The 115,343-nt window shown below is 37.5% G+C and carries 118 protein-coding genes (1 of these 118 only partly in view); 41 read left to right on the forward strand and 77 right to left on the reverse strand.

Going from position 1 to position 115,343, the window contains the following annotated elements; all coding sequences use genetic code 11:
* The first annotated feature begins 73 nt into the window (after window positions 1-73).
* The 4 genes from AC6CH7_RS11945 to AC6CH7_RS11960 all read left to right on the forward strand — a co-directional run bounded on the left by AC6CH7_RS11945 (window position 74) and on the right by AC6CH7_RS11960 (window position 3,718).
* On the forward strand, window positions 74-706 hold the full coding sequence (locus AC6CH7_RS11945) for an ABC transporter ATP-binding protein (protein ID WP_498262929.1): 633 nt from the start codon (window positions 74-76) through the stop codon (window positions 704-706).
* A 26-nt stretch (window positions 707-732) separates the two neighbouring features.
* Entirely contained in the window at window positions 733-1,830 is a 1,098-nt protein-coding gene (locus tag AC6CH7_RS11950) for a hypothetical protein (protein ID WP_498262930.1), read from the forward strand.
* Window positions 1,831-1,890: 60 nt separating this feature from the next.
* The gene (locus AC6CH7_RS11955; RefSeq protein ID WP_498262931.1) at window positions 1,891-2,757 is read left to right on the forward strand and encodes a LamG-like jellyroll fold domain-containing protein; all 867 of its coding nucleotides are present in this window, start codon (window positions 1,891-1,893) and stop codon (window positions 2,755-2,757) included.
* Between the two features lie 295 nt (window positions 2,758-3,052).
* Window positions 3,053-3,718: a sugar phosphate isomerase/epimerase family protein gene (locus AC6CH7_RS11960; protein ID WP_498262932.1), complete on the forward strand. Its 666-nt coding sequence runs from the start codon at window positions 3,053-3,055 to the stop codon at window positions 3,716-3,718.
* Window positions 3,719-3,720: 2 nt separating this feature from the next.
* Here the strand turns inward: AC6CH7_RS11960 and AC6CH7_RS11965 are convergent, their stop codons facing one another.
* Window positions 3,721-5,106: a sulfatase-like hydrolase/transferase gene (locus tag AC6CH7_RS11965; RefSeq protein WP_498262933.1), complete on the reverse strand. Its 1,386-nt coding sequence runs from the start codon at window positions 5,104-5,106 to the stop codon at window positions 3,721-3,723.
* A gap of 22 nt (window positions 5,107-5,128) precedes the next feature.
* The gene (locus AC6CH7_RS11970) at window positions 5,129-5,422 is read right to left on the reverse strand and encodes a sulfatase-like hydrolase/transferase (RefSeq protein WP_498262934.1); all 294 of its coding nucleotides are present in this window, start codon (window positions 5,420-5,422) and stop codon (window positions 5,129-5,131) included.
* Window positions 5,423-5,804: 382 nt separating this feature from the next.
* On the opposite strand from AC6CH7_RS11970, the gene AC6CH7_RS11975 reads away from it, so the two are divergent.
* Window positions 5,805-6,983, forward strand: a complete 1,179-nt coding sequence (locus tag AC6CH7_RS11975) for a formylglycine-generating enzyme family protein (RefSeq protein ID WP_498262935.1) — start codon at window positions 5,805-5,807, stop codon at window positions 6,981-6,983.
* A gap of 65 nt (window positions 6,984-7,048) precedes the next feature.
* On the opposite strand, the gene AC6CH7_RS11980 is transcribed toward AC6CH7_RS11975, so the two are convergent.
* The 5 genes from AC6CH7_RS11980 to AC6CH7_RS12000 form a co-directional block, all read right to left on the reverse strand.
* On the reverse strand, window positions 7,049-8,158 hold the full coding sequence (locus AC6CH7_RS11980; RefSeq protein WP_498262936.1) for a DUF4998 domain-containing protein: 1,110 nt from the start codon (window positions 8,156-8,158) through the stop codon (window positions 7,049-7,051).
* A gap of 9 nt (window positions 8,159-8,167) precedes the next feature.
* Window positions 8,168-9,370, reverse strand: a complete 1,203-nt coding sequence (locus AC6CH7_RS11985) for a DUF5000 domain-containing lipoprotein (protein ID WP_498262937.1) — start codon at window positions 9,368-9,370, stop codon at window positions 8,168-8,170.
* 44 nt (window positions 9,371-9,414) lie between these two features.
* Window positions 9,415-11,313: a RagB/SusD family nutrient uptake outer membrane protein gene (locus AC6CH7_RS11990; RefSeq protein WP_498262938.1), complete on the reverse strand. Its 1,899-nt coding sequence runs from the start codon at window positions 11,311-11,313 to the stop codon at window positions 9,415-9,417.
* An 18-nt stretch (window positions 11,314-11,331) separates the two neighbouring features.
* Entirely contained in the window at window positions 11,332-14,733 is a 3,402-nt protein-coding gene (locus AC6CH7_RS11995) for a TonB-dependent receptor (protein ID WP_498262939.1), read from the reverse strand.
* A gap of 196 nt (window positions 14,734-14,929) precedes the next feature.
* The gene (locus AC6CH7_RS12000; RefSeq protein WP_498262940.1) at window positions 14,930-16,084 is read right to left on the reverse strand and encodes a FecR family protein; all 1,155 of its coding nucleotides are present in this window, start codon (window positions 16,082-16,084) and stop codon (window positions 14,930-14,932) included.
* Window positions 16,085-16,210: 126 nt separating this feature from the next.
* Here AC6CH7_RS12000 and AC6CH7_RS12005 point away from each other — a divergent pair, with 126 nt between their 5' ends.
* The 3 genes from AC6CH7_RS12005 (at window position 16,211) to AC6CH7_RS12015 (ending at window position 17,342) form a co-directional block, all read left to right on the forward strand.
* On the forward strand, window positions 16,211-16,795 hold the full coding sequence (locus tag AC6CH7_RS12005) for an RNA polymerase sigma-70 factor (protein WP_498262941.1): 585 nt from the start codon (window positions 16,211-16,213) through the stop codon (window positions 16,793-16,795).
* Between the two features lie 94 nt (window positions 16,796-16,889).
* Window positions 16,890-17,090 (forward strand): sigma-70 factor domain-containing protein, encoded by a 201-nt coding sequence (locus tag AC6CH7_RS12010; RefSeq protein ID WP_498262942.1) that lies wholly within the window; start codon window positions 16,890-16,892, stop codon window positions 17,088-17,090.
* 18 nt (window positions 17,091-17,108) lie between these two features.
* Window positions 17,109-17,342 (forward strand): sigma factor, encoded by a 234-nt coding sequence (locus AC6CH7_RS12015; protein WP_498263097.1) that lies wholly within the window; start codon window positions 17,109-17,111, stop codon window positions 17,340-17,342.
* Here AC6CH7_RS12015 and AC6CH7_RS12020 read toward each other — a convergent pair.
* The 3 genes from AC6CH7_RS12020 to AC6CH7_RS12030 all read right to left on the reverse strand — a co-directional run bounded on the left by AC6CH7_RS12020 (window position 17,309) and on the right by AC6CH7_RS12030 (window position 18,885).
* On the reverse strand, window positions 17,309-17,566 hold the full coding sequence (locus AC6CH7_RS12020; RefSeq protein ID WP_498262943.1) for a helix-turn-helix domain-containing protein: 258 nt from the start codon (window positions 17,564-17,566) through the stop codon (window positions 17,309-17,311). The two genes, AC6CH7_RS12015 and AC6CH7_RS12020, sit on opposite strands and share 34 nt — an antisense overlap.
* 390 nt (window positions 17,567-17,956) lie before the next feature.
* Window positions 17,957-18,271: a 7TMR-DISMED2 domain-containing protein gene (locus AC6CH7_RS12025; protein ID WP_498262944.1), complete on the reverse strand. Its 315-nt coding sequence runs from the start codon at window positions 18,269-18,271 to the stop codon at window positions 17,957-17,959.
* Between the two features lie 179 nt (window positions 18,272-18,450).
* Window positions 18,451-18,885 carry a hypothetical protein gene (locus tag AC6CH7_RS12030; protein ID WP_498262945.1) on the reverse strand — a complete coding sequence of 145 codons (435 nt, stop codon included), beginning with the start codon at window positions 18,883-18,885 and terminating at the stop codon, window positions 18,451-18,453.
* An 80-nt stretch (window positions 18,886-18,965) separates the two neighbouring features.
* On the opposite strand from AC6CH7_RS12030, the gene bla reads away from it, so the two are divergent.
* Window positions 18,966-19,688, forward strand: a complete 723-nt coding sequence (gene bla / locus AC6CH7_RS12035) for a BlaB/IND/MUS family subclass B1 metallo-beta-lactamase (RefSeq protein WP_498262946.1) — start codon at window positions 18,966-18,968, stop codon at window positions 19,686-19,688.
* A gap of 19 nt (window positions 19,689-19,707) precedes the next feature.
* Here bla and AC6CH7_RS12040 read toward each other — a convergent pair whose 3' ends face one another.
* The 29 genes from AC6CH7_RS12040 to AC6CH7_RS12180 all read right to left on the reverse strand — a co-directional run bounded on the left by AC6CH7_RS12040 (window position 19,708) and on the right by AC6CH7_RS12180 (window position 53,334).
* A complete protein-coding gene (locus tag AC6CH7_RS12040) occupies window positions 19,708-20,055 on the reverse strand; it encodes a transposase (protein WP_498262947.1) in 348 nt (115 codons plus the stop codon).
* Between the two features lie 199 nt (window positions 20,056-20,254).
* Entirely contained in the window at window positions 20,255-21,352 is a 1,098-nt protein-coding gene (locus AC6CH7_RS12045) for a helix-turn-helix domain-containing protein (RefSeq protein ID WP_498262948.1), read from the reverse strand.
* A gap of 63 nt (window positions 21,353-21,415) precedes the next feature.
* Entirely contained in the window at window positions 21,416-23,368 is a 1,953-nt protein-coding gene (locus tag AC6CH7_RS12050; protein ID WP_498262949.1) for a polysaccharide biosynthesis protein, read from the reverse strand.
* A 30-nt stretch (window positions 23,369-23,398) separates the two neighbouring features.
* Entirely contained in the window at window positions 23,399-24,946 is a 1,548-nt protein-coding gene (locus tag AC6CH7_RS12055) for a GNAT family N-acetyltransferase (RefSeq protein WP_498262950.1), read from the reverse strand.
* On the reverse strand, window positions 24,943-25,917 hold the full coding sequence (locus AC6CH7_RS12060) for a hypothetical protein (protein WP_498262951.1): 975 nt from the start codon (window positions 25,915-25,917) through the stop codon (window positions 24,943-24,945). Before AC6CH7_RS12060 ends, AC6CH7_RS12055 begins: the two co-directional genes overlap by 4 nt.
* Window positions 25,918-25,933: 16 nt before the next feature.
* Window positions 25,934-26,737: a phytanoyl-CoA dioxygenase family protein gene (locus AC6CH7_RS12065; RefSeq protein ID WP_498262952.1), complete on the reverse strand. Its 804-nt coding sequence runs from the start codon at window positions 26,735-26,737 to the stop codon at window positions 25,934-25,936.
* An 18-nt stretch (window positions 26,738-26,755) separates the two neighbouring features.
* Window positions 26,756-27,790: a GNAT family N-acetyltransferase gene (locus tag AC6CH7_RS12070; RefSeq protein ID WP_498262953.1), complete on the reverse strand. Its 1,035-nt coding sequence runs from the start codon at window positions 27,788-27,790 to the stop codon at window positions 26,756-26,758.
* Between the two features lie 52 nt (window positions 27,791-27,842).
* Window positions 27,843-28,991, reverse strand: coding sequence for a glycosyltransferase family 4 protein (locus AC6CH7_RS12075; RefSeq protein WP_498262954.1), 1,149 nt, complete (start codon window positions 28,989-28,991; stop codon window positions 27,843-27,845).
* Window positions 28,992-29,106: 115 nt separating this feature from the next.
* On the reverse strand, window positions 29,107-30,462 hold the full coding sequence (locus AC6CH7_RS12080) for a pectate lyase family protein (RefSeq protein ID WP_498262955.1): 1,356 nt from the start codon (window positions 30,460-30,462) through the stop codon (window positions 29,107-29,109).
* Between the two features lie 480 nt (window positions 30,463-30,942).
* Window positions 30,943-32,037, reverse strand: coding sequence for an NAD-dependent epimerase (locus tag AC6CH7_RS12085; protein WP_498262956.1), 1,095 nt, complete (start codon window positions 32,035-32,037; stop codon window positions 30,943-30,945).
* Between the two features lie 36 nt (window positions 32,038-32,073).
* Window positions 32,074-33,909 (reverse strand): asparagine synthase (glutamine-hydrolyzing), encoded by a 1,836-nt coding sequence (gene asnB, locus AC6CH7_RS12090; RefSeq protein WP_498262957.1) that lies wholly within the window; start codon window positions 33,907-33,909, stop codon window positions 32,074-32,076.
* Window positions 33,910-33,931: 22 nt separating this feature from the next.
* A complete protein-coding gene (locus AC6CH7_RS12095; protein WP_498262958.1) occupies window positions 33,932-35,005 on the reverse strand; it encodes a glycosyltransferase in 1,074 nt (357 codons plus the stop codon).
* A 36-nt stretch (window positions 35,006-35,041) separates the two neighbouring features.
* Window positions 35,042-36,100 carry an ATP-grasp domain-containing protein gene (locus AC6CH7_RS12100; protein ID WP_498262959.1) on the reverse strand — a complete coding sequence of 353 codons (1,059 nt, stop codon included), beginning with the start codon at window positions 36,098-36,100 and terminating at the stop codon, window positions 35,042-35,044.
* A complete protein-coding gene (locus AC6CH7_RS12105) occupies window positions 36,036-36,641 on the reverse strand; it encodes a hypothetical protein (protein WP_498262960.1) in 606 nt (201 codons plus the stop codon). Before AC6CH7_RS12105 ends, AC6CH7_RS12100 begins: the two co-directional genes overlap by 65 nt.
* Window positions 36,625-37,830: a pyridoxal phosphate-dependent aminotransferase gene (locus AC6CH7_RS12110; protein ID WP_498262961.1), complete on the reverse strand. Its 1,206-nt coding sequence runs from the start codon at window positions 37,828-37,830 to the stop codon at window positions 36,625-36,627. Before AC6CH7_RS12110 ends, AC6CH7_RS12105 begins: the two co-directional genes overlap by 17 nt.
* Before the next feature lie 11 nt (window positions 37,831-37,841).
* Window positions 37,842-39,002 carry a glycosyltransferase family 4 protein gene (locus AC6CH7_RS12115; protein ID WP_498262962.1) on the reverse strand — a complete coding sequence of 387 codons (1,161 nt, stop codon included), beginning with the start codon at window positions 39,000-39,002 and terminating at the stop codon, window positions 37,842-37,844.
* Between the two features lie 32 nt (window positions 39,003-39,034).
* Window positions 39,035-39,712, reverse strand: a complete 678-nt coding sequence (locus AC6CH7_RS12120) for a class I SAM-dependent methyltransferase (RefSeq protein WP_498262963.1) — start codon at window positions 39,710-39,712, stop codon at window positions 39,035-39,037.
* Window position 39,713: 1 nt separating this feature from the next.
* Entirely contained in the window at window positions 39,714-40,943 is a 1,230-nt protein-coding gene (locus tag AC6CH7_RS12125; RefSeq protein ID WP_498262964.1) for an O-antigen ligase family protein, read from the reverse strand.
* An 11-nt stretch (window positions 40,944-40,954) separates the two neighbouring features.
* Entirely contained in the window at window positions 40,955-42,034 is a 1,080-nt protein-coding gene (locus tag AC6CH7_RS12130; protein WP_498262965.1) for a glycosyltransferase family 1 protein, read from the reverse strand.
* Window positions 42,031-42,627: a sugar transferase gene (locus tag AC6CH7_RS12135; protein WP_498262966.1), complete on the reverse strand. Its 597-nt coding sequence runs from the start codon at window positions 42,625-42,627 to the stop codon at window positions 42,031-42,033. Before AC6CH7_RS12135 ends, AC6CH7_RS12130 begins: the two co-directional genes overlap by 4 nt.
* A gap of 11 nt (window positions 42,628-42,638) precedes the next feature.
* Window positions 42,639-43,880, reverse strand: coding sequence for a DegT/DnrJ/EryC1/StrS family aminotransferase (locus AC6CH7_RS12140; RefSeq protein WP_498262967.1), 1,242 nt, complete (start codon window positions 43,878-43,880; stop codon window positions 42,639-42,641).
* Window positions 43,881-43,939: 59 nt separating this feature from the next.
* Entirely contained in the window at window positions 43,940-45,046 is a 1,107-nt protein-coding gene (locus tag AC6CH7_RS12145; RefSeq protein ID WP_498262968.1) for a glycosyltransferase family 4 protein, read from the reverse strand.
* Window positions 45,040-45,897, reverse strand: a complete 858-nt coding sequence (locus tag AC6CH7_RS12150) for a glycosyltransferase family 2 protein (RefSeq protein ID WP_498262969.1) — start codon at window positions 45,895-45,897, stop codon at window positions 45,040-45,042. The genes AC6CH7_RS12145 and AC6CH7_RS12150 overlap by 7 nt, the downstream gene beginning before the upstream one ends.
* 26 nt (window positions 45,898-45,923) lie before the next feature.
* Window positions 45,924-47,093 (reverse strand): DegT/DnrJ/EryC1/StrS family aminotransferase, encoded by a 1,170-nt coding sequence (locus tag AC6CH7_RS12155; RefSeq protein WP_498262970.1) that lies wholly within the window; start codon window positions 47,091-47,093, stop codon window positions 45,924-45,926.
* Entirely contained in the window at window positions 47,090-48,532 is a 1,443-nt protein-coding gene (locus tag AC6CH7_RS12160; RefSeq protein ID WP_498262971.1) for a lipopolysaccharide biosynthesis protein, read from the reverse strand. The genes AC6CH7_RS12155 and AC6CH7_RS12160 overlap by 4 nt, the downstream gene beginning before the upstream one ends.
* A 10-nt stretch (window positions 48,533-48,542) precedes the next feature.
* Entirely contained in the window at window positions 48,543-49,544 is a 1,002-nt protein-coding gene (locus AC6CH7_RS12165) for an acyltransferase family protein (RefSeq protein WP_498262972.1), read from the reverse strand.
* Between the two features lie 18 nt (window positions 49,545-49,562).
* Window positions 49,563-50,090 carry a UpxY family transcription antiterminator gene (locus AC6CH7_RS12170; RefSeq protein ID WP_498262973.1) on the reverse strand — a complete coding sequence of 176 codons (528 nt, stop codon included), beginning with the start codon at window positions 50,088-50,090 and terminating at the stop codon, window positions 49,563-49,565.
* A 194-nt stretch (window positions 50,091-50,284) separates the two neighbouring features.
* A complete protein-coding gene (locus AC6CH7_RS12175; RefSeq protein WP_498262974.1) occupies window positions 50,285-52,579 on the reverse strand; it encodes a GumC family protein in 2,295 nt (764 codons plus the stop codon).
* A gap of 29 nt (window positions 52,580-52,608) precedes the next feature.
* Entirely contained in the window at window positions 52,609-53,334 is a 726-nt protein-coding gene (locus tag AC6CH7_RS12180) for a polysaccharide biosynthesis/export family protein (RefSeq protein ID WP_498262975.1), read from the reverse strand.
* 309 nt (window positions 53,335-53,643) lie between these two features.
* Here AC6CH7_RS12180 and AC6CH7_RS12185 point away from each other — a divergent pair, with 309 nt between their 5' ends.
* Window positions 53,644-54,495, forward strand: coding sequence for a universal stress protein (locus AC6CH7_RS12185; RefSeq protein ID WP_498262976.1), 852 nt, complete (start codon window positions 53,644-53,646; stop codon window positions 54,493-54,495).
* Here the strand turns inward: AC6CH7_RS12185 and AC6CH7_RS12190 are convergent.
* Both AC6CH7_RS12190 and AC6CH7_RS12195 read right to left on the reverse strand, forming a co-directional pair.
* Window positions 54,492-55,190, reverse strand: a complete 699-nt coding sequence (locus AC6CH7_RS12190; RefSeq protein WP_498262977.1) for a DUF2461 domain-containing protein — start codon at window positions 55,188-55,190, stop codon at window positions 54,492-54,494. The two genes, AC6CH7_RS12185 and AC6CH7_RS12190, sit on opposite strands and share 4 nt — an antisense overlap.
* Window positions 55,191-55,428: 238 nt before the next feature.
* Complete coding sequence (locus AC6CH7_RS12195; protein ID WP_498262978.1) at window positions 55,429-55,773, reverse strand: hypothetical protein; 345 nt, start codon at window positions 55,771-55,773, stop codon at window positions 55,429-55,431.
* Between the two features lie 111 nt (window positions 55,774-55,884).
* Here AC6CH7_RS12195 and AC6CH7_RS12200 point away from each other — a divergent pair, with 111 nt between their 5' ends.
* The 4 genes from AC6CH7_RS12200 (at window position 55,885) to AC6CH7_RS12215 (ending at window position 58,023) form a co-directional block, all read left to right on the forward strand.
* The gene (locus AC6CH7_RS12200; protein ID WP_498262979.1) at window positions 55,885-56,541 is read left to right on the forward strand and encodes an alpha/beta fold hydrolase; all 657 of its coding nucleotides are present in this window, start codon (window positions 55,885-55,887) and stop codon (window positions 56,539-56,541) included.
* Window positions 56,542-56,550: 9 nt separating this feature from the next.
* Window positions 56,551-57,000, forward strand: coding sequence for a DUF1572 family protein (locus AC6CH7_RS12205; protein WP_498262980.1), 450 nt, complete (start codon window positions 56,551-56,553; stop codon window positions 56,998-57,000).
* A 147-nt stretch (window positions 57,001-57,147) separates the two neighbouring features.
* Complete coding sequence (locus tag AC6CH7_RS12210) at window positions 57,148-57,354, forward strand: hypothetical protein (RefSeq protein WP_498262981.1); 207 nt, start codon at window positions 57,148-57,150, stop codon at window positions 57,352-57,354.
* Window positions 57,355-57,498: 144 nt separating this feature from the next.
* Window positions 57,499-58,023 (forward strand): hypothetical protein, encoded by a 525-nt coding sequence (locus AC6CH7_RS12215; RefSeq protein ID WP_498262982.1) that lies wholly within the window; start codon window positions 57,499-57,501, stop codon window positions 58,021-58,023.
* A gap of 11 nt (window positions 58,024-58,034) precedes the next feature.
* Here the strand turns inward: AC6CH7_RS12215 and AC6CH7_RS12220 are convergent, their stop codons facing one another.
* Both AC6CH7_RS12220 and AC6CH7_RS12225 read right to left on the reverse strand, forming a co-directional pair.
* Window positions 58,035-58,394, reverse strand: a complete 360-nt coding sequence (locus AC6CH7_RS12220) for a hypothetical protein (RefSeq protein ID WP_498262983.1) — start codon at window positions 58,392-58,394, stop codon at window positions 58,035-58,037.
* A gap of 1 nt (window position 58,395) precedes the next feature.
* Window positions 58,396-58,956, reverse strand: coding sequence for an RNA polymerase sigma factor (locus AC6CH7_RS12225; RefSeq protein WP_498262984.1), 561 nt, complete (start codon window positions 58,954-58,956; stop codon window positions 58,396-58,398).
* Window positions 58,957-59,097: 141 nt separating this feature from the next.
* Between AC6CH7_RS12225 and AC6CH7_RS12230 the strand changes: the two genes are divergently transcribed.
* The 3 genes from AC6CH7_RS12230 (at window position 59,098) to AC6CH7_RS12240 (ending at window position 63,380) form a co-directional block, all read left to right on the forward strand.
* Complete coding sequence (locus AC6CH7_RS12230; RefSeq protein ID WP_498262985.1) at window positions 59,098-59,442, forward strand: hypothetical protein; 345 nt, start codon at window positions 59,098-59,100, stop codon at window positions 59,440-59,442.
* 108 nt (window positions 59,443-59,550) lie between these two features.
* A complete protein-coding gene (locus tag AC6CH7_RS12235) occupies window positions 59,551-61,950 on the forward strand; it encodes a TonB-dependent receptor (protein ID WP_498262986.1) in 2,400 nt (799 codons plus the stop codon).
* A gap of 44 nt (window positions 61,951-61,994) precedes the next feature.
* Window positions 61,995-63,380, forward strand: coding sequence for an MFS transporter (locus tag AC6CH7_RS12240; protein ID WP_498262987.1), 1,386 nt, complete (start codon window positions 61,995-61,997; stop codon window positions 63,378-63,380).
* A 2-nt stretch (window positions 63,381-63,382) separates the two neighbouring features.
* On the opposite strand, the gene AC6CH7_RS12245 is transcribed toward AC6CH7_RS12240, so the two are convergent.
* The 4 genes from AC6CH7_RS12245 to AC6CH7_RS12260 all read right to left on the reverse strand — a co-directional run bounded on the left by AC6CH7_RS12245 (window position 63,383) and on the right by AC6CH7_RS12260 (window position 66,541).
* Entirely contained in the window at window positions 63,383-64,654 is a 1,272-nt protein-coding gene (locus AC6CH7_RS12245; RefSeq protein WP_498262988.1) for a hypothetical protein, read from the reverse strand.
* A 4-nt stretch (window positions 64,655-64,658) separates the two neighbouring features.
* Window positions 64,659-65,027 (reverse strand): hypothetical protein, encoded by a 369-nt coding sequence (locus AC6CH7_RS12250; protein ID WP_498262989.1) that lies wholly within the window; start codon window positions 65,025-65,027, stop codon window positions 64,659-64,661.
* Between the two features lie 25 nt (window positions 65,028-65,052).
* Window positions 65,053-65,952, reverse strand: coding sequence for a peptidoglycan-binding domain-containing protein (locus tag AC6CH7_RS12255; protein WP_498262990.1), 900 nt, complete (start codon window positions 65,950-65,952; stop codon window positions 65,053-65,055).
* Between the two features lie 97 nt (window positions 65,953-66,049).
* The gene (locus AC6CH7_RS12260) at window positions 66,050-66,541 is read right to left on the reverse strand and encodes a TraB/GumN family protein (RefSeq protein ID WP_498262991.1); all 492 of its coding nucleotides are present in this window, start codon (window positions 66,539-66,541) and stop codon (window positions 66,050-66,052) included.
* A 149-nt stretch (window positions 66,542-66,690) separates the two neighbouring features.
* Here AC6CH7_RS12260 and AC6CH7_RS12265 point away from each other — a divergent pair, with 149 nt between their 5' ends.
* From AC6CH7_RS12265 to AC6CH7_RS12285, 5 genes are all read left to right on the forward strand, one after another.
* Window positions 66,691-67,404, forward strand: a complete 714-nt coding sequence (locus tag AC6CH7_RS12265; protein ID WP_498262992.1) for a DUF4397 domain-containing protein — start codon at window positions 66,691-66,693, stop codon at window positions 67,402-67,404.
* Between the two features lie 101 nt (window positions 67,405-67,505).
* Entirely contained in the window at window positions 67,506-68,093 is a 588-nt protein-coding gene (locus tag AC6CH7_RS12270) for an RNA polymerase sigma factor (protein ID WP_498262993.1), read from the forward strand.
* On the forward strand, window positions 68,077-69,195 hold the full coding sequence (locus AC6CH7_RS12275) for an outer membrane beta-barrel protein (protein WP_498262994.1): 1,119 nt from the start codon (window positions 68,077-68,079) through the stop codon (window positions 69,193-69,195). The genes AC6CH7_RS12270 and AC6CH7_RS12275 overlap by 17 nt, the downstream gene beginning before the upstream one ends.
* A 61-nt stretch (window positions 69,196-69,256) precedes the next feature.
* Window positions 69,257-69,667, forward strand: coding sequence for a transcriptional regulator (locus tag AC6CH7_RS12280; protein WP_498262995.1), 411 nt, complete (start codon window positions 69,257-69,259; stop codon window positions 69,665-69,667).
* Between the two features lie 32 nt (window positions 69,668-69,699).
* On the forward strand, window positions 69,700-70,152 hold the full coding sequence (locus tag AC6CH7_RS12285) for a GNAT family N-acetyltransferase (protein ID WP_498262996.1): 453 nt from the start codon (window positions 69,700-69,702) through the stop codon (window positions 70,150-70,152).
* Between the two features lie 418 nt (window positions 70,153-70,570).
* Here AC6CH7_RS12285 and infC read toward each other — a convergent pair whose 3' ends face one another.
* Window positions 70,571-71,140 carry a translation initiation factor IF-3 gene (gene infC / locus AC6CH7_RS12290; protein WP_498262997.1) on the reverse strand — a complete coding sequence of 190 codons (570 nt, stop codon included), beginning with the start codon at window positions 71,138-71,140 and terminating at the stop codon, window positions 70,571-70,573.
* A gap of 122 nt (window positions 71,141-71,262) precedes the next feature.
* On the reverse strand, window positions 71,263-74,112 hold the full coding sequence (locus AC6CH7_RS12295) for a hypothetical protein (protein WP_498262998.1): 2,850 nt from the start codon (window positions 74,110-74,112) through the stop codon (window positions 71,263-71,265).
* 152 nt (window positions 74,113-74,264) lie between these two features.
* Between AC6CH7_RS12295 and AC6CH7_RS12300 the strand changes: the two genes are divergently transcribed.
* Window positions 74,265-74,501 carry a hypothetical protein gene (locus tag AC6CH7_RS12300; RefSeq protein WP_498262999.1) on the forward strand — a complete coding sequence of 79 codons (237 nt, stop codon included), beginning with the start codon at window positions 74,265-74,267 and terminating at the stop codon, window positions 74,499-74,501.
* A 61-nt stretch (window positions 74,502-74,562) separates the two neighbouring features.
* Window positions 74,563-74,760 (forward strand): hypothetical protein, encoded by a 198-nt coding sequence (locus tag AC6CH7_RS12305; protein ID WP_498263000.1) that lies wholly within the window; start codon window positions 74,563-74,565, stop codon window positions 74,758-74,760.
* Here AC6CH7_RS12305 and AC6CH7_RS12310 read toward each other — a convergent pair.
* From AC6CH7_RS12310 to AC6CH7_RS12320, 3 genes are all read right to left on the reverse strand, one after another.
* Window positions 74,757-75,380, reverse strand: coding sequence for a class I SAM-dependent methyltransferase (locus AC6CH7_RS12310; RefSeq protein ID WP_498263001.1), 624 nt, complete (start codon window positions 75,378-75,380; stop codon window positions 74,757-74,759). The two genes, AC6CH7_RS12305 and AC6CH7_RS12310, sit on opposite strands and share 4 nt — an antisense overlap.
* A gap of 116 nt (window positions 75,381-75,496) precedes the next feature.
* On the reverse strand, window positions 75,497-75,964 hold the full coding sequence (locus tag AC6CH7_RS12315) for a DUF4488 domain-containing protein (protein ID WP_498263002.1): 468 nt from the start codon (window positions 75,962-75,964) through the stop codon (window positions 75,497-75,499).
* Between the two features lie 387 nt (window positions 75,965-76,351).
* Window positions 76,352-78,034 carry a M1 family metallopeptidase gene (locus tag AC6CH7_RS12320; RefSeq protein ID WP_498263003.1) on the reverse strand — a complete coding sequence of 561 codons (1,683 nt, stop codon included), beginning with the start codon at window positions 78,032-78,034 and terminating at the stop codon, window positions 76,352-76,354.
* Window positions 78,035-78,156: 122 nt separating this feature from the next.
* Between AC6CH7_RS12320 and AC6CH7_RS12325 the strand changes: the two genes are divergently transcribed.
* The 3 genes from AC6CH7_RS12325 (at window position 78,157) to AC6CH7_RS12335 (ending at window position 81,604) form a co-directional block, all read left to right on the forward strand.
* A complete protein-coding gene (locus AC6CH7_RS12325) occupies window positions 78,157-79,242 on the forward strand; it encodes a linear amide C-N hydrolase (protein WP_498263004.1) in 1,086 nt (361 codons plus the stop codon).
* A 135-nt stretch (window positions 79,243-79,377) separates the two neighbouring features.
* Window positions 79,378-80,316 carry an alpha/beta fold hydrolase gene (locus AC6CH7_RS12330; RefSeq protein ID WP_498263005.1) on the forward strand — a complete coding sequence of 313 codons (939 nt, stop codon included), beginning with the start codon at window positions 79,378-79,380 and terminating at the stop codon, window positions 80,314-80,316.
* A 94-nt stretch (window positions 80,317-80,410) separates the two neighbouring features.
* Complete coding sequence (locus AC6CH7_RS12335; protein ID WP_498263006.1) at window positions 80,411-81,604, forward strand: C40 family peptidase; 1,194 nt, start codon at window positions 80,411-80,413, stop codon at window positions 81,602-81,604.
* Window position 81,605: 1 nt separating this feature from the next.
* Here the strand turns inward: AC6CH7_RS12335 and AC6CH7_RS12340 are convergent, their stop codons facing one another.
* Together AC6CH7_RS12340 and AC6CH7_RS12345 are read right to left on the reverse strand one after the other, a co-directional pair.
* Complete coding sequence (locus AC6CH7_RS12340; RefSeq protein ID WP_498263007.1) at window positions 81,606-83,297, reverse strand: serine hydrolase domain-containing protein; 1,692 nt, start codon at window positions 83,295-83,297, stop codon at window positions 81,606-81,608.
* Window positions 83,298-83,338: 41 nt separating this feature from the next.
* Window positions 83,339-84,634 (reverse strand): M20 metallopeptidase family protein, encoded by a 1,296-nt coding sequence (locus AC6CH7_RS12345; RefSeq protein ID WP_498263008.1) that lies wholly within the window; start codon window positions 84,632-84,634, stop codon window positions 83,339-83,341.
* Between the two features lie 124 nt (window positions 84,635-84,758).
* On the opposite strand from AC6CH7_RS12345, the gene AC6CH7_RS12350 reads away from it, so the two are divergent.
* Window positions 84,759-85,283, forward strand: coding sequence for a GNAT family N-acetyltransferase (locus tag AC6CH7_RS12350; RefSeq protein ID WP_498263009.1), 525 nt, complete (start codon window positions 84,759-84,761; stop codon window positions 85,281-85,283).
* On the opposite strand, the gene AC6CH7_RS12355 is transcribed toward AC6CH7_RS12350, so the two are convergent.
* Window positions 85,269-85,919 (reverse strand): hypothetical protein, encoded by a 651-nt coding sequence (locus AC6CH7_RS12355; RefSeq protein WP_498263010.1) that lies wholly within the window; start codon window positions 85,917-85,919, stop codon window positions 85,269-85,271. The genes AC6CH7_RS12350 and AC6CH7_RS12355 overlap by 15 nt on opposite strands.
* A gap of 66 nt (window positions 85,920-85,985) precedes the next feature.
* Complete coding sequence (locus AC6CH7_RS12360) at window positions 85,986-87,131, reverse strand: hypothetical protein (RefSeq protein WP_498263011.1); 1,146 nt, start codon at window positions 87,129-87,131, stop codon at window positions 85,986-85,988.
* Between the two features lie 117 nt (window positions 87,132-87,248).
* On the opposite strand from AC6CH7_RS12360, the gene AC6CH7_RS12365 reads away from it, so the two are divergent.
* The gene (locus AC6CH7_RS12365) at window positions 87,249-89,699 is read left to right on the forward strand and encodes a TonB-dependent receptor domain-containing protein (protein WP_498263012.1); all 2,451 of its coding nucleotides are present in this window, start codon (window positions 87,249-87,251) and stop codon (window positions 89,697-89,699) included.
* A 117-nt stretch (window positions 89,700-89,816) separates the two neighbouring features.
* Window positions 89,817-90,026: a redoxin family protein gene (locus AC6CH7_RS12370; RefSeq protein ID WP_498263098.1), complete on the forward strand. Its 210-nt coding sequence runs from the start codon at window positions 89,817-89,819 to the stop codon at window positions 90,024-90,026.
* 245 nt (window positions 90,027-90,271) lie between these two features.
* Here AC6CH7_RS12370 and AC6CH7_RS12375 read toward each other — a convergent pair whose 3' ends face one another.
* Complete coding sequence (locus AC6CH7_RS12375) at window positions 90,272-90,679, reverse strand: VOC family protein (protein WP_498263013.1); 408 nt, start codon at window positions 90,677-90,679, stop codon at window positions 90,272-90,274.
* A gap of 162 nt (window positions 90,680-90,841) precedes the next feature.
* On the opposite strand from AC6CH7_RS12375, the gene AC6CH7_RS12380 reads away from it, so the two are divergent.
* A complete protein-coding gene (locus AC6CH7_RS12380) occupies window positions 90,842-91,366 on the forward strand; it encodes a hypothetical protein (protein ID WP_498263014.1) in 525 nt (174 codons plus the stop codon).
* Here AC6CH7_RS12380 and AC6CH7_RS12385 read toward each other — a convergent pair.
* On the reverse strand, window positions 91,363-91,713 hold the full coding sequence (locus tag AC6CH7_RS12385; RefSeq protein WP_498263015.1) for a hypothetical protein: 351 nt from the start codon (window positions 91,711-91,713) through the stop codon (window positions 91,363-91,365). The genes AC6CH7_RS12380 and AC6CH7_RS12385 overlap by 4 nt on opposite strands.
* Window positions 91,714-91,986: 273 nt before the next feature.
* On the opposite strand from AC6CH7_RS12385, the gene AC6CH7_RS12390 reads away from it, so the two are divergent.
* Window positions 91,987-92,340 (forward strand): hypothetical protein, encoded by a 354-nt coding sequence (locus tag AC6CH7_RS12390; protein ID WP_498263016.1) that lies wholly within the window; start codon window positions 91,987-91,989, stop codon window positions 92,338-92,340.
* On the opposite strand, the gene AC6CH7_RS12395 is transcribed toward AC6CH7_RS12390, so the two are convergent.
* Complete coding sequence (locus tag AC6CH7_RS12395) at window positions 92,333-92,764, reverse strand: secondary thiamine-phosphate synthase enzyme YjbQ (protein ID WP_498263017.1); 432 nt, start codon at window positions 92,762-92,764, stop codon at window positions 92,333-92,335. The two genes, AC6CH7_RS12390 and AC6CH7_RS12395, sit on opposite strands and share 8 nt — an antisense overlap.
* A gap of 252 nt (window positions 92,765-93,016) precedes the next feature.
* Window positions 93,017-93,337: a DUF805 domain-containing protein gene (locus AC6CH7_RS12400; protein WP_498263018.1), complete on the reverse strand. Its 321-nt coding sequence runs from the start codon at window positions 93,335-93,337 to the stop codon at window positions 93,017-93,019.
* Between the two features lie 117 nt (window positions 93,338-93,454).
* Between AC6CH7_RS12400 and AC6CH7_RS12405 the strand changes: the two genes are divergently transcribed.
* The 3 genes from AC6CH7_RS12405 (at window position 93,455) to AC6CH7_RS12415 (ending at window position 95,421) form a co-directional block, all read left to right on the forward strand.
* On the forward strand, window positions 93,455-93,919 hold the full coding sequence (locus AC6CH7_RS12405; protein ID WP_498263019.1) for a DinB family protein: 465 nt from the start codon (window positions 93,455-93,457) through the stop codon (window positions 93,917-93,919).
* A 65-nt stretch (window positions 93,920-93,984) separates the two neighbouring features.
* A complete protein-coding gene (locus AC6CH7_RS12410) occupies window positions 93,985-94,563 on the forward strand; it encodes a Crp/Fnr family transcriptional regulator (protein WP_498263020.1) in 579 nt (192 codons plus the stop codon).
* A 120-nt stretch (window positions 94,564-94,683) separates the two neighbouring features.
* Window positions 94,684-95,421, forward strand: a complete 738-nt coding sequence (locus tag AC6CH7_RS12415) for an SDR family oxidoreductase (RefSeq protein WP_498263021.1) — start codon at window positions 94,684-94,686, stop codon at window positions 95,419-95,421.
* Between the two features lie 38 nt (window positions 95,422-95,459).
* Here AC6CH7_RS12415 and AC6CH7_RS12420 read toward each other — a convergent pair whose 3' ends face one another.
* Window positions 95,460-96,275: a glutaminyl-peptide cyclotransferase gene (locus AC6CH7_RS12420; RefSeq protein WP_498263022.1), complete on the reverse strand. Its 816-nt coding sequence runs from the start codon at window positions 96,273-96,275 to the stop codon at window positions 95,460-95,462.
* Window positions 96,276-96,278: 3 nt separating this feature from the next.
* Window positions 96,279-96,938 (reverse strand): hypothetical protein, encoded by a 660-nt coding sequence (locus tag AC6CH7_RS12425; RefSeq protein WP_498263023.1) that lies wholly within the window; start codon window positions 96,936-96,938, stop codon window positions 96,279-96,281.
* A gap of 282 nt (window positions 96,939-97,220) precedes the next feature.
* Between AC6CH7_RS12425 and AC6CH7_RS12430 the strand changes: the two genes are divergently transcribed.
* A complete protein-coding gene (locus AC6CH7_RS12430) occupies window positions 97,221-97,580 on the forward strand; it encodes a hypothetical protein (RefSeq protein WP_498263024.1) in 360 nt (119 codons plus the stop codon).
* A gap of 71 nt (window positions 97,581-97,651) precedes the next feature.
* Complete coding sequence (locus AC6CH7_RS12435) at window positions 97,652-98,815, forward strand: aminotransferase class V-fold PLP-dependent enzyme (protein WP_498263025.1); 1,164 nt, start codon at window positions 97,652-97,654, stop codon at window positions 98,813-98,815.
* Window positions 98,816-98,857: 42 nt separating this feature from the next.
* Here AC6CH7_RS12435 and AC6CH7_RS12440 read toward each other — a convergent pair whose 3' ends face one another.
* The 3 genes from AC6CH7_RS12440 to AC6CH7_RS12450 all read right to left on the reverse strand — a co-directional run bounded on the left by AC6CH7_RS12440 (window position 98,858) and on the right by AC6CH7_RS12450 (window position 101,928).
* Entirely contained in the window at window positions 98,858-100,207 is a 1,350-nt protein-coding gene (locus AC6CH7_RS12440) for a sensor histidine kinase (protein WP_498263026.1), read from the reverse strand.
* A gap of 296 nt (window positions 100,208-100,503) precedes the next feature.
* Window positions 100,504-101,175, reverse strand: a complete 672-nt coding sequence (locus AC6CH7_RS12445) for an energy transducer TonB (RefSeq protein WP_498263027.1) — start codon at window positions 101,173-101,175, stop codon at window positions 100,504-100,506.
* Window positions 101,176-101,181: 6 nt separating this feature from the next.
* Window positions 101,182-101,928 (reverse strand): metallophosphoesterase, encoded by a 747-nt coding sequence (locus tag AC6CH7_RS12450; protein ID WP_498263028.1) that lies wholly within the window; start codon window positions 101,926-101,928, stop codon window positions 101,182-101,184.
* A gap of 487 nt (window positions 101,929-102,415) precedes the next feature.
* Between AC6CH7_RS12450 and AC6CH7_RS12455 the strand changes: the two genes are divergently transcribed.
* Complete coding sequence (locus tag AC6CH7_RS12455) at window positions 102,416-104,788, forward strand: ABC transporter permease (protein WP_498263029.1); 2,373 nt, start codon at window positions 102,416-102,418, stop codon at window positions 104,786-104,788.
* A gap of 11 nt (window positions 104,789-104,799) precedes the next feature.
* On the opposite strand, the gene AC6CH7_RS12460 is transcribed toward AC6CH7_RS12455, so the two are convergent.
* On the reverse strand, window positions 104,800-105,369 hold the full coding sequence (locus AC6CH7_RS12460; RefSeq protein WP_498263030.1) for a Crp/Fnr family transcriptional regulator: 570 nt from the start codon (window positions 105,367-105,369) through the stop codon (window positions 104,800-104,802).
* 125 nt (window positions 105,370-105,494) lie between these two features.
* Here AC6CH7_RS12460 and AC6CH7_RS12465 point away from each other — a divergent pair, with 125 nt between their 5' ends.
* From AC6CH7_RS12465 to AC6CH7_RS12475, 3 genes are all read left to right on the forward strand, one after another.
* Window positions 105,495-106,208 (forward strand): SDR family oxidoreductase, encoded by a 714-nt coding sequence (locus tag AC6CH7_RS12465; RefSeq protein WP_498263031.1) that lies wholly within the window; start codon window positions 105,495-105,497, stop codon window positions 106,206-106,208.
* A gap of 165 nt (window positions 106,209-106,373) precedes the next feature.
* Window positions 106,374-108,746 (forward strand): ABC transporter permease, encoded by a 2,373-nt coding sequence (locus tag AC6CH7_RS12470; protein ID WP_498263032.1) that lies wholly within the window; start codon window positions 106,374-106,376, stop codon window positions 108,744-108,746.
* A 107-nt stretch (window positions 108,747-108,853) separates the two neighbouring features.
* Window positions 108,854-109,438 carry a hypothetical protein gene (locus tag AC6CH7_RS12475; protein WP_498263033.1) on the forward strand — a complete coding sequence of 195 codons (585 nt, stop codon included), beginning with the start codon at window positions 108,854-108,856 and terminating at the stop codon, window positions 109,436-109,438.
* 8 nt (window positions 109,439-109,446) lie between these two features.
* On the opposite strand, the gene AC6CH7_RS12480 is transcribed toward AC6CH7_RS12475, so the two are convergent.
* The 11 genes from AC6CH7_RS12480 to AC6CH7_RS12530 form a co-directional block, all read right to left on the reverse strand.
* The gene (locus tag AC6CH7_RS12480; RefSeq protein WP_498263034.1) at window positions 109,447-109,956 is read right to left on the reverse strand and encodes a hypothetical protein; all 510 of its coding nucleotides are present in this window, start codon (window positions 109,954-109,956) and stop codon (window positions 109,447-109,449) included.
* Window positions 109,957-110,015: 59 nt separating this feature from the next.
* Window positions 110,016-110,783, reverse strand: a complete 768-nt coding sequence (locus AC6CH7_RS12485; RefSeq protein ID WP_498263035.1) for a hypothetical protein — start codon at window positions 110,781-110,783, stop codon at window positions 110,016-110,018.
* A gap of 64 nt (window positions 110,784-110,847) precedes the next feature.
* Complete coding sequence (locus AC6CH7_RS12490) at window positions 110,848-111,345, reverse strand: hypothetical protein (protein WP_498263036.1); 498 nt, start codon at window positions 111,343-111,345, stop codon at window positions 110,848-110,850.
* 133 nt (window positions 111,346-111,478) lie between these two features.
* On the reverse strand, window positions 111,479-112,186 hold the full coding sequence (locus tag AC6CH7_RS12495; protein WP_498263037.1) for a TlpA family protein disulfide reductase: 708 nt from the start codon (window positions 112,184-112,186) through the stop codon (window positions 111,479-111,481).
* A gap of 13 nt (window positions 112,187-112,199) precedes the next feature.
* Window positions 112,200-112,661 carry an SRPBCC family protein gene (locus AC6CH7_RS12500; RefSeq protein ID WP_498263038.1) on the reverse strand — a complete coding sequence of 154 codons (462 nt, stop codon included), beginning with the start codon at window positions 112,659-112,661 and terminating at the stop codon, window positions 112,200-112,202.
* 144 nt (window positions 112,662-112,805) lie between these two features.
* Window positions 112,806-113,342: a hypothetical protein gene (locus tag AC6CH7_RS12505; protein WP_498263039.1), complete on the reverse strand. Its 537-nt coding sequence runs from the start codon at window positions 113,340-113,342 to the stop codon at window positions 112,806-112,808.
* Between the two features lie 37 nt (window positions 113,343-113,379).
* The gene (locus AC6CH7_RS12510) at window positions 113,380-113,985 is read right to left on the reverse strand and encodes a magnetosome magnetite crystal formation protein family (RefSeq protein WP_498263040.1); all 606 of its coding nucleotides are present in this window, start codon (window positions 113,983-113,985) and stop codon (window positions 113,380-113,382) included.
* A 132-nt stretch (window positions 113,986-114,117) separates the two neighbouring features.
* Window positions 114,118-114,252 carry a LuxR C-terminal-related transcriptional regulator gene (locus AC6CH7_RS12515; RefSeq protein ID WP_498263041.1) on the reverse strand — a complete coding sequence of 45 codons (135 nt, stop codon included), beginning with the start codon at window positions 114,250-114,252 and terminating at the stop codon, window positions 114,118-114,120.
* Window positions 114,200-114,442, reverse strand: a complete 243-nt coding sequence (locus AC6CH7_RS12520) for a hypothetical protein (RefSeq protein ID WP_498263099.1) — start codon at window positions 114,440-114,442, stop codon at window positions 114,200-114,202. Before AC6CH7_RS12520 ends, AC6CH7_RS12515 begins: the two co-directional genes overlap by 53 nt.
* Window positions 114,443-114,465: 23 nt before the next feature.
* Window positions 114,466-114,648 carry a hypothetical protein gene (locus AC6CH7_RS12525; protein ID WP_498263042.1) on the reverse strand — a complete coding sequence of 61 codons (183 nt, stop codon included), beginning with the start codon at window positions 114,646-114,648 and terminating at the stop codon, window positions 114,466-114,468.
* Between the two features lie 101 nt (window positions 114,649-114,749).
* Window positions 114,750-115,343, reverse strand: partial view of a L,D-transpeptidase family protein gene (locus AC6CH7_RS12530; RefSeq protein ID WP_498263043.1) — the 3' portion only. 183 nt of this gene lie beyond the right edge of the window; 594 of the gene's 777 nt are visible here — the last part of the coding sequence; the start codon falls outside the window, past its right edge; the stop codon is at window positions 114,750-114,752.

Genomic DNA, 115,343 nt, shown 5'->3' on the forward strand with positions numbered 1-115,343 from the left:
ATCAATTCTTCTAATGGTTTAGTCTGGTGCCAAAAAAGGTAAAAGTTCATCAATTACAATTTAAGTAAACTGAATGCTGCAATTTAATAACTTCCGAAAATCATATGGTTATCATCCGATTTTACAGATAGAAAATCTGACAATTAAGCCTGGTATCTATTGGATTAAAGGCATTAATGGTTCTGGAAAAAGCACTTTGTTAAAGTCTATTGGTGGATTTCTCTTCTTTGAGGGTGAAATATTATTGAACAACGTGAGCGTTAAAAAGGACGGTGTTGCCTATCGAAAAATGGTAAACTTTGCCGATGCAGAACCTATTTACCCTGAGTTTTTAACCGGATGGGAAATGATTGCCTTATTTGCAAAAGCAAAACAGGCAATCCCTGGTCAGGAATTGTATTTCATAGAAAGTATGAAAATGGAGAACTACCTGAGTAATGCAGTGGGCTCCTATTCCAGTGGAATGCTTAAAAAGCTCTCCTTAGTGCTTGCTTTTTTAGGTAGGCCTAAAATAATTCTGCTTGATGAGCCTTTGATTACTATTGATGCGGAATCATTGGACATACTATGCCAATGGATATTGAAAAAGCATGAGGAAGAAAACACCACTTTTCTTTTGTCTTCACATCAGTCACTAAATGAAGTGCTATTAAGGAAAGCCCAGGTACTGCTAGTAGATAAGCAAACACTTACGATGGAGAAATGAGACAATCGCCATTAACTAATGTATTGATGAAAATCTTCTCATCTGGTTTTTACCGCATGCATTCTGGAATGTTGATTTTCCTGTTTGGTACAATACTTTGTTATTGTTTTTTTATAAATACACTGGGGAGTGTTCCTATATGGGCTTTTACGGTTTGGAATTTGATGATTACACTGTCGTTGGTAAGCAGCCCGGTAATAATGGGTTTTTTCTGTTTGGCTGCTTTTATTTATGCCGTCAAAAGCTGGCAATATGTTACCACAGCGTTGGCGGCAAGAAATAACGAATTCCTATATCATAGCATTTCTTCATTCGGCAAATGGCAACAATTTAAAAGTTGGTTTTATGTGCAGTTTAACATATTCCTTCCACTGATAACCTATGCCGTATTCGCCTGCATAATCGGCTTTAATTTTGGTCATTACCTTATTCCTGTTGCTATTTTACTTTACCTGTTAACACTAATAATTGTTAGTGCAGTGATATATATAAGACACTCAAACAGGCTGATAGCTGTCGATAGGCAAACTGTCCTGATCAGGTTATTGAGGAACTGGAATAAGCCATTTTTTCTTTTATATACACTCTTTGTTTTTGATAAACTTAAAATCACCTATCTGATTACAAAAGCGATCTCCTGGACACTGATTATCGGGATATTTGCAGTTTTCTCAGATATTAAGGATGAATCTGCCGTCCCCAATTTAGTGGTATTAATGATCGTAACCGCGCATACTTTACTTATTTACAATGAATTTCGTTTTAACCAGAAGTATCTTTATTTCTCACGAAATTTCCCTTACAGCATATCAAAGCAGTTTTCAGGGCCTCTTTTAAACTATCTAATATTAATGCTCCCCGAGCTGCTATGGTTTATAGGTAATTTCTCAGTACATTCAGTTAGTCTTCTTCTACAGGTTTTTAGCACCCTTATCTTATTTAGAAGTTTACTTTATTGGATTGGCTTAAACATAAAAAATTATCTGATTTGGATTTTCCTGCTGTTTAACCTGGTGTTTGTTATAATCCTATACAGAATAACCTGGCTGCTGCCTCCTGTCTTTGTTTCGGTGGCATACTTTGTTTTCCAGAAAAACTATCTTAATAAAAATCTGATTGATTAATTATTTATCTTGATGCAAGATTTAAATCTTTAATTTAACATCGGTTAACAAATACAGGCAATGAATAGAATAGCTTTCATCTTATTATTATTGACATCTGTTTTATGTGGATTCGTACTGATCAAATCGCCGTCAAACATTCCGAAAAAGGGATTAATTGTTGATCTGGATGCTGATAAGGGAGTGGATGTAAACAAAGACAATAGAGTTGAAAAATGGACTAATCAGGCTTTGGTACCCCCGGTTAAGGAGTTTGTGAAAAGAGATGAAGGGCGAAAAGTCAAAGGTTCCGGGATGCCATCTTTAAGAAATGAGCTTTCTGAGCTAAACGGACACAATACAATTGTTTTTAACAAACAGGAACTTGTGGCTCATGATGAAGATGCATTTGATCATTTACTTACAGGAAATGGATATACCTGGTTTTGCATTTTAAAGGCCGCAAAACAATCAGGAGAGTTAAAAGATGTAAATTCCTTTTTTGGCAATTTAAAGAACGGCGGAAATTATGAAGGTATTTGGGCAGGCCTTAATGACAACAATAGTATTTGGATGGGCAGCAGAAATGGAATAACCTTTGGCCGCTGGGATAACAACAATCCTAAAGTTACAGCCAATTCTGTACTTGATTTCGACAAATATTATCTTTTAATGGGCAGGATGGGTAAAGGAACTGATACTGTTACGCTTTCATTGTACTTAAATAATGGGGCTTTGCCTGTTGTTAGCCATCCCTTCCCTGTTAATAAACTGGCAAATTCATCAAAGCTTTCCATTGGACAGGAACGTGATGCTATTGAGCACCCCGGTACGGAATCCTTTATTGGCGAGATCTCAAGGTTTCTGCTTTATGATCGTCCCTTAGGTGATCAGGAGTTAAATAGAACTGCAAAAGGACTCAAAAAAATGTACGATATTATTGATTAACCAGATTAAACTTTACGCAAACGTTTTCGCTGAAAAGCGAAGTATTTTCGTTCGCCGAAGTTTGATCTAAATGAATTTAAACACTAAATTCGGAAACTAGTGAAACCATTATGACTACAAGAAGAAGCTTTTTGCACAAAGGATTATAGAGGTAGCTGCAACTACCCTAGCCAGCATACCCTCTGTTTATGCCGAGCCATTTAAACTGGAATCTGATAAAGGAAAGACTGATCCATTTAAACTGGGTATTGCCGGTTATAGCTTTATTAATTTCAATCTGGATGAATCACTTAAAATGATGAAAAAGGTTGATGTGCATTACTTGTGTATTAAAGACTTTCATCTGCCTTACAAAAGTACTGCTGAAGAAATTGCTACATTTCATGCTAAGCTTAGGGAGAATGGTGTAACAGGCTATGCTGTAGGACCTATATACACCAAAACGAAGCAGGAAATTGACGATGCATTTGATTACGCCAAAAGAGTTGGTGTTGATTTGGTTATAGGCATTCCCTTGCATGCGGATCTGGATTATGTGGCTCAAAAAACAAAAGAATATAACATTCGTTACGCCATCCATAACCATGGCCCTGAAGATAAATTATATCCAAGTGCTGAAAGTATTTACAACCTCATCAAAAACCTTGATAATCGCGTAGGGATATGCTTTGATATGGGGCACAACAAAAGAGACGGGCGCGATTCGGTGGCTGATTTCCAGAAGTTTTCCAAACGCATTTTTGATATGCACTTAAAGAATGTAACTGCAGCCACAAAAGATGGCAGCACATGTGAGCTTGGTCGTGGTATAATTGACATTCCAGCGTATGTAAAAATGCTAAGAAAGATAAATTATACAGGCTCTTGCAGTTTAGAGTACGAAAAAGATATGAAAGACCCATTGGCCGGAATAGCAGAATCGATTGGGTATTTCAATGGTGTTTGTGATGGTACACGCTGATGTTACTTTTTAGGTAAAACGTGGTTATCTATGGCCCATTTATGCCATCTGTCACTTAAATCCTTTACTTTTTCAGGGAACTTGGCAGCAAGATCATTTAGCTCTGTTTCATCATTCTGTGTCTTATAAAGGTGCCATATAGAATCCTTGGATAAGGAAACCAGTTTCCACTGCCTTGAACGTACGTACCGTGCTTTAAAATGCTCATTGAACAGAAATTCATGTCCGCCATTTTCTTGGCCTTTAAATGAAGGAGTTAAGCTTAAACCCTGAATTGGTTTAATTGATTTTCCTTTATATACAGACGGATATTTTGCCTGGGCTATATTGATGAAGGTAGCCATAAAATCCATTACATGCCCTACATGATTACTCATAGCACCTTTCTTTGCAGTTATTCCATTGGGCCAAAAGGCAATCATTGGGGTACGGACACCACCTTCGTATGATTGTTCTTTAGCGTATTGATAAGGTGTATTGGCTACATTGGCCCATCTTTGCCCTATTGATGCAAAAGTGGTTTGTGGCCCCGGCAGTACTTTTTTATTTACAGGGTAGATAATCTCCTTCCCCTCTCTTGTTTGACCCGGTCTATCGAATCCTTTACCGTATTTTGAACAATCTTCAGGGCTCGCCCCGTTATCGCTTAAAAAAATAACAAGGGTATTATCTAACTCTCCTGATTTTTTTAATGCATCTATTATCCTTCCGATTCCCTGATCCATTTCGTCGACCATTGCAGCATGCACCGCCATTGCCCTTGCTCCCCACTCCTTATCTGGATTATTTTCCCACTTAAGTTCGTTGTTGATGCGTGGAGACAGCTTTGTTGTTTTAGGATCAATTATTCCCATTTTAACCATTCTGTCATACCTGGCTTCTCTTATTACATCCCAGCCACCTTTATAAGTGTCTTGATATTTTTCAATATCCTCGGGCTTCGCCTGTAAAGGCCAGTGAGGTGCATTTTGGGCTACATACAAGAAAAATGGTTGGCTTCCTTTACTGAAATTTTTTATGTAGGTAGCAGCGCTATCGTTAATAGCATCAGTATGATAATAGTTTTCAGGCACACTTCTAATTGGGGTTGTTCCACTAACCAAACTGAATGGATCAAAATAATCTACCACCCCCCAAAGTGTGCCGAAATACTTTTCGAACCCCCTGTTTGTAGGGTATTGTTCAAGAGGTGAAAATAACGGATGTTCAGTTTTATGATTAAGCCAGTCGAGCTGCGCTTCAGGTGTTACTTGCTCAACGGTATTGGACACATGCCATTTTCCAGACATTGCAGTTCTGTAACCTGCATCTTTTAGCAATTCAGCCAGGGTAACTACATCGGTACCTAATGCACCACGATAGCCATCTACATGCCTATCTGTAGTCATTTCACCTATACCTGCATTATGGTTATATACTCCAGTAAGTAATGCGGCTCTTGAAGGGGCAGCAACGGGAAGTATTATAGAACTGCTTATATCTGATTCCCTGAAACGCCAGATAATCGAGATTTGGGGTTTTTATTTCACCTCCATATGAACCTATATCCGAATAACCAAGGTCATCAGCGATGATCAATACAATGTTCGGTCTCATATCTTTTTTAGGTTTAACGTCTACTTTTTCATTAGCCGAATAAGTAAACGCGGTTATGGCTACCGATGTTAAAAGGCCAAAAACAAAGAAGGATTTTTCCAAAAACATACTTGATAAATTAGGTTGGTTGCAGCGCTAATATATCAATGAATAAGCGAAATCTCAGCTATTTTATCTAAAATCATGTAAAGAATCTGATGGATAAAATGTTGGATACGGGCCTATTTCAATATAATTATTTTATTCATATAAAATATATAACTAATTTGATTTTTAATTACTTATCACAAATTCAAAAAGCTAAACTCTAGCTAGGTTCATTTGGCCAAATATAATTTTGATAAGCGTTTGCAGGGACAAACAAGAATACTAATAATAATAGTAAAAAAACATCGGCATTAATTGGTTATCTTCGTTGTATAAAATCATACAATCACCTAATCTGAAAAAAACCAACGACGACTACTTAGTTGCGAGTGGTATTTGTAAAATGAACAAAGTTAATTTAAAAAAAATATCTCATTTATTTGCCCAAACTTATAGCGGCAAAATAACCCTCCTTTTATTGCCACTCGTTATCGGACTATCCTGCAGTCAGGCAAATAAATCTGAAAGTGTTAAAACCGCTGATGAGTCTTGTTCAGACAATTTACCTAGCAGGTATGGTCTATCGGTACAAAACAAACAAGACTCATTGTTATCATCAAATTCACACGGATCAGTTAAAGGAATGAAATGGATTCCCGGCGGTACATTTTTAATGGGTGCTGCCGATAAAGAAGGACGTGCCGATGAATATCCTTCGCATGAGGTTAAACTAGATGGCTACTGGATGGATGAAAGAGAAGTTACCAATGCGCAGTTTGCTGCTTTTGTTAAAGCAACTGATTATAAAACAGTTGCTGAGCGAAAACCAGATTGGGAAGAAATCAAAAAGCAATTACCTGAAGGCACACCAAAACCATCAGAGGATTTATTGGTAGCCGCTTCACTTACATTTAATCCGCCCACCAGACCTGTTCCTTTGCACGATGCATCGCAATGGTGGGCGTGGACACCCGGAGCCGACTGGAAGCATCCTGAGGGGCCTAAAAGTAATTTAAAAGGAAAAGACAGTTATCCTGTTACCCAGGTTTGCTGGGAAGACGCAAATGCTTATGCTAAATGGGCTGGTAAACGATTGCCAACAGAGGCTGAGTGGGAATATGCCGCACGCGGTGGGCAAAAAAGCACAATATATCCTTGGGGAAATGAACAAATTGAGGGTGGAAAACCAAAAGCGAATACCTGGCAGGGAAGCTTTCCAGACAAAAACACGGATTGGGATGGCTTTCACGGTTTAGCCCCTACCGGATCATTCCCTGCTAACGGATACGGCTTATTCGATATGGCGGGCAATGTTTGGGAATGGGTGTCGGACTGGTATACTAATGATTACTATGACACGCAGAAAGATAAAACTGTTACCAACCCTAAAGGTCCTGATAAAAGTTTTGATCCGGATGAACCTACCGTTCCTAAGAAAGTAACGCGCGGAGGCTCATTTATGTGTAACAGTTCGTATTGTAAAGGTTATAGAGTAGCAGCCAGAATGAAGTCATCGCCTGATACCGGCCTGCAAAATACAGGTTTCAGATGCGTAAGATCGGAATCTGCATCAAAAAAATAAACCCTAAAAAAGAGGGTGCCAAACTTATATTTATTTTTGACACCCTCTGATAAACTTCTGATATACTATTTCTTATACGCTCCTATTTCTGCTATAGCAGTAAATAGTCCATTTTTATAATCTGATTTAAATATCATTTTAAAGTACCTAAAGTTACGGGGTTCAAAAAACTCGAGGTATTGCTTTGTCCCGGAGTTTTCCATAGTAAATGCACCTAGGGAATTCCATGTTACGTTATCCGTACTAACTTGAATTTCAACCAATTTAGCTGCCCCATCTAAAGGAGTACGCTGAACATAAAATAATCCAGTTACATAATTAACTGTACCCATATCAAATGAAGCAGTATGCGGATAGCCGTGAGTTTTATCCATATGCCAAACCGTTGAGGTCTTTCCATCTAGTGCATTTTGCGGCGTACGTCCGGATGGAATATCATAATCTTCTGTTCCGCTAGTCCAGGTACTTCTGTTGTATTCTACTGGAGGGCCGGTAGCTTTCACAGTTTTAGTAACCGTATAAAATGTGTCAATTGATAGAGAGTCGGGCACATATAGGGTCCGGTATTCAAATGTTTCATTTTGACTAAAGTTGAACTGTACCAGTTTAGTAGTTATGGAATCTACAGGAATATTCAAAACGTGTTCTACATTTTGCTTGTCGGTATATTTTACCTCTGTGCCAATTACGGTCGCATCAGGTGTCCCCCATGTTATTTGAACAGTATCTTTCTCATAAATTGCGCGTTTTATCGGTCTGGCAAGTAATGACTCTATGTAATTACTACCATATACCTGCCCTATTGCATTTACCATAATTGATTTATTATTATTCTTATCAAATAGATAGATATCGAATGAATAAGAACCTTCAGCCATGTCATTTAGCCATAAATCCACAATATTAGATTCATTCGATGTTACAATTGGCACCGAAAGTGAGTCACTTTTGTTGTTCCAATAGATTACGGCCTTTGTAGCAGTAGGATCTATTAATTTCCAGCTTAATTTCATCCGGTTCTTGCCTGAATGAACCTTTACAGAATCTGCAGATCCTACATAGGTAATTGACCCCTTCTTTGTGAAATCTACATAGGTGGAGTCCATTTTACTGCATGCGCCAAATAAGATTAAAATTGCAGTTATTGTTATATAGTACTTGAGTTTTAAGCCCATGATTGTTTTTTATTTAATGAGATTACTTTTATCATTTCCCCAAAAAGTGAGTTCAGCGATGTAATGATGATCCAATGCTCCCCATACTTTGCTGGTTCTCCATCTTATATATCTAAAAGAAGGGGTTCCAGGCGGAATATCGAATTCCTCTCCATTTACCACCGCATATAGAAAATCTTCGCCGGTTACTGTGCCCTGAGGCGAACCTGAAGGTTTTACGGATTCGAATTCTCCGATTAATGTCCAGCTACCCCAGGAGCCGTCTAAATTTGGTTCATTACTACCCCATAATTCAAATAGTTTAGGATCTCCACCGGCATATGCACCATTTGTTGACTGTTGGCCATCACCTAAACGATGATAAAACTTAAACCGACTTAGATCCGATTCAACTCCCAAATCAAAAGTAAACCATTGTGCTAATCCTGTACCTGGCTTGGTATGAAATACATTTCCGCTATTCCAGCTATTATCCCATAAGTTTACCATGCCCGTTCCGCAACAGTGTTGCTCGTATGTATCGGTTGGCAGCCGTACTTCCTTAAATTTCGATTTATCCAATTGCTTTTCAAACAAAGGAGTAAGATCAATTTGCAAAGTATCGGAGTGGTTATTCCAGCGATCACGAATAAAAGCGGCAAACTTCCGTTTTACTGGAGCTAGACCACGAGAAGTAACATACCCTTCCTTTCTTTTAGTATAGAAAATATCGGCAGGAACAAAGTCACCGATAGAATCCAACACCAATAGATTGATTACTACATCGGCTTGTGCCTCATTTGTGAACCAAAGTCTTACACCTCCATATACTTCTTCCAACTGTAAAGATTTAAATACACTTTGAACTGGAGGAGTTAGTGGCGTTACTTTTATTATTACCGGTTCTGAGATTGTTTCTCCGCGGCTCACCGCGTATAATTTCACCTCATGTTCTTTTGTATCAGGAAATCCTTCTATGGTAAGATTATCCTTATAATATGAGGCTTTTACCTCCTTTTCTACCCCCTCTCTAATAGAATAAGTAGCCTTAACGTAAAGCATGTTTTCGGGTCTTGCGTAAGTAATTACTGCACCACCCGGTATACTTTTAACCTGAACATTTTTTACCGGACCGGGGGCAGCATCGCCCTTATCTAGCGGTTCAGTTGCAATTTCTTTGCAGCCTGATATGATTAAAATCATCAGACAAACTGATAATAAATATTTAAACATAATTACAGTTTTATTATTTGAAACATTTCTTAGATTCCGCATCATTACCAGCCGGGATTTTGGTTAATTCTTTTATTGCTTAATAACTCGCTCTCTGGTAGTGGCCATAAATAATCGCGGGTACTAAAGGTTTGATTGAATATTACACGTTCACGGTAATAATCAGCGGCATCTTCCTGACTTAAATCCCAGCCTGTAATTGGCTTATTAAGCTCCCCGGCTGCTTCTTTCCATCTTCGTAAATCCCAGAAGCGGTGGCCTTCGAATGCCATTTCAATAAGTCGTTCTCTGTGGATAATTTCGCGTAAGCCATCTTTATTCTGATATTTAGTAGGGTTAGTTGAGTAATTAGTCCACGAATCTTGTACGGTATGTAGCCCGGCTCTTGCTCTTATTAAGTTAAGGTATTTATATACGTCTTCGCTGGGTCCATATGCTTCGTTCATTGCTTCTGCATGGAGAAGATATACACTTGCCAAACGAATCATTGGCCATGGATAAGTTTGACTGGTATAGGTTGTAGCAGCAATTACATTATTGAAATTGACTAGTTTTTTAGGCCAGTATCCTGTAACGGAATAACTTCCTTCATTTTGCGCTGTTGCTGCCTGCCCTTTTTTACTGGCTACAAATAACATGCTTGCCTTATCGTCAAAAAAGCCTTGTCCGTACCAGATTCCACCATCAAAACCCAGATCCGCATAAAAGCGTGGTTCCCGATTAAAGTTTAACGAAGCGGTTACATAACCTTCCTGAAGATATTTATTGTCTTGAGCTGGTACCTTCTTTAGGTTAAAACGCCCTGCATAATCATAAGTATTATCTTCTTTAATAGGCACTCCGTTTTCACTATAAAACATCTCAGCTATCTTTAAAGGGGGCGCAATATTGCCCACAGTTGAGCCATTCGATGTATACCTGGGATCTAGTCCTCTGGGAGTAGCAGCTGCTTGTATACTGCCGGCCAGACTATTGGTGTTTCCCCAGATAATTTCAGGGTTCCATTTCTCTGTAATGGCATTACGGATGTTCATTTGGACTTTAATAGTATCGGAGACTTTATATTGAAAAAAGGCCGGGTTAAAGGTGTAAAGCTTATGCCCTAATGATTCGGTAAGCTCCACCGCTGCCTTTGTTGCCTGGACAGCCCGCTCCCATTTTGAAACATCATATACCAAACTAAAGAGCAGGTGTCCTTCTGGGTCTTTAAATCCGGTATAATCCGGATTCCCGTTAAACAATGGACTTGCAGCTGTAACCAATACTTCAGCTTTAACACTGAGCGCGATGGCTTTGCTAACTCGCCCAAGTTCAGAAACTTCATTTTCAATCTTTTCAGGAAGGTCAGGCGCTGCCTCATCCAATAGCTGAACAATATAATTTACGCAGGAATCAACAGGTGATCTTAGTGGGTAAACCTGATCAACGGGTGCATCTACCGGTATATTTACCTTAACCAAAGCAATGGGGCCATACATACGGAGCATGTAATAGTGATAATATGCCTTTAGAAATTTAACCTCAGCAGCCCATCGCGCCTTTTCAAGAGACTCCATATCGGGTACTTTATTAATGTTATCCAAAAAGATATTACATTCCCGAATGCCCTGATAAAGATCTTTACCTCCATTGACACCCTGCCAGTAATTCATATAAGAATTCACTTTATTTTGAGCACCACGTGCTATTTTCCATGCATTTACTCCGCTTGTTGGCACCAGCCAGAATTCATCGCCGGCGGCGTTAGCTGCATTGTTATCAAAATTACCCAATGCCGGCATATAGTTATAGCAACTAAACAAATACCTTTCGGCAGTGCTTCTTAAGCGAAATGCATACTCTATAGTGGCTATGTTATCAGGAGTTATGTCTAAAAACTTTTTACAGGAACCCAGCATGCAAACGGTAACAAGAATAAAAGCTATGTTTATCGATTTTTTCATCTGTTTATAATATTATTTTTAAAAACTTGCCAGTATTCCTAAGTTAAATACTCGCTGTACCGGATAGCCAAGACCATTTCCTGCCATCTCTATGTCCCATAATTTGAATCCATTAAAAGAGAAAAGATTGGTTCCATTAACATAAGCCCTGAATTTTTTGAGGCTTATTTTACGAGCTAGCCTATCTGGTACGGTATAACCAATTTCCATTTGTTTTACACGTAAAAAGGAACCACTTCTCATAAACCATGTGCTTGTAACTGAATTATTCTCATTCCCTACCGAGGTAGTACTTAACCTTGGCCATAAGGCATAAGTATTCTGATTGTCTTCAGACCAATGGCTATCCGCATATGCTTTTAATAGTTGATTTTGAGGTTTACCGTTTAGCGTTTCATTGTCATAAAGGTATGATACAAACGGAGCAGTAGCTTTGGTGTCTATCCAAAAGGATTCTCTGCCAAGACCTTGGAAAAAAGCCGAAAAATCGAAGCTTTTATACCCCACTGAAAAGCCGAAACCATAGGTTATTTCTGGTGTTACAGGATAACCAATAGGCACCTGATCAAGTGAAGTAATCTGACCATCACCATTTACATCATAATATTTAATGTCTCCACCTCCATATTCTCCAAATTGTTTTGGTGAACGACGTGCTTCTTCATCGTCAACAAACAACCGCTCTGCGATATAACCCCATTGTTGGCCAAGTGAATACCCTACATGACGTTTCCATGGTGCTTCATCGTAGTAAGGCTCTTCAAATTTCAGGTATTTACTGGCCGCGTAGGTAAAGTTACCCATAGCTTGCAACCATAGGCCACTACTGAATGAATGCGTATAGTTCAATGAAATATCAACACCTTTCCCTTCGGCTTCGCCTAAATTAGCTTTAGGCTGAGCCGATAAACCCATAGTTGCTGGTGTGGCCGTTCTGGTCATCAGAATACCGGTACGGTGTTCTTTAAAAAAGTCTACCTCCAGGCTCCAGTCTCTAAAAAATTCTAACTCTACAGCCACATTTGTTTTTTTAGCTGTTTCCCAGGTTATGGCTTCATTTGCATATCTGGAAAGGGAGATGCCATTTCTTGAATAGCCATTATCACGGCCAAAAACGGCACCCCTTCCGGCGTCATTCATATTCACATTTGAGAGGTATAGAAACCGGTCAGTTGCAGATCCAATGGCATCATTACCTGTAAGACCATAGGTTCCTCTAAGCTTAAATTTAGAAATAACGTTTTTCATTGGCTCCCAGAACTTCTCGTTAGAAATATTCCATGCAGCACCGGCTGATGGGAAGAAGCCATAGCGATTGGTTTCGTAGAATCGCTCTGATCCGTTATATCCGAAATTCATTTCGAAATAATATCGGTTATCGTATCCATAGGTGGCCCTGCCAGCTAATCCAATGTTCCTAAAAGGTAAAGAAGATTGAAGATCGCTGTATTGCCCGGTTAATTCATTGCGGAGCATATATACAAATAGGCCACTTAAGGAATGCTTTTCTGAGAAGGTACGGTTATAATTAAGCGAGGCCTGCATATAGAATTTAGAGCTTACGGTTCTGCTCCCAGGATTATAGTCAAGGTATTCGGTTCCCGCCAGTTCATTCAAAAGCTCTACTTTATAGGTATTGGCTTGTTTGTCGTAAGAGCCAGCCTGGTACCAAAATGGGCTATAACTTCTGCTAACATCAAAGAAACTATTTCTGGTAATGTTAAGCAGTGCGTTCACATTTAATCCCGGTATAATGCCGGAAAGCTCTTGTTTGGCTTCAAACTGGGCAGACATCATTGATCTGGAAGAGTTTTTATACCCCTTTACCAGTTCCGAATAAGGATTTAAAAGGTAGCTGCCACTTCCATCATCATAATTACCAAACATAATATGTTTCACATATGAATGATCTTCATCAACAGGGTAATAGGCAGGAAAATATACCGGATTGGTGCGCATTACCCTTCTGTAAATAGAAGCACCATCGCTAATAGGCCCTGTATAATCATCAAAACTACCGCTCATTCTAACGATCACTTCTGTACTTTTAGTCAGGTTTACATTCACATTAGAACGTAGTGTATAACTCTTTAAATCAATATTACTATTAAAGTTATTTCTATTATCGACCTTCAAAATACCGTTATCCTGATTAAAGGAACCAGCAATAAAATATCGGGCTACACCACCGCCTCCACTTACGTTTAAATTTGCGCGCTGGTTCATGGTATAATCATTAAAAAGAGCCTTTTTCCAATCTGTAGCGGGATACATGTATGGATTTATACCAGCAATGGTATTGTCTATTTTTTGATCTGTGTAGGGTAAAACGCCTAAGGGATCTCGTGTAAGTACGGCTTCATTATTTAGACGCATATAGGTGATGGGATCTGCAATTTCAACATTGCTTGTCGGTGCTGAAACTGAGTTCTCCAGACGTACGCTTATAGCGGCTTTCCCTACTGTTCCCTCTTTAGTAACGATTAAAATAACACCGTTTGCAGCCCTACTTCCGTATAATGAAGTGGCTGTAGCATCTTTCATAATTGAAAAACTAGAAATATCATCGGCCTGTAAACGGGCAAGATCAGTTGTAGCAACCTCAATTCCATCTATCAAAATAAGTGGGTCTTTTTTATATCCAAAAGAGGTAACACCACGAATAAAGAATTCGGCATTATCTGCACCTGGTTCTCCACTTCGCTGATAGGCTATAATACCCGCGGCCTTACCGGCTAAAGCAGTGGTAAGGTTACTTGAAGGCACCTTTAATTCCGACGGTTTTATTGAGGTAACAGAACCAACCATGTCGGTTTTCTTTTGCTTACCAAAAGCGACTACTACAACCTCATCCAAACCATTATCGGACGATTTAAGCGTTACATTAATTACGTTCTTTCCTTTTACCGGTATTTCCTGAGTCTGGAAGCCTACCATTGAAAATATAAGGATCGCATCATCGTTAGGAATGTCAAGAATGTATTTACCATTCTCGTCTGTTGTGGTCCCTTTTTTTGAACCTTTTATTGTTACGGATACACCGGGCATTACACCGAGAGAATCGCGAACTGTTCCTTTAATATCCTCCCTGGGTTCTGGCACTATATTTACAGGTTTAACAATAGCAGGTGGCTCTTGTACCACTATTGTTTTTCCATTGATGACATAGGTTAAACTTTGGCCCGTAAAGCACTTATCTAAAGCTTCTTTGAGGTAAACGTTTTTTACCTTAATACTAACTGGTGCAGACTGTTTTAATAGACTTGAACTGATAATAAAACTATATCCCGTTTGTGTTCTTATGTCATCAAAAATCTCTTGTAAAGAGGCTTTTTCTTTATTTAAGCTTATTTTCTGGGCATAAGTAGAGCCATAAGCATGTATAAAGGTGGTGATCATTAATATACAAATTAGCTTCATTACTAAAAGGAATTTAAATGGCATGCGGGGTTTATTACCGCAAGGGATTACATTATAAAATTTATACATTTGAATGTCAGCTTTAATTATAATTGGTTTACGCGAATTGATTTAAATTACCTCTGGCACAATGCCCCAGGTGCTTCGAACACCCGGGGCTTTTTAGTAGGGTAACTGTTATGATTTGAGAGTGTACTTATTTTGCCATAACAACAACCCTCCTTCCTTCGATCTTAAATTGAACTTCTCTTGTTAACTCCATGTTTTTTAGTAACTCACTTATATTATCGTAGCGGTTAACTTTACCAAAAAAACCTTTATCCTTCAGGTTACCTCTGAATTCAACATCAACATCATACCAACGGGCGACTTTTGCCATGATGCTATAGATGTCTTCATCCTGAAATACGAAGTATCCATTTTTCCAGGCAACAGCATCTTCTACATCCACATTCTTAACTTTCATCCCGCCGGTTGCTGAAGAGATGCCAGATTGACCTGGCTTCAACATTGCTTCTTTTTTACTATTCTTTAACTTTACAGAGCCTTCTAATAACGTAGTGTTTACATCAGCTCTGTCTTTGTAACCATTTACGTTAAAATGAGTACCCAATACTTCTATTTCAGTACCCTCTATTAATACTCTGAATGGCATTTCCTGGTTATAAGCCACTTCAAAATATGCTTCTCCGGATAATTCAATCTTGCGTTCCTTTCCACAAAAAACAGCAGGAAATTTTATCGTAGATTCTGCATTAAGCCAAACCTTTGTATTATCTGGCAATAAAAGCTGATATTCTCCACCCCTTGGTGTACTAATAGAATTGTATGGAACAGATTTAGGGTCTAAAGAGCTTGATTGGGATGAGTTATAAATTACCTGTCCATCTTTGGTTTTTGTAATTACCGTATTTGCCTGGTTTGCAACTATTCCATTTTGAGAGTTGTCAAGTATTATTTGGGAACCATCATGTAAGGTTAATACAGCTTTTTTACCACCAGGAGGAATGCTTTTTTTCTGTAGGGCTACAGCTGTGGACGCAGAGTTAGACTTTAGTGATGGATTTATGGATAAATAAACGCCAATACCTAGCATTATAAGAATAGCAGCAGCGGCAGAAAACTTATGTCTGTTGAACCACTTAAGCCGATGCCTGGGATGGATTTCATCGTGAAATCGCTTATACATTCTTTCTGACACTTGCTTTTCATCTCCCAGTTTATCTTCATCCCACGGAGCGTTATCAAGAGAAAATTCATCATTGTATTGCGCAAAGAGTTTTTTTTCCTCTTCAGTGCAAATACCTAATGTGTACTTTTCATACAACAAAACGTATTGTTCTTTTGTCATGGTTTATAGTTGGTAACTGTATAGTGTATAATTATGATTGGCACACACATACTTTTAAAAATTATTTTTTTTTATTTTAAAATGTATAGCTTAGTGACTACCAAATTAAACCAACCTAGTGTCGTTATGGACCATGAACTGTGGGAAGCTATTCAAGGAAATAGTGAGCGGGCTTTTGCTGCATTATTTCACCGCTACTCAGCTAAAATTTACAGCACTGCGTATTCCTATATAAGGGATCCGGTTGTTTGCGAGCAAATTGTTCATGATATATTTATCACACTTTGGTCTGGCCGACATACACTTCAGGTGCAGTCTTTTAAAGCCTACCTAACCTCTGCAGCCCGATATAAAGTGTACAGGCATATGGCTACCAGTAAAATATACCCAATTGATTATAAGGAAAGTATGGAAGATGGTGTTTATAACGACTGTACTTCCCAAAACGAGGGTTATAACAACTTAATCAACAAGGAGATGGAATTGGAGGTGGATTCTTATCTGGCTCACCTGCCCCAAAGATGCAGGCAGATTTTTTTGATGAGCCGCAGACAGTTGCTAAGCAATGAGGAAATAGCAAACGAATTATGTATTTCTAAACGTACTGTAGAAAATCAGATTACATACGCGCTTAGACATTTACGTTTTTCATTAAAAGATGTATCTGTTATCCTAATTGTTCTTGAAGGATTATCTCGTTTAAATTCTTAGGCTCAAGAATAATATTTTGCCTTGAGATAAAACACAGCCATAGATTAAAATAATAAATTGTGTACACTTCGTAAACAGGAGAATTTACTGAAAAATGCCATCACCATTCATTAACACACTGACATTCATAAATTTGCTTTCATTAAACAGGACAATTAGAGCAATTAAAATTGAGCGGTTAATAACAAATCGCGACGACATTACAAGACCTTATTTTAATGAGTTAGAAAAAATACCTTTGGCTAAAATTGAGGAAGAGGTTGAATTGGCAATAAAGATTAAAACCGGTGATTAAGGATCGCTTGACAAGCTTATCCGTCTTAATCTTCGTTTTGTTGTTTCAGTTGCTAAAAGGCACCTTGGAATCGGCGTTTGCCTGAATGATATTATAAATGAGGGTAATATAGGCTTAATCAACGCTGCTTCCCGCTTTAAACAAAGAAACTTCTTCAATACCTATTATAAATTGCTAAAGCGCAAAAGTGATCTTAAGATTAGTAATGGTTTTGCGCTTTACAAAATGCCTAGCCCCTCGCTTATTTCATAGAGGGTGCTTAAACTAAAACAATATGTTCCGCTTAACCATTTATTGATCACTGATTTATCTTTCCCCATTATCATTGCAAATTCCTCTACGGATATCTGACGCAAGTTCAACACATTCTTAATGGCTTTGGCTAACTTGATAGAACGGACCTGTTCTTTATATTCTTCCAGATCTACACTTACTCTTAAGAAACGAGATTTTATATGTCTGCGATGATTTTTCATAGGTGTACTTTATATTTAAGAATATGTCAGTTATAGTACCAAATAAAAAAACAACTATAAAACAACCTTTTACCTAGTTAGAATGCGGAAGCTTAATTCCTACCAATTGCTTTCGTGAAGAGTTATGAGGCAAATGAACAACTATTTGCGAAAAAAATTACCATATGTAAACAGCTGATTATGCAGTTGAACTGCTACCAGTTAAGAAAAAATACAATTCAACCTCATTGCCGACAGTCTCTTGCTGCAATTGACTCCCATTTGCCTTCATGTACTCTCGACATAACTGTGGCCCAAGACCAGTTCCCGATTCGTTAGCGGCCCCAATCGTATTCATCTGGTGTTTATCATCTTCTCCGCTTTCTATTGCATTTTTTGCAGCAGTTGGGTTTAATAATTATTATTCGCTATAACGCCTTTAGTTTTCTTACTAAGGCTCCCAGATCTTATTACTTGTACACTTCCATTAATGCCCATGGCATAACAATCAACAAATTCCAGATTTGGTGCATCAACTACAAGAAAACTGCCTGAACCTGTGTTGTTTTGATAGACTATCCTTATCCAAAAGGTAGGTTTACTATTACCAAAATTAAGTATACTTTCTTTAGAGAGTTTAAATTCACCTGCCTGATATAGATCCTTAATAGCTTTAAAATTAAGTTTGCCTGTTGCATCTTCAAGGTAAACCAATTTCTTGCCCATATTAATATAATCCTGTTGGTCAACTTTAATTATATGTTCTCTTGCAGCCGAAGATAATGAAAGGGATAATAACAGGATTAAAGTAAAAAATCGCATGAGGGATTGGTCATTAGCCGCTGAATTATTTCAACATTAAGATGTAAAGAAAAATTCAATAAAAAAGGAACGGTTAACAACTGTTAATTTTGCAATTTAAGACCAGATATACCAGTTACTGGTTCTTCCTCCTTATTTTTCCCCTTTTTTCCCTTCTTTTTCTTATTATCTCCGTTTAAACGTTCTTCTTGTAATTTATCAAATTCAGCTATCTGATCTCCTTTTAAAATATTTTTAATATTATCATTTGTTTCATTTTGAAACTTATAAAATTTAGTGACATCTTCTTCTTTAGACGAACCTGCCTGCTGCTTTTTCACCAGCTCCAGTTGCTGGCGATACATATCAAATACGTAATTATATATCACACTTTTCTGAGTTGGGCTCAATTCCAACCTTTCATTCAGCTCATCTATATTTTTAACAGTCAATTCTTGAGCAGTTGGAATTTTTTTTTGTGCGTTCGCTAATGTATTAACACCTAAGCAAAACAATATTAGTAAAATGTATGTTTTCATTCTCTGGATTTCTAATGGTGCAATTTAAAATTTTTTTATCAAAATAACGTTTACCCTCATGTCTATATATGATATTAATTATGCGCTACCTATTCACATTCCTTCTTTCTGTTTATTTCGTTTCAAATATTTTTGGACAATCAAATCCTGGTTTAAAAATTTCCCATTTAACTGGCGACTTTTATATTTTCACATCTTATAATTCCTATAAAGGTACTATTACTCCAGCAAACGGCATGTATGTAGTTACCAGTGATGGAGTTATCATGATAGATGCTCCATGGGATTCCTCACAGTTCCAACCCCTGCTTGATAGCATAAAAATCAAACATAATAAAACTGTTAAAATTGAGGTTGCCACGCATTCACATGAGGATAGAGCTGGAGGGTTAGATTTTTTAAGGAATAGTGGTGCTAAAACGTTTACAACTGATCAAACTGATCAAATTTTAAAAGAAAGCAATAAGAAACGTGCAGAATTTACTTTTAAAAGTGATACGACAATAACGCTTGGTCAATACAAGCTCAGTACATATTATGCAGGAGAAGGTCATACCAAAGACAACATTGTTGTTTGGTTTGAAAAGGAAAAAGTACTTTATGGGGGCTGCCTGGTGAAAAGTACTGATGCTAAAGATTTAGGCAATACTGAAGAGGCCAATCTTGGCCAATGGGCGCTAACAATAAATAAGATCAAGCAAAAGTTTCCGAATCCAAAATTTGTGGTCACTGGTCATCAGAACTGGGATCACGTGGATGCTTTGGATCACACCTTAAATTTACTGACTAATAGTAAGCAATAGAAACAAAAAAAGCCCTTTATCAAGATAAAGAGCTTTTTCTTACTAATTTTTTATAGTCTTCCAGTAAGGCAATATATTTTTCCATCCAATAATAAACTGATCCCGGATGGTCAGATTGAATGTCGTTTTTAGGAACCGTAAATTCTTCTTTAAAACCAAAACCATTAAGTTCGCCTTCGAAATCATGTGAAAAGTCATAATTTATGACCTTTCCGATTTCGAAAATCACATCTGTATGAAGCTTCTTTTGCCGAAACCAATTATACAAGGTTCGTCTGTTTACATGTAAACGCCTGGATAATTCACTAATATTTACGTTTTGTCGTCGAACTGCTAATTCAACAATCTCTCCGGCATTATGTTCCATAACTTTAGTTATTTAGGTAATCCTTATATTAAACGTTAGGGACGTTTTAATGGTAGCTTATAGGGTTAAAAAATTGGAAGTTTTTTTGGATTTGAGCATCAATATGAAAGTTTTTGGCATCTTATAATCAAAGATATTTAACAAAAATAAATACGTGAACCTACTGATTGTCATAAACTTACTTTTAATGTTCAATAATTTACAATGAAGCAACGTAAATAATCACGCCACTTACTTCCTTATGCTCATTATGCCAAAGATTCACGATACATTTAACCAAATGTCCTTTATTGTAAAAATCGTAGCTCCCCGCACAATTCTCTATTTTCCCATTATCTATTTTGTTTTTTATTGCTTCTAAGTCTGAACTTGATTCTGAAAATGCATCAAAAAAATTCAGACCAACAGGGTCTCCCTCTGGGAAGTCAAATTCTTTCATCCACTGGGCTGATGCCAATAAATAATTCATACTTAGATCAAACATTGCAACCGGTAAAGGAAATTGAGTGATCAGAATTTTATTTCTTTCATCAATATCCGTCACAAAAGTTCGTTTACCGGTTTTTTCCAGTTTACTTCTTTTATACCGATTATAACATAAGGTATAGTTTGCAGGGTTTGAAAAGCCAAGCATAAAGGCCATCTGTTTTTTACTGCAGCCTGTCCTGCTTATGTATTGTTCTGCAAATTCCATTTGCAAGCGTCTGAAATAAAGATAGGGGCTTGTTTGATATGTGGTTTTAAAATCGCGCATTAATTTAGACACCGAAATGCTGTGTAAAATCGAAAGATGTTCAACCTTTGGAAAACCAGACAGAATTACTGTACCAAGATAATCCGCAATCTGATGGCTCTTATTACTCGCCGTATCATGGCCCAGCTTTGCTTCATTATTAATATTAAATTGATCACCCAAAAGTTTCTCATCCAGCGAACCTGATAAGTTTTTATTATAAATGTTTGCAAAAAAACCAACAACATTTCCGTTTTCAACATCAGGATAATAGATGATGGTTACAGAACATTTTTGTCCGTTAATCAGCTTAATTTCCGAATTATATTTTTGCACCTGGCCATCAAGAACTTTATTCACATATCGCAGGTGATGTTCATGATAGCTACCATTAAACAAAACTCTTAGACTTATAATACCTAACAATTCTTCAGGAGTCTTACCGCACCATTTAAAAAACTCCTTATTTGCAAAACGACAAACTAAGTCCATGTCCCAATAAGACCATAGACTAATTCCTGCACAGGTTTGCATTATGGAAATTTCATTAAAACTTGGTCCCATATAATTTGCTTTTATTTTTTCGCATATTTTTAGGTAGATATACAGATATTAAAAGCAGCGATCTTAGCTCACACCCGGTTCAACACTAACATCCATTAGATCTCCAGTTTCCACATTTACTACATCTATACTTTGATAAGTAGAATTTGCACTAACATATTCAGGAACAATCTCCTTCATTTTTCGAACAACTTCTTTATCATCGTTCGAGCGATTCAATGCTAATAACTCCTCTATCTTTCGTTGTACATATTCGTAGGGGTAATAAATTACATTCGATATCTTAATTTTCTCATGATAAGTTGGAACAACCTTCTCTGTTTTATTCAACAGCTCTTCATACAATTTCTCACCCGGTCTTAATCCAGTAAAGCAAATTTTTATATCGGTATAAGGTACAAACCCCGCTAACTTGATCATATTTATGGCCAAGTTCAAAATTTTGATAGGCTCACCCATATCAAAAATAAATATCTCACCACCTTTCCCCATTACTGATGCCTCAAGCACTAATTGTACTGCTTCAGGAATCGTCATAAAATATCTTGTTATGTTTGGATCAGTTACTGTAACAGGTCCTCCCGTTTCAATTTGCGCCCTAAATCGTGGAACAACTGACCCGTTTGACCCCAGCACATTTCCAAACCTAGTAGTGATAAATCTTGTTCTATGGACAACATCAGTTTGATAATTTTGAAGCGACTGAATATAGATTTCTGCAATTCTCTTCGATGCTCCCATCACATTTGTTGGATTAACAGCCTTATCTGTAGATATCATTATAAATTTTTCTACATCATAATCAATTGCCAGATCAGCAAGGTTTTTAGTACCCATTACGTTAGTCAAAATGGCCTCCGATGGATTATGCTCCATCATTGGTACATGTTTTAAAGCAGCTGCGTGGAATATTATTTCTGGTCTATATGTCTCAAACAGGCTTTTAAGTCTTCCATAATTTTGAATATTTACGATAAACAATTCGCACACACTATCCTTAAAATTATCTTCTATCTCTAACTGCATTTGGTGCAATGGTGTTTCTGCCTGATCACATAGAATCAATAATTGCGGATTACACTTTAACACTTGACGAACAATTTCTGAACCTATGGAGCCCGCGGCACCGGTAATCAAAACCCTCTTGCTTTTAAGTTCAGATTTAATATTTTCTCCTTCCATGTTAATAGGTTCTCGCTGTAACAGATCTTCAATTCTTAAGTCAGGGAGTTGACTCAACCTCAGTTTACCCTTTAACCAATAATTTGAAGCTGGCACAGAAATAACTCTTATTCCACATTCCATGCACTTTTCTATTGCAAACTTCCTTCCCTCAATGTTTATACAATCCTCCATCACAATCATTTTCTCTACTCCATACTTATTTTTCAAGTAATGAATAGAATGAGAACCGTAAACTCTTTTTTGTTCAATGTGTTTATTTCTACGATCAGGATTATCATCAACAAACCCCAATATTTCAAAGTTTTTTTCTGAAGACGCATCTAAACCCTGCTTAATTAATAAAGAAGACCTGTCGGCTCCATAAATCAGCAGCACCTCTTTAGAAACAACCTCCAGATCTTTAAGATAATGGAACAATTGTTTTACGGTTATCCTTAATCCAATAAGCATCGAGGCAGAGATAAAAAAATTAATGATGAGCATAGGAACAAACCAATGATTATTGAATCCAAAATAAGTGGATAAAAATAGGTAAGCCACTACTTCAAATAGTAAACTAGCTAATAACACTGCTTTAAATACACGAAAAATATCGTCAACACTAGAGTACCTGATTATTCCGGTATGTATTCTCATAACTACAAAAACCACCACCGTGATTACATTGTAAACGATCAGATAAAGAAAAAATTTACTGTTAAATATTTCATTAAAACTCTCCTTTTGTATAATCATTAATGATGCAGCAAGAGCGATTGTTACAATGACCTGATCAATGAATAGTATCAGCCATCTAGAGTACACTTTTTCGCAAAATAGAATTTTTTTCATGTCATTAAACGTTAAATAGATGAAGGGAGGTTAAGCTTTGTTAGCTTGCAATCTATAAAGTGGGAAGAAATCAACTTCAGAGTTGAGATCGATTTCTTGTTGAGATAACAAAGAGGTGTATATTTCTGGATTGGCTATAAAACGCCAACTATGATAATTGAAAGTGAGATTTGAAAAATTAGCTTTCCATCTAAACAAAGAATCTTCTTTAAAACCTAAGCCTCCACCCAGATTATAATATTTCACACCAAGTTGTCGCCCAAGAATCGTAATTTCCTCCGTTAACAATTTGGCAGGAGAATCTCCGAGGTATTCTTCTCTGGTCCCCAATAAATGCGCTTGCATAATTCCGTTTGTTATTACTACTATTGCACCACATATTGGATAATCATTTTGATCATACACAAAGATTAACCTTGCGTCGTATTCCTCTGAATCAAGCAACCGCTTAAAGTATTCTTCATCAAAATAATAGGTGTTCGAAGCATCCACTCTCAGCATATTTAAGGTATAGATAGTGCTAAAGGTTTTTATATCTTCCTCTGTATTCGCCTCCCTAACATAATATCCCTTTTTTCTCAGAGTCCTGATCTTTCTTAATACCCTTTCCTGGTAAGCGCTTCTCTGTTCTTCAATAGGGAGGCTTAGATCTAGGACCACCACTTTTCCGTTATCTACTACTCCTCCAAAATCTCCCATCAATTCTGCCTGATCAAAGAAAGGATTCAGTCTCGAAAATACGGTAACGATCTTTTCGGCTTTTAAGAAGTCCAAAAAACAACTCCTGAAATTATATACCAAATCTGAAGGAAGATTGTCAAAATCCTTATTAGAAATGGGACCACTATACCCATATACCGAACTCATATCGTAATATTCAGAATCCTGAATATCTCTTTTCAATAATGGTATAGCAATAAAATCATTGCCTTCTTCATAAACAAAAAACATTGGAATTCCAGATGTATTATCTAATGAATGATAGGTCCATGAATGATAAAAATCATATTTCAAAGCTCTTTTGACAAGATCTTTCCACTCAGTTTCTTGTTCAAGTCTAACGATATACTTCATGCCCGGTAATTTATTTTTAGTTATATAATCCTCTTTTATTACTTCCATTTTCAGGTATTTATCACTACCTGGGATACCAACAAAACCCTGCTTACGATATAGTCTTATGGCCGCATTATGTTCTTTGTTTACTTCAAGCATCACCTTCTTCAGGTTTAGGGTAGAAAAAGCATAATCAAGAATAAGTACTGTTGCCTTTTCCCCGATCCCTTTGCCCCAGTAGCTTGAATCACCTATAAAAAGATGAAATTCGGCCTGTTCCTCTGAAATGTCAAGCAACTGTACATTCCCTATATATCTCTTACTATTTGTTAAGCAAATGGCAAATCTCTTTTGGTCAGTACACTTTAATACGCCTCTGAGCCAATCCCGCTCCACTTTCAATGTAATTCGCTCCGATGGATTGAAAGGTGTATACTTCCATATCTCCGGATTATTTCGCCATTTATAGGATATCATCGCATCCTTAAATGCCAAGGGCCTTAAAAATATACTTTCGCTCATAATATTGTTTTTAATACGTTAAGTATACGTTTCATTTCAGAATGTGTATACCGATGGTCTATTGGTATGGCAATCAGATGTGTTGTTAAATAATATTCGTACATCTTTTTTGTAGTCCATTCCAGAACATTCGGCCAGTACGTAGCCACATATATTCTTTTTTCAAACAGCTTGTTTCTAATTTCTGTAGAAGAGATTAGCAGCGGATAGATCATCGGTCCGTTTACAGAAGAAGCATCAAATGAATAGTCGTTATACCCCTCCAGAAAATCATGGAGGTACATGAAGTTGGAATTCCTCCTGTACTTACAAGCTTTATAATCTATACCCGATAAAATCGACTGAGATAAGGAAGACATTTTACGTATTGGATTGTTGGAAAGAACAATATTATTTACAATAAAATCTTCGTACCCGCTTTCAATCCCCATATCTATACTTTTTATGAGATGAGAAAACCTCTCTACAGATACATCTTTCTCTAGCTTTAGTCTTACATCACTGGTGCATTGAAGATATGCTCCATCTGGTACGCCAAAGAACTTTCGGCAAGAATAAAAAGTATCCACACCTTCCAATGGCTCGGAAAAAAAAGCCTGAGAATTATCAACTATCAGATTTTCAAACAACTTACTTAGTCTTATAACGGTATCCTGTTTTAGCCCAAAATAATTTGTGTACAGCAGACCATCCTCAGGGCCTACCTCGAAATCGAGAACCGGATCCATGTTTTCATCAATAGTATAATACTGAAATTGAACACCCAACTTCTTAAGTGGCTCCAGCATCACCTCACAGGTATAATAAGGTATGTGAACCAACTTGTATCGCTTTGCTTTGAGAATATATTCAAATGCATTCCTACCAGTATTTAATTTTAATAGCGAGGGATAAAATTCCTCACCTCTGGATAATTGTAATTCTAAATACCCTCCAATAGATTTCATTTTGTTTGAATGTTGATTTTGCATTTTGAAAATAAATTAGCTATTCCTGTCCCCTTTGGTACATTCTTTTATGAACTGGTTGGTAATACTCATACAGATCCGTAGGAGTTCTTGCATTGTAGCCGATAACCTGCCTAAGGTGGTCATTTAGTTCCTCACCAAAATCATAGCCCAATAATCTTGGATAATCCAGCTGCTGTTTCATAAAAGGTTTTGTAAAGGCCATTGTAAGGGTTCTCCTTGGCTTATCGGTATAGTTTTTACCTGCAGCATGCCACAGGTTGGCGTCAAATAAAATGATGCTACCCTTTCTTGCTACTGCTCTGTCGGCATAATCATAAAAATATTCGTCGTGTGGTTTTTTGTCATGCTTATGCGATCCGGTAAGCATATAGGTTGCGCCATTCTCTGCAGTAAAATCATCAAGAATAACCATCATCTGGATCATTAGCTTAAATGATCCTGTAAAAGTTCTAACATCCCGGTGAACATGCTGAACGTATGGTTGTGCATTTCTTACATTAATTACCGCTCCTAATGAGTTCAAAATATAGTTACCTTTTAAGAAATGTATAATTTGCTCATGTGCATACTTTTGTTCTAAAAATTTTAATGTAAACAACTGCTTCTCCACTAGGTGATGTAAGGTGCCATCCATATTTTGCGCAATGCCATTGGCTTCTTGTATCTTATGTCTTACTTCGTATGCAGGCAATAACGAGTCATTGATCTCATCAAGTAATTCATTACTTAAAGCATTTTCATATACGATCCAGCCATATTCGCTGATCACATTATCAAAAATTGTAATATCTGCTTCCGAATAATCAAATTTGTTGTTCATAATAGTACGTTTTATTTGTTATGCGTTGGTTTGCCTGTACGCAGGAAAGAAGGTAGACTGCTGGTTTAGCCCCACACCTCTTTGATGTAAAAGAGCATTATAAGATTCCTGATCATTAACGTAACACCAGATCCTGTCGTTAATTCTTAAATCAGAAAAATGACTTTTAAACTTAAATAACGAATCTTCTTTTCCTCCTACGCCACCACCCAAATGGAATATTTTTTTACCCAATCTTCTGCCAATCAGACTAATCTCATCCGTCAACAATTTACTGGGAGATACTTTCAGATATTTTTCAGAAGTAGCAGATAAGTGATTTCTCACAACATTTTCGGATACCAGAATCAGCGCCCCGCAAATCATCTCAGTACCATCATAAATCAGCACCAGTTCATTTTCAAATTCATTTGGATTAAGCAATCCGGTAAAGTATTTTTCATCAAAATAATAGCTTTTACTGGCTCCCAACCGATCCATATTCTTATGGTACATTTCTGTAAATTCGGCTATTTCGCTTGGTCCGGCGGCATTTTTAATGGTATACCCTGTTTCCCGAAGTTTCTTTATCTGCCTTTTTAGCCTTTTATCGTAGTGTGACCTCTGCTCTTCGATACTTAGCGATAAATCCATGTAAATGGTAGTTCCATTAGGAATAACCCCTCCAATATCTTCCAACAAATAATGTTGATTTAGAAAAGGATATAATCGTGTAAAAACACTAATACATCGTTCTGATTTCAGGAAATCACTAAATTCGTGTTTAAAGCTTTCAATCGTTGATTGCGGAATATCTTTGAAATCGACATTAGATATGGGGCCCGCGTATCCATATACAGAAGTCATATCATATTGAGATGACTCTGCAATATTTCTTTTTATTAATGGAAATGCTATAAATAAGTGCTTTTGTTCGTAAATAAAAAGAACAGGTTCTCCTTCCATATTTAATGAGTGATAACACCAGGTATGATATACTTCATAATTATGAGCCCGCTTAACATAAGCATCCCATTCCACTTTTGTGCGGAGAATTAAGCATTGATAAGCCATGTATTTGTTTTCTTTAACTGCGCTATTTATCTGATTTTCCTAGGTACTAGGATTATACTCCCTCCAGAATATTAACCATGGTCTGGTTCACTTTATTTACATCAAACTTTTCGCTTGCGTATTTTCTGCCATTTAGCCCAAATCTTGCAACATCATCTGTATGCCTTATATAATATTCCATTTTAGAGGCCAATTGCTGAATGTCTTTTATTGGGACCAAAAAACCATTGGCTTTTCTTAGAAGCGGATTAATTGTTTCCCGGCATCCAACAGAATTGCAGGTAATAACGGCCCTTCCCATTGCCATTCCCTCTAAAAGGCATCTGGGTACTCCTTCCCCGTAGTATGATGGCAACACAATAACAGAAGATTGGTTGATGTATGGTCTTACATCGTCAACCAGCCCAAAATACTGGATAGTTCCATCTGATTTTATTTTTGAAAACAGGTCGGGACTAATGGCATCAATGTTATCGTCGTATGGTCCAATTAGTTTAAAGACAACTTCAGGAAATTTTTCTTTGATTTGTTTTGCGGCATAATAGTATTCCTTAATTCCTTTTGCGTTAATTAATCTGGAAATCATTAAAAAACTTATGTTATTTAAATCGGGAGGGGAATATTCATAATGAGAGAGATCTACTCCTGAGCCATTCACTACATGAGCTATATTCTTGTCTGTAATAATATTTGCACGAATCAGTGTATTGTAATCATCCTTGTTCTGAAAAATGATCTGTAATCTTTTACTTGCTCTCAGGCTTAATTTTAACAGAATCCTTGTTATTTTTTGAATTAATGTTTTTCTTGAACCTATGTTTAAAAAATTGTATCCGAGCCCTGTCAGCATTGGTGTAATGTGATTTACTCTACAAAATCTGGCAACAAAAGCACCATAGATAACTGGTTTAAAGGTGTAAGGAAAAAACACGTCGGGCTTAGTTGTTTTAATCAGTCTGCGCAATTCAAAAAGATATTTAAGATCAGAGACTATTGATACATTACTCGGATTCAATCCGTTTTCATATACCCTTACCCCCATTTCACTTAGCTTATTTTTAATCTCCTGATGTTCAATTTTTGGCGTAAAAATGATCACTTCATGTTTTACAATTAATGTTTCTATCAATTTGCCTCGGAAATCCAGCAATGAACGTGGAGAATCGCATGAGATCAAGATTACCTTTCTTTCTTTTACCATGTTGATTTAAATTTATAGGTAAATATTTAAGGGCCTGTTTCAACTGAGTTGAAACAGGCCCTTAATACTATGGACATCCTAAAAAGATGTTTATTAAAGCAAAAATTATTATTGCTTAAAGACTCAGAATCGCTCCGGCATTTGCCATCACAGTCGCAGGGACATTTGCTGCAGGAATAAGTTCTGATTTGTATTCATAGGTTGGTACCCATGTTGATGCTGCTGTTGATATTTTGTTAGCACCACCACCTTTATAAATATTGGTATTTGCGCCACTAACAAATCCTGGTTTTGAATTAAAATCAGTATAAATCGGCCAGTGTTGGTTTTCAAAATAATTATTATCAGTTCTTACTATTGCGCCCATTGTTACACCAATACCATATCCACTACCATTTTGCAAATAGTTATTAAATACGTGCATATTTCCAAACCTTGTACAAGGCTGTCTTTCAGAAACATTATAGAAATAATTCTTATAAACAGTAACACGAAGTTTTCCAATATCGTTAGTGTTCGCATCTCCAAAACCGATTAACATAGCAACATGACTATCATGTAATCTATTGTACGATAAAGTAACATAATCTGCTCTGTTACCAACGTCTAATAGCCCATCATAATAATCCCACCCATGGTTTCTATCAGACGATAAATCGCAATGATCTACCCATACGTGGTGTGCGCCTTCTTTAATAACTATATTTGAATAGGTTACCACATTTCTGATAGTCATGTTACGGATGATTACGTTACTGGTTCCATAAATTAATAAACCAACACCTTCCAAACTTGAACCTTTCATACCCAGGATCGTTTTATTAGAGCCTACGTTTAAATAGCCTGTACCTGTAATTTTTCCAGATACCTTAATAATGGCTGCTGTATTAGACGAAACCGCATTTTTTAAAGCAGAGTAACTTGTTACGGTAATAGTCTGGCCACCTGTGCCACCTGTGGTTTTACCGTCAACCATAGCATAACCAATAATGGCTCCGCTCCCTGTTGCCGGTGGTGCTACCGGGCTAGTTACCGGAGGTTGTACAACAGAACCACCGCTACCATCTAAGGTGTAAGTATACTTACGTCCATTGGTTCTTGGATCGCTATTATCTGAAGCAGATATATATACGCTGGTAAGCCAATGACAAAAGCGTCCTTTACCAATGTTTCTAATGTCGGCTGCGCTTGAATGTGCAGGGCCAAGTTCTTTTCCATCCTCAAAGACTCTCATTGTTGAGGCTTTAGGCTGGGTTTGCGAATCTCCCGACACTGGAAGCTCATAAACTCTGTAAGAGTAACCACCGTCGCTTGCAACTTTAAATACTTGTAATGATTTAATACCACTTGTGGTGCTTACAGCTGCTAAACCAGTGTCAGTCTGCGTAAGTGGATTTTCAGGGGTTGCCGCATCCGAGCCTTTTTTACATTTACTAAAAGTTAATACAACTAACAGTAATAGAAGGCTCATGGGCAGTCGATTTGATGTTTTGTTTTTTCTTTCCATTTGATTTTTTAAAAGTATACAATGGTAACGCGAAAAAGCGTGTCATTATACACTTCAAAAATTATGGAAAATCGATGATTTTCTATAAAGAAAACCATTTTTCATGTACTAATCCATTTTAGTAAATCTCGATGATTTAATTATTAAAATGAATAAATTATCATTCGGAAATCAGAATATCTTTTAGCTTAATCAAATATTACTTATTATTATCTGCGGCACCAATTGATTAAAATATTTTCCAAGTACAAATTTTAAATTAATTTAAAATAGCAGTAAATTATTAATATAGACGTATATATTAACTACAAAAAGCATGTTTAAACACACGAATAAATGTAATTTTTCTGTCACAAAACAGGCATTTTACGTCAAACTCACAATATACTTTGTACAAAAATTAGAAATATCGATAATTTTTATTATCGTTTTATAAGAGAATCCTCAATGATAAACAACACGTTCCAAATGAGTTTGTCCCTTTTTTGTTACCAAGTAAAAATCCTTATACCAATTCACAAAATTCCTAACACCTTCCGATACGGAAACCTTTGGCTCATATGCCAGCATTTTCTTCATTACCGATATGTCAGCCCATGTTTCTGCAACATCACCATTTTGCATTGGCATATAATTTTTATCGGCAATCGCCCCTATATTTTTCTCTATCTCAGTTATAAATTCCAGCAGGTCTACAGATTCCCCTCTTCCTATGTTAAATACCCGATAGGGAACATTTGAACTCGAGGGATCGGGCGCCGAGGCATCCCATAGGACGCTTTTTTTGGCAGGGTGATCGATCACACGGACGATTCCATCTACAATATCATCTATATAAGTAAAATCCCGTTTCATTTTCCCATTGTTAAATATATCTATCTGCTTATGCTCCAGGATAGCTTTTGTAAAAAGATAAGGGGCCATATCCGGTCTTCCCCATGGGCCATATACTGTAAAAAAGCGCAAGCCTGTTGTTGGAAGTTTGAATAAATGGCTGTAAGTATGCGCCATTAACTCATTGCTTTTTTTAGTGGCAGCATATATTGATACCGGATGATTTGCCTGATGACTTGCAGAAAAAGGCATTCGTTTGTTTAAGCCGTAAACGCTTGATGAACTTGCGTATACAAAATGCTTGATATTGTGCGTGCGGCAGCACTCTAAAACATTAAGAAAACCAGTGATATTTGAGTCAATATAAGCTCTAGGATTAGATAAACTATACCTCACTCCCGCTTGCGCAGCTAAATTACATACTGCATCAAAATGACATCCTTTAAAAAGTTTCTTCATCTTGCCATGATCTGTGAGATCTAGCTTAACAAACTGATAATTTGGATATTTAGAACTTCTCATCGTTTTTCCATATTCTAATGATAAACCCTCAATTCCGGTTTCTGCGAGCCTGCCATATTTTAAATTTACATCATAATAATCATTAATATTATCAATTCCGACTACTTCATCCCCTCTTTCCAATAAATATTTTGCCAGATGATACCCAATAAAACCGGCTGTACCGGTAACCAATACTTTCATAACGATCGCTTTAAATTTAGATTTATAGATTTAGGCCTAAAGGTTTTTATGCCACACTTCCAGACTGAATACACAAAAGAGTATTTTGGCCCTTCTTTCATCAGAAATTTTAATCTTTCTGCCTATAAGGTCCATTATGAAATCTTTTTTTATGATTTTGGAATACAAATTATCCGGAGCCATCAAGTAGGTATTGATAATTTCTTTAAGCTCATGATCTACCCATTTCTTTAGGGGTATTTCAAATCCTCTTTTAGGTTGTTCAATGAGCTCTGCTGGCAGATATTTTTTTCCAAGTGTTCTCAAAATATCTTTGGTCTGAAGTTTCTTTATTTTAAAATTGTCTGGTAACCCAGGAGCAAATTCAAGAACTTCTTTTGCTAAAAAAGGACTTCTTCCCTCTAAAGAATGAGCCATTGTAGCAATATCCATTTTGGTAAGTAATCTGCTGAACAACATCGAATCAAAATCCATCAACAGTAACTTCTTTAATGGCGATATTGAGTATTCATTAATTCTTGCAAGATCACTTGAAATAACCTTCATTTTTGGTCTTTCGATAAAGGCTTCTTCAAAGCCGACAAAAAGATCTGAAGAGGCTGAGCAATAGATTTTAACCAAGTCAGAATAGCCACCAAACTTCAGTAACCTGTATATATAGGTGTAGTTACTTTGTTTCTGATTGGCTACGGGCAATAAACTCGTTAAAATTCTTGAACCAATCCTTGTAAACTGGTTTGGATTAAAAAAATCTATGTGTTTAAATGGCACATATCTTCTATAACCACCAAATAACTCATCTGCACCGTCACCATTTAAAACAACCGTGATATGCTTTTTGGCTTCCCTGGCCACATAGTAACTCGGGATTGCGGAATTATCAGAATTAGGCTCACCATGGTTAGATATGATCTTTTCTATATCGTTCGTTAAATCAGAAAAATCTATTTCAACAACGGTATGGTCGGTTCCGTATTTCTTTGCCACCTTCTCTGCAAGAGCCGATTCATCAAAAGATCCCGGAACCTTAACCGTAAATGTTTTAAGTTTTGAAGTTTGTTCAGCGGCCATGGCGGTCACTAATCCGCTATCAATCCCTCCGCTTAAAAAAGATCCTACATCTAAATCAGAGCTTTCTATTCTCCTTTTAACCGCAGCCTTCAATATGCCATCAAGCTGCGTTACTGCATCGCTATAATCTGGGTATCTTTCCGTTTTATAATAATCTTCAATTTTAAACCAGCAAACATCATCACAAAGACCTGTTAGTGTATCAATCTTTAAATAATGTCCATTTTCAAGTTCATTAACAAATAAATATGGCGTAGCCTTACGGTAATGGTGTCCTACATACAGATAATCGGCCAGTGAAGAATAATCTATCTCAGGTCTGCACTTTTTATAAAGCACATTTAGTTCTGACGAAAACACGTATGTTTTTGCTTTATTATATACATATAGCGGCTTTTTGCCTGCTCTATCACGTGCCAGGTACATTCTAAAATTGAGGGTATCATATAATGCAAATGCAAACATTCCGTCAAATTCCTCAAGCATATCCATGCCCATCAATTCAAACATCATCAATACGGTCAATGTATCAGAATTCGAAGAAGCCTTAAGACCATATTTTTTTCTAAGCTCCATATGGTTATAAATCTCACCGTTAAAAACAATCACCAATCCATTGTGCTTCATTGGTTGTTGTCCGGTTACACTTAAATCCTGAATTGCAAGCCTGGTATGGTAAAGGTTTACATTATACAAGCTATAATGTCCCTGTTCATCAGGGCCTCTATGTAATAAACCATTAAAGATCATACTGTTCTCTATTGGATATTCATAGTTTATTGTTCCAAATATTCCGCACATATTATGTTAATTCTAAATAGCACTAACCGGCCAGGCCGTCAATCAATTGCATCCATTCTCCCATCACTTGCTCTTCACTAAATCGCGCCTTAATGTGTTGCCGCCCTTTGGTACCAAGAGCTGTTCTATCGGCAGCAGACATATCCATTATCTTTAACATATTACTGGCCATATCATGTTCATTTTGCTTCTCGCATAACAAACCACATTGTGCCTTTTCAATCAATTCATGGTTTCCATCAACATCTGTTACAACGGTAGGTCTGGCATATGCCATGGCTTCTAGAATAGCATTTGGCATGCCTTCTGAAAAGGAAGAAAGCACAAAAGCGTCTGATTGACCTAAGAAACTATGTGCTTCTTTCTTAAAGCCTATAATATTAACATAGTCTTGAATATTTAGCTCCTCAATGGTCTTCTTAGGCCACAACTCTCCATTTAAATCTCCAACAATATCTACCGTAAAATTTCTATGTTTTAAAAGCGCTATTGCTTTAAAGAGTGTTAAATAGTCTTTGTTCCATCTAAAGTGACCAATACATATCCATTTAAAGCTCCCGTTTACCAATTCTCCGTCGCTCTTAGTATGTTGTGGTATAGTAATTCCATTATGAATTACAATACCTCTTTTACTCACCAGTTTTTGCTTTTCAAAATTCATCATTGAAGCAACCGAATTATAAACAACAGCATCGTCAAGTCCATCGGTAAGCTTAAAGGGCATATACCATTTTTTTGGGATCACAGATATTCTAATGGTAGAGATCAACTTAAATTTAAGTCTCAGCTTTAATAAGCGTGCAAATATGATTGCAATGAACATAAAAGCAATAACTACATCAGGCCTGAATTTTTTAATGGTTTTATACAGCATCTGTATGTTCGAAAACGGAGAACTAGACCAATTCCTTAAAAACAAAGCTTCTACCCCGGCTTTTCTGATATCACCATTAAATTCATCAATGGGCTTTAAAGAAATGATCAATACTTTATGATGCTTTGATTGCAGAAATGATGCAATTTTTAGTAGCTGAGTTTCCGCTCCGCCCTTGCTCATAGATGGGGTCATCAAGATCACCCGTTTATTCACTTTCATAAACTATTTTATTTGAGAGGAAAATTAATCGAGAACTTAATTAGCTAAGGAATCTTCCAGGTATGCCTTTACCTGTTTATGCTTAATATCAAAAACAACATTTACGTACTTAACATCCCATGAATTAAATAAGCTGAAATGCTGCTTATAAAAGGCGTATGCTTTCTCCTTTAGTTCCATTTTAGGATTCGGCTGATAAAATGGACTAACTTCAAGATAAATAGGCTTCGTATTCAGGTCATCATTTTCCCAGGTAACATCAAAAGCGCCGGTAGTGATTTTTAATGATTTAAAGGTTTCTATAATATGTTCTCTCCACTGTTCGGGAAAGAAATCAAAATCTACCTTACTTCCATAACTTGTCGAAGTTGGTTTCCATTCTTCATTTAAATTTATTCTCCAATAATGGAGCAGAATCTCCCCTTTAACCAAAATAACCCTAAGGTCTTTTCTCATATTAATCAGCTCCTGTGCTATAATATGCTTGTTCTCTGCAACAAATTTCTTGTTCGAAACAAGGTCTGAAAGATCTTCTGGAGATGATATTTTGTATAACCCCTCTGAAGAAGAAGAATGCTCTGCTTTGATGAGAAAAGGAAAACGGATATTGGCCTTTTGTAAGTCTTCAACTGATTCAAAAATTCTTGTTTTAGGCTCATTAACACCTTCTACATAAAACACTTGATGCATATAGGTTTTATTTTCCCATAACATGGTTTCGCTATGTTTCGGAAATACTGAATTTCCCTGCTGTTCAAGTTGCATGGTAATATGCGACAATATATGGGTATAGTTATCGAACTTGTATATATTGTATCGATTGCTAATGGAGAAAAAGATCTTCTTGTTATGGTATTTCCCAATGGCCAGGCTAAACACAAGTTTTATCCTTTTATTTTCTGCTATCAATCCCGCAATAGTAGCCATATCCCATATAAATGCATCTGACCCAAAATATTTAATAGACCTAAAGGGAATCCAAACTAAAATATCACTGTTAGCATCATGCAGTCTCCAGAGTTTTAGCCATTTAATTGCTACTATAATTCTGATGATACGCGCTATTCTCTTTAGTACCTTGATTACTGGTTTCATAAGCTGAATTGATTAGTTCTATTTCTTTAATACCTAAGTATTTTATTGGCATTTCCTTCAATTTCAATATTACCTTTTCGTATAATTTCATCGCTCCAAACTCATGACCATAACTCAAGTCATCTATGTATACTACAGATACATCCCTACTTAGTAGTTCATTTATATAGTCAAGCTTGTCTTCAGCCTTTCTAACTAGAATGATACAATCAGCCTTTAGCCCATTTGCAGCCAGCCATTTACGTGTCGAGAAGTAGTCAAGGTAGCTCCTTGCAGATATAAATATTACTTTCTGTCTGGTTCTGGCTTTATCCAGTATAAAGTTGCGCATCCCGATAAAAATCGATAAGGATCCATACCGGTGGTTTTCATTTCTATAAACATAATCTTGTAGTGATGGCCAGGTATCGGCAAGGGTGTTATCTATATCAACAAGGTATATCTCCTGGTTCCGGACGGTATTTTTTATAGACCTTCTGAAGCGATACTTGAAATACAAACTACAAATCCCAAAAACTACTACTTTAAATAACCGTTTCATTTACCAATTTCAAAACGTCATTCATCTGAATACATGCTTTTATGCTTTGAATTACATAATCGTTCTCATCTTTTGAACGGGATGCTAATCTTATAAATTGTCCTTTTAAGCCAATTTTATCGTCACACGTTCTTACGTAAATGCCATAACTTATAAGCAGTTTGGCTACAAACTCGGTTGATTTTATGCCTTCCTGTAACTCAATAAGCACAAAATTGGCCATACTTGGGTAAACTTTAATATTTGGCAACTGCCTCAACTCCTGTATAAATTCCAGCGTCTCAACAATATATTTCACCCTTACCTTATCGTATCTAAATGCAAAATCCTCTCTTGTGTATAACCGAAAGAAATATTCCGCAAAACCATTCGAGTTCCACAAATAACCGTTCTTTAATAAAAGATCAACATATTCCTTTCTCATCACGCCATATCCGGCTCTTACACCAGCAACTCCAAAATCCTTCGACATGCTCTTTAAAACAATAACATTAGGATGTTCTTTAACAAGATGAGATAATGATACCAACTGGTAGGATTCACTTTCATATGCGAAGTGAATAAAACTTTCATCTATGATAATATTGTCTACAAATGAAAGCTCCTCTATAATTCGCTGTACATCAGCAGCTTTTGTATAACCACCATTTGGATTATTCGGATTAATCAAAACTATGGTGTCTGGCTTATTTAGCTTAACAAATGCAATGTATTCCTCTACATTAAGGTTATAATTATTATTCTTGGATAAATTATAATACACCACCTCTACTCCATCCTTAACATACTCATAGTAAGATGAAAAGGTAGGTATAGTAATGGCAATCTTCCTTTTGGTGAAATTATGGATAACAGCTTGAATGATTTCAATAGCCCCGTTGCCAATAAAAATATTCCCTGAATCAATTTTTAAGAAATCAGCTAAAATCTCAGCAATTACACTATTTTGAGACGGATAACTCTCCAATAAATCTCTGATATTTCCGGTATGAAGAATTTCCTTATTAAAATATTCAATAAACAGATCCGTTGCATAAGGATTAGATAAAAAGCAAGCATCTACTTTAATGTCTACCTCTGGGAGTTTCTGTTTGAAAGTAAAGAAACTCGGTGAATGGGAACCTGCCTCATTCTTTAATGCTTCAATTTTCTTTACAACTTTGAGTTCGTCACTAGTAAATTTTATCATCTTTATTTAAGTTAAATCTTAGTAATCATCTGGTACCCTTTCACCATGTTGTTTTTACCCGACATCAACAGTGTAGAATAGGTTTTTAAATGGGCATTTGCAGATGCCTGAATGTGGTAATTTAATTTGAAGAATAGCCTTCCGTTTAGTTTGATTATCTTTTTATCAGGATGATAAAGGGCCTCTTTCAATACATCGTAATAACTTTCTACGCTTACATCTTTACTTAAAAATCCTGTTTTCCCATGTCTGATCATCTGACTAATACCCCCAACCGGAGTGCAGACTGGAATACAGCCTACCGATAAGGCTTCGATTAAAGAAATTGGCATTCCCTCAAATATGCTTGAAAGACAAAATGCATCAGCTATACTCAAATAATCCACAACGTTATGCTTTCCACCTATAAATTCTATGTATGGATCGTTATTAACCATTTCCAGCAAATGCTGGTACAAACGCTTTTCTTTAACCTCTCCAATAATGATCAGTTTGCATTTCTTTTCTTCAGTAACATTAAATTTCTTTACAGCCCTGATTAATAAATCCTGATTCTTTTCCGATACAATTCGTCCTACATGAATTAAAATAAAAGCGTCTTCTCCCTCCTTGTACTTTTCATTTAATAAAGGATACTCATCAGTTGTTACCAGGTCCTGCCTTCCATTTTCAATTAAAATGTCATTATCCAGCTGATAATAATCTCTATATGTTTTCTTGCCATCAAATGAGATCGTAACGGGCTTAACCTTATTTATTTTATACCATAACCTTCTAAAGGTTTTGAGTATAAAATTTGGACATTCCGCAACAGCAATATTGTGAATGGTATGAAAGAAAAGTGTGCGCTTATTAGCCAATAGATATAGTGCCAGATATTCAAAGCCATTTAAATGGGAGTGTAACACATCAGGTTCCTCCCTACTCAGCCATTTTGTTAAAGTCAAAAAAGCCCTTAAGCTAAATCCTCTTCCTTTGTTGAAAGAAACATATCGAACATTTTTATGAACATCTTTCACAAATGTCTCTTGCGGATCATTTGAGCAGATGGAAACCAAATAAACTTCGCATTGGTCATCCTTAGCAAGCTCATTACACAAATCAACTACAAAGCGTTCAGCTCCTCCTTTAGTTAAATCACCTATAAGGTGCATTATTTTGATTTTCTCCATTGTTATATGTACTGGAAATCCGATTCAAAAAATTATTTAGTTGCAATACCACTTAGTATGTATCTTTTTCTCTTTGGGATGATGAACTCCAATACCCTATCAAGGTGTCCTAAAAGGATCCTTTGCTTTTCAGTCCTGCCAAAACACCCAAAAAATCCTGTTGTTGTATATTTAATTGATTTGAATACACTAAATAGTTCTTCTACTTCAGTTATTTCCAGATAATTCCATCCGGGAGTACCATATTTGCTTCTCAGAAATCGATGGAGATTAGTAGCTGCCAGATTTTCGGTAAAAAGAAGCATTCCTCCAGGCTTCAAGGCCGCATAAATCTCATGTATCGTTTTTGCCTTATATTCATTTCTATTATTCTGGCTAATTCCACCAAGTATCGATTTAAAGACGACGATGTCAAATTGGTTCTTAAAAGGAATATCGGTTGCATTCAGGGCCGCATAACTTATATTAACACTACATTCATATCTACAATGAATTTCACTTGCTACGGGCTCCGGATTTTTAAGATCCGTACACAGTACAGCGTTGCCCCTAAGTGCAAGCCAAAGGGATAATCCACCCCGTGCTGCTCCTAATTCCAAACATTGTTTTCCACTCTCGTGTATCGGCGCATTCTTGTCCAGATAGCCAATTGCCCTCCACCAGTTTGTAGTATCCCAGCCTATGATATCTCTAATGATTTCCTTATCCATATCATTCTGTTTTAATATGGGTAACAACTACATCTTCGTCTGGCTCAGCTTCTCTGTTCAGCAAAGAGTTTAAGTGCAAAATCGCGAAATACAGGAAAAATGTAGGGCCATTTGCGCTAACAAGCCATGAATTGTGCGATAATGAGTTGATGGAAACGGCTATAAATGAACAACAAAGGCAAACCATCAAGGCATATTTCTTCTTCTTAACATTTCCAAATGCATTGATAATGATCTTTGCAATCTTATAGTACAAACCGGCTAATATCCCCAAACCCAAAAAAGGTCCAACATAGGTAAGAAACATCAGGTAAGCATTGTGCGAAGTAATCCCTGACGAGAATACCTCATTACGATAAGTAACATCTGACCAATCCTTCCCATAAAATATAAGCCCATACGGATATTCCGAATAGATTCTTAAATTTTCAGCAGCAAGGGTCGATCGATTATACTCGTCCATATTATGTTCATTCTTGGTAAGAATATTATTATAGGAATCTGTATTATCTTTCAAAATGTATGTGTAGAATACAAAAGCAGCGCATACAGCAAACACCACAATAAAAATCGCTTTGTAATTGTAATACAATATTAAAAACAGGAAAACTGAGAAAACAAAACCAACAAATACCGAGCGCTGCATACCCAGATATATAAAGAGTAAACAAGCCAAAAGACTAAGTATTTTAATTACAAGAGCCTTATCGAATATTAAAGTAAAAATGAATAGAAAAGGAACCAGGGCGGCCAGTTGATACCCAAAATTAAATTGGTATGTTGCTATTCCCGAAGGACTCTGCACAACCGGCTCCCCCATTAGCATTGACCTTAGATTATTTATTTCTGATAAATAAAATGGATTAAGAACCATTACAATTGATGAGAATGCCAGTAAAGCAATAAAAACATAAACAGAAATCGTAAATCGTTCTTTATCTGCACCTACAAAGTAATTAAAGTAAAGCGCACACATTCCAATACACAAGGTGTTGGCCATAAATACCATGTAATCTGAAAAACCAATTGCGTTGTACAAAAAAATGGCACCTCCCAGAAGAAGAAGCTCTCTCTTGTATAAAAATCCTACCCCATCTTTTTCCCTAAATAAAAAAATAAGTGGTAAACAGAAAATAAGAGGCGTAGGGATTCTAAAGAAATTTGTCATAAAAACCCCGAACGACAGGCTGTATAAATACAACACTATAAATACAACTGCAATTAGTTTCATATGCGTATAAGCTATTCTATGTTTTGTTTGAAAGTTTTTATGAAACCTTCGGAATCATTAATCGCATTAAAAAATTTCTCCTGGCCATTTTTCGCGATGTGTTTATAATCATCATAATGAGCCGCCATATGCTCCAGACGAGCTTCAAGTTCTTCCAAATTCCAATTAATGGGAACGTAGGTTTCGTTTTCTATAAACAGATTTGGGTAAGTTTCCAGATGATTCATTAGTGGCTTAATCAGTACAGATCCAGAAATAAATGTTTCAAAATCTCGATAGCAGATTTCTCCCCAGCCAAACGGACTAATACTAAGTTTCGAAGCCCTTAGCTCTTTCCAATATCTTGCCTTACTCACATTTCCGCCACTTGCTATTTGCAGGTTCAAACGATCAAAAAGACTTAAAACATGATTTCTTTGATAAGAGATCATGTTTCTATTCCCATTGTCTTTATGGATTGTCCCACGAAAAGCCAAATCATATCTCCTGTCTTTATCATAAGTAGATAAATGAGTCGGGTACACCCGATAACTCAAATAATTACTTAATCTGCTCATTTTATACCCAAAATATCTGTAATCATTAAACCCGATATTCCAGCCAAGTTTAATTTTATGAAGTTCGGCTTCAGGACAGGGCACAAAAGTTGTTTTTTGATCATCCGAAATCGTGTTCAACCATATCCTTAAGTCATTTACCTTATTTGAAACGGTATAATAATCAAGGTTTTTTAGTCGCTGTTTCTTCATAAAAACATCAACAAAAGATATAATTGGAAAATCGCTGGATCCAGAAGAGTCCGCAGCATCAAACCAAATCAGCCTACCTGCTGTTCGTTTCATTTCTGTTAAATACATAATCAGCTCATCCTCATTTTTAGAAGATCTGGTATGTATGTTCTGCCATCCATCTGCAAAATACCGCGAATGCAATAGCAAATAATCAGCACCCCTTAATCTTTTATCATTATGATCATAATAAAACTCTACTTTCAAATCGTGTTCAAGAAGGTTCTTTTTCCAGCGATAAAAATGATGTGATTCGCCATAAAATCTTTTTGATGGCCAATCCAAAACTTTCAATATTTTCATCTTCTAATTATACTTTTCAGGGTATATGAAATGATCTTCAGGTCAACCCAAAGGTTGTGGTGATCAATGTATTTTAAGTTTTGAGTAATTTTTGAAGGGATAATCGTATTTATATAAAAACTCTCTGGGTCCTCTGCTGCTGCAAGCAATTGATTTTCATCTATATATTGAATGGATGCCCAATCCGTAATGCCAGGTTTCACGCTAAGTACTTTTATTTGAGAGGCGTCATACAATTCAACATACTTAAGTACTTCTGGCCTGGGGCCGACAAAACTCATTTCTCCCTTTAAAATATTAATTAACTGTGGAAGTTCATCTATTTTATATTTCCTCAGCCAACATCCAACTCTGGTAATACGTGAATCATGATCTCCAATAGTCAATAAACCGGCTCTATCTGAATCGGTATACATCGTTCTAAACTTTATCAGTTTAAAATTCTTCTGATTTAAGCCCACCCGAAGTTGCTTGTAAAAAATGCTCCCTTTTGAGTCTAACTTTAAAAGAAGAACGATCACAATAAACACCGGCGACAAAAAGATCATACCACCCAATGAGAACACTATATCAAACACCCTTTTCGCAATCATGTTATATGATTTTATGACAACACTCTAACCAACTTATTGATCTCAACAACCTGATGAACAGCCCCTATAACAGATTCTATGATGAAGTCGACCTCCGGATCAGAGAGCTGGGGATATATCGGCAATGAAATCTCGCAGGCAAACTGTTTATAGCTATTGGGGTAATTTTCTATAGCGTATCCAATGCTTTTGAAATATGTAAGCATCGGCATTGGAATAAAATGAACGTTTACAATCACGCCCCAGTTTACCAGGCTTTCAATAATCTGATCTCTCTCCGCTTCAGTAATTCCTTTAATGCGCAATGGAAAAAGATGGTACGAACCTTCCCTTATTTCGTCTTTTCCGGTGGGTTCAATGAACCAATCATAAGATTTAAATGCAGCACAATATTTTAAAAATATATTTTTACGGAGTGGAAGCAATGTATTACTGTATTGTCTTATTTGAGCCAATCCAATTGCAGCACAGATATCAGGCATGTTCATTTTGAATCCTTTAAAAAGAATATCATATCTCCAGTTGGCTCCTTTTGATTTTGCAAATGCATCTTTATTCTGCCCATTTAGCGAGAAGATCTTCAAAAAACTATATTCTTCCTGATTGTCAAAAGGAGGAGGTAAATTCAAACAGATACAGCCTCCTTCAGCAGTCGTAATATTTTTAACGGCGTGAAAAGAAAAAATAGTTACATCGCATTTCTGAGCAGCGGGCAGCCCTTCGTAAGTTGCACCAATGGAGTGCGCAGCATCAGACATCAATAATATCCTTCCCAGTTCAGATTGTTTTGCTGTAACAGGTTTAAAAATGCTTTTTATTGCAGGATCATTTACAATTTCACGCAACTCGTTATAATTACATGGCAGCCCTGCTATATCAACTCCAATTATTGCTTTCGTTTTTTTTGTAATCTTACTTTTCACCATTGCCGGATCAATAGTAAAGTCGTCTAAAATATCTACCATTACAGGTATGGCTCCACAATGCAAAACACATAAAGCGGTAGCGCAATAAGAGTAGGCCGGTACAATAACTTCATCTCCATCACCTATGCCAAACCATTTCAGCATCATAATTGCTCCCGAGGTCCAGGAGTTCACACAAACAGTGGCTTTAGATCCCGTTAAATTCAACAGCTCATATTCAAGGGCCTTAACTTTTGGTCCAGAAGTAATCCAGTTGGTACGAAGAGAATCAAGCACTTCATCAATCACTGCCTGATCGATAAATGGAGGAGAGAAAGGTATGTTCATATCTTTAAGATTTTAATATTTGGCAAGCCTAATAAATTGATTATTAAATCTCTATGGATTTAAATATGAGTTAGTATTAACTTTTCCCATTTTGCGAAAGTGTTTTCTAGGGAGTTTGTCTGATTAATCAACTGAGCATTTACAGACATTTTTATTTTAAGGGCGGGATCCCTCAAGGTTCTTTCTATTGCTTCAGAAAGATATTTTATACTGTTTGCTTCAACCAATAAGCCATTTTCCTCATTCTCTATAATATCTGAAGGCCCAAATTCACAATCGGTAGCCACACAGGCACAGCCTAAACTCATGGCTTCAACAAGTACATTGGGATATCCTTCATTTCGCGATGAAAGCACAAACATTTCTGCCTGTCTGTAATAGTCCTGAAGATTTTTCTGGTAACCAATCAGCTTCACCCGATCGTTAAGGTTTAAATCTTTGATTTGTTTTTCAAGATTTTCGCGCTCACCACCCTCCCCTGAAATCAAAAGATCTACATCCTGCATTTCAAGTTTTTTATAAGCCTTTATTAATAAATCAAATCCTTTCTGATGGTCCAGCCTACCTACACTAAGAATGAATTTACGAGGGTAAACTCTTTCTATACAGGCGGCACTAAACTGGCTGACCGGATTATTTATGACTTCAAAATTCCTTAGTGCACTAAATGATTTATTCTTTTTGAAGCCATCAACCATTCCTTTTGAGGGAACAACAATCGCTTTGGATTTACTATAGACTCTTGCCGATAGCCATCTTAAGAAATGGTTAAGCTGATTTACGGTATAGTCTGGAGTAATACGTTCAGAAACCAGGTAAGGTGTTTTTAAAATATTACAAGTAAGGCCCATCCATATATTCGCAGAAGTCATAAATGACACCACACAGCTGGGTTTTTCTTTTATCAGGATAAACAACAGCTTAAAAAGGGTTACTCCCCCATACCATAACCGGAAAAAAAAAGACTGGTTTCGGATATTGCTTACAAGAGAAATGATTTTTATTCCCTTCTCTAAGTGATAAGCAGGTTTAGCCTCATTCAGGCAAACCATAGTTACGTCAAAGCCTTTATTATAAAAATAATTGCCAAGGTTCGAAATCACACGCTCCGCTCCGCCTCCAAAAAGGCTATTAATGGCAAAGATCAATTTATATTTTCTTACCATAATGAGGTAATTGTTTGGAATGCATTATTGAAATTGAAATACCGGATATCAAATAGAAAATATTGTTTAAAATAGATTTTCAACAGTTCTCTCTTTTGAAGCGACGAGTATTTGAAGTTCTTTATCGTAAGGTTAAAATCGCTTATCATTCTTGATTTCCTAATCTTCGGATCTATCATACTCCATATTCCGCCAGTGTGGTGCCTGTAGCATGCCATCACTTCAGGTAACACATAAATCTTTTTACCTGTATTTGCAACTGCATATAATTTTAAAAGCGTATCTGTACCATAAGTTTCGAAATACCAGCTTTGTTCCGCTACGCCCGTTACCTGTTTAATATTCCTCATCATCAAAGAGCAGATTCTCGTTTCCTCTCTTTTCCCCAGCAGAACATCTTTATAATCAAACTCCAAACTTACCGGCGAATCTTTTACATAAACCAGCTTATCAAAATCATCAATCACTTCACTATGATGGCAGCAGATCACATAATCATCATGGGCCTCCAGAAAATCCACCTGTTTCTGCAGTTTAGAGGCATCTGTCCAAAAGTCGTCTCCATCGCACATCGCTATATACTTTCCTTTTGCGCGTCCTACTGCGTCAGTTTGATTTCTTATCGCACCTATATTGGGATCATGGCTAATCAGTTTGATCAAACCTGGATACCTTGTACAATATGTTTCGATGATTGCTTTTGTGTTGTCTGAAGAATTATCCTCGCCAATCAGGATTTCAAATTTAAAATTGGTTTCCTGCATCAAAAAACCATCTAAAGCCTGAGCAATATATTTTTCGTGGTTATACGTGATACAACATACTGATACCATTAATTCATGTGTAGGCATAGCTCTATTATTTTTTTATTAAGGGGTTAGACAGCTCCATTTTGTAAGCCGGCAAATACGGGCTTCAGGTTATTTACAGGAATCATGTGATTCAATCTTTCGACCTCAGCCGGACGATCATAATTTTGTACCCTTAAAATTATCCTTGTAATCAGGTCAAGGTCACTGGATGTTAAAGTGTGATAAAGCGGTAAACAAAGAATCCTTTTTGAGACCGAATCGCATACCGGCATATGAGGTGATGTAACAAAAGGCAAAGTAGAAAGAGATGGATAAAAGTACCTTCTGCAATACACCTTTTCATTCTCCAGCGCTTTTAAGCATCTCAGCATTAAATCTTCACTATCAAACAATACAGGGAAATACGCATAATTGTAATCCAGATTTTCGTTTAGCTTTGGATATCTGGCTTCCAGATTAGTTAAAGCTTTCCAATAATAAAATGACAACAATCTTCTTTTGTCTAAAATTTCGTCAATCTCTTTCAGGTTACATAACCCCATAGCAGCATGAAATTCACAGTTTTTGCCATTTATGCCCAACTCAGAAAATTCATCCGGCCCATCGTGCCCAAAGTTTCTCATTAAGGCCATCTTTTTCAATAAGTCAGGACATTGAGTAAATACTGCACCTCCTTCAATCGTATGAAACACTTTAGTCGCATGGAAGCTTGTTGTACTCACATCTCCATAAGCAAATACCGATTTGTTTTTATATTTTGTACCAAAGCAATGTGCAGCGTCATAAATTACCTTTAATGAATACCTGTCTGCAATTTCCTGTATGGCATCGATATCACATGGGTTACCATACACATGGGTAGCAAGAATGGCTGATGTTTGAGGCGTTATTGCAGCTTCAATTTTTTTAGGATCTATATTAAAAGTCTCTTCATCAATATCTACAAATACCGGTTTGCAGCCTTCCCATACAATACTATTTGTAGTTGCAACAAAAGAGAAAGGTGTTGTAATAATTTCACCTTTCAGGCCAAGTGCTTTAATGGCAATTTGCAATGCCATTGTACCATTCGAAACAAACAGTAAATGTTTAATTTCCAAATAATTCTTGAGCTTCAATTCAAGTTCATTTACCAATGGCCCATTATTGGTAAGCCACTGACGTTCCCAAATGCTCTGAATGTACGCTTCAAATTCGTTAACTTTTGGAAGAAAAGGTTTGGTTACAGGTATCATCTCTTTAGGATTAATTGTTTAAAATCATGAATTGGTGCAAGTCTTAAAATTGAACTGCTGGCCAGGTAAATAAGAGAGAAAAACAGGCCGTCTATTATAATTCTGGTAATATCTAATAACTGGAGTGTGCTGAAGCATAGCATATCAGCCAGATAGCATAATATCCCTGCAAAAACAGAGGTTGCAATCATTGGAATGATGTCCATAATTTGCTCTTTAATAGCATAATTGATCAGTTTCCCACTATAAATTGAGTTGATGTAATAACCTATAAAATTGAACATCAGCTGAAAATATAGTAAGCCATATATCCCAAATGGAAACACACACAAAATGCCCACTACACAAATAGATTTTTTAATAAATTCTAGTTTCAGTATCAGATCGCTCCTACCCTTTACTTTTAATATGTTAAGGTTATAAGCATGCAAAGGATACATAATACCTGCAATGCACAGAATTTGAAAGTATGGTACTGCCGGCAACCATTTATCAGTAAACAGAAACCTAAATAAAGGCTCTCCAATTACAGCCAGCAGAATCAGAATAGGCGTATTCCAGAAAATAACCTGCTGCATTAATCGTTTATAAACCATTTTCAACCTCAAATCATCATCGGCAATCGATGCGAACATGGGGTAAGTAACCTTATTTATTACTGCAGATATGTTTGCAATTGGCAGCTGACTAGCTGAATCCGCTCTCGAATAAAAACCTAACTGTACAACAGAATAATACTTACCAATAATTAATACATATATATTTTTATAAAGGATATCTAGTAATCCAGTCAAGGTCATTTTATAGCCAAAATAAAAGTGCTTCTTAAAGCATCGTTTACTGAATACAAAACTTGGTGTCCAGCCAGAATAAAGCCAATGCATCACTGTCGATAAAAAAGACTGAAACAAACCCATCCAAACTAAGCTCCATACTCCGTACCCTTGCAGTGCTAAAAAAACGCCCAATAGTCCACCCATCAATACCGCAGGGATCTGAATTTTCATTTGAATTTTAAAATTCATCTCCTTTGTTAACCGTGCGTTCTGCACTCCATAAAAAGCATTTATGATAAAGTCTATTGCATAAACCCTAAGAATCAGCGTCAACACATCCTGACGATAAAATGAAGCAATCAGAGGTGCAAGCAGATAAATAATGGCATACAATACAATACTTCCGCCCAGGTTAAAAAAGAATACCGTTGAATAATCATCCTGTCCCAAATCCGACGATCGTATTAGCGACGACGCCAAGCCGCTTTCTAATAAAGAGTTACCTATGGCAATAAATACAGTCAGCATTGCAATAAGGCCAAATTCTGCAGGCAATAAAATCCTGGCCAGTATCATGGTAATGCAGAAACCAATTAGCTGCACACTAAACTGCTGTGTAAAATTCCAGATTAACCCCGAAATCGTTTTTTTCTGCAAAGACATGGTTAAGGGTTTATTTTTGAAAGGAACCTGAATACCTGGGTTTATGGAACCTATAGCTCCTTAAAAAATGAAGTATTGGTTTTTCCAAAAACCGGGTTACCAGCCATGCTATGGTTATCATAGAAATGATGCCTATAAAAATTACCAGAAATTCGTTAGAAATGTATCGCTCTATTTTTCTCATCAGCACAAAACCGATGTTCTGATGCAATAGATATAACGGATAAGAAATATAACCCAGAAACACAAAAGGCTTCCACGTAAGCAGCGTAAGCTTGTCGTAAACAAACAGGTAAAACAAGCAAAATATCCCGGAAAACACACCAAAGCAGATCAACGTTGGGTTTTCTATTACCCCCGCTAAAAAACAAACACCAATCAAAATGTGTTCGCGCCAGTCCCCTCCATCAAATTTTATTTTGTAAAAAAGAATTCCCGAAAGGAAAAACATTCCATATTGCAAATTCAGCAAATAAGCCCCAAAAGGTAATACAAACAGGCTGTTGCTTATCATTAGGGTTAGCCATATTACAGCTATTGTCCTCGTTTTACTTAGTAATCTGAGTTGGAACAAGACACCCATTAAAGCGTAAAAAAACAGTTCCGGTACTAACGACCAGTAAGCCCCGTCAACATTCTTAATCCCGAAAACACCTTGGATCATACTCATGTTCATCAAAAGAACCGAGATACTGTTTGCTTCCATTTTAGGATCCTGAGAAAGGTTTACAATTAAAAATGTTATAAATACACAAATCCAATAAGTTGGATAAAGCCTCGAAAATCTTTTATAAGCAAAATCTTCTAATGAGATTTTCCCTTGAAGAGACATGAAAATTACAAAGCCACTGATCATAAAAAACAGTTCTACTCCGTAACGGCCAATCTCCCAATCGAATTTCGAAGGATAATTATGGCCAAAATTCATTCTGAACTTAGATGTATAATGGAATATAACTACGTTAAGCGCTGCAATTCCTCTTAAAACATCCAGTTCTTTTAAGCGTACCATAATTTTATGGGATTTGTCTTAATTAATTAATTCAAGACTATTAATTGCAACTTTAGTGGTTAAAACACAGCTCAAACTATCAATTACCACTACTACAGTTCTTTCCTGAATTTTTATCACCCTGCCTTCCTTAAGGTTCATCAACCCCTCTTTAATTTTTACCCTGTCGCCAATTTCCAAATATTGAAAGGCCATAACTTCAGTGTCAGGGAATATTTCAAGACAACGTTTTATATCCTCTATAACACTTTCTCTAACCTGTGCGGGTTTCCCCATGTAATACACAAAGTTCATTACCCCTAAAGTAACCCTTACTTTAAGCTCCTCTCTGGGATCTATGTGTACAAAAACATAAGAATTAAACAGAGGAAGTTCTACTTCTTTTATCCTATCTGCCCATTTATTCTTTACCTTTCTTACCGGACAGTAACTGGTAATGCCTTGTAGTTTAAGCAATTCATCAACCTTTTTTTCCCATCGTGGACGGGTGTAGACCACATACCACCTGCGTGGCATATTGGTTCTGATGGTGGACAGATTTTCCATAATTTTGATTTGAGATTATTAATTAGATTGTGGCCGGATACAGCTTCGCTACCTCACTTACATGATAAATCGCAGTTTTAGAGAAAAATTCTGTTGCGCACCGTCCATTTCTTGAATATATCGGTCACGTTTACCGATCTGTCACTACATCCAACCCCACTAAACTTTATGTATCAGCTAATCCCTATATTAGCCTATCCCGAATAAGCATAGCCACCATAGCGGTAGGCATTCTTGTTCTCTTTTTTAGCATCATTAAATACGATCATAGGATTTATCAATCTTCGGTTCTCACAGATCTCTTCAAATATTGCCAAATCTGCTTTGTTTGTATAATTGTACCGAACCAGATAAATACTCGAATCAGCATACTCTGCAAGCGTAAACGCGTCGGCTACATGCCCAATCGGAGAAGTGTCTACAATAACATAATCAAACCGTTTTTTAAGCTCATGAAACAAAATTTTCAGTTTATGACTCATTAGAATTTCTGCAGGGCTCTCAGATATCTCCCCACAACCAATCACATATAAATTATCAGATTGAGGGGCCTTTATCAGAATATCATCAATAACCATGCTTTCAGATTTCAAATAATCAGATAAGCCCAATTTCGTTTTTATGTTCATGTTATTCAGCAAATCAGGCTTGCGCAAATCAAACTCCAGTATTGCCACCTTTTTTTCAACCAACGACAAGGTAATGCCCAGGTTGATGCTAAAAAAGGTCTTGCCCTCGCCTTTTGTGGTAGAAGTTACCAGCAGAACTTTGTTGCTCTTATTCGTATTCATGAATTGCAGATTCGACCTTATATACCTGAACAGTTCAGATATAGTCGTGCTTTTATCTCTATGGACCACAATAGACTCTCCTATTGCTTTATGGCTAAGCTCACCCAGAATCTTTCCATTTATAGCTATGTATTCTACATCATAAATATCTTTCACCTTATTGTTCATTTTATCTTTAACATAGATTACAGAAAATGGAACAAATAAGCCGGCTATCATCCCCAGCATATAAATCATTTGTACTTTGGGTTTTGCAGGAGTAGGATTGTAAGCGGGTCTATCTATGATTTGAGAAGTTGGTATAGTGGCAGACAATGAAAGTTCTGTTTCTTCTCTCTTTTGAAGCAGGTACTGATAAAGTGTTGTCTTAACACTCTGTTCTCTACTTCTTTCCAATAGGCCCCGTTCAATAACCGGAACACTATTTAATTTAGCCGCAAACTGCGATGATTTGCTGTTTAATTTGTTTTTCTCTAAAGTTAAACCTCTTCTTATCATACTAAGGTTTTCTAGCAAGCTGCCTTTTAAGCTGGCTAGTTGCTCAGTAAGATTTATCACCAAAGGATTGCTAACGCTACTATTGCGCAACAGCTTTTGTCTTTCAATCTGCAGATTATTATATTTTTCGGTCAGATTTAGCAAAGTTGGATCCTTTAAGCCCAAGGTGCTGGGCACCAATTCAAATTCACTATCAGCATTTTTTAGGTAAGAAATTATAGATTGAATAAGACTCAATTGCACTTCGCTGGTCGAAAGCTGATCATTATAATTACCCGACGACTGTAAGTTCATCTGTGCATCTGCACTCAGTTCAGTAATCCTATTGTTTCTTTTGTAGTTTTCTACGTCTTGCTCAACTCCCGATAAATTACTGGTCAGCATTTTTAATTTACCATCAATAAACTTGATGGTATTTAAAGCCATTAAATTTTTATTGCTTACGTTCTCCAGGTTATATCTGTAGATCAGCGTATTCAGCATATCAACCCCACGTTGAGGTATAGCATCCAAAACACTAAGAACAATGGTGTTAGCATCTTTAATTACTGGCAAAATAACCAGACCACTAGAGCTGTATGCCTGAGCCAACTGATAAAGATCTACAAAGCCAAAATGTACCGTTTTACCCGAGACCTCAAATCCTTCCCCTCTTTGAACTACAATACTGAATTGTGGGCGTGTTATTTTATTACCGAATCTGTAAATTGTTTCCTTATCTTTTTCTCCCAAAATAAACTGGTCGTTGTTTATAGCCCTTAAAGTAAGCTTTAAGGCACGTGCTTTATCAGTAAGTTTATCTACCACAACTTCCATTGGCAGGTTTTTTCCATATAATTCCTGCGTTTTTAAAGGCAGGTTGTAATGATACCTCACATTCATTTTAAGATCAGATAAAACCTTATAAATCAAATCTCTTGATCGCATTACCTCCATTTCATCATCAACGGTTTTAGAAGTCTTAAACATATTCAGGTCACTAAAAGCCGTTCCTTTTAACAGGCCATCTCCTTTCGAGTCGTCTTGAACAAGCAGTGAACTGGTTACCCTATATTTAGGTACCTGAGTTTGAAGATAAAACCACGCACCACCTAAGCCCAAAAGCAGTGCAAGTCCAAAGAAATACCAATATTTAGCATATTTCATAATCTGAGCCTTTACGTCAGGGCTGTTCGTCGGATTTTGTTTGTTGTAAGCCATCACAATAAGTTTAAAAGATTAACACTACCTTACTTATTCAAAAAAGTTGTAGCCAAAACAGCCACAGCAGAGATCGCTGCAACAATTAGTGGCATTAATCGGTTATTACTACTTACTTCAACTGATTTTGCTTTATCAGGCTCCACATAGATGACATCATTTTGCTTTAAATAGAAGTAAGGAGAATTAAGCACATCTTTACTATTCAAATTTACCCGCTCCATCCTCCTCTGTCCATCCATTTCTCTAATCAGTAAAACATTTTCTCTTTTGCCGTAAGGCGTCATATCGCCCGCCAAGCCAAGCGCTTCAAGCAGATTTATTTTCTCACTGGTTACTGTAAAAGTTGATGGGTGGTTAACCTCTCCAATAACGGTAACCCTAAAATTCATAAACTTGATATTTACGATGGCATTCTTCACATACTTATTAAGTTCCGATTCCATTAATGCCTGAGCCTGGCCTACGGTTAAACCTTGTAATTTAATTTGACCAAGAACAGGGAACTTCACATATCCTTGTTTATTCACCCTGTAACCTTCTCTTTCATACATTCCACCTACTGTTGGATTGCTTGGAGCAGAAGCAAATAAAATATTAGATTCGGGGCTGGTACTATTAACTGTAATACCTAACACGTCATTTTGAAGTATGGTAGGCTCTCCAGCATCTAAAACTTGTGAACTGCTTTCGTTCGCTCCTTTAAGATCACTGAAATAAACTAAATTCCTTTGTCTGGAACAGCTACTTAACATAATTAATATTAAGTAACATAAGAGGTATTTTAGATTCATAAAATATAATTTAAATTAAACACAATAAATGTTTGATTAAATACTATGATATGAATTTACACACTTATTATAATCCATGAACCATACTTTAACTAGTTGTAAACCATTTTGTAAAAAGTTCACAGTTTATTGCACATACTTGTGAAATATTTTTCACAATAAGTAGTTATAAGTTTCTCACAACCTGCGTGATCACTCAGTCTTGGTTTTTAGAAAAGTAAAACATCTGCTGACTTTAATTGTTAATAATATCGAATCAAGAGCTAATCCATGAAAACGATCATCATTGCCACTGATTTCTCTGCATCTGCATTAAATGCAGCACGGTACGCAGCATCGTTAAGTAAACAACTCCATGCAAAACAAATCTTGTTATATCACTCCTATGAATTACCAATTGCTACCGAGATTCCCTTTCCTGAGAATAGAGATGCACACATTTTACATGAGAAAAGCATAATATCACTTAATAATTTAAAAACAGCGATTTCAGATTTATGCGCAGAAGGTACCTCTATCGAAATCTTTGCTGACGACAATCCCATAATAATGGGCATAGAACAGCTCTCCAAACAATATCCCGATCCTTTTGTTGTAATCGGCATTACAGGAAAAAGCAGAGGGCTTACAGCCTTAATAGGTAGCAACACAATAAGTATAGTTAAAGGCGTATCACTACCCATTCTTGTTATTCCTAACCAGTCCAGTTACACAACTATAAAAAACATCGTGTTAAGCTGTGATTTGAAAGAAGTAAGTGAAACAAGTCCGGTAAATACCATAAAGTCATTTATGCATGCTTTAAATACCAAACTCCTTTTGTTAAATGTTGATCACAATGAATCAGCTCATTTTAATCCTGATAGCATTACAGAACAATATAACCTCCACAAGTTATGGGATAATGAAACTCCGGAATACCACTATACAGATAATCCAGACGTTGCGTTAGGAATTATGGAGTTTGCAAAACAGCATGCTTCAGGTATAGTTATAATAGTTGCAAAATCTTATGGTTTCTTTGAGGGACTGTTTCATAAAAGCATGACAAGAAAACTGGCTTTGAATACGCAATTACCCTTGTTAATCTTAAAGGAAGCGAACAAGTTAATTAGTACTTAAATTTCAATTCCGTTGATGTCAGTGGTCAATACCTCACTCATATAGTCAAAAAATAGGCGCATATTTTTAAAAGTAAACGTTGCTTCCTCTAAAAAGCGCTCATTTAAAACCTCCTCATCAGAAAATCTTCTGATAAGCAAAAACTGTTTGTATCGTAACAAATCAATATTTTCATGATCTGCATTGAAACCCTTAGGCGCAGTTTTCAACTGCTCTCCTTTCAATGTTTCGAAAGTTGAAATAAATGGCCCACTCTGTATAATCTCTCTCAACGGCGTGGCATCAAAAGCAAGGTGTTCCCTTATTTGTTTTAAATCCTGTGCCGATGGCCCCCAGAATCCGCCTGCAATAAAACTATTTCCTTTCTCTATATGAAAGTAGTACCCTCCCCTGCGATACTTGGTAGCTCGCCTAAAACTACCACTCCAGTGGGTTTTGTATGGCGTTTTATCTTTAGAAAACCGGGTATCCCTATAAATACGATACACACTTTTTCGTCCAGAAGGAGTTTCTATTACATCATCTACATTTAGGTTCTGCAACAATCCATCAGCAAAAGACTCTATAAGCCCTTGCTCTTTTTGGAATTCTTCTTTATGCTCGTTAAACCATTCTCTATTGTTGTTTTCTTTTAATTGGTTTAAAAAATTTAAGCTAGAAGGATGTATTTGTGGTTTTGAATGAAGCTTTGCCATATGCAAAACTAAATAAAACGATCGCCAAAACGAATACCAGCTGAGCGCTTTTGTGCAAAGACTAGGTGCTTAAACTTAGTATAACGGCAAGGCAACTTAGAATCAGGATAATAAAAACAGCTTTAAATAAGATATAGGTGCTCATGAGACGTAATTTAAATTCATATTATTTTATTACCCGAAATTAAATCTTATGCTAAATATGTGCATAGTAAAAATCGACCGAATTTAAATATTTCTATTTTTTCTTTTTCTCCATAATTGCTTTAAAGCCTGTTTCAAGTACTTCCTTCAGCAATCCCTTACTATAACTGTTAATGTATAGGCATATATAAGGATAGTCTTTGTAGTGTGGTGTAATGAAACAGCTTTCGGGATATTCCTCCAGGAACCTTTCCCTGCTTTCAAAATCAGTCCTTACAGCAAGCCATTCGCCATTTTCATGCAGCCTGCAAAGCAAGTTCTTCTTAATCTTAATAGAAGGGGTATCATAATGGGATAAGCTATCAGAAGCATCGGGAAATTGCAATGCAATTTGTCTTACAGGTTCAAAATCAACTGGATTGAAATTAATGGCCTTCATATGTATAAAGATAGGAGATCAAGGACAAACAACCATAGATTGTATAAAAATTGTAACATTTCTATGTTTAAACCATCACAGCGTGTCAATACCTTAATTTTATCATTAGTAATGACAGAAAAGATATATTTCATCAGTGGTTTGGGAGCCGACAGGCGCGCATTTAAAAAGCTTGTTTTCCCACCCCGTTTCGAACTGGTTTATCTGGATTGGATTCCTGCATTAAAAAATGAATCGCTGGAAGCATACGCGCTCAGATTAGCAGCTAAAATAGATAGTTCTTCTCCATTTTACTTAGTTGGCCTATCCTTTGGCGGTATGCTAGCTACTGAAATTTCCAAAAAGCTTAAGCCATCACATACGTTTATCATTTCCAGTACGCCTGTTTTTAAAGAACTACCCTGGTATTATCGGATGGCAGGTAGTGTACGCTTACAAAAAGCAATCCCTATCAGCTTTTTAAAACGAGGAAACAACATTGGTTTGAAGCTCCTTGGCGCTAAAACACAGGAAGAGATTAAACTATTGAAACAACTTGTGATAGATAGTGATCCATTTTTCATGAAATGGGCGCTAACTTGCATCTTAGACTGGCGGAATAAAGAAAGGCCTATTAATTTAACCCATATCCACGGCACAGCTGATAATATTCTGCCAATCAGGTATAACAAACCTGATATACAAATTGAAGGTGGCGGACATTTTATGGTTTACGTCAATGCAGATGCCATCTCTAAATTAATACTAAAACAAATTGCAGAATTATAAATAATTAATATGTTAAAAGAATCACTAAAAACACTCCTTACGAGAGATCTGAATAAGGTAAAGCTTGAAATTGAGCAATATCAGCATGATAAAAACATTTGGCGAACTGAAAATGCAATAAGCAATTCTGCAGGAAACTTATGCTTGCACTTAGTGGGAAATCTGAATACCTTCATTGGAGCAGAACTTGGTAAAACCGGATATATCAGAAATAGAGAACTTGAGTTTTCACTAAAGGATGTTCCAAGAAGTGAATTGATTAAACAGATTGAAGATACCATTAAAGTAGTTGCAGACTCCATCGACCAGTTAACCCAGCAGGATCTGGAAAATGACTATCCGGAAGTAAAAGTTTTAGAGGATGATAGGTCAGTAAAATATATGCTGATTTACCTAAGCTCACATTTAGCTTATCACCTTGGCCAAATCAACTACCACAGACGCCTGTTAGATGTCTAATTCAATTTAAGCTTCCTAATACTGAACAAATTGAATAAACATACCGATTTGAATAATAGTTAAATTAGTTCTAATGCTTTTTAAAGCATCAGGCATACCCTGAAAGGCCTTTAACGAGTAAGGAAATTTATCTTATTGTAAACAAGTATGAAAAAGTTAGAACTAAACAATTTAGGTGTTCAAGAAATGAACTCGATTGAAATGACAAAAACTGATGGTGGTGGCATAGTATGGAGCTCTTTAGGTGCTTTATTAGGTAATGTTACTACTACTGTAAACGCTGTTCTTGGTGATACAACTCAATTCTTATCTAAGCAATTAGCAACAGTTTTCAGTTTTATCCGTACTCTATAGGGGGAGTTAGATAGTAAAGGGCCGGATGATTGAATGTACTCCATTGAATTGTCCGGTCTTTTTTTTGCCCATAGTAATCTAAATATTATCGCTGAACTCCAGAACTAATTAATTGATTTTAATTATATTAGTAATGCAATACTTATGAGGACTTTATCATTTCTGATCCTTCTGTTAGTCATTACCGGCTGCGACTTTAAAAACAAGTCTACTGATACATCTTTACATACTTTAACCCCTATTGAGGGCAGTAAAAACCTACACCTAACCACTAAAGAATTTACAGGTGTAATCTTTGCCCCAGATACTTCGGCTAGTGCCGATGAGGGCAGTGTTCAATTTATGCCAACTGCTGAGGATATTGAAAACGCAGAGCGCATTTTTAAAATGTGTTTAAAAACAAATAAAGTCGATAAAGATGGTATCATTGTAGATTCTACCAGAATCCAGGCCCCTTCTGAATATTTCAGACAATATCTTGGATACAAAAATAAAAAGGGCGAAAAGGTTATTCTTTTAAACTGCTTTATCAAAAGTGCTGTCAGTAAAGATGAAACCTGGAAGAAAGAAATCATCGCATTTAAGGATGGTGGAGACAATTATTTCAGTGTACATATTAACCTTGCCACAGATGATTGCTTCAGCTTCTTTGTTAACGGAGGTGCCTAATTATACTTTCGTCACATTTGCGAGGTCCTGACCCACTTTTGATCAATATATTCAATTAAAAAGAAGCTTAGCACAATAAAACCTAGTATGTACCTGCCAAGTTTAATCACGGAAAGTATGCTTACAGTGAGCTGTGGATTAAAGAAGGACAATAAAGTAAGCGAAAATGCCACGATACCCAAAATAGCCATAAAAACAAGCACATAAGTTTTAATACCAAATGGCTTAACCTTTTGGGTAAAAACTTTCCTGGTAATCATTGCTGCAAATCCATAAGGCAAACTGCTCACAGGTTCACTTTTTAGTGCAGTGGCCAATAATTCCTCCAGCTTCTGATCCCTTTTGTCATCCCTGTTCTCATTCGCTTCCATATCATTCATTTATTAAATAAATTTCCAATTTTTCTTTCAATAATTTCTTTGCTCTGAACAAATAATTTTTGATAGTTCCTTCAGGCATTCCTGTAATCTCCTGTATTTCGAGATAACTAAACTCTTCCAGATGAAACAAGGTAAGTACTGAGCGGTATTGCAACGGTAATTGTTGCAACAAATGCTGCACATAAGCGGCAACATCCTTTTTAATCATAAGCCGCTCTGGTGTATCCTCGCTAAAGTGATAGTTATCTATTTCAACATCACCTGCTTCACTCTTGTTTTGCAGTTCCTGTTTGTATTTCCTTAGGTGGTTAATAGAAGTCAGGTAGGCAATTCTGGCAATCCAGGTGCTCAGTTTAGATTGAAAACCAAATTTGTTCAATCCCTGATATACCTTTATAAAAACCTCCTGGCAAATATCAGTCGCATCCTCATCGTTTTTAATTAATCTGCTTGTTACATGAAATACAAGTTTCTCATACTGCTTAACCAGAGCTTCAAATGCTCTTGCATCGCCTCGCAATATTTTGGCAACTAGTTCTTTTTCATTTAACATCGTATAGTAGACACCCGGATGCTGTGTAATGTTGCAGTTTTCACAAAAAAAAAATAATTTTAAAAAGATGTATTTTTCTGCAACCTTTTTATTGGCAGGCGTGTCTACTTGGGCAACAAATCACATTTAAAAACAGACATCATGGACCATATAGAAAGCATAACAATCTCAATATCACTATTCATTATTACAGCAATCATTGTAATTGCCATTCTCAACTTCATTTTAAAGAACCGTCTAATCAATTCAGGACTAACAAATCCCGAAATACTAAACTCACTTGGCCAATCATTTAATCACAAAATCGCAGTACTTAAATGGGGTCTTATTCTTTTCTTTGGCGGAATAGGCTTAGTTGTTATCAATTACATTCCCGATGCCCAGGTAGATTCGCCCCTCCCTTATGGAATTGAAATGATCTTTATTGCCGCCGGTTTCCTTTCTTATTACTTCCTGGTAAGGAAATCTGAAAAAGACAAAAGCTAAAACAACCTAATCCTACTTCTTTAAATTACTGATCAAAAAAAAGTCTTCAAGGCTAATGGGAAAGCTATGCGCTGTCCAGATCCTAAAGCACTCCAAAAACCAAGACTCATGAAAAACCTTCAACTACGTTTATTACTTATCATAGGCTTTTTCGCCATCATAACAAGCTATAATCAATCCGCTGCACAAACCTTAACACCCAATTTCTCTGTAAGCGGAAAACTTATGGATTCCGTTAGCAAAAAACCAGCTGGCTGGGCTACAATCAACATCATTAGTACAACAAATGCAATTGTTAAAACAGGGATAAGTGACAGCACTGGTATATTTACACTAAGTCAAATCCCGTCTGGAACATACAAACTTGAAATAGTAAGTGTTGGTTATAGACCTAAAACACTTGCAATATCACTTCAGGATACTACCAAACGGCTAGTTAATCAGGGTTTGTTCCTACTATCACCAGACGTCAAACAATTAAAAGGGGTAAATATTACCGGTAGCAAACCAATAGTCACTCAAGAGATAGACAGGCTTGTATACGACCTACAGGCCGATCCAGATAGCAAAGGGAACAGTGTACTGGAAATGATGCGTAAAATTCCTTTTGTATCGCTAGATGCAGAGCAGAACATCAGACTTAAAAATAGCACTAGCTTCAAAATCTTTATCAATGGCAGGCCCTCCGGTATGATCGAAAATAACCCTAAGGAAGTGTTGCGTAGCATGCCTGCATCAACTATTGAGAAGATCGAGGTAATCACCAATCCACCAGCAAAATATGATGCAGAAGGATTTGCTGGGATCATCAATATTGTAACTAACAAAAAACCTGCCGACGGATATAACGGTTCACTAAACTTCAATGAAAGTTTTCCAGCTGGTGGCCCGGGCGTTGGTGGGTCTTTCAATTTTAAATCGGGTAAACTTATCGCTTCGGTATTCACAGGTGGCTCTCTTTCGAAAACTCCGGCCACAATAAATAATTTGGTTAGAAATGATTCCGGTGATGATCCGCAAACCTTAATTCAGGATGGCAATAGTAAATCCAGGGGCAGAACCGGATATCTGGGTACCGATGTGAGCTATGAAATCACCCCTTTACAGCTCCTATCTGCTCAGATCAATCTTAATGGCAACAAAAATTCCCAACTGAATAATCAGGTCTCATCGCTCACTCAAAATGAGAACTTACTACAAGGCTATTACGTTCAAAATACTTATGATGGCCACAGCGACTATATAGACGCCTCAGTAAACTATCAGATCTCTTCGAAATCAAAGAAGGGAAAGGCACTAACCCTATCCTATCGCTACACAAACTTTAATAGTAATAACCAAAACAACCTCATTCTTAGTCAAATTACCAACTACCCCTATTCCGGATTTCTGCAAAATAATCACGCCGGTTCAAATGAGCATACTGCACAGGCCGACTACTCAGATAAGTTTAAAAACTGGGGACTAGAATCGGGCATTAAGGCTATCCTTAGAAACAACAGCAGTAATTTTGATTATTCTGCAGCTCAGTTTCAGGCTAATGATTTTGAGATCTCTCAGGATGTGTTTTCTGCTTATACTTCAATAGCATACAATTATGGAAAGAACATTGGGATAAAGGCTGGATTGCGTGTGGAGCAAACCATTGTAGATGGTGATATTTCTCAGGATTATTTAAACCTGATTCCCTCTTTATCCATCGCTTATCAGCTAAAGAGCGGCGATAACCTTAGTTTTGGGTTTTCACAGCGGTTAAGACGCCCAGGCATAAACAGACTTAACCCTTTTGTAGACAGAAGTAACCCAAATACAGAATCAACCGGCAACCCTAACCTTATGCCCTCGTCTGTGAACAATATACTTGCCGGATATAACCACAATGGTAAAGTTTCTATTAATCTTGGATTAGCTTATTCATTATTTAACAATCTGGATTTCAGAATTTTCACTTATGATCCCACGTCTGGAATTACGAGAAATACATTTGCTAACATTGGAAAAGGCTCTGTTCTGGCAGCTGATCTCAATCTTGGATATACTGTAACCAAGAATTTGAACTTCAATTTTAATGGTAGCTTTAATTATTTGGATATTAAAACTGAAGGAAATGTGATACCACATTCTAAAGATTTGTTTTACAATTTTACCTTAACAAGCGGATATCGTCCAACACCAAAGTGGAGATTGGGTGCAAGCCTCAATGTAATTGGAAAAAACCCTGCTTCTAAAACGTTTCAATCTATAACTCAAGGGCAAGTAAACACCAGTTTCAGCAGCAGCCATGAACTCATCAAAGGAAAGCTGAGTTTAACAGCAGCATTCAATAATCCCTTTCATAAATTCAGGACGCTTAAAACCACTACCACCGGATTCGATTTTACCGAGTTAAGCAACAACCAATCTTATCTTCGCTCATACAGGATCAGTTTAAACTATAATTTTGGCAGGCTAAAAGATGAGGTCAGAAAAACCAGAAGAGGAATTAAAAATGACGATGTTTCTAACTAAAAAATCATCCTTTCTGTGCACCTTTGCGATTGCAAAAACGCGCGATGAGCTTATCAAATACAACAACTTCCCCTAATCATACCGTTCCCTTTGGCTGGATAGTCGGAATAACAAGTTTGGCTTTTGTAGTTGCACAGCTAGATGTTTCTATTGTAAATATTGCATTGCCTCCTATTGCCAAAACCTATCAGGCCAGTATCACCACCTTACAATGGGTAATAGACGCGTACACCCTTGCCTTTGCAGTGCTTATGTTGTCTGCAGGGAACTTAAGTGATCTTTTAGGCGCAAAACGCATATTTCAGCTTGGCATCTGTATTTTTGGCGTTGCCTCTATAGGTTGTGGGTTTGCCGGAAGCGCTGCTGTTCTGATCACATTCAGAGTACTTCAAGGAGTTGGTGCAGCCACCATGATACCCAGTTCTCTTGCCATACTTAACCAGGCGTTTGCACATGATCCAGCTAAGCGTGTACGTGCGGTAGGTTTGTGGACCGCAGCAGGAAGTGCCGCCATAGCTGCCGGCCCTATTGTTGGGGGCTTACTTATTCAGATCAGCAACTGGCGCTACATCTTTTTTGCGAATGTACCCCTTTGCCTGGCGGGTTTCCTATTTAGTTTTCGTCTAGCACAAAATAAGGTCTCAGTTAACAAAGGATTTGATATTGCCGGACAAATTACATGGATGCTCTCCATCACTGCCCTTATTGCCGTGATTATAGAATGGCCCAACTTTGGATTTAAAGATCCGGTAATATTTGGGGGGCTGCTTTTTAGTGCGGCAATGTTAATCGCATTTTTAATTATCGAAAAAAAGGTTCAGCACCCGATGCTACCGCTTCATCTTTTCGACTCTCCCACTTTTAATGTACTTCTTTTACTGGGGGCTGTTTTAAATGGTGCTTATTATGGAACCGTTTTTACGTTAAGCCTGTATCTGCAAAATGTGCTCCATTATTCATCGCTCAACGCTGGTCTTGCTTTTCTTCCATTAACGGTAGGGTTCGTTATCTCCAATCTTATTAGCGGTCGTGTAATCAATAAGTTTGGTATACGGAAGCCAATTATAATAGGTCTTGTTATGTTTGCTGTTGGGTTTGCAGGGCTATTTATAGCTAAAGATAATACACCATACTGGCAGCTATTCCTACCATTTCTAATTATACCTATGGGTATGGGACTTGCCGTTCCGGCCATGACTAACGGTATTTTGTCCAGCGTAGATAAATCATTGTCAGGGACTGCGTCTGCAGCGTTAAATACCGTAAGGCAAGCTGCCGGAGCTATTGGGGTTGCAATTTTTGGGGCTATTGGTGTAGGCGGCAGTGCTGCAATACTACATTCCATTTCTGTGAGTGCCACAATTACAATAGTGTGTACACTGGCAATAATTGGCTTAAACTTAAAATATTTGAAGAATAGCAAGTATTAAAACTACCTTATGTTGCCAAAACCAAGCAGTACAGTTAGTGCAGCAATAAGGTTTCCATCTTTGGTAAGTGTTCCATCAAAATTTCTACCGAATGAGAAGATCAATTTTTGGTTGCGCGCAATGGCATAATCAGCATTCAACACCAATTTCCATGAGGGGTCAATAGTGCTGGAAGATAAGATACTCCTATAGATTGCTTCTGCACTACAACTAAATTTTGATTTAGTATATATGTACCTGAATCCTGCGTCAAATGTCGAGATATTCCCAAAAGCATTAGTTGCATTATCCTGTGCATAAATTTGATCTGGATTATATAACAGACGGGCTAAGCCTAAAAAGGAGCCACTCTTTTCAGAAGAATAGCCCACTGTAGTCCATATTCCACCGTTAAATATTTTCGAGCTGTTAAAACGCTTATTTCTAAACTCTCCGCTTATTCCACCTGCCAAATCCCAGGAAAAACCTACCCTGGCTCCATCAAATTTATCTACTTCTCTGGCTAAAGAATCTACCAGTATCTTTTTGAAATCATCAATTTCCATGGTTTCGTTTTTCCAGATCCGAAATAATTCCTGGGTTTCTATTTTATTTCGATACAATGTACTGGTTGTGTCCTCCTCAGCCTTTATTAAAGCATTTGCAAAATCAACCTCGGATGGATTTTCATCTCTGATTCTATTTACAATTGCTACGCGCTGCCCCTCTATTGCTTTATATTTAGGATCATTTTTTTTCTTCGTTTCAATGTAATTAGAAACAGTTCTGTTTATTCTAATTTGTTTTTGGGTTATGCTATATAAAATCTTCTGGTTTTCCTTCGAATAATGAGGTCTGAACAAAGCGAATTTTATACCCAGTCCACCATAGGTATTACTCGCTTTAAATTCGTTAAATGAGGAATCCGGATTCTTAATTGCAATGGAAATCACTAATGATTGCTTAAAGTAGTCCTCAAACTTTGTAGAATTAAGCCCTGCATTCCCGGTGGTTGTGAAATCTGTCTTCGTTCTAAAAAGCCAAAATGGTGCAATATCAATTGCATAATTGGAGGGTAGTTTTGTGTACGAAGCACTTGATGATTGTACCGACAACATAAAAGAGGAAAGATCAGTAGGCTTTTCAATATCTGAAGTTGAAAAACTAAGCAATTGAGAAGCTGGAGAGCTCGGTGATTTTAGCAGATCAAGTTTTACCCCCGAACTATCCTGTGCAAAAGCTTTAACGGTTATCAAAAGGGCCAGCACTACTAATCCACGTATAAGAACTTTCATCGCCTTAAAATTTAAAGAAGTTTATTTCACAAAAATATATTGCAGATTTGTTTTCGCTCACTTCCTTTCCTAACGCGTACTCCCTAAATACAGCCCCTCCTTTCAGTCGAATAATCAACTCAGTATGATTGTGATCTTTAGCGGTATCAGAAATTGTTGTGGTTATGGTTAGCTTCTTCCCTCCCAAATCTCTATTTGCTCCTATTTCAAAATCAAATAAGTCTCCACTGGCTTCTACATTAAGGCTGCCATCATCAAGCCTTACCAGACTGTTTCCTGTTTGGCCAGAGGCCCCAATTAAAAGGGTCAGTGTTACAATTTTTGTTGTTTTATTTACTACATACGTAGTAGATAAATTTGTGTTATCGCTCATACCCGTTATTTAAAGTAGAATACACTTATGTTGGAACCTGATTATCTGGATATACATACACAAATCCAAGCGTTTTTAAGGTATCTCTGTTATTAAGTTTCTGGTTCCTCACATTAAAACCCGAGTTGTTTCCATTAGTCATGTCATTTGCAGAAGTATTCCCTTCAACTGTCCTCATTTGCCCCCCTCCAAGCAGCTCATAGCACTCCATAGCATGTCCTCTTGTTGGATTGTTTATATATTGGGCTAAGGCTAAAGTGCCAATAGTTGGTACTGATGTGGTTAAGCCGGCCACCTTTTCAGATCCCTTCCAGCAATCCACACAATTAGCGGTAGCAGGAACCGGTGATTCTTTTTGATAGAAATCTTCAATTATCGCCACCTTCATCTGTGCAAAATCCAAACACCATGCGTCTCCATTTCCACCAGGCGTAAAACCACCTGTAGTACCTTGTACTTCGCCAACGTCAGTTCCGTAGTTGTTTCTCCCGTTTTCCTTAACACCCAATTCTGCCAATGCTTCTTGTACCGCAATGCAAACCGAGCTTAACTTTTTATTCGTCCAGAAGTCTGGAACATTCCCGTTTGCAAACAAATAGGCCTCTAATCGTTGCCGCATATTAGGATGAAGATGTCTGTCTTTCTTATTCTTAATATCACTGGTAATCAATGGACTACCCGTTATTACCGAAATATTTGAAACAACTAATTTTAACAAGCCTAGAGTTTTAGGGCCAATAACACCTGAGCCCTGTAATTTATTTTTTAACTGTAAAGATATCACAGCCTGTTGGGTGTTCATTCCGTAAATTCCATCCGCACCTTTCGGATCGAACCCAAGTTCTATTAATCTTTCCTGCAATATCCTTACGTCTTTTGAAAAACTGCCATAGGCAGGAATTTTAGAAATTGTTAAAGTTTTCATAGAAATCTAATTAGTGAAAGCTATCACTAATATAGACATGAGTAGAAACTTGATAAATAGTCATTTCTAATCATTTTTAGTGTCAACGTATGCTATACTACACCCGTATCGTATGCAGGTGATGCGTTTTTGGAGGGTATTTTAAAATAACTACAATATGTTTGTTGAAACGACTTTTAATAGCACTATTCGCTACTCCTATGAGTTTATTTAACTTGTCTGTAAGTTCTCTGAAATATTCTTTATCATCCGGGGTTTCAGAATCATCTACAATAGGCTCAAAGTAAATCACCTCTCTTTTCCGGTATATTTTCATAAAATCCTCAGCGGGATTGTGATCTATCAGAAACCTCACAATACGATCAACCAGTCTATCATAATGATAATTTATGATACGGTTTTTAGTCATTAAGGAAGGTACACTAAAATTAGCATGTGTATTTACCTTAATCTTATTTTCAGGAACAACTACGTTATTAAAATCCAAGGTATACAAACCTTGTTTATCGTCTATTTCCTTTATAAAAGTATAGACTTCGTCATGTTCAGGTGTAATATAAATGACGCTGGTTGATAGTTCGAAACTCATAACACTTGACCCTTAGTTCAGTATAAAAATACTCTAAAAATTTAAATAATTTACTACCCCTGTTGCTTTTTCATATTGAGGCTCGTTCTATGGGTAATAACGTTAATGGCCATTAACATTACACTATTTTATTTCACAAAAACTTAAAAATGAAAACAACAAAAAACTACCTATCGCCAGTTGCCAAAACTTTAGTGTTTGCCTTAACGTTAACAAGTATCTTTAGTTCATGTAAAAAGGATAAAGATCCTAATCCACAAACACCTAAGCCAGCAAATTTATCAATAATCCATGCCGCACCGGGAACACCAGAACTTTCTTTCTTTGTAGATAAAGTAAAAAAGAACACAAAAGCATTAACGTACAACACGCTAATCGAATACCAATCAATCAGTTCAGGCAAACGGGAATTAAGCGTTACTAAAAAAGATGTAACCGATATTCTTGTAAAAGCCGATGTAACCTTGGCTGCCGATAAATCTTACTCGGTATTTGTTGCAGATAAAACGGGCAATGCACTTGTATTTGTTGCTGATGATCTTACTGCTCCAGCTACTGATAAAGCAAAAATCCGTTTCATTAACTTAAGTCCTGATGCAGGATCCCTTGATTTAGCTGTTACCGGAAAAACAGAAGTACTTCTGGCTAAAAAAGCATTCAAAGAATCAACCGATTTCACTAATACCACAGAAGTTGGTGCCGAGATCAACTTTGAGATCAGAGAAAATGGCAAAGCAACCGTACTTGCTACACTTCCAAAAGTTAAAATTGAAAAAGGAAAAGTATATACTGTTTATGCAAAAGGCCTTAAAGCCGCAACGGATGACACCAAACTTGGTTTAACGGTTCTTACCAACAAATAACCTCCTATTATTTCTGGGGCTGCACTTTCTTATTTATAAAAGGATTTGTGTAGCCCCATTTATGAATAGCAGTTGGCGTAGAATATATAAATCCTGGAAGAGTGCTAAGAAAACTCCCGAAGCTTAAGGAAATTATTGCAGGCGTTGCTGATCAAAAAAACACGTCAAAGGAAGTCATGTATAAAACCTACTACGGGTATTTAATGGCAGTGACCATGCGCTACATCAACAACCGAAGCGATTCGGAAGAACTTGTAAATGATACATTTATCAAGATATTTAATCATATCACACAATTCCAATTATTAGAATCTGCAATAGACCCCGAGAAAACATTTCGAGGTTGGATGGCAAAGATAGCCTCACGCAACTGCATAGATTATCTCCGAAAAAGGAGAACCATCAACGAGGAATTTGACGATATAGGCGAAGAAAAGCACCCACAGATCTATAGTCGCGCATTAGATCAGCTTTATGTTGAGGACATCTTAAAATTACTGAATACACTTCCTGAGTCGCAAAGAATAATCTTTAATATGTTCGAAATCGAGGGGTTCTCTCATGATGAGATTTCAAAATCTTTAGGTATACCCGAAAATATCTGTAGAGTATACTTAGGAAGGGCTAAGCAGAAATTAAGAAAACTTTATAATGAATCTTTAATTATCGAAGATGGAACATACGGATAGAGGGCTTGAAGTGATTAAATCACTTTTACAAAACAACGAAGAAGCCTACAAAGAAGGCTCATGGGAATCATTTTCAAAACAACAGCCGGTAAAAACTAAAACAACCGGGTGGTATTGGTTTTCAGGAATTGCTGCATCACTCTTGCTAATTTGCCTTGCTTCTTTATTCAGCTACAATCCCGATCCTAAATCGTTACCATTAGCAAAGTTCAAAACTAAACCGGTGCAAAAAGAAATTATACAAGAAGCCCAGGTTAAAAAGCACAATACTACTAATCATCACCCCGTTCAAATTAACAAAAAGCAAGCTGAAATTAGGCTTGTAAACAGCACGCCTCCGGAACAAGATAAACCTGCACCTGAAAATACCATGGTAGTGCAGGTAAAACCAAAAGAAGAACGGGTAGATGTAAATCCTGCACCTCGTAGAAAAAAAATAAGTCCTTATACAGCATACCAGGAAACCGAAAGTGCTAAAAAAACCAAAAAAGAACCCAATTGGATGGTTGGATTGGGTATGGCTACCGACTTTAGCAATTCAAAGAAATTGGGATTAGCTCTTGAAGCCGTAGTCGGTTATACCTTAAATCCAAAAATTACCATAATGTTGGGCGCAGGCTACAGGGAAACCTCTGCTTTTAAAGATAATGACGGGCAAACCTTAAACGCCACAGATGAAAAACAATTAGAATCGGCCACAGTTCGGCTATCAGGGATTGAAATTCCATTAGGATTAAGATATAACGTCAACCAACGTCTATATGCGAAAGTTGGCGTTTCGGCTTTTGCAACTATAAAGCAAAGGGGTGAGCTACATTATCTCAGTACAGTTTCTCACACACAAAGCGTTGTAGATCCAAACGGAGAAGTATATGATAAAATTTTTACCAGTGAAGAAAGATCCGTAGTAGACATTGAAGACCAACCTGGGGGCAAAGAAAAATACAAAAGCTTTATCAATATCTCTTTCGGGTACAAGTATCCGTTCCTAAAAAACAGAACCATTACACTTGAACCTTTCTTTAAATTACCTATGCAAAGCTCTAAAATAGAAAATGTAAAGTTTTCGTCTGCCGGATTAAGGTTAGGTATCGATTTTTAGAGCCTTAGAACATAATATTCTTCAAAACAATGGTTAAATTGCATATAAGATTTTGTTTATCATGGAGACTATAGAAATCAACCACGACATTCCAGTAATTTATGTAACTGCTGCTTCTTTTCCAGATGGAGTAATGGCCGCTCATCAAAAATTGCATTCACTTTTATCATTTAATGAAAACCGACAATACTTCGGGCTTTCACGTCCCGAGAACGGTGGCGGTATTATTTATAAATCCTCAGCCGAAGAACTGCAACCTGGTGAAGCCAAAGAGCTCGGCTTGGAAACAATATCCATAAAGGCCGGTAGATACAGAGCTATCACTATTACTGATTTCATGAAAGATATACCAGCCATAGGCAAAGCGTTTGAGCAATTAACAGCCCTACCGGAAATTGATATGGAAGGATACTGTGTTGAGCTCTACCCGAATCAAACAGATGTGAAGTGTATGGTAAGGATGCAAGATTAGAGCGTAGTTATATATTCAAATTTTAACATCAGATGGAAATAATACAGATAGACAGTTCACAAAGCGCTCTAGTTTTTGAATTATTCGATCAATATCGAGTATTTTATAAGCAAGAATCTGATATTGAACGTGCAAAAACATTCATTCAAGCCAGATTAGACAATAAGGAGTCTGTAATTTTTGTAGCATTGAGCAATGACAAAACCCCTGTCGGATTTACCCAACTTTACCCCAAGTATTCTTCTGCTCGTACCGTAAAAAACTGGATACTAAATGACCTTTTCGTACTTAAAGAATTCCGAAAACAAGGGATTGGTGAAAGTCTTATTAAAGCGACAATGAATTTCGGAAACGAAAATAATGCTCAATTTGTTGAGCTTTCGACAGCGGTTGACAATTATGTAGCACAAAAACTTTACGAACAAGTAGGCTTCAAGAAACAGGGTCCTGATAACGCGTTTTACACATATAAGATTGATCTCTAAAACCTTCTATAAATCTTATTTGAAACCTATGCTTGGTGTTCAAAAAAAGTAATAGACGGATATTGATAGAGAGAGAAACATTAACAGAGTTCCCAATTTCGAAATACTTTAAAAAGAAATATAAACAATGAAACTACAAAGAATACTTGGACTATTAATTTTGGTAATGGGGATTGTCATGGCTCTTTTTGGAGTTTCAATGTTCGCTTACCGGGGGAACCACCTCAGTCCTTTGGTATCCAAAATAGGAGAACTTTTTTATGTTGTGGTTTCCGGTAGTAATTGCAGGAGCAGTACTCCTGTTTCATAAATTCAAATAAAGGTTTCCATAAACGCTGAACCATACTTTTTTCATTCTAGGTAACCTACAAATTTTTGGATAAAATATTGATCGGGTACAGTTCAGCGCAAGTAAGAATTACCTTTTACCATTTTTTGGTCCAAGCGTAAGGAACATTCGTTTACCTTCAAGCTTAGGAAGTAATTCAACCTTACCCACATCTTCCAGCGCCTGGGCAAATTTAAGAAGAAGTATCTCACCCCTGTCCTTATACACTATAGCTCTGCCTTTAAAATGAACATATGCGCGAACTTTCTCTCCGCTTTCCAGAAATGAAACAGCGTGTTTAAGCTTAAACTGAAAATCGTGGTCGTCGGTATTTGGGCCGAAGCGTATTTCTTTAATAATAGTTTGCTTCGCATTGGATTTGATTTCCTTTTCCTTTTTTTTCTTTTCGAAAAGGAACTTATTGTAATCAATAACCCTACATACGGGAGGTACTGCGTTCGGGGATATCTCCACCAGGTCCAGTCCTTGTTCTTCAGCTATAGCCAGGGCTTGTGCCAGTGGGTATATACCTGATTCGAAATCTTCACCTGTTAATCTGACCTCAGCTGAGGTGATAAAATTGTTAATCTTGTGTTCTGCTTCTTTCTTTTTGAAGGGCAAGCGCATCCCTCTTTTGAATCCTGCTTTTTTTAATGCCAAATTTGAAATAATTTAAGTTAAAAATATAATTATCTGATAAGCATATATTGCTCATACCTTCAAAATACCAATTTTAAAGGGTTTTTGTTTAAAATAAATCATATGATGACTTTGAACTTAGATTAGAACACCAGCAGTACATTATCTATTTTAGCCCTCTGATCCTTAATACTCTTTTTCATTACCTCTAGCGCATGATCCGAAATCTGCCAACCTAATGGCAACACAGGCCAGTTGCCCGCAATCATCTCCCTTGTGGGCTGAATTTTATTATAACTCCATCCTTTCATTTTTTGTCGCGCTACCATCACCTTATTAATTGTATCAGCCTTAAGTGCATTACTGCTGATGGTCTCCAAAATCCCCAATGCCGGAGCTACTACCTCATACAAATTCTTATCTTGAGTTGGATACTCAACAGATAGAATGCTATTAGAAATCGAAAGTACATTTATCGTAACATTAAGTCCAGCAAATTCTTCTTCTGCAAGTATTCGTTCAAATACAGCAATCACCTGCCGTGAGGTCTCTGCGCCAGAATTTTCCAGCGTTCCGCCATCAGTAAAATGATGCTTCTCATCAAACTTACCTGTCGGACATACATACGGAAAACGCGCACTCAGGAAAGCAGCCGCAGAAAGTGGCAGATCAAGTTTTTTTGCCCTCATCAAATCCTGTATAAAAACACAACTAGGAAAATCATCCTTCTCTAACAACACAGGAGCAACAATCCCTTTCTTACCTGTATTAATATCATAAGTATTGGAAAAAAGCAAGGGCAAGTCCATATTATTATTCTTCCAGGCCTCTCTTAAGGAAATATCATAATCCATTCCAAACTTATCCTTCAGTATGCTCTCAAAACCTCGTTCCTGTAAGCGGGAACGGTCATCATACCAATTCCCTCCAATCATAGTCATAAACAAGTCCCTCCCAAAAACCCCTACTACATTCGCTGTCAGGTAATCGTACTCATATACCTTGGTGTTATTAGGATAAAACCTTCCAGAAGAAATACTATCCCTGGCCTTAAGCCTGTCTGCCGTTAAAAGAGAAAAACCTATAGTCCCGCCAGATGCCCCAGAAAAGGAAAATACATGATGCTGGAAATCATCACTTATCCGCTTACTGCCACGCGAGGCAAGAACCAGCGAATCCAGTCCACCCACAACCATGGTGGCCCAAACAGAAGCCCTGATCCCACCACCGTAAGAATTCAAAAAAAACACGGGGTAAGGTTTATTGTGCTCAGCCTGATACGTCGCAATCTCTCCTCGTCGATGCTCCAACCAACTGCGGATATGAGTAGATAATGCCACTGGCGCTTCGCCTTTGGCCACAACTGTGTTTACCTTATGAAAATCACTTATCTTCACATACGAGACCAAAAATCCTATTAACAGAAGCAGCGTTATCCATTGCACTTTAGTCCGTTTACCTAAAACAAGCAGATAAGAGAATATCAGCGCATAACAGATCAATGCAGCAATAACAATGGCAAGCGTAAAGAACCTAAACTTGGCAGTAAGCGTAAAGAGTATCGGGGGGATATTAAACAGAATAAACACCACAGCCAGCAGCAACCCAACAACGAGTACAACAGGTGCAACCTCTATATTTTGCACAAACGAAATTTTAGTACGATAGGTGGTAGTAATCAGAAAAGCAAAAGATAATAAAAACAGATCCAGAGAAAGATAAGAAAGCCGACCATACTGCTCCACTTTCATATCCCTGATAAAATAGAAAGCGATCATCAGGCAAAAAAAGAATACCATAACAGTCATATAGCGCAAAGCGGAAAACACCCCACGTGGAGCAAAAAAAGAGTCCAGTGTATTGTGTTTTAACATTTTCTGATAACCAACCAAGGCAACCAGCAATATGACCATCACCGGCACATCATCCAAAAGGTAAGGCATATGGTACTGCTGCATGGTCTTTAGAATACCCACTGCCGGGATCAAAAAAGTAAGCGCCCCCAACAGCCGCGCATAATTTACCGAGTTCTTTCCAGCTATCACAAAACCCTTTGGTACCGTCAACATCAGGTCAGTAAACCCACCGGCATATAGCTTAGGCAGATACCAGTTCAGTACCGCTAAAACTGAGATAACAAAAAGGAAGATTATGGTTCCCCAAAAAGAAGTATTAATCGTAATCAACAGATCCTGACCCTGATCAGAAAAGATCAAAAATCCAAATAGCACAAAAAGTACAATCAGTACTATACGAAACATCCATCCCAAACGTAATCCAAATAAAAAGTTATCCGATAAACCCGAAAGCCAGCCGGTAAGCCGTTTAAAAACACTAATGGACCAACCAAAACAAAACAGCGTTAAAACCAGGAGAATAAACTTAAACAAGGCAGGAAAAAAAACATAGGCTGCCACTCCGGATTTCACAAAATCACTCAGCTTATCTGGCGAGGGATCTTCTGGATTTAACCTTTTAAACAGATCAATAGATTCCAGGATGTAGTAATTCTCGATAAGATCCAGTATACCGATCACTATTACCGTTCCCGAAAACAGCCAAAACTGGCTGCTTGTAATTCTGTCTTTTGAAGGATAAAGGTTCCGGTAATAATGCAAAAACAACAAAATCAGTCCAAACACATAAAAAAGTATAAACCAATAGTCTGCATGCGTCTGACGTTCTACCGCATCCACGCCCCTAATCCTTTCCCCAGGCTCACTATACTTAATCTTTTTACCTGGCGACACAGTGCTATCCATTGTCACCGAGTCAGCAGGGTTTGTCCAGTCCCGCTCAAAAACATAATTTTCGGGGCGGTTCCATTCCGAAAAAATCCGGTATTGAATACTATTGGATTTGGTAAGTTCCAGTGAAAGAATCCCCGAGGGCGCACTGTCTGAGAAAAGAAGATGATGATTTCTGCTGGTCATACTTCCCGTAATCAACAAACCGGCAATTGCTACAAGGGATAGCAGTTTGAATAGTTTCATACTGAGAGATTAAGATGATTTATAATAAATCTACTTCATAATAGATTGGTAACCAACCTACTCATCGTCAAACAACTATTGTAAATATCCAAATATGCATTGGTAACCACAACTAAAATATTTTATATTTGGTTAACCAAATAAACCATAAAGTGAATAAGAGAATTATTATCGCATTGATGCTATGTCTTGTGGTATCAATAGGCAGCTTTGCTCAATCAAAAAAGAAATCTGTAAGCACAGGCACCTCAAAAGCCAAACAGTCAGTTCAAAAAGCTGCAAACACAGCTCATATTGGTACCTGGAGACTCATTCGCAAAAAATCACTTTTGAAGATGGCAGGATTACTACCGGCGATAGTAGTAATGTATTCACACGAAAAATATTAACTCCTACAACGTTTGTAGTTATCATTGAACAAAAGATCCCAAGTGAGGGCGATAAGAGAAAATGGCTACCTCAGTTGCAGGTGGGCACTATACGCTTGTGGACGGTAAATATGAAGAGTTGACAGAGTATGCCGCATTTGATGGCTTTGAAACCATGAAAGTAAACTATATTGTAACGGTTGATGGCGACAAATTACATACAGTGGGTACTGTAGGCGGACCAACAATTTACGACGAAACATACATCAGGGAAGATTAAAGTTGCTTTTTACATTTAATTAAAAAGAACGGCTGGCTCTCACTGATTTCTGTAATTTCAAGTAAACCTGCCTGGTCAAACTCTGCATGGATCGATTCCCTGTCATAAAAATACATGTTTACTCCATCAAATATTTCATAACGATCCTTGCTAATAAACTTGCCTTGTCCGTAGGTATGCGCTTCTTTTGAAATACTCGTAAATACCATATAGCCATTCTCTGACAATTGATTATAGCAGTTGCGAATTAGCTTTTCCCTTTCAGCACTGTCTAATAAATGAATTAAAGCATAACAGAATATCCCGTCATATTGGTATTTGTCAAATGGCATATCAGTTACAGAACCATGATGGATAACCATATCTGTTCCGTAATGCTTCCTCGCCATTTCAATTGCAGTTTTTGAAATCTCAATTCCAGTTACCGTTATTCCGTTTTCTTTGAAAATTTGCGCATTCCTTCCGTAACCAATTCCAGGTATCAATATATTTTTCACTGATTTCTGAACAAAAAAATCTTTTGTCAATACAGCAGATTTTGCCGGTTCAAAGCCCCACATCTCCTGCTTTTCGCCAAAGGCTGATTCCCAGAACTCTGGTTTTTCGGGTTCATTAACCATAATCTTATATACTATTGAGTATGCAATTTACCAAGAATACTCAACAGCTCACAACACAAGGCTCGGTACACTAGTAATTAAACAATCAAATGACCAAGACCCTAGTTCAGCCTGATTTAAATAGAATCAATTTTCGTTTCAACTCTTTTCCAGACTTCTGTGAATCCAAGGCTTTCTGCCCCATCTTTGCCCTCTACCAGCCCATTCAGAACGAGTAGCTTTTTATCATCACTAAACTTATACCTCAGTTTATACGTTTTACCGGCCAAGGCATATGTTGAGCCTTGTATTTCGCTCTTAATAGTTTCAGTATAGGTCTGAAGGTCATTAACTGTATAATTACCCTGATGAGTAATTATAGATCCATTTTGAGTAATCCGCAGGTTAAAAAACTTACCATCTACATCAAAGAATTTCAGCAAACCTGGAACTGCAACCCTGCTTTCGGAACCGTTATTGGCCAATCGGGTTAGTTCCCATGCACCGTTAAATAAAGTGGAATTAGTCTCTTGTGCAGAAAGTTTGGTAAAAGAGACTAATAGTAAGAAAGCAATTGTGATGCTTTTGAGCGTTAATTTATTCATGTTTTTTTGTTATAACACGAATATAAGAAATCAGACTAAAATCTAGATTTTTTTTTCATAATCCTGTCATCACATTACCTCACAGTAGAAATATTTAACAATATTCGTAGGATGGGAAGAGAAGAGAGATAAATACTAAATTTGAGGAACAGGTAGAAATTTTAACAGAAGGGAGTACCAAGGGCATAGAAGAACTATTGCTTGACAGAGCGGAAAAGAAAGGACTCAAAAAAGGAAAAAAAGAAAAAAGGCATCATGTCGTTGAAAACCTAATTATTAAGCTTGGACTATCCGACGAACAATAGCAGATCTAGCGAAAGTGTCTGTTGACTTTGTTAAAAGTATACGCGCACAGATTAATAAATAATGGAATATACGCTACATTCCTCACTCAACTTTTTTCACGTTTACATAAAAGTCACTATCAATAATTAAGGATGAATTGTTGTTTGGCTCTATATGCATCTCTTTCCACCTGGTGGTTGAATAAAGCCATTTATCACTTGTAAGATTCGTTTTAATCGGTATTGCAAAATCCGACAAACAATTGCTAAAGCGATACCTCAATATGTTGTCCTGTGTGCTGTACTCAAAAGTAGGAATATCTTTCTCTCGCAAATACTGATTAAAGAATGGCTGTAGATTCTTATCTAAAGTTTTACCGATAAACTTTTCAACCTCAATTGAGTTCACCGTTTTATGATAAAACTCACGGTTAACAGCCCTTAACATCCTGCGGAACTGCTCATCATTATCTACAATAGTCCGGAGCATATGTACAATTGTCCAGCCTTTTAAATACATGTGTCCACCAGCATCCTCATAAATTCCATAACGTCTGATGAGTGGTTCCGTATTCTTAATCCGGCGAATAGTTCTAGCTTCAAAGAACTCTTTAGCTGCCTTTTTACCATATTGACTTTCAATAAAAAGCTCTTCGGCATACCCTGCAAATCCTTCCTGCAGCCATCTGTCAGTTACATCTTTTGTTGTAATGCTGTTCCCAAACCACTCATGCGCCACTTCGTGAACCACCAGCCTATCAGTCTTTAAATCCCAGGCACTTAGGTATTTTGCATTTATCCTGCCCAGCTTAAATCCATTACCATAGGCTACTGCGCTTTGATGTTCCATACCTGGATAGGGTGCTTCAACCATTTTAAAACTATCTTCGTAAAAAGGATATGGTCCAAACCAGTATTCAAAAGTTTTTAGCGTTTTGGCAACCTCATATTTCAGGTAAGAATGAACCTTTTCTTTGTTGTAATCAATTACCCAATAGTCGGTAGTTAAATTGCCTTTTTCGCCTTTATATATTCCAGGAACCTTGACATACTTTCCCACATAAAAAGCCAAGCCATAATTATTTATTGGATTTACTGTGTGCCATTTATAAGTAATGGTTCCATTGCTATTTACTATGCGGTCTTTTAATCTGCCATTACCTACAGCAACCAAAGTATCGGGGACGTTGATTGCTAATGAAGAACCATTATCGGGTTCGTCGCCTTGATGTAGTTTGCAGGGGAACCAAACACTGGCACCAATTAACTGAGATCCCAGGGTGATCCATGGCCTCCCTATTGAGTCAAGTTTCCATGATATACCACCATCCCATGGTGGATTGGTAGATTCTTTAGGCGCTCCTGAATAAAAGATATCAATGGTAGCCTGCGATTTAACCCTTAAATCAGGAACCTTAACAAACCATACATTTCCTTCCTTTTGAACAGCGATCTTTCGCTGTTTAAACAGTACGCTATCAATTGCTAGTGGTTCTTGCAAATCAATCTGCATAAACCTGTTATTATTACTTTTTATTACTTCAAAGGTGATACTATTTTTACCCTGAATTATTTTTCTTCCAAAATCAGGCTCAATGGCCAATGCGTAATATTTTATATCCCACCATTCTCTGTCTTTAGTTATACTACCCTTAAGTGTATCTTGTCGGGAAGGGATACTCACAGATTGAGCAAATAACCCGACTTGATGGCAGCTTAAAATCAGCAGAAACAGTAGAAATCTTGACGGCATATATTTTGGTGAAATTACGATTCCGGTATTCATTTCGTTCAACTTAGTTGGTAAAACTTTACAGCAATTATTTTTTTATAAATTTAGGATAATCAGCCACATAACTGCTCTACAAATCCAAATAACCTATTGTTTAACCAATATAAATCATCCTTATGTGTACAGGTATTCAAGTTAAATCAGAAAATGGTGCGCCTATCTATGGCCGTACCATGGAATTTGCAAACAATCTAGAATCAGAAGCGCTGCTGATTCCAAAGGGAACTCACTTTAAAGGAGCAGTGCCAAACCCTAAATGGAACGGTTTGAAGTGGGAATCCAGGTATAACATTACTGGTCTCAATGCCAGCGGATTAAAACGGATAATCGATGGCATCAATTCAGAAGGGTTGTGTGTGGGTGCCTTTTACTTCGTTGGCTATGCAGGCTATATGGAAGTGGGCCCACTTGATGCAGAGATATCAATATGTTCTACAGATCTACCTACTTACTTATTGTCTACCTGTAAAACGGTTCAGGAAGTAAAAAAAGCCTTATTAGAAATAAAAGTTAATAAAGGTGCCCATACCGGACCAACCAGTACTCCGGAAGCAGCACAAGAACCTGTTCCCCTGCACTATAACATACATGATGCCTATGGCAATGTGCTGGTGGTTGAATACATAGGTGGTAAACTGCAAACACACGATAACCCCATTGGCGTTTTAACCAACTCACCTGATTACGATTGGCATTATACCAATCTCAAAAACTACATAAATCTTACACCCATTAATAAAGACCCACAGATTCTGAAAAATATGACAGAAGGAGCCATCCCACTTGAGATAAAGCCTACTGGCCAGGGAACGGGTTTCCTGGGAATACCAGGCGACTACACCCCTCCTTCCCGTTTTATTCGCGCAGTAGCCTATTCGCAGCATGCTGAACGTGGTAAAGACAATGAAGATGCAGTGATCCAGGCATTTCACATCCTAAGTGCATTTGATATACCCAAGGGCACTATCATACAGAAAGTAAAAGATAGTGATCCAAGCATCGAATATACTCAATGGACGGTAGTCAGCGATCTGCAAGAACAAAAGTTTTACTTCCATACGGTAGCCGACAGAACCATTCGCATGATCGATCTTGCCAACTGGAAATTTGAGGGTCCGGAGATCGTAACGATTAAACTCGATCAGGGGCCTACAATAATTAACATGGCCAATTATAAAAAAGCAGACGTTCCTGTATCATAGCCTGTTGCCACCTGCCATAGATGAACGGAAATGTTCGTCTATGGTATGTCGTATTTCCCCCTATTATTGTCGCAAATAGACAGCAATGGTGCAGCATTTGGTTCCTAGATTTGTATTGTAACAAAACCTTAGGATATGAAAAAGCATATTATAATCAATCTGTCAATTGCTATTGTTATAGCAGTAATGGCTTCCTGCCAACCGCATAATAAGGACACGCAAAACATTTCAACTGAACAAAAAGAAACGGTTGCCAGGCGCCCCATAACGCCAGCCGACAGCGGCTATGTTGATGTAAACGGGCTAAAAATGTACTATGAAGTTTACGGCGAAGGCAAACCCATTGTACTATTGCATGGCTCCTTTATGAATATACCTTTAAACTGGTCGCACATCATACCTGTTTTTGCTAAAAACCGGAAAGTAATTGTAGCAGAAATGCAGGGCCACGGTCGCACAAAGGATATACCTCGCAAATTTAGCTACGAAAGCATGGCCGACGATGTGTCTGGGTTACTTAAGCACCTCAAAATAGATAGTGCAGACATTTTAGGATATAGTATGGGAGGCGGAGTAGCTTTTCAGTTTGCGGTGCGCCACCCTGAGCAGCTACGCAGACTCGTGGTATTGTCGGGTACTTACCAGCACGACGGATGGTGGCCTGATGTAGAGGATAGTTTTGCTACTATGGATGCAGACATGTTCAAAGGCTCTCCCATCGAAAAACAATACGATAGTCTTGGAAACGATCCTAAAAATTTCCCGGCGTATGTAAAAAAGGTTCTGAGTATAGACCTGAAGCCTTATGATTGGTCTAAGGAAGTGAAAAATATAAAAGCTCCGATATTCATGGCCATAGGCGATGCCGACGGGGTACGATATGAGCATGCACTGGAGCTGTTTCGCGCAAAAGGCGGTGGCAAAATGGGCGATATACATGGACTGCCTAAATCCCGCTTAGCGATAATTCCCGGCACAACACATATCGGCATGATGCAACATATGAATTGGATAATACCAATGATCAATGATTTCCTTGATTCCGACCTCAAACCGACACCTCCTACGTTTTGAGACATCAGGATCTAACAAAGACTTTTCATGATAACCTTCATTTAACTATATTCGTTAACGGTTTCCCTTATCGAAATCATTTAATTTGATAACTATGAAAAGTCTTTGTTTGGGTCTGCTTTTCTCTTCAAGTATTTTTACGCTTAAAGCACAATCAGATACTGCCGTTTTTCGCAGCGTTGCCGCAATCATTCAAAAAAAATATGCGCCGGACAAACGTTCAGTTTATTTTGATCTGCAGTTTAACGGTGATTCGGCAAAATTGGAAAGCACTTCTCAAGAAGCGCTAAAAGAATTTGATAAGGTAAAGCCAAACACACCTTCAATTAAATTCAGCAGCATATTATTACCAGCCCCATCCTTACACGAAATGGAATATGGAGTAGCCAATCTCTCGGTTTGCAACAACAGATCCTATCCAAAAAATGCGGCAGAGATGATGACACAAATGCTGCTGGGCACACCAATTAAAGTATTTAAAAAACAAGGCGGGTTTTATTTAGTGCAAACTCCCGATGGTTATATATCGTGGACAGATGTTGGTGCTATAACCCCCATGAAAAAAACAGGATTTGAAACCTGGCAAAAGGCAAAAAAGGTAGTATTTACGGCCGATTACGGCCATAGCTTTAATGCGCCCGATGAAAATGCACAGCGAGTGTCTGACCTGGTTGCCGGCAATATCCTGCAGTTACTTGGTGAAGAGAAAAAGTTCTACAAAGTAGGTTATCCTGATGGCAGAACAGCTTATTTACCTAAAAGACAAGCCAGCCTGTACCAGGCCTGGGTTACAAGACCCGATCCAAATGCCGAGAAAATTTTAACCACAGCAATAAGCCTGTTGGGCGTTCCTTACCTATGGGGCGGCACTTCGGGTAAGGGTGTCGATTGCAGCGGCTTCACCAAAATGTCTTTTTTCCTAAATGGCGTTATTATCCCGCGCGATGCCTCGCAACAAGCCTTAATCGGTCAGCTTGTCGATGTTTTAGAAAACGACAGCATCAGCGTAGATAAGTGTTTAAGAAATCTGCAACCCGGAGACCTATTGTTCTTTTCGGCAGCCAAACGTAGAGGAGTTAATAATGGAAGGATAACTCATACCGCCATTTATATGGGTAAAGGCGAATTTATCCAGGCGGCTGGAATGGTTAGGATTAACAGTTTTGTACCCTCTGCAAATAATTATGATAACAGGCAAAGCGCTACACTTGTTGGAGCAAGAAGAATATTAACCGATATAGGCAAACCAGAGATCACCAGAATAGACCAACACTATTGGTATAAATAGACTACTCTATTTTATTGAACCGCAGATGCATAACCCTGCCATCATTAACTTCAAAACCTTTGATCTGATTTTTATTGTCACGTAATATCTTCAAATGGCCCATCCACCAAAAATCACTACGTAAATGATCCTTTCCTATAAGCCTTAATTTAGTGTCCTCGTACTTATTATTAGTTAGTATTAAGTCCCTGCCTTTTAACATAATCTCGTACTTACAGTCCAATTCGGGGCAATAATACGTACCCGCATAGGTTTGCAATTGTTTTTCAGTATAATTAGCTGATGACACATACTTAAGCAAAGAACGCTTCCCATCTGGCCACCATTGTTTAATCAGCGTATCTCCCGGGCTTATTGTACTGAACAAAAACTTTACATCAGGTGCATTAGCTACCATGAAAGTATCTCTTCCTGCATTTAATAAAAGATCGGTCTGCCCGTACCGCTCCCAATACAATTTCTGGTTGTTCAAATTAAAACTAAACTGTGCTCCATCCTCAGAAATATAATTACCGGAGAATTTCGCTGCCCTAACCACATCTTTTAAAACGGCCTTACTGGTGTCAATTGCCGATGCAACGGGCTTAGTTGCTTTTTTGGCGGTATCTTTAACAAAGAGACTAGTCAATTCATAACCTTTTCGGCCAATGTCAAAATCCCCAACATTGCTAAAAATAATAAAACCCATTTTCAGATCAGGAAAACTGGTCGCAAATGTTCTATAACCAGCATCGGCTCCGTTATGCGAGTACTGCCTCCAGCCTTGGAACTTGTTTACAACAATTCCCAATGCATAGTCAGATTCTTTGCCGCTGTTCAGCTTACCTTTTTGCGTCAATAATCTAATGTCTTCTGCTGTACCCACCGTAGGCTTGTAAAAGTTTACCAGCCATTTAGCCAAATCATTTACATTGGTAAACAGACTGGTTGCCCCTGCGTTTGAATACGATAAAATACTATTGTTAAAACCACCACCTTCGCGCGGGTAATACGAGTAAGACCGATTTTTTACCACCTCTGTATAATCATCATGAAAGTGTGTATTGTTCATCCCCAGAGGTTTAAAAATCACAGAATCTGTAAACTGTCTAAGCGTTTTGCCAGTAACAGACTTTACAATTTCAGCCAGCATGGTAAATCCACTGTTCGAGTAGGTATACTGATCTCCGGGTTTAAAGTTTAGTGCTTTCTGCTTACTAAGCAATTTTACAATCTGCTCCTGTTTAATTACATCATCAAGCCTGGTGCCCGATATGGCCAGCAACTGCCATTGATCTCTAATGCCGCTGGTATGATTCAGCAAGTGCCTGATCGTAATTTTTTCTTTCAGATCCGGGAACCAGGGAAGATATTTATGAATGTCGTCATCTAGCTTGAGTTCCCCCTGTTGGGCTAGCAAAACAATTGCATAAGCTGTAAATTGTTTAGAAATAGATGCCATATGGTAAATGGTTTCGGGTGTATTTGGCACACCATATTCCATATTTGCCAAACCATAACCCTTAGCATAGATCAACGAATCATTGCGTACAATTCCAATCACACAGCCAGGTGTATTCGGCGTATTCCATTTCGTAAATAAACCATCTATTTTTTTTGTAATAGAGTCCGGTAACGCTTGCGCGTTTACCCTTAATACGGGTATCAGCGAGCATAAAAGCAGGATGACAAGTTTCTTTTTGTGGATTTGCATGAGCGTGTGTGATTGGTAATACCTAATATACAGATTGTATTCTATTTTCCTTTTGTTAGATTTCTATCATTTAGTCTTTCAATAATTAAGAATGCAAAATTCCTAACGCCAACTTTTATACTTTCTTCATCAACATTAAAATTAGGTGCATGATTCATTGCCACAATTCCTTTTTCAATATTAGAACCGCCTAAGAAAAAATAAACACCTGGCACTTTTTGCTGAAAGTAGGCAAAGTCATCATTAAAATAAGGAACCTGGCCATAATCCGGCACAACGAAACTGTCTCCATAAATTCCATTTAGTGTCTTTATTGCACTTTTGGTCAATTTCTCATCATTAACTATAGTTGGGTTTTCCTGTATAAACGAAATAGAGAGCAGTTTATCTCTATATCTTTCTTCTCCAATTAATTGTTCAATTTTAGGTATGATTTTTTGGAGGTTCGATTGATTTGTCTCGTATAAATACGTTTCTAAAAAAAGCTCGTTCTTTTCTGAATAGATATTAAATTTCTCATCCATAATCAGATAGTCCTTAAAAATCGTATTTGGATTCATTAATCCTTTTGCAGGGTCATCTATGTGCTGTATTTCCCAGGGCTTACCATTGATTTGCGAACGAGATAATGAGGTGTATATTTTCCTTGCAAGCTCACTGGTTTCTTCTTTGGACAACTCATTTTTCAGCTTAATTCTTATTCGTTTCTGGAAGGCAAACATTTCATTTGGTTTAACCATAATTTGTCCCACAGGCAACGAAGTTACATGCAAACCATAAATTTCATCAGGATTGATTATCGAAAACAAACCTTGTTCAATCAGTTTTCTTGCCCCAACAAATGTTTCTTCTTCCGGTTGAAATATAAAATATACCGTTCCATTTACTGATTCTTTGTTTTTTGCAAGTATTTCTGCTATTCCTAATCCGATTGCCAAATGTACATCATGGCCACAACCATGCTGTACCCCTTTTATTTTAGACTTAAACTCAAGCTCGTCAGGAAAATCACTTGGCAAAGCGTCCATTTCAGCTCTCCATGCTATCTTCTTTCCTTTTTTTTCTCCGTTTAGAATACCTATAATACTATGCCCGTAAATATCTGTTTTAACTTCAATGCCTAAATCCAACAAATATTTCTCAATGATTTCCCGGGTATGTTTTTCATTCCCTGCCAATTCAGGATTTGCATGAAAATCCCTTCTGATTTTCACCAGCTTATCATAAATCTTGTCGGTCTCAATTCTAACTAATTCACGAGTTAAAGACTCTTTTTCTTTTTGTGGATAGCCAAAAAGAGCTATTATTAGTAAGAATAATAGAAGTTGTATTTTCATATTCCCAAATTAGACAGCATATCGATGAATTAGTTACCGGTATATCCCTAGTTATTTCCGAATAATTTTTTGATTTCATTCTGAGTTTGTGGGAATGCATATAATTAACAAACTTTGCATCACTATGGAATTCACTTTTAGAAAAGCAACATTAAGTGATTTGCCCCAAATATGGGCGATTCTGCAAAAAGCAATCCTACGCAGAAAAGGAGATGGCAGTAACCAATGGCAGGATGGTTATCCAAACCCCGCAGTGATTGAAAATGACATCGCTAAGGGAGCTGGTTTTGTAATGGCCAATGGAGATATCATCGCCGGGTATTGCGCGATTCTGATCAACGAGGAGCCAGCATATGCAGAAATAAAAGGAAAATGGTTAACTAATGCTAATTTCGTAGTCTTTCACAGGGTTGCAATTTCTGAAGACCATCTTGGCAAGGGGCTATCCGGAAAGATGCTGAACTTCATTGAAGATTTCGCGCTAAAAAACAATATACAAAGCGTTAAAGCCGATACTAACTTCGATAACGGAGCCATGCGACACGTTTTTGAAAAAGCGGGTTACATTTACTGTGGCGAAGTATTTTTTAGAGGCAGTTCCAGAATGGCTTATGAAAAAGTGCTGAATAACACCTCACTTAAATTTTAGTGCATAAAAGGCGCCCGTTTTTGCTATTAGTTCACCCATTAACTTCATCACATTTTCCTTAGTATCGCTTAAATAAAACACATAAGCGCTGGCTAAATCTTTTTTAAAAAGCGTTACCATTATACAATATTTATATTCAGTACCAAAAGAATTATTGCCCATCGGAATTATTGTAGTACTTCCCCAATCAGCACCAAACTCCCTTTTCACAGCTTCAGGAGGGAAAGGGTTTGAGCCCATACCCTCAGTAGGTTTTCCACCGGCAACATTCATAGCAACTGCTGTTGAAGTAACTTTAGCGCTGAATTCGTCAACACCGGATTTTTGCGGTATAATGCCCTTTCCACCAGCATATGCTTCAGCAACGGTGTATCCCGCCGGAGCTATAGAATACCTAACCTCAAACGGCTGATCTTTGAAGGTAATTGCATACTCGTAATGCATCTGCCTGTTTTTTACCAACGGCACCGGCATTGCATCTTTAGGCATTGTAAATGACATCTTTGCCAGATCCAGTACGTTTTGAAAAGTGTCTGGTAATGTAGATTTATCGCCACCCGCAACTTCTGCTAATGACTGGGCATTTAACATGCTGCCTGTTAAAACCAGCAACATAAAGATTTTGAGCGTTTTCATATTTTAATATTTGGTTGTCTTAATATACATTTTTTATATGAACAACCGTTCGGATATGAACTCATTTTATTTTATCATAATAAACGAATTCTGAGCATCCCCTATCCATTTGTATTTATAAATGGTGCTCTGCTCCTGTCCGTCTTTACCTTTTTTATTGTGCGAAATATAAAACAACCCATCGCCTAAAGGGCATAAACCTGTGGCCCCCCATTCAAAGCGCCATCCCCTGATGCCGGTATTAGCGTCTTTCAGGCCAGCTTGCAACAACGAAAGGGTTTGAACTTTTATCATTTCATTGCCTAATGATATTTGGCTTTTAGCAGGCTTTTGATGCGCATCTATCACAAACAAGTCGTAATTTGGAAACTGCGTTTTAGCACCACGATATACTGCGGCAAAAAAGTTTCCGGTATAAGCATCATAAGCCAGATTTTGAATGCCATAGCGGGTGCTACCAGTTTTTACAAAGTATTTCTCTAAAGGCTTTTCCGGTCCCGAATGGTGCAACTTATCCTGCGATAACTGCTGTCCGTATTTGTTCCAATTGGCAATATCGTACTTTAATAAAACCTGATGGTCATTATCGTCTCTGTCGGTATCACCATAAACACCATACGCAACGTATAAATATTTTTTATTGGTATCAGAACTCCCTATTGCCGGGGCAAAGGCAACACCATCAATTCCAGAACAGGCAAACCTGTGTGGTTTTGTATCATTACCAACCTGTACGCTGTCTTGGTAATCTTTTACCGCTTCCTTTATGTAAACAGTGCGTAGCAAATCTTCTTTCTCGGCACTCATATTAGGCCGCACAATGCCCGAACCATCAAATATCGCGATATAGAAGCCATTTTCATTGTTGCTTTGCACCCCCAATGATTTCCTGATCCCCTTACCAATAGCATCATTTTTATATTCCAGTGATCCATATATCTTCCCATCCGCAGTATTAAAATCCAAATCGCCAAGGTGCCCTATAAAACCCGTTACACTGCCTATCAGTTTGCCTGAAAGATCCATCTTAATCAGCCTATCTGTAAAAGAAAAATAAACATACCCGTTAGCTTTATCTACAGCAACACCTTGCACGTGCATCTTACCCTGTTCGCCTGAATAAACTGAATCTGGTAAACTTGTTATATTTTGAGATCGGGCGCTCAATACTAGAATTATAAAAAAGACGGGTAGCAGGAGTATTTTTTTCATATAGATTGTGAACAGTAAAATTAATTAAATTATGCGGATGTAGATTTATTATTGTAACTATCTTATTATGATGGATGTATGGCGTCAAAATTGTTGTTTAGAAATAAACTTAGGGGCATGATTCGATTTTTCATCTTTACATTAATCATCACCTTAATATCAATTGCAAGGTTGTATGCCCAGACTAGTGCAAATATCACCGGAATAGTTATCGATTCAATCACCAGAAAACCTCTTGATTATGCAAGTGTGGCCTTACTGAACCAGATTGATAAAAAAGTTATTAATGGAATGCAAACTGGTATAACCGGACAATTCAGTTTTTCGTCCTTACCGCCTGGTAAGTACATACTGAAGGTTGGGTTTGTAGGATACCAGAATTACGAGCAACAAAATATTATACTTACTGAGGGACAGAAATTAGATCTTGGAAATATCAGACTCCGCATATCGGGTGGAAGGATTTTAAAGGAGGTTATTGTTAATGCGCCCCCTACCGGTATGGTAATAGGCATAGACCGTAAAGTCTTCAACGTAGACCAAAGCCTGATAAGCCAGGGCGGCTCGGTTACGGATCTGCTTTCAGATATTCCTTCTCTTTCAGTAGATGCGGATGGCGCTGTAAGCCTAAGGGGTTCGAGTAATGTAAGGATACTCATCGATGGGAAGCCATCGGCAATGGCCGGAAGCAACGTCACCCAGGTATTACAATCGCTTCCTGCAAATTCAGTTCAGCGTATTGAAGTAGTTACCAATCCGTCTTCCAAGTACGACGCCGAAGGACAGTCGGGCATCATAAACATTGTACTAAAAAAAAACCTGCAAACCGGGCTTAATGGTATAGCAACCGTTTCCGGAGGCTTATACAATAATTATAATGGAGGCCTTTCATTGAATTACAGAGACAGCACTTTCAACTATTACGGCAATTACGATTTCAGACGAAGCCGGAGACTTGGCGATGGAAAGAATGCAACAAGGTATTTTGAAAATGATGCATTGATAGAGAATAATACAGAAGGTGAGCGGTCTGACCTGGGACACTCTGCAAAACTTGGAGCCGATTATTATATTAATCAAACCACTACAATCGGCCTCTCCGGTAATTTCAGTATTCGTGACAATAAACGCAACCAGGACATTTTTTACAGGTACCAAAACCTGCCCGACCTGGACGGCACAAGCACCAGGTATTCCCGACAAACGGAGGATGATTTTGGATATGACATTAACCTCGATTTTAAAAAAGAGTTTAAGCGCTCTGGTGAGGAATTGACCGTTAATGCATCTTACGGACGCAATAAAGAAGATGGATTACAAGAGTTCAATCAAAGTTTCAGTAACACCGCCACACCGGCAGACAGGCGTATAAACGATACATACGAGAAGGGTGACAATGTCAATTTACAGCTAGATTATGTCCTGCCCTTTAATGAAGAAAGTAAACTGGAAGCCGGTTATCGCACTTCAATCGAAAATGAAGATGAGTCACAAATATCCACGAAATTTGATCCGCAGAGCAACAGTTTCTTACCCGACTATGATGTGAGCAATAATTTTGAGTTGCAGGAGGCTGTCCACGCTGTCTATGCTAATTATCAGAACAAGATCACAGAGCGTCTGGGTTACCAGATAGGCATGCGGGCAGAACAGGCATACCTAAACACCAAAACTATTGCATTTGACCCTGATATTCCTGCAGAACAAAGAGAAACACCTGGTCGTCTTAGCTATTTCCGTGTATATCCAAGCATTTTTTTGACACATAAACTGTCCACAGATCAGCAAATTCAGCTTAGCTATTCCCGCAGGGTAAACCGCCCTGGCGGTGGTCAGGTAAATCCGTTTGTCAATATTTCAGATCCGCTAAATATTCGCCAGGGAAACCCAAATCTCCGTCCAGAGGATATTCACTCATTCGAACTTGGTTATAGCACATCCTTGGGAAAAACATCATTAACCTCATCAGTGTATTACCGCAGGGTGAATGATGTGATACAAAATATTACGCAACGTGCTGAAGGTTCAAGTGGCGCTACCATTTCACAATGGATGAATATCAGCAGAAATGAAGCAACGGGTTTTGAGTTTATTTCAAAAACCAACCTGGGTAAATCAATAGACTTTACAGGAAACTTAAACCTGTATTATAACAAGTTTAAAGGCAGCAGTGATTTTAATGTCCCCGCCAGAGATGGCTTTAACTGGGATGCGAACCTGTCTTCCAACATTCGCCTGTCATCAAAGCTGTCCGCGCAATTCCGTTCAAATTACTATGCACCACGAGTACTTGCACAAGGCAAATCAATAGGGAACTTTGTCATGGATGCGGCCATGCGACTTAGTGTTTTAAACAATAAGGGGAATATACTATTGAATGTAAGGGACGTGTTTAACCAGCGCAGGCATGGTGGATTTACGCAAACCACCCTATTTACCAGAAATTTTGAAGACAGAAGAGCATTCCGTATGGCATTTCTTAGCTTTAGCTACCGATTTGGAAATACGGATACCAGAGAGGACAAGAAAAAATGGACTGAAGAGGAAAATGATGAGCAAGAGCGGTAAGTTATTGAAGTACACAAAAGAAAACTATCTTCATATCACTAATACAAAGTAAACAATGGCGCCAGATCAGAAATTTGTTGATTTAATTGTTGATCAAATACAAGGAATACAGATCACCTGAAAGATTCTAAAGATGCCAATTCTTTGTTTAAGTTACTAACACCGTATAAGAGAAAAGTAATTTATATCGACATCTGGGGTACTTGGTGCGGACCGTGCAGGGAAGAAATGAAAGATGTGGGGACTGCAAAAGAGGCACTTAAGGACAAGAATGTGGTGTTATGTATTTTGCTAACAACTCTTCTGAAGGCCTATGGAAAAACATGATCAAGGGTCTGAATCTAACTGGAGAGAATATGGTTGACTACAGACACCTGATCAACAGCAATCTTTGATCGAAAGAAGGCTTTGAATTAATAGTTTTCCGACCTATATGTTAGTAGATAAAGAGGGAAATATTGTCAGCACTACGGCACCAAGGCCAAGTGAGCCTGCAAAATTGGCGCAAACTGTGAACGAGTTATTAAAATAATATAAATAAGCACTGCCCGCTATTGGACAGTGCTTAAGTACTATTTCAGAGAATGAAAACCAATTTGGTTGCCTTCAGTATCTTCAGCCACACCACAGAAGCCATATTCTCCAAGTGACATTTTTTCGGCAATCACCTTACCTCCTGCAGCAGCCACTCTTGAGAGCTCAACTGCGCAGTCAACAGCATGAAAATAAACCAATGTGCCTCCTGGACCTGGCTTGCTCATGCTTGATTTACACAATGTACCACTGCTCCCAGGGCCCAGCATATCTCCAGGGAATGCAAGCATTTCAAAGTAACAAGGATCGTCTTTGTCAACTTTCATATTTTCAGGCGTTGGTAGTTCAGATAGTTGAACCTGCAATACCGCCTCATAGAATTTCTTAGCTCTGACCAGATCGCTTACGCTGATTTCTGTCCAGACAAATGGGTTTTTAACTGTCATGATTCTAAGTTTTATAATGGATTAGTTCCATTAATACTAAGATCCTAAAATATAGCAACAACAATGAGGGGCAACTATGACAAATGAGCGGGTAAATTGTGTCAATATTTTCCTTGATCAGGCTAAAGTACTACCTTTAGCCTATAACAGACCTCTTAGGCTATGCACACTTACACGCTCTCTCTAGAAGATGTAGTAACCTACAATCAATACAATGTATCTTTAAAAAAGAAAACAGGGATTCAGAAATTAAGGCTCATTTTCTCCATTTACTTCTTCTTGCTTGGTATCGCTAGTTTCATATATGTTGAAAGTTACACAATGGGTGCAGTTTTTATTGGCATTGCATTATTATACCCACTCCTGGCTCCAATGTTTACAAAATGGGCTTATACCAATGCTTTTAAAAAAATTATTCTTACAGATTGTAGGGGCCTAATTGATGCTCCTAATACGCTTAGCGTAGCTGACAATAAAATTGTTATTCAAGATCAGGCAGGAATATTTTACTATAACCTATCTGCTGTTGAATCTGCGAGCGAAATCGCTACACATTTTTTTATCAAGTTTAACAACAGTGATGTGTGTATTGTTCCAAAAACAGAAATAGAACTGGCGCAGACAATCAGAGCACTGATTACCGAAAACAATCTGCCGTATGTGATTCAGCTTGATTGGAAGTACTAAGTCTTTTTCTTCATACTTTGCAGACCAAGTATACGTTTTACTGTGAATTTGGAGTTGTTATTTCCTAAGTGCCCATAGCCGGGATCATCATCCTCAAAAGTCCCTACAACATCCATTAATAGATACTTTATTGGATAATTTCTGTGAACATCTTTTAATTGTTTGATAAATTTAGAGCTAATGACAACATCTTCTGGTATATCTAAATAAGCATCTATTTCATCACAGCCTTTTTCTGATTTAAGGCTCCAATATTCCTCCATACAACTATAGACAAATCTAGTATATACTAATTCTTTTTTATACTCTAGGACTTCACATGCATCTATATACTCAGGATATTTCACACTAAGACCCACTAGGGGAAAAATTATTTCTGATTATTTCTGATTTTTTCTGTCCAAAAATGGAAAGACAAAGAAAAATCAGGCCGAAAGCTAAAATGAACCTCATAATAAAAAGTGTGATGTTTAAGCTAATAGTAATATAAGTAATAATTATGCGATTATTCCGACAAACAGTAATGGTCATATTGTTTATGGTTAAATAGATCTATTCCTTACAACTCATTTTATCTTATGTTTGCAATCTCCATGTCCAAAAAAAGAAGGAACTTTTCGATGCAACAAACTATTCATAAAAATTACAAGATTGCCGCCTACCTAATCTTTACAGCATCGGCAGTTACATTAACAAATCACGTTCTACATCATGCTAAGCATATTGCCACAGGAAATCTTGCACTTGAAACAACACTCTTAATTGCTATTTTGGGGTATTTTGCGACTCTAGGCAAGGTTTGGTTAAAGTGGGTTCTAACTTTTATCACCGTAATTAGTGTGTTTGCCTTACAGCCTATTTTAAAGGATTTTGATGCTTATCCAACCTATGGTATATTAAGTGTTATTGCTTGTGTTCTACAGATTATTGCCATGCCATTTTTGTTTTTGGCACCTAAGGAGATTGTTAAATAAGCTTTTCACCCCAAACCGTTATAACCAAGGTTCTTTCACACCCATAATTACGATGCTCGCAAAGATATATCCCCTGCCAAATACCCAATGCAAACCTTGCATTACGAATGGGTATAGTCACTGAGCTACCCAAAATTGACGATTTTAAATGTGCAGGCATATCGTCAGGACCTTCATAGTCATGCTCATAATCCGGATCATCTTCCTGAACCGTCTTATTAAAGAAAGTTTCAAAATCCCTACGAACAGTCGGATCCGCATTTTCATTAATGGTAAGGGAGGCCGAAGTATGTTGAATAAATACCTGGCAAATCCCGGTTTTTAATAATTTAATTTCTGGCAAGTCCTTTTCGACCTCATCAGTAATCAGGTGAAACCCCCTTTTTCTTGCTCGAAGCGTTAATATTGTTTGAAAGATTTCCATAAATTATGATTTCACGTTAGATTATTAAAGTGCAAAATAAAACGTTTTTTATGAGTTAATAATCATCATTTCATCAGGATTCGAAAGACACTATCTATTATTACAATATCCATTAGCAGGTATAATATTTCTCATAATTAAACTACAAGAAACAAATTGTTTTAATTTTAAATTAGTGAGAAACTATTTTCACACAGGAGAATGTGATTTTTGAAATCAAAAAAAATTGAAAAAAGATGATGGTTATCTTATTTATGGAACCATGTTGCCCTTTGGATCTGCCCCGTACTCATTCTCTCCCTCTTCACCTTTATAAAACAGCAATATCAACCCATAAAACGGCAGCAACTGCCACCAGCCATTCACGCCTTTATCATGACAACGTTTGGCTCCTTGAGCAAAAATGAACCAGGCAAGAGGAATATATATAATCAATATCACCGCTTTTTCAATTTCGTCCCCCATTAATATATAAGGCGCAATTAGAAAATATGGTACAATAAATATCAGATTGCTGAGCCCATACTCCAGCCTTCTAATCCGGCCATTAAAAGAAAAGGGATTTTTAAACATAAAGAAGCGTCTGTTTAGATTAATTCAAATATTATAAAAATACCTTATAAAAACAATGGCTAACTCACGTAAAACTGGAAACTAAAAACATTTCAAAAAGATGATGGTTATCCTATTATGGAAGCAATAATCTCATCTTTACTTGAATTGCTTGATGAACTATACGTTGGTCCTGCAAGCAACTACACCTGGGTAATAGATAGGTACCCGGGACATGGTTTTACCAAAGCAATTGAACAGATCGATGCCGAACAGGCCTCAACACCTACTGTTGAAGGTGGATCAACGATCGCAGCGCACACTGAACATTTAAGATGGAGTATTCGTGTAGCACTAGAATTCTTCGACGGAAAAATGCCTTCGCCCGATTGGGCCGAAAGTTGGAGAATCCGCAAGGTAAATGATCAGGAATGGCAAAAACTACAACAAGACCTGCTAAGCGCCTATGAGGATCTGAGAACAGCAATTGCAGAAAGAAAAGATTGGACAGATCAACAGTTTAGCCAAGGCACACTGGCCTTAATTCCGCATGCGGCTTATCATTTGGGGGCGATTAAACAATTGATAATTGCGACAAGTTAAATGCCGCCCTGAAAGATTAGTGAACAGCAAAATTATCTTAACTTAGCGCAAAAAAATATCATCTAGTGTTCGAAGTTTTTAAGGCATATGTACGCCGACAAACAACTATTAGCGACGAGGAGCTTGTCATACTGGAAAGCCATGCCAAGTTCAAAAAACTGCGCAAAAAACAATACCTGCTGCAGGAAGGCGATGTATGTCGCTACCATTGTTTTATAGCTAGTGGCCTAATGCGTACTTATTCTGTTGATGGTAAGGGAAACGAGCACATCATCCGCTTTGCTACTAAAGACTGGTGGATCAGCGATCGCGAAAGTCTGCTTTTTGGTGTACCTTCTAAATTTAACATTGATGCCATTGAAGAATCAGAACTTATCCTGTTCGACAAGGATGAGATGAAAGTCGCCATGGAAACTGTGCCTGTTTTTGGTCAGCTGGTTACCGATATTTTGAACAAGAGCTTTGTGATAAACCAGAACCGGATTCATGAGGTGATCAGCAGCACGGCAGAAGAGAAATACCAGAACTTTGTAAAACGCTATCCTGATTTCGCACTGCGTGTACCGCAGGCTATGATTGCCTCTTATTTGGGCATAACACCCGAAACACTGAGCCGTTTACGCAATCCTAAGCCTAAGAAATAAGCCTCTGGATTGACATTTGTCAATTTTTTTCTTAACAAACCTCATCGTTTGGAACATTGCATATTAGCCAATTTTGCTTCGTCAGCCGGGTGAACCACTGACCAAAAAATAAGCAAAATCATGTCACGTAAATTAGAGAACAAAGTAGCCGTAATAACCGGTGCAACCAGCGGAATGGCTCTGGCTACTGCCAAATTATTTGTAGAAGAAGGTGCCTATGTATATATCACCGGCCGCAGACAGGAACAATTGGATGCAGCAGTAAAACATATAGGTAAAAATGTAACGGGTGTCCGCGCTGATTCTGGCAATTTGTATGATCTGGATCGTTTATACGAGATCGTTAAAAAAGAAAAAGGCCATATAGATGTATTGTATGCCAGCTCTGGTGTAGGGCATTTCGGCATCGGCATTGATGCCATTACGCCCGAAGAGTATGACCGTGTATTCGACATCAATGTTAAAGGAACCATTTTTACCGTACAGAAAGCACTGCCACTATTGGCTGAGGGCGCATCTATCATCATGACGGGTTCCATAGCCAGTGTGAAAGGTTTCCCTGGAATGGGCATATACAGTGCCAGCAAAGCTGCTATCCGTTCACTTGCCCGCACCTGGACACTCGACCTGCAAGCCCGTAAGATTCGTGTAAATGTACTTAGTCCGGGTTCTATTGACACTGCTACCTTTGATGGTGTACCACAGGAAATCAGGGATTCATTTACAGAGAAGATTCCGATGGGCCGTTTTGGCACTTCTGAAGAGATTGCTAGCACCGCCCTATTCCTCGCTTCTAACGATTCTACCTTTATTACAGGTATTGAACTGTTTGTGGATGGTGGTACGGCTCAGATTTAAGGTATTGGATTGTTACGCCAGGTTTCTGGCGTAACAATTTATTTACTAGTTGTTGAGAGTTCAATTTCATAAATCTTAGGCCAGAGCTTGCCTGTAACCAGTATCTTTTTAGTTTCGGGGTTATAGGCAATTCCATTGGTTTCCTGAGCTTTTGGATTGATTCTTATTGCACTGTCCTTAAGCATAGTTAAATCGAGCTTACCAATAACTTTACCGTTTGCCGGATCAATCTTAACGATCTCATCTTTGGTCCAGATATTGGCGTAAATAAAGCCTTCTATATATTCCAGTTCGTTTAGGTTTCGTAGTGCATAGCCATTCTCTGAAACCGACAGCTTTTTGATAATTTGAAAGTTAGCAGGATTAACATAATTAAGTACCTCTGTGCCATCGCTCATAATAATATTGAAGCCATCGGTGGTGAGTCCCCAACCCTCTGTATTTGTAAAAGTATATTGCCCTAACTTTTTAAAGGTTTGTGCATCGTATACAAAGCATGTTTGATTTTTATAGGTAAGCTGAAAAAGTTTGTTATTTAAGAACACTATGCCTTCTCCAAAGTAAACGCTCTTATCAAGCTTGATCATCTGATCAATACTTCCATTTGCAAGATCAACGATCCCTATAATAGATTCTGTTTCTGGAAACTCTTCTGGTGATCCTGTACTTTCGTACAAAGATCCGTTGTGAAACAAGAAACCTTCTGTAAAAGCGTTAGTACTATGTGGGAAGCTTGATTTAATAGAATAACTAATTTCGGGTGTTGTAGCGGCAACTGGCTGTTCTTTATCTGAAGAGTTTCCGTTACAAGCTATGATTACCGTTAGCAATAGAAAATATAATATATTCTTCATCCTCTATAAAGAATTTACTATTTTAAAAATTGTCCACGACAAGAAGAAAACAAGGCCGATTACAAATATTCTTTGTCCGTGTTTTCTAACTGGATCTGTATAACCGTAAACACTTTCACCATTGGGCAACGTCTTTTTGTGATTCATCAAGTGCCAACCTATAAAAACACCAAAGAGTCCTCCCAGAACAGCGAAAACATAACCCGCATAAATCCATCCCCTATTGTATTCCTCAGGTTTTGCTAGCTCTTCTAGTCGTTGACCTTTTAGTGCTTTGATATCTTCAGGCTTCAGATTGTGACCTCGAGATTGTAATATTGACTGTGCTAACTGGAAATCAAATTTACTCCATTCGTCGCTTTTAGTTACAACTTCAATTAATTCCTCGTCAGTGAAATCGAAAAGATAATAACTCTCATCAGTATTTTCAATTTGAGTTTTCGCAGCCTCTAAAAGTAATGCATCTGCACTTTCAAAATCTTTTTGGCGTAATTTCAACCTAAATTCCTGATTTAACTGACTGTTAGTAAAAGTCAAATCAAAGACAACGGAATTGTCTTCAATTAAATGTTCTATACCGTTCTCTTCTAACAACGATGCTATTTCCGCTACTTGCGCTTCTTCATTATACTTTTGATAGGTTAAAAATTCCTCATTGCTCATGTTGCTATATCTCCTAAATTTTTCTTGATTATAAAGATATATGGAGGTTACCATATATCTGAAATAAATATTTATATTTCGGTACGCAATCTCAGAACTCACATGAACAGGTATATAAGGCTACGCCCCCGGTCAAAAAGTAAAGTCATTTGGACTTTAGTACTTAGCTCGATAATTCTTTTTTGCATTTACATTGGTATTTTTCAATTGCATTATTACAACAAAGAGTCCGTAGCTTCTACGTTGCTGTTGGTTGTTGGAAATTGTTTTATCATTTTGCAAATGATATGGCTTGAAACAAGCAACCTGCTAATTAGAACTCTTTGTGGTTTTCTTTTACTTGTAGCTGTTAGATTTAGTGCATTAGGAGTTTTGCAGATACAGAAACTCTATTATGTGCTACAATTGGAAAATCATGGTAAAATAGTAGATGGAAAAGTATTATTGGTGCGGTCGTCGGAGTCCTCTTTGTTTTACAACCACTGTTTGTTTTACAACCATTATATGGTAGTTCGTTATGCTTTAAATAATGAAAACTTTGAACGAAAAATAAATGACGAGAACCAAAGATTCAGTGAAGGAGACAATCTGACACTTCGGATATCAACTAAGCATCCGGGAATACTTCAGGTCGTGCAGTAGTCGGATTATCCCATGAGTAGTTAATCATAGTAAGTGAAATTGATATTAAGTATTTCATTTATATTGCGGGCATGATACCCCGAGGCAAACTATACATCAGCAATAAAGATCTATTTACTGGCATCTACTATTGTTTTGCTGATTATTTTAGACCTCAAAAAACAGAGATTGCTGACAAAAACGGTAAAAAGTTGATCTGCCTTTCTGTACGTACGGGTTTTGATCTGGTTCTAAATGCATTAAATTTTCCGGTAGGCTCTGAAATTTTAGTAACTGACATCAACATCCCAGACATGTTTAAAATTATAGCTGGCCATAATCTAACCGCTATTTCCTTGCCCGTAAATAAGCAAACATTAAATATATCGCCTGCAGAGCTGGAATCTGCAATAACGCCAACCACAAAAGCCATACTGATCACGCATCTTTTTGGCGCAATTATGGACACTGATGAGTTAATTGCCATTGCCAGGAAATACAATTTGATTGTATTTGAAGACTGTGCCCAGGCCTACGCCGGTAATTTATATGAAGGCAACCCCGAGTCGGATGTGGTAATGTTTAGTTTTGGCCTTATTAAAACAAATACTTCTGTCCGTGGTGCAATAATCAACATCAAAGATCCAGCTTTACATGCCAACGTTTCAACTATAAATGAGCAATATGATAAACAGGACACTTCAAGTTTTCTAAAAAAGCTATTTAAGGCCGCACTGGTAAAGCTCCTTATCACTAAAGCCATTTACACTGGATTTTATAGCCTTACCAAGGCAAGTGGAAAAGATTTTGAAGAGGTATTGGCTGGCTTTACCAAGGGGTTCCCTGGTGATGATATTTTTAAACAAATTCGTTATCGCCCCTGCTTGCCAAACATAAAACTATTACAGAAAAAGCTGGACAATTTTAAACCGCATGATATTGCTACAAGAATACAGTTGGCCAAAGATATTTTACCGCACATCCCTAACGATTACAAAATCGGAACACTAAATACAAAACATACTTATTGGGTACTGCCTGTTGAGTCCAATGATCCATTACGGTTTATCTCCTACCTGCGTAGTAATGGTTTTGATGCTTCGCAAAAGGCGTCGAGCTTAGTAAAGCACAGCGCCTCTCCCACAGTCGCTAACGCTGAAGACCTAATGCTGGATAATCTTGTTTACTTGCCTGCCTATCCTGCTATGAACAAGAAAGACCGGAACAAGCTGACCAGGCTATTAATTGAATTCTAGAGGTATAAACTACATTAACTATGCTGTGACCAGATTTTAATTCTAATTAACGGGAAGGAGCACTTTTATTTCCGTTGCAATATTTTCTATTGAGCTGATGGCAATGCTCCCGCGATGCAGGCGGATTATATTTAAGGACAGTGGTAGGCCAATCCCATATCCCTTAAAGTCCGAGGTATTTGAGGCTCTATAAAAAGGTTCAAAAATATGCTGTACATCACCGGGAGGTATACCAATTCCTTGATCTTTTACGGCAATTGACAATATGTTTAGCTTACTTTCTAATGTTACCAATACGGGTTTATTGTTAGAATATTTGCAGGCATTGCTAACAATGTTTGCTATAGCTAGCTTCAGTAGATTAATATTTGCTTTTATCGTTATCTGGTCTTCATCGGCTGGCAGGTTACTAAAATCGATTTCAATTTTACTTTCCGGATGCACCTGGTTAACTGTGCGTTTGATATCCCAAAGCAATTCATCAATTCTTACCAGTTCCCAAGGGTGGTTTTTACCATTGAAGCCTGTTTGAGCCAATCCTAACAAACTTGTAAGGATATGCTCCAGTCGATCCGATTCGTCTTTTATTTTGGCAAGAGCCAAATAGCGATCCTGACCATCAGCGTCTGATTTCATTGCAAGTTCGACCTCGCCACTAATAATAGTCAGCGGTGTTCTTAACTCGTGTGAAGCATTGCTTATAAAATTGTTCTGTGTTTCGAAAGCTGTCTCTAACCTGTTCAACATATTGTTAAAGGTTTGTGAGAGTTGAGCCATTTCATCAGTACCGTATACATCAAGCCTTAGGTGTAGATTTTCTGCCTTTATTTTCTTTACACTTTTAATAATCTTTCTTAAGGGATTAAGCATGTAGTTGGAGAATTTCCAGCCAACTATAAAGGACATTATTATAGACAGAAAAAAACCAGCGATTAGGGTTTTCTGCAAATCTTTTAGTTCTCTAAACCCAAAGGGATCGTTGGCCGAAACAATAATAATACGATCTTGTTGATTACCAGTAAAATATTTTCCAACATAAAAATGATTTTCTTTACGATAACGGGCCACTTTGAATTTCTTAATTTTATCGTAAAAACTCGATGGCAATTCGACACCTAATTTTACACTATTGATGTCACCCTTTTCAATAACAAATTCTTTTTCATCCGGTAAACGTTCTAAATATTGATTACGGACTTTTGCATACATGTTGTCATTTTTATCTTCGGCAAGTCTAATTTCCGCAGCGATGTTAACTCTGGCTTCTAGTCTTTTATAAAAATCTTCAAAAGCAAAATCGTTAGCAAAATACCAGACAAAACCACTCAACAAAGAAATGATAATTGCCGATAAAATAGCGAAAAGGAGTGTTATTTTTCTTGCTATACTCATTATGTATCTTTATATTTTCTCATCTCTACAAAGATTCTAATATTTGGCTGTAATCAAAATATTGGACTTCAAAACAGTAAAGCATATCTCTTTTTTTTCAAAAAAAAGACACATTGCGTTTACTTAGCTTAATCTAATTAATTCCAAGATACCTTTGGCTTATTACCTGATGAACAATTGGCTCAGTAATTTTGAGTTCAGAAGCACCATATCATTGTCTATTGTACTGATATCTATTGCAGCAATCATAACTTTTCTAAGGGTCGGTTTTCATTCCATCTTCGTTATTTAAATGATCAGGATAAATTAAATCCAATCAGTATTTCTACCTTGGTGTCAACAGGTTTCCCCTCAATGTAAACGGGCAGCCAATCCTGGGGCATCAAGTGGAATACACGCAAGGCTTCAGCTTCTAATCCACCGCCCAGATTAGTGAGTGTAACTGCATCCCTGACTTTGCCATCTGCGCTGATCGCGAATTGGATTCTTACTCTTCCTGTAATGTTCTTTTGCTGGGCTTCTGCAGGATAACGCACACAACTCACCAGTACTTGCCTAATTTTTGCATCACCACCCAGATAGATGTTCTGGATTGGCAGATCTTTGGATGTTCCATTGCTAGGATCAATGATAGTGATCCGATCCAGAAGTTGGGACTTATCTCCTTCAAGTTCTGTATGCTTGTCAAAATCGTATTTCTGAACGACTCTTCCTCTATAGGAACTGATCCAGACTCCGGAACGCACACCTTTGGTATACTGTCCTTTTTCCTCGTAACCTCGGAAACTAGAAAAATAGTCGCCATGCCTGGTTTCAGGTTGCGATTGTAACACGGTATAGTTCTCTTTGTCGGTGTAGCAATCCCGATTGACTGTCTGTTTGACCTTATTGAGGTTCTGAGACATCGATGATAGTGTCAGAAAGCAAAGCACTGCGGTTGGAATAAGGGCGTTAAGTGGTTTGTTCATGTTTTTTTATATTTCGATTATTAATTCTTTATTATAACCATTATATTTTTCGTTAAGATACCCGTGTGGATTACAGATAATTTCTGTCTGATCAATCTTATACCTTGTTGGGGTATGAATGTGTCCGTGTATCCAATATAATGGTTTATACTTCATAATGAATTCCTCAAGATTAGAAGCATATGCAGAGGTTACCGGATCGGATTTATATAGATCAGGAACAGATTCTATACTCGGCGCATGATGAGTGATAATCACATTTTTGTAATCGCTTGATTCCTCCAAACTTTCCTGTAGCCATGTTTTAGAGAATTGATGAATCTTAAAGGTATCAATAGATCTTAGTTTAGAATATGAGGGGTCTCTACGAATTAGTTTATAGTCATTCATCTTTGTCTGACAGATAATCCCATATTCAACAGGGTTTCCAAACAAAGAAAAGTCAGTCCATAAGGTTGCCCCGTGAAACCGTATTCCATTGAACTCAATTCTATCATTTTCAAGAACTGTCACATTTGAGCCCACTGATGCTTTGATGATTTTATGAAGTGTGTTTGGATAACTACCCTTATAGTATTCGTGATTTCCAAGAATATAGATTACAGGTTTGTTCGGAATATATTTTTTAACCCATTCAATCCCTTTTGTCCCAAGGTTCGTATCACCCGCTAAAACGATCATATCAGCATTTTCAAAGTTTAAATCTGAAATTCCAAATTCTTGATGAAGGTCACTTATTATCTGTATCCGCATTTGTCAAAATTTCTTCACTGGAACCTTAATAGTTCTATGCACAATTATTCTTGTTAAGCTTCGTTCACAGACTTCAGCAGCGGAACTTATTTCAGCAGAATAATTTTCTTTGAACTCTGACAATATAAGAAACCTATTAATCATGACGAGTAGCGTTAAGTGACTTGTTTATATTAATGGAATATGAGTCTAATCTAATTAAAATTACAGATTAAATAACTTACAGTTAAAGCTTTCGTGATCTCGACCCTAAAAGAGACCTCTTGGTTATGCCAGTTCAAGAGATCTCCTAGGGTCGAGACGGCCAAGGGATGACGAGAGATCAAATACTGTCCGACACTGTACACCTGTAGTTCGATAATGAACGGTTTTATTATTGAACTATAATTAAAATGCTGTCTATAGCAAAATAAAAGACATACCCACTCTTGGCACAAACTTGGTAAATTGCAGATCAATTGTATTTAATTGATAGATCAATACAGCCATGTTCAGACTGAATTTAAAAATCGCTTTGCGTAATCTCTGGAGAAATAAGACTTCTTCGGTGATTAATATTATTGGTCTGGCAATAGGTTTGGCCTCCTGCCTTTTATTGCTCTTGTACGTGAACTATGAATGGAATTACAACAAGCAATTCAAAGATTCCGACAAGGTTTATCAGGTACTGATCAATTTCCAGGATGCATCTGGAAAGATCACCAGTACGGGTGGTCAGCCGGGGAATGTCATCCACGCAGCAATCAGAGAACGTGCTCCGGAAATTGATGCGGTAGCACGAATCACCGGAGGCGGGCAAATACTCATTGGCAATGGCAGAAAAAGTTTTAAAAAGGTAGCAATATTTGCAGAACCTGAAATACTGAAGATCTTCAATTACGAATTTATAACTGGCAATCCCGCTACAGCACTTGATGCCCCGAATTCCGTCGTTATCACGGAACAGACTGCAAAGCTGTTATTTGGCGGGGTCAATGTGCTCAACAAAAGTATCAAATACGAAAACAACAGGGATTTGACGATTACCGGTGTGATCAAAGATTTTCCAGCCAATACCTCCATTAAGTTCGATTATATCTTGCCCTGGTCTTTCTTGGAGTCGATAAATGGAAATGTCAAAATTTGGAACTGGAGTGACTTCAGCTGGCCGGTGATGGTCAAGATAAACGACCCCGCAAAAGTCGATTTGATCAACAGCAAAATTAAAGGCTTGTTTAATGAGCGAACTCCTGATACCAGGGGGGAGAATTTCTTATTTCCATTCTCTAAAACACACCTCTATAGTAAATTCGTTAACGGAAAAAGTGTTGGTGGTGACATAGAAAAAATTTATCTGTTTATTGGTTTAGCCGTTGGCATCTTATTGATCGCCTGCATCAATTTTATGAATATGGCGACTGCCAAATCCGAACGCAGGGCAAAGGAAGTGGGTATCAAGAAAACCATTGGCGCCACAAAGTATTCGCTGGTGATGCAGTTTCTTACGGAAGCGATGGTACTGACCTTTGGAAGTGTATTACTGGCTATGACGACTGTTGAACTGACTTTGCCCATGTTCAACAATTTGCTGGGTATAGATATTGTAATAGATTATGGTAACATCTGGTATTGGGTAGTAGTTTTTGGGGTGGTATTGGTAACTGGGTTGCTATCAGGATTATATCCTGCGTTGTTCCTCTCTGCTTTTAGCCCGGTTCAAACTTTAAAAAGAAAGGCAGCAAGGGCAAAGGCAGTCCCAGTGAATTTGAGGCAGGTATTGGTTGTGGGTCAGTTTTGCTTTGCCATTATGCTGATCATCGCCACACTGGTGATTTACAAACAGATCGGTTTTATTAAAGACAGGCCGATCGGCTACGACACAAATCTACTGGCAGAAATGCCGCAGGAGGGCGAGCTCTCTCACAAATTTGAGGTCTTTAAATCGGAGGTATTGAAGACAGGGGCCGTTATTGCAGTGAACCAGTCCGCTGGTAGTCTTTCTGACGTGAGTAACTGGTTCACGGGTTTCGAATGGCCAAACAGACCTCCAGGGGCAGAGGATATTCGTTTTAACCGCTTGGAAACCGATTATAATTTTGTGAAGACCAGCGGTGTGAAGCTGGTGGCCGGGCGTGATTTTTCTAAAGACTTTGCTTCTGATACGGCAGGGGTTCTGCTGAGCAGCTCGGCGGTGAAAGTGATGAATCTTCAAAGTCCGGTAGGTACCAGAGTAAAACTGAATGGGAACGATTTGCACGTAATTGGGGTATTCAAAGATATCATTTGGGATTCGCCTTATCAGGCTGAAAAACCGATGGTTATCAATTTTAATAGGCATAATGGTTATAGGATCAACATGCGTCTTAATCCGGCCAACAGTTTGAGCCGGAATGTGGAACTGATCTCAGCCGTAGCAAAAAGGCTGAATCCGGCTTATCCGGTCGACATCAAGTTTGTGGATCAGCTGTATGCCGAAAAACTGCAATCTGAAAAGATCCTGGGTATACTGGCCAACTTGTTTGGCGGCATCGCCATATTTATTTCCTGCATGGGGCTTTATGGCCTGGTGGCTTACAGTGCGGAGCAGCGTACGAAGGAATTTGGTGTGCGCCGCGTACTGGGCGCCTCAGTGAGTAATATCATGAGATTGCTATCGGTTTCGTTCCTGAAAATGGTGTTTATCGCTGCTTGTATTGGCGTTCCTCTGGCTTATTACCTGATGAATAAATGGCTCACTAATTTTGAATTCCGGACAAGCATATCATTGACGGTTATACTGATATCAATAGCCGGAACTACAATCATTGCTTTTCTAACAGTTAGTTTCCAGGCTTACAAGGCTGCAAAGGCAAACCCCGTCGAGGCGCTGAAGTATGAGTGATGGGAAGTTGCTTACGACAGCTTTCTTCTGATTCTGCTCAAAGATTGCGGCGTAACATTCAAATAGGATGCAATGTAATTCAGTGGAACGCGGTATGCGATTTGAGGTTGCTCTGACAAAAACACCTGATACCTTTCAACTGCATCTTGTCCTGAATAGGCATTTTTAAGGCGGATTTTTTCCAGCATTCGCTGCTGATGAATCTCATTAACGAGATCGGTCATAAATGGCACTTTTTGATATAGTTCAAGCAAATTCTTTTTGCTAATTGCTAAAACATGGGTATCGCAACATGCCTGGATGCCTTCGCTGGCAATTGTCTCATCATTGAAACTTTGCAATATGGTACAGAATTGCTTGTCATCAATAAAGTAATAAGTAACATCGGTACCCTTTTGGCTGGTGGTAACTATCCTTAAAATGCCTGAAACAATAAAGAAAAGCGTTTTGCATACTTTGTCCCCGGTGAAAAGGTATTCCCCCTCTTTGAAATCCTTATCCTGAAAATACGAGGCAATTATCACAGCTTCATCATTTGTAATGGGTTTAAATGAGCGAAAGAAGGCAATGAGAATTTCCATGGGTTAAGGTATATCTGCTAAATTAATGTTTTCCTTAGAATGTTTTCTGTGTGGTGCTTTTTACCATTTGGTAAGTGCAGGTTTTTAAGGGTTGTGGATCTTTGTATCCATCAAAAAACAACAACATGGAGAATAAAAAAGTTATCATTTTAGGCGGAAGTTCGGGTTTAGGATTAGCAACTGCAAAAGCTGCTGCTGCAGAAGGTGCAAATGTGGTTATTGTATCGAGCAACCAAACAAGGATAGATCAGGCGTTAACGCAATTACCACAAGGAAGCAAGGGTTACGCAGTGGATCTTTCGAATGCGCAAAACATCAAGGATCTCTTTAAGCAAACAGGCAACTTTGATCATCTGGTATATACTGCTGGCGAAAACATCACGATGAGTATGGTGGATGACACCGATATTGAACAAGGGAAGGATTTTTTCACCATACGCTTTTGGGGTGCCTTTGCAGCAATTAAATACGGTAAGGATCATATTAATGAAGGTGGTTCCATTACCCTTATGAGCGGTAATTTCGGCCAGCGGCCAAGTAAAGGATATAGCCTTGGTGCAACCATTTGTGGTGCCATGGATGCTTTTACCCGAGCAATGGCAGTTGAACTGGCGCCCATAAGAGTAAACAATATTGCCGCTGGTGTAATCAAAACCAATTTATGGAATAACCTGAGTGAGGCCGACCGTGAAGGATTTTACAAGTATCTGGAGAGTACATTATTGCTAAAGCGGGTTGGTGAAGCAGAAGATATTGCAAGAGGGTTTGTGTATCTGATAAAGCAGTCTTTTGCAACGGGGCAATCGCTGGTCATTGATGGCGGGGCAGTGCTGGTTTAAAATAAACTGTCCGACACTGTACACCTATAGTTCGATAATGAACGGTTTTATTATTGAACTATAATTAAAATGCTGTTTTACAGTAAAAAAAAAGACATATCCACTCTTGGCACAAACTTGGTAAATTGCAGATCAATTGTATTCAATTGATAGATCAATACTGCCATGTTCAAGCTCAATTTAAAAATCGCTTTGCGTAACCTCTGGAGAAACAACACCTCTTCGGTGATTAATATTATCGGACTGGCAGTTGGATTGTCGGCCTGCCTGCTCCTATTGCTATATGTGAATTACGAAATAAATTTTGACCGTCATTATAAAGATGCGGACAAGATCTATACAGTAATGACCAACTTTCAGGATGCATCAGGAAAGATTACAAGTACAAAAGGATCACCCGGCAATGGGATTGCGATGGCTATCAGAGAAAAAGTTCCTGAAGTAGATGCCGTTGCACGAATTGGTGGTGGTGATGAAAGACTCATCGCCAATAATGAGACTGGTTTTAAAAAGGTCAATCTCTTTGCCGATCCAGAGATTTTAAAAATATTCAATTACGATTTTATAGTGGGTAACCCCTCGGTTGCAATGAACACACCGAATGCGGTGGTGCTAACCGAGGGAACTGCCAAGCTGTTGTTTGGCTCAACTGATGTACTGAACAAAACAGTAAGGTATAGAAACAGGCATGATCTTAAGGTAACAGGCGTTATTAAAGACCTGCCAGCCAATACTTCGCTCCGATTCGATTACCTGATGCCTTGGTCTTTTTATGAAAGCATAGAAAGTTGGGTTAAAAATCCTGGCTGGAGTAATTTTAGTTTCCTGGCAATGGCAAGGGTTAACAACAAGGCCAAATTGAGTCTGATCAACTCCAAGGTAAAGAAATTGTTCAATGAGAATTATAAGGACCAAAGAAATGAAAATTTCTTATTCCCAATGGCGGATCAACATTTACACGGTGAATTTTTGAACGGTAAGAGTGTAGGTGGCGACATTGAACGCATTTATCTGTTTGTGGGCTTAGCCTTTGGCATTTTGCTGATCGCTTGTATCAATTTCATGAACATGGCCACGGCAAAATCTGAGCGCAGGGCAAAGGAAGTGGGCATCAAAAAAACAATTGGTGCAACCAGAGGTTCTCTGATAACACAATTCCTTACCGAGGCTATGGTGCTTACTGTAGTTGCCGTGCTGATTGCGCTTGTTATCGTAGAGGCCAGTTTACCCCTATTCAATAAACTGCTGAATATAGAAATAACCATCAACTACACCAATATGGGCTATTGGTTGGGCATTGTATCGGTAGCTTTGCTGACAGGTGTTTTGGCTGGCATTTATCCTGCAGTATTTCTTTCTTCTTTCAATCCTATTCAGATTTTGAAAAAGAAAACAGCAAGGGCAAGGCTCATTCCAATCAACATGAGGCAGGTATTAGTGGCGGGCCAGTTTTGCTTTGCCATTATGCTGATTATTGGCACGCTTGTGATTTACAAGCAGCTGCAGTATATCAAAAGCAGACCAGTTGGCTACAACATCAATTTGCTTGCAGAAATGCCACAAGAAGGAGATTTGTTCCAGAAGTTTGAACTGTTTAAAGAGCAGGTGATAAAGACTGGGGCTGTTACGTCGGTAAATCAATCGTCTAGAAGTATGACGAATGTGAGCAATTGGTTTTATGGCTTTAAATGGCCTGAAATGGACAAACAAGGCGAGGAGATTGTATTTAACCGCCTAGAGACCCAGTATGATTTTGTAAAAACAAATGGTGTGCAAATGCTGGCCGGGCGCGATTTCTCTATGGATTTTGCTTCAGACACAGCCGCAATTTTATTGAGCAGCACCGCAGTAAAGATGATGAAACTAAAAGATCCGGTTGGAAAGTATGTAGATCTATTTGGTAATAAGTTAAAGGTTGTAGGTGTGTTCAAAGATTTCCTGTGGGATTCGCCCTATCGTTCCGGACGCCCGATGGTGATTAATTTTAATAAAGATGAGGGTGGCAATATCAATCTGCGCTTAAATCCGGCCAATAGTTTGAGCAAAAATATCGAGCTGATCTCCGCTGTTGCCAAAAGTATCAATCCGCAATACCCTGTTGAAATTAAATTTGTGGATGACCTGTATACCGCAAAGTTGCAGTCGGAAAAGATTCTTGGCATCCTGGCCAACTTGTTTGGCGGCATAGCCATATTGATTTCGTGTATGGGACTTTACGGGCTGGTGGCTTATAGTGCAGAACAACGGACAAAAGAGTTTGGAGTACGCCGCGTATTGGGTGCCTCGGTAGCCAATATCATGAGGCTTCTTTCACTCTCCTTCCTTAAAATGGTATTTGTAGCGGCTTGTATTGGTGTGCCTTTAGCTTATTACCTGATGAACAGATGGCTCACTAATTTTGAGTTCAGAACCACTATATCGTTGTCTATTGTATTGATATCTATAGCGGGAACCGCAATCATTGCTTTTCTAACGGTGAGTTTCCAGGCCTACAAAGCTGCAAAGGCGAACCCTGTTGAGGCACTGAAGTATGAGTAATAAAGGGATTACGCCAGCTTTCCATCTGATTCTGTTCAAAGAATATTCTTATATCTTTACTTCAATTTCTATTTTAGAGAAATTTAATGCAGAAATGCCAAGCCTAAATGCTGGAAATAGAGATCAAACCCAACCTGTTAGATAGGAAAAGGAAATTCGTGATTAGCCCTGATATGATTACCTACGACGACTCGGATTGGAAAGATGTGCCTAATACCATCTTTAATAAAGATGAAGTTGAAGGTTTAAGATTTGGTATGGAGCCTATTCAAGGTTACGTCTTTACCATAGGCCGCAGATATTGTGTAGACATCAGAGGATTGAGTGATAAAGTAATAAAGATTCGGTTTACATCATTATATAGCATCAGAAAAAAACAGTTACACGAGAAGTATCTTGACATTTTAAATGCTTTATTTAATACCCATCAGGAAGACATTCTAAATCGATATATTGATTCATTTAACAAAAACTCTTTTGTTGAGATTCTTGGAACTACTTTTAAAATCAACACCATAGCCCTAAACAACCATGAAATCCCTTATAATGACCTAGGATTCCGAGAATATACGGGCTATTATGCTTTGTTTTCCAAAAATAATCCCAAGATTTATAAGAGTTACAACTATCTTAAGGACTGGAATTCTGCAGTGGTTTATAGTTTATCCAAACGCTTATTGGCAGAAAGTTAGGGGCAACATTAGCTTTTACCAGCACCTTTTACTTCTTCAACTTTAACATACCATGGCGGGAATCTTTTTCTCGTCATAAATCCTCTATATTTTTTCTTTATTAACTTTCCTTTGGTATTTATCTCGAACAACTTGTTATCACGAAAAAGTAGCTTTTTGGGATAATAGTAGCCTCCTTGATGGTCCATCGATTCGTTCGGATTAAAGGGATATTTTGAGAGAGGTAATGCTATTATCTCTTGTTTTTCATCATCAGATAAAACTACCTTTGTTACTTTTATTCCATTTTCCTCCGAATAAATTAAAGTATCATATACAGGTATCATCTTAAAATAAATGGTATCGTCTTTTACCGACCATCTTCCATTTGCCCATTCATGTATAAGGTCAAACCTCCAGGTATAATTAAATGTAGAATCAGGATTAATATAGATAGTATTGGCGTATACTCTATAGCACCCACTTATATCATTCTGAGACATTGATCTTAATGGATAAATGGCAACGCCAATTAACATTAGTACTTTGATAAACCTATAACAGAGCTTAATGCGTTGCATATTTCAAAGGATATGAGTTAATTAAGCTTATCTATCTCAATTGGAGCATAGGGATCAAATATGATTTTATCTTTTTGAACAACTTCTAGCTTCTGAATTTTGCCAAAATAATCTTGCTTTGCAAACGACAGCACAACTTGTGCATATACCTCTTTCCCTTTAAAGAAAGTACACCTCATCGCCCTGCTATTATCGCCGATTTTTTCTGGCCTATAAACAGCCTGCTTATCTTTAAGTTCATTGGCTATTTTTTTTAAAGCAGGTAGCACTGTATTAAAATAACCTACATCATTAAAGTCGGTTTGCAAGCTCTCAAACTTACTTTGCTCAACAAAACTGCAAAAGTTTAAAGAGGTAGTGAAATTGATCGATTCCAAAGAAATCTTTGGAAACTTTTGGCTACGACGCACTTGTTGGATTCCTTTAATAACAACTTGTTCATCAGTTATCTTTACAGCAGATAGTTCTGGCGATGTCCGAAATGATTTGAATAAAATGTGAAACTGTAAACAACTATCCAAATCTTGCATCATTGTTTTTTGGTCTATCGATCTCAAGTAGGCTTCCGCATTGCGGAATTCGACCATCAAAGTATGGTTAACAGAGGCATCGCTGACTATTATAGCAGACGACCATGGCAGTTTATTGTCGATGGTCGCCACCTTAACGGCAGAGTTGAAAACATTCTGAAGCTTAATTATACTCGGATGGTCCCAATCGATCATTTGAGCACTACTAAGTAAAGGACTAATAAATAAAGTGATGAGAAACAATAATCTAAGCATAGTTTTATCGCTATTTGAGGGGCGTTTAAAACAAAGTTACAAAACTTAGCTTATGTTGATTTTACTACTCCGTTAAATAAAATATCCTAAGGTACTTACTAACAGTTCCGTTGTCACTTTCAGCCTCTTTGTCATCAATCAATAACTTATTGATATCATACATACCTTCATTTAATGCAAAACTAAGTTCATAGGGTGTGCTATCACCAAGCTTTAGAAGAATCTTGGTGTCTTTTGAGTTTCTTAAAAAATTAAGTCCTACAAATAGCGAGTTGAAATTGAACTTTTCTTCACCATAAGAAAATGGAGGTCTGATGCTAAAGTTAACGGGAGTTTCGGTTCCATCTGCCAATTTTTGGAATACTTTAATTTCATCTTTTGAATACGCCCCAGCGATTTTGTCATTTAACAGGTCGCTACCTGTGCTACTTTTTATAACCAATTTTAATTCAGGTTCAGTTACAGGTGAACAGGCGCAGAGCCCTCCCCCTCCGATATTATTTTTTTTGCACCCTAGATTAGCGATAAATAGTATCGCGCAAACGAATAGAAATTTTTTCATAAAGCTGTTAATTTGGTTTTTACACTAAAACGGTAGTAAAGTGTAAAACGCTACTGTTAAAGGTAAAATAATAAGTACATCTACAATGTAAATAACTTGATATGAAGTTTATAGCGCTCAGCCATTATATTTGCTAATTCAAATTATCTATAGCACTTCTTATAATAGATCCTACATTTTTATCGCTGTTTATCGCTAACCTAATTATGCCATACTTATCAATAACCAGTGTAGTTGGATACGCCACGATGCTATAATCCTCAGTTACTTTTTTAGCGTCCGCTAATAAGTGAAATTTGAAACCATGATTCTTTTGAAAACTACGCACAGTGTCTGCTATATCATAAGTGATTGCCAAAAAGCTGACTTTAGATTTATTATACATTAATGTTAATCTATTCAGTTCGGGAATTTCTTCTATACAAGGCAGGCATCGGCTAAACCAAAAATTAATTACCACAACTTTCCCTTTCAATTGTAATAGCTCAATCTTTTTATTATTTAAATCGATTAAAGTAAAATTTTTGGCTGGCTTACCAACCATTGCACTTAATGCATCAATACGTTTTGCATTAGCTAAGGAATCTTCAACAAACATTTTTGCTGGTTTCTTTATTACCCTATAAACCGTAGAGTCACTCCCATATTTCCTTTCATTCAAAATATGGGTTCTTACATATGTTGTAAGATCAGCATTTATCTTATCTAAAGATGCAGGCTTACCTTCCGCGTCGTAAAAAATGGTTTTGGGCTTCTTTTGCGATATTTCCTGTGCTTCGACAAATGAAGGCCCAAAAAGGAAAAGAACTAAAATTATTAAGGTTATTTTATTTTTGATCATCAAGCGGTTATTTTTAAACAAGTTGTGCTTTTTCAGCGTGTTCCTTCAATATTCTGTTTCTTTGAATTAGCAAGTTGGTCATATACTTTTTAAGAAACAACCAGTCTGCCAGCTTACCAAGAATCCCCATTGGAGAAACATAATTAAAAATATCAACCATTAGTACGCCCTGTCCGGTCACTTCAAAAATATGCTCGTGCCTAAATGACTTAAAAGCTCCGAAAACCATTTCATCAACAAAATAATCTGCAGATTTCATTTCAGTTATTTTAGAACTCAGTCTCTGTACAATCCCAAAATGTTTGGCTTCCCATGTTACAGATTCATTTAATTCTATAAGACCTGATGTTTTCCCCGCTACTGCCTTTTCATTGGTATGGGCAGTAGAGATCTGATGAAGATCGATGTTTCTAGCAAGATCAAATACAGTTGCTTTATCTGCATTAATCAACGTTTCTAAATGGATAATTGGCATACCTTAATGACTTATGTTAATGTGTATAGGGAAAGGATATCGAAACGGAACTTTCTGGTTATAGGCGTACAACCAGGATGAGCACAGCCCAGAAAAAAAAACATACCAAAAAACTGTATTTATGCTTCATCTATTACTTCGTGTCTAGTTTTTTGATGGCGGCGGCGGGGTAAGTACTACCTCAACCGATTTTACTGGCCCGATCTCATCTGAAGTGTCATCACTAAATTTTGCCAATGAGAACATCAAACTATCCTTATTTCCAATAGGTTCAACAGTACCTATCAGCATGGAACGCTCCTCATTCTGTTTAAGACTTAATTTAACTAAGTACTTGTTCTTTGTTGTTGGATTGTTGATTTCTATAGAGAGCGTTTCCTTATCAATTTGTCCTTTGTAAATTGCTTTCTTTGGCTTCTCTATTTCTTCATAACTTTCAAATCTTTGACCTATTTCTGTAAGTTCAACTTCCTTTCTTGAATTGTCAATCCGATGAACCCTCCAGATTATGGCATAAGGTCTATGGATTTCATTATCATTAAGGCGTTTTGCGGCTGATCCTATCCATGTTCCAGTAAATTTATTTAAAGTATCCGTTTGCTTACTTTGAGCCATAGCTGTATTGATTATCAAAAAGCAAACTACAATAGAAGCTGCTTTTAGGTGAGCGGTTAAATGCATAAGAGGTCAATTTGGTTTTCTTAAAGATAATGAACTTTTATCTCAAAAAAGGGATAGCAGGCTGATAGAATACTTTTCGGGTATTATAGCTTCTTATCGTGTTTACAATGATGAAAACCAGATTAACAGCATACAGTATTGGCACCATCAGTATAAGTGATTCTATAGCTCCTAAATTAAAAATTCGAAATCCTCTAAATATTGAGCCGCCAAGATGAAAGATTTGGGTAACCACGGGAAAAATATAAAAGAACATAACAAATATGCACCAGGATATTTGAAAATTTAATAGCTTTTTACCAGTCTCATTTATGTATTTAATTTTGTCCTTTTTTAGCATCCATAATGCCAACGGCACAACTATCCCCAGTATAGGGAAAGCGATAAAACTAAGAGCAGATAAATTTAACACAACGAGAAAGCCCTTATCTTCTTCTTCAGTCCAATCTATCAGTTCATCTGGTATTGTACCTAGAGCCCTAGCCAAACGTTGTAATGTATCACCCCTTGGCTCTGTTTCCCCTCCTTCAATTCGTTGAACTGTCCTTAAGCTAAGTTGTGATTTTTCAGCTAACTCTTCCTGACTCATACCTTTTCTGCCTCGCAGTTCTTTAATCTTTTTTGCTAATTCTGTGTTTTTCATTTTTGAGCATTTTTTGTAGAAGCAAAGGTATTCTTGAAGTTGAATTTTATTTACGACTTGTTTACGACATATTTACGTCATACGTGTCAAATAGGCTTTATTTATCTCTAAAAGCTCTATAAGATTAATTTTCTAAGCAATCAGCCCGTTATTAATTGCAAATGTAGCCAGCTGACCTGTGCTATTGATGCCCATTTTTCTGAAGATGTTTTTTCTATGCGTTTTTACTGTATTTACATTGATTTGTGCATGATCTTGAGTCGCCAACTATTGGGCCATCGCCAATAACGGGTATCACTGTAAAAAGATCTTTTCCACTTTCAAGAACTGGCATTAAGATTTCATCTCTTTTAGGCTTTTTGGTTGTGTCATTAGGCCGAATCGATATGGAATGATAAATTCGTACAGCAACGATCTTCTCTGATGCGGTTATATTATAGGTATCAATCTGTCCCATAAAAGTACGGAGTGTGTTCAACCCTATTCAAAACCGAAAATATTTTTAGGATCATCTGGTCCTGTTGTGGTGGCCAGATAGTCTGTAATACCTTGTCTTGCCTTTGATTCGTGGATGGGTTTTCCAGCGTCGATCAAATCTTCTCGATAGGTTTCGCAAACATCTAAATTTGCAGCTACTTGTGGTGAGTGGGTTTGAGTTTCCATGTTAATTAGATAATGATTGTTAATTGTTATAGTCAAATTTGATATTTCCCGTTGACTGTAACAATACCTCCCTAGGGGTATTGTTATAAATTCACCCTAATTTATTGTCGTATTTCGATAATTGTTCCGGAATCTACTATATCAAACAAGTGATCAATGTCGTTATTCTGCAATGCAATACATCCGGCAGTCCAATCTTTTGCATTAACTTTTGCTGCTTTGGTACCGTGAATCATGATGCTATAACCCGGTTTTAGTCCTTTCTTTTTTGCTATTGCTTTGTCTGTTTCATTTGGATAAGAAATCCAAAAACTCTTGTGGTACTTGTCCCGCCTTTCATACTTCATATCCACATTGTAAATACCTTCAGGAGTTTTGCCGTCTCCATCGGTAATTTTATTTCCTACAGGACTAAATCCAAGATCGATGTTAAATGTAGCTACAGGTTTGTTCCTTCGGCTAATGATCATTTTACGTTTAGATTTGAGCACCAAAATGTGATCCGCCAGTGAAAGCGTACGTGCAATATCTTTCAGTTTAAATCGCCAGTTTTGAACAGTATCTACAGTTCTATAAGCTCCGGCCCTTTCCCATCGGGCAACCACATCATCATTTTTTGTTAATGAATCATTGGCTTGCTTGGTTAGCCTATGCAATCGCCATGTACCACGATCCTGATAAATCATAGCGTCGTG

It is taken from the genome of Pedobacter sp. GQ55 (genome assembly GCF_059758925.1).

Bases quoted from the DNA above. Each gene is read 5' to 3' on its own strand.
- AC6CH7_RS12455 (WP_498263029.1), top strand. From the start codon at position 102,416: ATGTTCAGACTGAATTTAAAAATCGCTTTGCGTAATCTCTGGAGAAAT.
- AC6CH7_RS12400 (WP_498263018.1), bottom strand. From the start codon at position 93,337: ATGTTTAAAAATCCCTTTTCTTTTAATGGCCGGATTAGAAGGCTGGAG.
- AC6CH7_RS12165 (WP_498262972.1), bottom strand. From the start codon at position 49,544: ATGGTACGCTTAAAAGAACTGGATGTTTTAAGAGGAATTGCAGCGCTT.
- AC6CH7_RS11965 (WP_498262933.1), bottom strand. From the start codon at position 5,106: ATGACTACAGATAGGCATGTAGATGGCTATCGTGGTGCATTAGGTACC.
- AC6CH7_RS12345 (WP_498263008.1), bottom strand. From the start codon at position 84,634: ATGAAAATACAACTTCTATTATTCTTACTAATAATAGCTCTTTTTGGC.
- AC6CH7_RS12135 (WP_498262966.1), bottom strand. From the start codon at position 42,627: ATGATTGCGAAAAGGGTGTTTGATATAGTGTTCTCATTGGGTGGTATG.
- AC6CH7_RS12285 (WP_498262996.1), top strand. From the start codon at position 69,700: ATGGAAATAATACAGATAGACAGTTCACAAAGCGCTCTAGTTTTTGAA.
- AC6CH7_RS12150 (WP_498262969.1), bottom strand. From the start codon at position 45,897: ATGCCTACACATGAATTAATGGTATCAGTATGTTGTATCACGTATAAC.
- AC6CH7_RS12075 (WP_498262954.1), bottom strand. From the start codon at position 28,991: ATGGTAAAAGAAAGAAAGGTAATCTTGATCTCATGCGATTCTCCACGT.
- AC6CH7_RS12430 (WP_498263024.1), top strand. From the start codon at position 97,221: ATGATATGGCTTGAAACAAGCAACCTGCTAATTAGAACTCTTTGTGGT.
- AC6CH7_RS12470 (WP_498263032.1), top strand. From the start codon at position 106,374: ATGTTCAAGCTCAATTTAAAAATCGCTTTGCGTAACCTCTGGAGAAAC.
- AC6CH7_RS12415 (WP_498263021.1), top strand. From the start codon at position 94,684: ATGTCACGTAAATTAGAGAACAAAGTAGCCGTAATAACCGGTGCAACC.
- AC6CH7_RS12210 (WP_498262981.1), top strand. From the start codon at position 57,148: ATGAAAAAGTTAGAACTAAACAATTTAGGTGTTCAAGAAATGAACTCG.
- AC6CH7_RS12005 (WP_498262941.1), top strand. From the start codon at position 16,211: ATGGACCATGAACTGTGGGAAGCTATTCAAGGAAATAGTGAGCGGGCT.
- AC6CH7_RS12495 (WP_498263037.1), bottom strand. From the start codon at position 112,186: ATGATCAAAAATAAAATAACCTTAATAATTTTAGTTCTTTTCCTTTTT.
- AC6CH7_RS12115 (WP_498262962.1), bottom strand. From the start codon at position 39,002: ATGGAGAAAATCAAAATAATGCACCTTATAGGTGATTTAACTAAAGGA.
- AC6CH7_RS12060 (WP_498262951.1), bottom strand. From the start codon at position 25,917: ATGCAAAATCAACATTCAAACAAAATGAAATCTATTGGAGGGTATTTA.
- AC6CH7_RS12245 (WP_498262988.1), bottom strand. From the start codon at position 64,654: ATGAAAGTTCTTATACGTGGATTAGTAGTGCTGGCCCTTTTGATAACC.
- AC6CH7_RS12335 (WP_498263006.1), top strand. From the start codon at position 80,411: ATGAAAAGTCTTTGTTTGGGTCTGCTTTTCTCTTCAAGTATTTTTACG.
- AC6CH7_RS12420 (WP_498263022.1), bottom strand. From the start codon at position 96,275: ATGAAGAATATATTATATTTTCTATTGCTAACGGTAATCATAGCTTGT.
- AC6CH7_RS12360 (WP_498263011.1), bottom strand. From the start codon at position 87,131: ATGAAAAAAATACTCCTGCTACCCGTCTTTTTTATAATTCTAGTATTG.
- asnB (WP_498262957.1), bottom strand. From the start codon at position 33,909: ATGTGCGGAATATTTGGAACAATAAACTATGAATATCCAATAGAGAAC.
- AC6CH7_RS12195 (WP_498262978.1), bottom strand. From the start codon at position 55,773: ATGAAGGCCATTAATTTCAATCCAGTTGATTTTGAACCTGTAAGACAA.
- AC6CH7_RS12320 (WP_498263003.1), bottom strand. From the start codon at position 78,034: ATGAATACCGGAATCGTAATTTCACCAAAATATATGCCGTCAAGATTT.
- AC6CH7_RS12145 (WP_498262968.1), bottom strand. From the start codon at position 45,046: ATGGTAAGAAAATATAAATTGATCTTTGCCATTAATAGCCTTTTTGGA.
- AC6CH7_RS12095 (WP_498262958.1), bottom strand. From the start codon at position 35,005: ATGAAAGTGAATAAACGGGTGATCTTGATGACCCCATCTATGAGCAAG.
- AC6CH7_RS11950 (WP_498262930.1), top strand. From the start codon at position 733: ATGAAAATCTTCTCATCTGGTTTTTACCGCATGCATTCTGGAATGTTG.
- AC6CH7_RS12260 (WP_498262991.1), bottom strand. From the start codon at position 66,541: ATGAGTTTCGAACTATCAACCAGCGTCATTTATATTACACCTGAACAT.
- AC6CH7_RS12250 (WP_498262989.1), bottom strand. From the start codon at position 65,027: ATGAGCGATAACACAAATTTATCTACTACGTATGTAGTAAATAAAACA.
- AC6CH7_RS12440 (WP_498263026.1), bottom strand. From the start codon at position 100,207: ATGAGTATAGCAAGAAAAATAACACTCCTTTTCGCTATTTTATCGGCA.
- AC6CH7_RS11960 (WP_498262932.1), top strand. From the start codon at position 3,053: ATGATGAAAAAGGTTGATGTGCATTACTTGTGTATTAAAGACTTTCAT.
- AC6CH7_RS12520 (WP_498263099.1), bottom strand. From the start codon at position 114,442: ATGGGACAGATTGATACCTATAATATAACCGCATCAGAGAAGATCGTT.
- AC6CH7_RS12315 (WP_498263002.1), bottom strand. From the start codon at position 75,964: ATGAATAAATTAACGCTCAAAAGCATCACAATTGCTTTCTTACTATTA.
- AC6CH7_RS12450 (WP_498263028.1), bottom strand. From the start codon at position 101,928: ATGCGGATACAGATAATAAGTGACCTTCATCAAGAATTTGGAATTTCA.
- AC6CH7_RS12460 (WP_498263030.1), bottom strand. From the start codon at position 105,369: ATGGAAATTCTCATTGCCTTCTTTCGCTCATTTAAACCCATTACAAAT.
- AC6CH7_RS12120 (WP_498262963.1), bottom strand. From the start codon at position 39,712: ATGGATAAGGAAATCATTAGAGATATCATAGGCTGGGATACTACAAAC.
- AC6CH7_RS12010 (WP_498262942.1), top strand. From the start codon at position 16,890: ATGCCATCACCATTCATTAACACACTGACATTCATAAATTTGCTTTCA.
- AC6CH7_RS12220 (WP_498262983.1), bottom strand. From the start codon at position 58,394: ATGGAAGCGAATGAGAACAGGGATGACAAAAGGGATCAGAAGCTGGAG.
- AC6CH7_RS11955 (WP_498262931.1), top strand. From the start codon at position 1,891: ATGAATAGAATAGCTTTCATCTTATTATTATTGACATCTGTTTTATGT.
- AC6CH7_RS12020 (WP_498262943.1), bottom strand. From the start codon at position 17,566: ATGAAAAATCATCGCAGACATATAAAATCTCGTTTCTTAAGAGTAAGT.
- AC6CH7_RS12215 (WP_498262982.1), top strand. From the start codon at position 57,499: ATGAGGACTTTATCATTTCTGATCCTTCTGTTAGTCATTACCGGCTGC.
- AC6CH7_RS12505 (WP_498263039.1), bottom strand. From the start codon at position 113,342: ATGCATTTAACCGCTCACCTAAAAGCAGCTTCTATTGTAGTTTGCTTT.
- AC6CH7_RS11980 (WP_498262936.1), bottom strand. From the start codon at position 8,158: ATGGGCTTAAAACTCAAGTACTATATAACAATAACTGCAATTTTAATC.
- AC6CH7_RS12110 (WP_498262961.1), bottom strand. From the start codon at position 37,830: ATGATAAAATTTACTAGTGACGAACTCAAAGTTGTAAAGAAAATTGAA.
- AC6CH7_RS12040 (WP_498262947.1), bottom strand. From the start codon at position 20,055: ATGGAACATAATGCCGGAGAGATTGTTGAATTAGCAGTTCGACGACAA.
- AC6CH7_RS12200 (WP_498262979.1), top strand. From the start codon at position 55,885: ATGACAGAAAAGATATATTTCATCAGTGGTTTGGGAGCCGACAGGCGC.
- AC6CH7_RS12510 (WP_498263040.1), bottom strand. From the start codon at position 113,985: ATGAAAAACACAGAATTAGCAAAAAAGATTAAAGAACTGCGAGGCAGA.
- AC6CH7_RS11970 (WP_498262934.1), bottom strand. From the start codon at position 5,422: ATGTTTTTGGAAAAATCCTTCTTTGTTTTTGGCCTTTTAACATCGGTA.
- AC6CH7_RS12480 (WP_498263034.1), bottom strand. From the start codon at position 109,956: ATGTTAATTGGCGTTGCCATTTATCCATTAAGATCAATGTCTCAGAAT.
- AC6CH7_RS12280 (WP_498262995.1), top strand. From the start codon at position 69,257: ATGGAGACTATAGAAATCAACCACGACATTCCAGTAATTTATGTAACT.
- AC6CH7_RS12185 (WP_498262976.1), top strand. From the start codon at position 53,644: ATGAAAACGATCATCATTGCCACTGATTTCTCTGCATCTGCATTAAAT.
- AC6CH7_RS12190 (WP_498262977.1), bottom strand. From the start codon at position 55,190: ATGGCAAAGCTTCATTCAAAACCACAAATACATCCTTCTAGCTTAAAT.
- AC6CH7_RS12340 (WP_498263007.1), bottom strand. From the start codon at position 83,297: ATGCAAATCCACAAAAAGAAACTTGTCATCCTGCTTTTATGCTCGCTG.
- AC6CH7_RS12225 (WP_498262984.1), bottom strand. From the start codon at position 58,956: ATGTTAAATGAAAAAGAACTAGTTGCCAAAATATTGCGAGGCGATGCA.
- AC6CH7_RS12465 (WP_498263031.1), top strand. From the start codon at position 105,495: ATGGAGAATAAAAAAGTTATCATTTTAGGCGGAAGTTCGGGTTTAGGA.
- AC6CH7_RS12325 (WP_498263004.1), top strand. From the start codon at position 78,157: ATGTGTACAGGTATTCAAGTTAAATCAGAAAATGGTGCGCCTATCTAT.
- AC6CH7_RS12105 (WP_498262960.1), bottom strand. From the start codon at position 36,641: ATGAAACGGTTATTTAAAGTAGTAGTTTTTGGGATTTGTAGTTTGTAT.
- AC6CH7_RS12350 (WP_498263009.1), top strand. From the start codon at position 84,759: ATGGAATTCACTTTTAGAAAAGCAACATTAAGTGATTTGCCCCAAATA.
- AC6CH7_RS11975 (WP_498262935.1), top strand. From the start codon at position 5,805: ATGAACAAAGTTAATTTAAAAAAAATATCTCATTTATTTGCCCAAACT.
- AC6CH7_RS12395 (WP_498263017.1), bottom strand. From the start codon at position 92,764: ATGGAAATCTTTCAAACAATATTAACGCTTCGAGCAAGAAAAAGGGGG.
- AC6CH7_RS11990 (WP_498262938.1), bottom strand. From the start codon at position 11,313: ATGAAAAAATCGATAAACATAGCTTTTATTCTTGTTACCGTTTGCATG.
- AC6CH7_RS12445 (WP_498263027.1), bottom strand. From the start codon at position 101,175: ATGAACAAACCACTTAACGCCCTTATTCCAACCGCAGTGCTTTGCTTT.
- AC6CH7_RS12255 (WP_498262990.1), bottom strand. From the start codon at position 65,952: ATGAAAACTTTAACAATTTCTAAAATTCCTGCCTATGGCAGTTTTTCA.
- AC6CH7_RS12065 (WP_498262952.1), bottom strand. From the start codon at position 26,737: ATGAACAACAAATTTGATTATTCGGAAGCAGATATTACAATTTTTGAT.
- AC6CH7_RS12265 (WP_498262992.1), top strand. From the start codon at position 66,691: ATGAAAACAACAAAAAACTACCTATCGCCAGTTGCCAAAACTTTAGTG.
- AC6CH7_RS11995 (WP_498262939.1), bottom strand. From the start codon at position 14,733: ATGAAGCTAATTTGTATATTAATGATCACCACCTTTATACATGCTTAT.
- AC6CH7_RS12380 (WP_498263014.1), top strand. From the start codon at position 90,842: ATGCACACTTACACGCTCTCTCTAGAAGATGTAGTAACCTACAATCAA.
- AC6CH7_RS11985 (WP_498262937.1), bottom strand. From the start codon at position 9,370: ATGTTTAAATATTTATTATCAGTTTGTCTGATGATTTTAATCATATCA.
- AC6CH7_RS12205 (WP_498262980.1), top strand. From the start codon at position 56,551: ATGTTAAAAGAATCACTAAAAACACTCCTTACGAGAGATCTGAATAAG.
- AC6CH7_RS12310 (WP_498263001.1), bottom strand. From the start codon at position 75,380: ATGGTTAATGAACCCGAAAAACCAGAGTTCTGGGAATCAGCCTTTGGC.
- AC6CH7_RS12435 (WP_498263025.1), top strand. From the start codon at position 97,652: ATGATACCCCGAGGCAAACTATACATCAGCAATAAAGATCTATTTACT.
- AC6CH7_RS12125 (WP_498262964.1), bottom strand. From the start codon at position 40,943: ATGAAACTAATTGCAGTTGTATTTATAGTGTTGTATTTATACAGCCTG.
- AC6CH7_RS12025 (WP_498262944.1), bottom strand. From the start codon at position 18,271: ATGGGCAAGAAATTGGTTTACCTTGAAGATGCAACAGGCAAACTTAAT.
- AC6CH7_RS12365 (WP_498263012.1), top strand. From the start codon at position 87,249: ATGATTCGATTTTTCATCTTTACATTAATCATCACCTTAATATCAATT.
- AC6CH7_RS12100 (WP_498262959.1), bottom strand. From the start codon at position 36,100: ATGAAACCAGTAATCAAGGTACTAAAGAGAATAGCGCGTATCATCAGA.
- AC6CH7_RS12375 (WP_498263013.1), bottom strand. From the start codon at position 90,679: ATGACAGTTAAAAACCCATTTGTCTGGACAGAAATCAGCGTAAGCGAT.
- AC6CH7_RS12055 (WP_498262950.1), bottom strand. From the start codon at position 24,946: ATGAGCGAAAGTATATTTTTAAGGCCCTTGGCATTTAAGGATGCGATG.
- AC6CH7_RS11945 (WP_498262929.1), top strand. From the start codon at position 74: ATGCTGCAATTTAATAACTTCCGAAAATCATATGGTTATCATCCGATT.
- AC6CH7_RS12330 (WP_498263005.1), top strand. From the start codon at position 79,378: ATGAAAAAGCATATTATAATCAATCTGTCAATTGCTATTGTTATAGCA.
- AC6CH7_RS12080 (WP_498262955.1), bottom strand. From the start codon at position 30,462: ATGAGCCTTCTATTACTGTTAGTTGTATTAACTTTTAGTAAATGTAAA.
- AC6CH7_RS12295 (WP_498262998.1), bottom strand. From the start codon at position 74,112: ATGAAACTATTCAAACTGCTATCCCTTGTAGCAATTGCCGGTTTGTTG.
- AC6CH7_RS12160 (WP_498262971.1), bottom strand. From the start codon at position 48,532: ATGTCTTTGCAGAAAAAAACGATTTCGGGGTTAATCTGGAATTTTACA.
- AC6CH7_RS12390 (WP_498263016.1), top strand. From the start codon at position 91,987: ATGCAACAAACTATTCATAAAAATTACAAGATTGCCGCCTACCTAATC.
- AC6CH7_RS12155 (WP_498262970.1), bottom strand. From the start codon at position 47,093: ATGATACCTGTAACCAAACCTTTTCTTCCAAAAGTTAACGAATTTGAA.
- AC6CH7_RS12500 (WP_498263038.1), bottom strand. From the start codon at position 112,661: ATGCCAATTATCCATTTAGAAACGTTGATTAATGCAGATAAAGCAACT.
- AC6CH7_RS12485 (WP_498263035.1), bottom strand. From the start codon at position 110,783: ATGCTTAGATTATTGTTTCTCATCACTTTATTTATTAGTCCTTTACTT.
- AC6CH7_RS12355 (WP_498263010.1), bottom strand. From the start codon at position 85,919: ATGAAAACGCTCAAAATCTTTATGTTGCTGGTTTTAACAGGCAGCATG.
- AC6CH7_RS12000 (WP_498262940.1), bottom strand. From the start codon at position 16,084: ATGACAAAAGAACAATACGTTTTGTTGTATGAAAAGTACACATTAGGT.
- AC6CH7_RS12030 (WP_498262945.1), bottom strand. From the start codon at position 18,885: ATGAAAACATACATTTTACTAATATTGTTTTGCTTAGGTGTTAATACA.
- AC6CH7_RS12140 (WP_498262967.1), bottom strand. From the start codon at position 43,880: ATGAACATACCTTTCTCTCCTCCATTTATCGATCAGGCAGTGATTGAT.
- AC6CH7_RS12235 (WP_498262986.1), top strand. From the start codon at position 59,551: ATGAAAAACCTTCAACTACGTTTATTACTTATCATAGGCTTTTTCGCC.
- AC6CH7_RS12170 (WP_498262973.1), bottom strand. From the start codon at position 50,090: ATGGAAAATCTGTCCACCATCAGAACCAATATGCCACGCAGGTGGTAT.
- AC6CH7_RS12045 (WP_498262948.1), bottom strand. From the start codon at position 21,352: ATGGGACCAAGTTTTAATGAAATTTCCATAATGCAAACCTGTGCAGGA.
- AC6CH7_RS12175 (WP_498262974.1), bottom strand. From the start codon at position 52,579: ATGGCTTACAACAAACAAAATCCGACGAACAGCCCTGACGTAAAGGCT.
- AC6CH7_RS12305 (WP_498263000.1), top strand. From the start codon at position 74,563: ATGGCTACCTCAGTTGCAGGTGGGCACTATACGCTTGTGGACGGTAAA.
- AC6CH7_RS12490 (WP_498263036.1), bottom strand. From the start codon at position 111,345: ATGAAAAAATTTCTATTCGTTTGCGCGATACTATTTATCGCTAATCTA.
- AC6CH7_RS12405 (WP_498263019.1), top strand. From the start codon at position 93,455: ATGGAAGCAATAATCTCATCTTTACTTGAATTGCTTGATGAACTATAC.
- AC6CH7_RS12525 (WP_498263042.1), bottom strand. From the start codon at position 114,648: ATGGAAACTCAAACCCACTCACCACAAGTAGCTGCAAATTTAGATGTT.
- AC6CH7_RS12475 (WP_498263033.1), top strand. From the start codon at position 108,854: ATGCTGGAAATAGAGATCAAACCCAACCTGTTAGATAGGAAAAGGAAA.
- AC6CH7_RS12240 (WP_498262987.1), top strand. From the start codon at position 61,995: ATGAGCTTATCAAATACAACAACTTCCCCTAATCATACCGTTCCCTTT.
- AC6CH7_RS12275 (WP_498262994.1), top strand. From the start codon at position 68,077: ATGGAACATACGGATAGAGGGCTTGAAGTGATTAAATCACTTTTACAA.
- AC6CH7_RS12230 (WP_498262985.1), top strand. From the start codon at position 59,098: ATGGACCATATAGAAAGCATAACAATCTCAATATCACTATTCATTATT.
- AC6CH7_RS12130 (WP_498262965.1), bottom strand. From the start codon at position 42,034: ATGAAAATATTGAAAGTTTTGGATTGGCCATCAAAAAGATTTTATGGC.
- AC6CH7_RS12425 (WP_498263023.1), bottom strand. From the start codon at position 96,938: ATGAGCAATGAGGAATTTTTAACCTATCAAAAGTATAATGAAGAAGCG.
- AC6CH7_RS12085 (WP_498262956.1), bottom strand. From the start codon at position 32,037: ATGAAAGTATTGGTTACCGGTACAGCCGGTTTTATTGGGTATCATCTG.
- AC6CH7_RS12180 (WP_498262975.1), bottom strand. From the start codon at position 53,334: ATGTTAAGTAGCTGTTCCAGACAAAGGAATTTAGTTTATTTCAGTGAT.
- AC6CH7_RS12050 (WP_498262949.1), bottom strand. From the start codon at position 23,368: ATGAAAAAAATTCTATTTTGCGAAAAAGTGTACTCTAGATGGCTGATA.
- AC6CH7_RS12070 (WP_498262953.1), bottom strand. From the start codon at position 27,790: ATGGCTTATCAATGCTTAATTCTCCGCACAAAAGTGGAATGGGATGCT.
- bla (WP_498262946.1), top strand. From the start codon at position 18,966: ATGCGCTACCTATTCACATTCCTTCTTTCTGTTTATTTCGTTTCAAAT.